Source organism: Bradyrhizobium sp. Ken01, from assembly GCF_055807355.1.
This window is the reverse complement of sequence record NZ_JBVVPC010000029.1, coordinates 1-108,438: the sequence shown is the minus strand read 5'-3', so window position 1 is coordinate 108,438 and position 108,438 is coordinate 1. Positions and strand designations below refer to the sequence as shown.

At 64.4% G+C, this 108,438-nt stretch carries 116 protein-coding genes, 1 pseudogene and 1 riboswitch (1 of these 118 only partly in view); of the genes and pseudogenes, 61 read left to right on the top strand and 56 right to left on the bottom strand.

Annotated elements, in window-relative coordinates:
- The 3 genes in view from AC0L3S_RS25545 to AC0L3S_RS25535 are tightly spaced (at most 11 nt apart) and all read right to left on the bottom strand, a layout consistent with a single transcriptional unit that may run on beyond the window.
- Positions 1-381 carry the 5' portion of a hypothetical protein gene (locus AC0L3S_RS25545; protein WP_473259292.1) on the bottom strand. The gene continues 117 nt to the left of window position 1, outside the view, so 381 of the gene's 498 nt are visible here — the first part of the coding sequence; its start codon is at positions 379-381; its stop codon lies beyond the left edge, outside the window.
- A gap of 11 nt (positions 382-392) precedes the next feature.
- On the bottom strand, positions 393-758 hold the full coding sequence (flgJ, locus tag AC0L3S_RS25540; protein WP_473282044.1) for a flagellar assembly peptidoglycan hydrolase FlgJ: 366 nt from the start codon (positions 756-758) through the stop codon (positions 393-395).
- Positions 758-1,882 carry a flagellar basal body P-ring protein FlgI gene (locus tag AC0L3S_RS25535; protein WP_473259289.1) on the bottom strand — a complete coding sequence of 375 codons (1,125 nt, stop codon included), beginning with the start codon at positions 1,880-1,882 and terminating at the stop codon, positions 758-760. The genes flgJ and AC0L3S_RS25535 overlap by 1 nt, the downstream gene beginning before the upstream one ends.
- Positions 1,883-2,152: 270 nt before the next feature.
- On the opposite strand from AC0L3S_RS25535, the gene AC0L3S_RS25530 reads away from it, so the two are divergent.
- On the top strand, positions 2,153-2,566 hold the full coding sequence (locus AC0L3S_RS25530) for a flagellar assembly protein FliX (protein WP_085349418.1): 414 nt from the start codon (positions 2,153-2,155) through the stop codon (positions 2,564-2,566).
- A 4-nt stretch (positions 2,567-2,570) separates the two neighbouring features.
- Here AC0L3S_RS25530 and AC0L3S_RS25525 read toward each other — a convergent pair whose 3' ends face one another.
- Positions 2,571-2,942 (bottom strand): winged helix-turn-helix transcriptional regulator, encoded by a 372-nt coding sequence (locus tag AC0L3S_RS25525; RefSeq protein ID WP_007602122.1) that lies wholly within the window; start codon positions 2,940-2,942, stop codon positions 2,571-2,573.
- A gap of 149 nt (positions 2,943-3,091) precedes the next feature.
- On the opposite strand from AC0L3S_RS25525, the gene AC0L3S_RS25520 reads away from it, so the two are divergent.
- Complete coding sequence (locus AC0L3S_RS25520) at positions 3,092-3,703, top strand: NAD(P)-dependent oxidoreductase (RefSeq protein ID WP_473259287.1); 612 nt, start codon at positions 3,092-3,094, stop codon at positions 3,701-3,703.
- A 215-nt stretch (positions 3,704-3,918) separates the two neighbouring features.
- Entirely contained in the window at positions 3,919-4,284 is a 366-nt protein-coding gene (gene dksA / locus AC0L3S_RS25515; RefSeq protein ID WP_008554760.1) for an RNA polymerase-binding protein DksA, read from the top strand.
- A 284-nt stretch (positions 4,285-4,568) separates the two neighbouring features.
- Here the strand turns inward: dksA and AC0L3S_RS25510 are convergent, their stop codons facing one another.
- Positions 4,569-4,967, bottom strand: a complete 399-nt coding sequence (locus AC0L3S_RS25510) for a winged helix-turn-helix transcriptional regulator (protein ID WP_473259285.1) — start codon at positions 4,965-4,967, stop codon at positions 4,569-4,571.
- A 95-nt stretch (positions 4,968-5,062) separates the two neighbouring features.
- Between AC0L3S_RS25510 and AC0L3S_RS25505 the strand changes: the two genes are divergently transcribed.
- Together AC0L3S_RS25505 and AC0L3S_RS25500 are read left to right on the top strand one after the other, a co-directional pair.
- On the top strand, positions 5,063-6,091 hold the full coding sequence (locus tag AC0L3S_RS25505; protein ID WP_473282042.1) for an SDR family oxidoreductase: 1,029 nt from the start codon (positions 5,063-5,065) through the stop codon (positions 6,089-6,091).
- 95 nt (positions 6,092-6,186) lie between these two features.
- Complete coding sequence (locus AC0L3S_RS25500) at positions 6,187-6,966, top strand: 2-keto-4-pentenoate hydratase (RefSeq protein ID WP_473282040.1); 780 nt, start codon at positions 6,187-6,189, stop codon at positions 6,964-6,966.
- A gap of 293 nt (positions 6,967-7,259) precedes the next feature.
- Here AC0L3S_RS25500 and flgH read toward each other — a convergent pair whose 3' ends face one another.
- The 4 genes from flgH to flgF are packed head-to-tail and all read right to left on the bottom strand — an operon-like array spanning position 7,260 to position 10,747.
- On the bottom strand, positions 7,260-8,027 hold the full coding sequence (gene flgH, locus AC0L3S_RS25495; protein ID WP_027567596.1) for a flagellar basal body L-ring protein FlgH: 768 nt from the start codon (positions 8,025-8,027) through the stop codon (positions 7,260-7,262).
- Positions 8,028-8,030: 3 nt separating this feature from the next.
- Positions 8,031-9,170: a flagellar basal body P-ring formation chaperone FlgA gene (gene flgA, locus AC0L3S_RS25490; protein ID WP_473259277.1), complete on the bottom strand. Its 1,140-nt coding sequence runs from the start codon at positions 9,168-9,170 to the stop codon at positions 8,031-8,033.
- 10 nt (positions 9,171-9,180) lie between these two features.
- On the bottom strand, positions 9,181-9,969 hold the full coding sequence (gene flgG, locus AC0L3S_RS25485) for a flagellar basal-body rod protein FlgG (RefSeq protein ID WP_007602131.1): 789 nt from the start codon (positions 9,967-9,969) through the stop codon (positions 9,181-9,183).
- A gap of 16 nt (positions 9,970-9,985) precedes the next feature.
- Positions 9,986-10,747 carry a flagellar basal-body rod protein FlgF gene (gene flgF / locus AC0L3S_RS25480; protein WP_473282038.1) on the bottom strand — a complete coding sequence of 254 codons (762 nt, stop codon included), beginning with the start codon at positions 10,745-10,747 and terminating at the stop codon, positions 9,986-9,988.
- Between the two features lie 380 nt (positions 10,748-11,127).
- Between flgF and fliL the strand changes: the two genes are divergently transcribed.
- The 5 genes from fliL to AC0L3S_RS25455 all read left to right on the top strand — a co-directional run bounded on the left by fliL (position 11,128) and on the right by AC0L3S_RS25455 (position 17,922).
- On the top strand, positions 11,128-11,628 hold the full coding sequence (fliL, locus tag AC0L3S_RS25475; RefSeq protein ID WP_106944396.1) for a flagellar basal body-associated protein FliL: 501 nt from the start codon (positions 11,128-11,130) through the stop codon (positions 11,626-11,628).
- Positions 11,629-11,647: 19 nt separating this feature from the next.
- A complete protein-coding gene (gene fliM / locus AC0L3S_RS25470; RefSeq protein ID WP_007602134.1) occupies positions 11,648-12,850 on the top strand; it encodes a flagellar motor switch protein FliM in 1,203 nt (400 codons plus the stop codon).
- Entirely contained in the window at positions 12,847-13,293 is a 447-nt protein-coding gene (locus tag AC0L3S_RS25465; protein WP_473282035.1) for a DUF6468 domain-containing protein, read from the top strand. Before fliM ends, AC0L3S_RS25465 begins: the two co-directional genes overlap by 4 nt.
- 9 nt (positions 13,294-13,302) lie before the next feature.
- Positions 13,303-14,061 carry a MotE family protein gene (locus AC0L3S_RS25460; RefSeq protein WP_473259264.1) on the top strand — a complete coding sequence of 253 codons (759 nt, stop codon included), beginning with the start codon at positions 13,303-13,305 and terminating at the stop codon, positions 14,059-14,061.
- Positions 14,062-14,124: 63 nt separating this feature from the next.
- Positions 14,125-17,922 (top strand): tetratricopeptide repeat protein, encoded by a 3,798-nt coding sequence (locus AC0L3S_RS25455; RefSeq protein ID WP_473282033.1) that lies wholly within the window; start codon positions 14,125-14,127, stop codon positions 17,920-17,922.
- 267 nt (positions 17,923-18,189) lie between these two features.
- On the opposite strand, the gene AC0L3S_RS25450 is transcribed toward AC0L3S_RS25455, so the two are convergent.
- From AC0L3S_RS25450 to AC0L3S_RS25440, 3 genes are all read right to left on the bottom strand, one after another.
- On the bottom strand, positions 18,190-19,395 hold the full coding sequence (locus tag AC0L3S_RS25450; protein WP_473282031.1) for a multidrug effflux MFS transporter: 1,206 nt from the start codon (positions 19,393-19,395) through the stop codon (positions 18,190-18,192).
- 209 nt (positions 19,396-19,604) lie between these two features.
- Positions 19,605-20,366 (bottom strand): flagellar type III secretion system pore protein FliP, encoded by a 762-nt coding sequence (gene fliP, locus AC0L3S_RS25445; RefSeq protein WP_007612290.1) that lies wholly within the window; start codon positions 20,364-20,366, stop codon positions 19,605-19,607.
- The gene (locus AC0L3S_RS25440; RefSeq protein ID WP_473259255.1) at positions 20,363-21,334 is read right to left on the bottom strand and encodes a flagellar biosynthetic protein FliO; all 972 of its coding nucleotides are present in this window, start codon (positions 21,332-21,334) and stop codon (positions 20,363-20,365) included. The genes fliP and AC0L3S_RS25440 overlap by 4 nt, the downstream gene beginning before the upstream one ends.
- Positions 21,335-21,685: 351 nt before the next feature.
- Between AC0L3S_RS25440 and flgB the strand changes: the two genes are divergently transcribed.
- The 9 genes from flgB to atzF all read left to right on the top strand — a co-directional run bounded on the left by flgB (position 21,686) and on the right by atzF (position 30,674).
- Positions 21,686-22,090, top strand: a complete 405-nt coding sequence (gene flgB, locus AC0L3S_RS25435; protein ID WP_473259253.1) for a flagellar basal body rod protein FlgB — start codon at positions 21,686-21,688, stop codon at positions 22,088-22,090.
- 18 nt (positions 22,091-22,108) lie between these two features.
- Positions 22,109-22,534 (top strand): flagellar basal body rod protein FlgC, encoded by a 426-nt coding sequence (gene flgC, locus AC0L3S_RS25430; protein WP_106944403.1) that lies wholly within the window; start codon positions 22,109-22,111, stop codon positions 22,532-22,534.
- 16 nt (positions 22,535-22,550) lie between these two features.
- Positions 22,551-22,859: a flagellar hook-basal body complex protein FliE gene (gene fliE, locus AC0L3S_RS25425; protein WP_007612285.1), complete on the top strand. Its 309-nt coding sequence runs from the start codon at positions 22,551-22,553 to the stop codon at positions 22,857-22,859.
- A gap of 172 nt (positions 22,860-23,031) precedes the next feature.
- Positions 23,032-23,295, top strand: a complete 264-nt coding sequence (gene fliQ / locus AC0L3S_RS25420; protein ID WP_007612284.1) for a flagellar biosynthesis protein FliQ — start codon at positions 23,032-23,034, stop codon at positions 23,293-23,295.
- A gap of 17 nt (positions 23,296-23,312) precedes the next feature.
- Entirely contained in the window at positions 23,313-24,083 is a 771-nt protein-coding gene (gene fliR, locus AC0L3S_RS25415; RefSeq protein ID WP_007602155.1) for a flagellar biosynthetic protein FliR, read from the top strand.
- Positions 24,084-24,094: 11 nt separating this feature from the next.
- Positions 24,095-25,174, top strand: coding sequence for a flagellar biosynthesis protein FlhB (gene flhB, locus AC0L3S_RS25410; protein ID WP_473282029.1), 1,080 nt, complete (start codon positions 24,095-24,097; stop codon positions 25,172-25,174).
- A 154-nt stretch (positions 25,175-25,328) separates the two neighbouring features.
- Positions 25,329-27,911, top strand: a complete 2,583-nt coding sequence (gene cckA / locus AC0L3S_RS25405) for a cell cycle histidine kinase CckA (RefSeq protein WP_473282027.1) — start codon at positions 25,329-25,331, stop codon at positions 27,909-27,911.
- Positions 27,912-28,116: 205 nt separating this feature from the next.
- A complete protein-coding gene (locus AC0L3S_RS25400; RefSeq protein WP_473282025.1) occupies positions 28,117-29,121 on the top strand; it encodes a Tim44 domain-containing protein in 1,005 nt (334 codons plus the stop codon).
- Between the two features lie 167 nt (positions 29,122-29,288).
- The gene (gene atzF / locus AC0L3S_RS25395; RefSeq protein ID WP_473259244.1) at positions 29,289-30,674 is read left to right on the top strand and encodes an allophanate hydrolase; all 1,386 of its coding nucleotides are present in this window, start codon (positions 29,289-29,291) and stop codon (positions 30,672-30,674) included.
- A gap of 10 nt (positions 30,675-30,684) precedes the next feature.
- Here the strand turns inward: atzF and AC0L3S_RS25390 are convergent, their stop codons facing one another.
- The 4 genes from AC0L3S_RS25390 to AC0L3S_RS25375 all read right to left on the bottom strand — a co-directional run bounded on the left by AC0L3S_RS25390 (position 30,685) and on the right by AC0L3S_RS25375 (position 34,211).
- A complete protein-coding gene (locus AC0L3S_RS25390) occupies positions 30,685-31,410 on the bottom strand; it encodes a Crp/Fnr family transcriptional regulator (RefSeq protein WP_473282023.1) in 726 nt (241 codons plus the stop codon).
- 88 nt (positions 31,411-31,498) lie between these two features.
- Positions 31,499-32,338, bottom strand: coding sequence for an ABC transporter ATP-binding protein (locus tag AC0L3S_RS25385; RefSeq protein ID WP_473282064.1), 840 nt, complete (start codon positions 32,336-32,338; stop codon positions 31,499-31,501).
- Positions 32,339-32,358: 20 nt separating this feature from the next.
- Positions 32,359-33,015 (bottom strand): ABC transporter permease, encoded by a 657-nt coding sequence (locus AC0L3S_RS25380; protein WP_240543214.1) that lies wholly within the window; start codon positions 33,013-33,015, stop codon positions 32,359-32,361.
- Positions 33,016-33,197: 182 nt separating this feature from the next.
- Positions 33,198-34,211: an NrtA/SsuA/CpmA family ABC transporter substrate-binding protein gene (locus AC0L3S_RS25375; protein WP_473259239.1), complete on the bottom strand. Its 1,014-nt coding sequence runs from the start codon at positions 34,209-34,211 to the stop codon at positions 33,198-33,200.
- A 120-nt stretch (positions 34,212-34,331) separates the two neighbouring features.
- Here AC0L3S_RS25375 and AC0L3S_RS25370 point away from each other — a divergent pair, with 120 nt between their 5' ends.
- From AC0L3S_RS25370 to AC0L3S_RS25360, 3 genes are all read left to right on the top strand, one after another.
- A complete protein-coding gene (locus AC0L3S_RS25370; protein WP_473259236.1) occupies positions 34,332-34,517 on the top strand; it encodes a hypothetical protein in 186 nt (61 codons plus the stop codon).
- Positions 34,518-34,574: 57 nt separating this feature from the next.
- Complete coding sequence (locus AC0L3S_RS25365; protein WP_473282021.1) at positions 34,575-35,255, top strand: lectin; 681 nt, start codon at positions 34,575-34,577, stop codon at positions 35,253-35,255.
- A 78-nt stretch (positions 35,256-35,333) separates the two neighbouring features.
- Positions 35,334-36,041 carry a glutathione S-transferase gene (locus AC0L3S_RS25360; protein ID WP_473282019.1) on the top strand — a complete coding sequence of 236 codons (708 nt, stop codon included), beginning with the start codon at positions 35,334-35,336 and terminating at the stop codon, positions 36,039-36,041.
- A gap of 33 nt (positions 36,042-36,074) precedes the next feature.
- On the opposite strand, the pseudogene AC0L3S_RS25355 reads toward AC0L3S_RS25360, so the two are convergent.
- The 3 genes and pseudogenes from AC0L3S_RS25355 to AC0L3S_RS25345 all read right to left on the bottom strand — a co-directional run bounded on the left by AC0L3S_RS25355 (position 36,075) and on the right by AC0L3S_RS25345 (position 37,750).
- Positions 36,075-36,749: pseudogene (locus AC0L3S_RS25355) on the bottom strand (methyltransferase family protein).
- 116 nt (positions 36,750-36,865) lie between these two features.
- A complete protein-coding gene (locus tag AC0L3S_RS25350; protein ID WP_473259226.1) occupies positions 36,866-37,039 on the bottom strand; it encodes a hypothetical protein in 174 nt (57 codons plus the stop codon).
- 237 nt (positions 37,040-37,276) lie between these two features.
- Entirely contained in the window at positions 37,277-37,750 is a 474-nt protein-coding gene (locus AC0L3S_RS25345; RefSeq protein WP_473259223.1) for a hypothetical protein, read from the bottom strand.
- Positions 37,751-37,994: 244 nt separating this feature from the next.
- Here AC0L3S_RS25345 and AC0L3S_RS25340 point away from each other — a divergent pair, with 244 nt between their 5' ends.
- Positions 37,995-39,650, top strand: coding sequence for a fumarate hydratase (locus AC0L3S_RS25340; RefSeq protein ID WP_473282017.1), 1,656 nt, complete (start codon positions 37,995-37,997; stop codon positions 39,648-39,650).
- Positions 39,651-39,806: 156 nt separating this feature from the next.
- Here the strand turns inward: AC0L3S_RS25340 and AC0L3S_RS25335 are convergent, their stop codons facing one another.
- From AC0L3S_RS25335 to AC0L3S_RS25310, 6 genes are all read right to left on the bottom strand, one after another.
- The gene (locus AC0L3S_RS25335; RefSeq protein WP_473282015.1) at positions 39,807-40,727 is read right to left on the bottom strand and encodes an SH3 domain-containing protein; all 921 of its coding nucleotides are present in this window, start codon (positions 40,725-40,727) and stop codon (positions 39,807-39,809) included.
- Between the two features lie 14 nt (positions 40,728-40,741).
- Complete coding sequence (locus AC0L3S_RS25330) at positions 40,742-41,038, bottom strand: hypothetical protein (protein WP_007602176.1); 297 nt, start codon at positions 41,036-41,038, stop codon at positions 40,742-40,744.
- Between the two features lie 104 nt (positions 41,039-41,142).
- A complete protein-coding gene (locus AC0L3S_RS25325) occupies positions 41,143-41,697 on the bottom strand; it encodes an inner membrane-spanning protein YciB (RefSeq protein WP_027518903.1) in 555 nt (184 codons plus the stop codon).
- Positions 41,698-41,709: 12 nt separating this feature from the next.
- On the bottom strand, positions 41,710-42,285 hold the full coding sequence (locus tag AC0L3S_RS25320) for a hypothetical protein (RefSeq protein WP_473259213.1): 576 nt from the start codon (positions 42,283-42,285) through the stop codon (positions 41,710-41,712).
- 77 nt (positions 42,286-42,362) lie between these two features.
- Positions 42,363-42,632, bottom strand: coding sequence for a hypothetical protein (locus AC0L3S_RS25315; RefSeq protein ID WP_473282013.1), 270 nt, complete (start codon positions 42,630-42,632; stop codon positions 42,363-42,365).
- A gap of 40 nt (positions 42,633-42,672) precedes the next feature.
- Positions 42,673-44,070, bottom strand: coding sequence for a carotenoid oxygenase family protein (locus tag AC0L3S_RS25310; RefSeq protein ID WP_473282011.1), 1,398 nt, complete (start codon positions 44,068-44,070; stop codon positions 42,673-42,675).
- A 106-nt stretch (positions 44,071-44,176) separates the two neighbouring features.
- Between AC0L3S_RS25310 and AC0L3S_RS25305 the strand changes: the two genes are divergently transcribed.
- Entirely contained in the window at positions 44,177-44,902 is a 726-nt protein-coding gene (locus AC0L3S_RS25305; protein ID WP_473282009.1) for a TetR/AcrR family transcriptional regulator, read from the top strand.
- Positions 44,903-44,952: 50 nt separating this feature from the next.
- On the opposite strand, the gene AC0L3S_RS25300 is transcribed toward AC0L3S_RS25305, so the two are convergent.
- Positions 44,953-45,558 (bottom strand): hypothetical protein, encoded by a 606-nt coding sequence (locus AC0L3S_RS25300; protein WP_473282062.1) that lies wholly within the window; start codon positions 45,556-45,558, stop codon positions 44,953-44,955.
- Between the two features lie 165 nt (positions 45,559-45,723).
- Here AC0L3S_RS25300 and AC0L3S_RS25295 point away from each other — a divergent pair, with 165 nt between their 5' ends.
- The gene (locus tag AC0L3S_RS25295) at positions 45,724-46,284 is read left to right on the top strand and encodes an SET domain-containing protein (RefSeq protein WP_473282006.1); all 561 of its coding nucleotides are present in this window, start codon (positions 45,724-45,726) and stop codon (positions 46,282-46,284) included.
- Positions 46,285-46,427: 143 nt separating this feature from the next.
- Here AC0L3S_RS25295 and AC0L3S_RS25290 read toward each other — a convergent pair whose 3' ends face one another.
- Together AC0L3S_RS25290 and AC0L3S_RS25285 are read right to left on the bottom strand one after the other, a co-directional pair.
- Positions 46,428-46,826 carry a hypothetical protein gene (locus AC0L3S_RS25290; protein ID WP_473282004.1) on the bottom strand — a complete coding sequence of 133 codons (399 nt, stop codon included), beginning with the start codon at positions 46,824-46,826 and terminating at the stop codon, positions 46,428-46,430.
- 38 nt (positions 46,827-46,864) lie between these two features.
- Positions 46,865-47,095: a hypothetical protein gene (locus AC0L3S_RS25285; protein ID WP_007612230.1), complete on the bottom strand. Its 231-nt coding sequence runs from the start codon at positions 47,093-47,095 to the stop codon at positions 46,865-46,867.
- 101 nt (positions 47,096-47,196) lie between these two features.
- On the opposite strand from AC0L3S_RS25285, the gene AC0L3S_RS25280 reads away from it, so the two are divergent.
- Together AC0L3S_RS25280 and AC0L3S_RS25275 are read left to right on the top strand one after the other, a co-directional pair.
- Entirely contained in the window at positions 47,197-48,018 is an 822-nt protein-coding gene (locus AC0L3S_RS25280) for a helix-turn-helix domain-containing protein (RefSeq protein ID WP_473282001.1), read from the top strand.
- Positions 48,019-48,085: 67 nt separating this feature from the next.
- Positions 48,086-48,751: a DsbA family oxidoreductase gene (locus tag AC0L3S_RS25275; protein ID WP_219685022.1), complete on the top strand. Its 666-nt coding sequence runs from the start codon at positions 48,086-48,088 to the stop codon at positions 48,749-48,751.
- Positions 48,752-48,759: 8 nt separating this feature from the next.
- Here AC0L3S_RS25275 and AC0L3S_RS25270 read toward each other — a convergent pair whose 3' ends face one another.
- From AC0L3S_RS25270 to AC0L3S_RS25260, 3 genes are all read right to left on the bottom strand, one after another.
- Complete coding sequence (locus tag AC0L3S_RS25270) at positions 48,760-49,923, bottom strand: GNAT family N-acetyltransferase (protein ID WP_473281998.1); 1,164 nt, start codon at positions 49,921-49,923, stop codon at positions 48,760-48,762.
- Positions 49,924-50,065: 142 nt separating this feature from the next.
- Positions 50,066-51,505: a cytochrome c oxidase accessory protein CcoG gene (ccoG, locus tag AC0L3S_RS25265; RefSeq protein WP_473281995.1), complete on the bottom strand. Its 1,440-nt coding sequence runs from the start codon at positions 51,503-51,505 to the stop codon at positions 50,066-50,068.
- 33 nt (positions 51,506-51,538) lie between these two features.
- Positions 51,539-51,859, bottom strand: coding sequence for an ArsR/SmtB family transcription factor (locus tag AC0L3S_RS25260; RefSeq protein WP_473259190.1), 321 nt, complete (start codon positions 51,857-51,859; stop codon positions 51,539-51,541).
- A gap of 95 nt (positions 51,860-51,954) precedes the next feature.
- Between AC0L3S_RS25260 and AC0L3S_RS25255 the strand changes: the two genes are divergently transcribed.
- The 3 genes from AC0L3S_RS25255 to AC0L3S_RS25245 are packed head-to-tail and all read left to right on the top strand — an operon-like array spanning position 51,955 to position 53,235.
- Positions 51,955-52,383 (top strand): YeeE/YedE family protein, encoded by a 429-nt coding sequence (locus tag AC0L3S_RS25255; RefSeq protein WP_473259187.1) that lies wholly within the window; start codon positions 51,955-51,957, stop codon positions 52,381-52,383.
- A 5-nt stretch (positions 52,384-52,388) separates the two neighbouring features.
- The gene (locus AC0L3S_RS25250) at positions 52,389-52,856 is read left to right on the top strand and encodes a DUF6691 family protein (protein WP_473281993.1); all 468 of its coding nucleotides are present in this window, start codon (positions 52,389-52,391) and stop codon (positions 52,854-52,856) included.
- A 22-nt stretch (positions 52,857-52,878) separates the two neighbouring features.
- The gene (locus AC0L3S_RS25245; protein ID WP_027518887.1) at positions 52,879-53,235 is read left to right on the top strand and encodes a carboxymuconolactone decarboxylase family protein; all 357 of its coding nucleotides are present in this window, start codon (positions 52,879-52,881) and stop codon (positions 53,233-53,235) included.
- Positions 53,236-53,310: 75 nt separating this feature from the next.
- Here AC0L3S_RS25245 and AC0L3S_RS25240 read toward each other — a convergent pair whose 3' ends face one another.
- Together AC0L3S_RS25240 and AC0L3S_RS25235 are read right to left on the bottom strand one after the other, a co-directional pair.
- On the bottom strand, positions 53,311-53,643 hold the full coding sequence (locus AC0L3S_RS25240; RefSeq protein WP_473281990.1) for a hypothetical protein: 333 nt from the start codon (positions 53,641-53,643) through the stop codon (positions 53,311-53,313).
- A 110-nt stretch (positions 53,644-53,753) separates the two neighbouring features.
- Entirely contained in the window at positions 53,754-54,158 is a 405-nt protein-coding gene (locus tag AC0L3S_RS25235) for a hypothetical protein (protein WP_473259180.1), read from the bottom strand.
- A gap of 184 nt (positions 54,159-54,342) precedes the next feature.
- Between AC0L3S_RS25235 and AC0L3S_RS25230 the strand changes: the two genes are divergently transcribed.
- Entirely contained in the window at positions 54,343-54,576 is a 234-nt protein-coding gene (locus AC0L3S_RS25230) for a hypothetical protein (protein WP_247400416.1), read from the top strand.
- Between the two features lie 12 nt (positions 54,577-54,588).
- Positions 54,589-56,625: a pyrroloquinoline quinone-dependent dehydrogenase gene (locus AC0L3S_RS25225; protein ID WP_473281987.1), complete on the top strand. Its 2,037-nt coding sequence runs from the start codon at positions 54,589-54,591 to the stop codon at positions 56,623-56,625.
- 46 nt (positions 56,626-56,671) lie between these two features.
- On the opposite strand, the gene AC0L3S_RS25220 is transcribed toward AC0L3S_RS25225, so the two are convergent.
- The gene (locus AC0L3S_RS25220; RefSeq protein ID WP_473281985.1) at positions 56,672-56,914 is read right to left on the bottom strand and encodes a PilZ domain-containing protein; all 243 of its coding nucleotides are present in this window, start codon (positions 56,912-56,914) and stop codon (positions 56,672-56,674) included.
- Positions 56,915-57,094: 180 nt separating this feature from the next.
- Here AC0L3S_RS25220 and AC0L3S_RS25215 point away from each other — a divergent pair, with 180 nt between their 5' ends.
- Positions 57,095-57,388, top strand: a complete 294-nt coding sequence (locus AC0L3S_RS25215; RefSeq protein ID WP_247400414.1) for an HdeA/HdeB family chaperone — start codon at positions 57,095-57,097, stop codon at positions 57,386-57,388.
- Between the two features lie 104 nt (positions 57,389-57,492).
- Here AC0L3S_RS25215 and AC0L3S_RS25210 read toward each other — a convergent pair whose 3' ends face one another.
- Positions 57,493-57,957 (bottom strand): PaaI family thioesterase, encoded by a 465-nt coding sequence (locus AC0L3S_RS25210; protein ID WP_473281982.1) that lies wholly within the window; start codon positions 57,955-57,957, stop codon positions 57,493-57,495.
- Between the two features lie 359 nt (positions 57,958-58,316).
- Here AC0L3S_RS25210 and AC0L3S_RS25205 point away from each other — a divergent pair, with 359 nt between their 5' ends.
- Both AC0L3S_RS25205 and AC0L3S_RS25200 read left to right on the top strand, forming a co-directional pair.
- Positions 58,317-58,628, top strand: coding sequence for a hypothetical protein (locus AC0L3S_RS25205; protein WP_473259169.1), 312 nt, complete (start codon positions 58,317-58,319; stop codon positions 58,626-58,628).
- 104 nt (positions 58,629-58,732) lie between these two features.
- Positions 58,733-58,987: a hypothetical protein gene (locus tag AC0L3S_RS25200; RefSeq protein WP_473259167.1), complete on the top strand. Its 255-nt coding sequence runs from the start codon at positions 58,733-58,735 to the stop codon at positions 58,985-58,987.
- A 9-nt stretch (positions 58,988-58,996) separates the two neighbouring features.
- Here AC0L3S_RS25200 and AC0L3S_RS25195 read toward each other — a convergent pair whose 3' ends face one another.
- Both AC0L3S_RS25195 and AC0L3S_RS25190 read right to left on the bottom strand, forming a co-directional pair.
- The gene (locus AC0L3S_RS25195; RefSeq protein ID WP_027518878.1) at positions 58,997-59,230 is read right to left on the bottom strand and encodes a DUF6894 family protein; all 234 of its coding nucleotides are present in this window, start codon (positions 59,228-59,230) and stop codon (positions 58,997-58,999) included.
- Between the two features lie 161 nt (positions 59,231-59,391).
- Positions 59,392-59,580, bottom strand: a complete 189-nt coding sequence (locus AC0L3S_RS25190; RefSeq protein WP_473281980.1) for a hypothetical protein — start codon at positions 59,578-59,580, stop codon at positions 59,392-59,394.
- 260 nt (positions 59,581-59,840) lie between these two features.
- Here AC0L3S_RS25190 and AC0L3S_RS25185 point away from each other — a divergent pair, with 260 nt between their 5' ends.
- Positions 59,841-60,098 (top strand): DUF2798 domain-containing protein, encoded by a 258-nt coding sequence (locus AC0L3S_RS25185; protein ID WP_473282060.1) that lies wholly within the window; start codon positions 59,841-59,843, stop codon positions 60,096-60,098.
- 699 nt (positions 60,099-60,797) lie between these two features.
- Here AC0L3S_RS25185 and AC0L3S_RS25180 read toward each other — a convergent pair.
- On the bottom strand, positions 60,798-60,965 hold the full coding sequence (locus AC0L3S_RS25180) for a hypothetical protein (RefSeq protein WP_473281978.1): 168 nt from the start codon (positions 60,963-60,965) through the stop codon (positions 60,798-60,800).
- A gap of 251 nt (positions 60,966-61,216) precedes the next feature.
- Here AC0L3S_RS25180 and recA point away from each other — a divergent pair, with 251 nt between their 5' ends.
- Positions 61,217-62,305, top strand: a complete 1,089-nt coding sequence (gene recA / locus AC0L3S_RS25175) for a recombinase RecA (protein WP_473281976.1) — start codon at positions 61,217-61,219, stop codon at positions 62,303-62,305.
- 106 nt (positions 62,306-62,411) lie between these two features.
- On the top strand, positions 62,412-63,401 hold the full coding sequence (locus AC0L3S_RS25170; RefSeq protein WP_473281973.1) for a hypothetical protein: 990 nt from the start codon (positions 62,412-62,414) through the stop codon (positions 63,399-63,401).
- A gap of 296 nt (positions 63,402-63,697) precedes the next feature.
- Here AC0L3S_RS25170 and gcvP read toward each other — a convergent pair whose 3' ends face one another.
- The 3 genes from gcvP to gcvT all read right to left on the bottom strand — a co-directional run bounded on the left by gcvP (position 63,698) and on the right by gcvT (position 68,247).
- Entirely contained in the window at positions 63,698-66,562 is a 2,865-nt protein-coding gene (gene gcvP / locus AC0L3S_RS25165; protein ID WP_473282058.1) for an aminomethyl-transferring glycine dehydrogenase, read from the bottom strand.
- Between the two features lie 156 nt (positions 66,563-66,718).
- A complete protein-coding gene (gene gcvH / locus AC0L3S_RS25160; RefSeq protein ID WP_247328286.1) occupies positions 66,719-67,087 on the bottom strand; it encodes a glycine cleavage system protein GcvH in 369 nt (122 codons plus the stop codon).
- Between the two features lie 11 nt (positions 67,088-67,098).
- Positions 67,099-68,247: a glycine cleavage system aminomethyltransferase GcvT gene (gene gcvT / locus AC0L3S_RS25155; protein WP_473259150.1), complete on the bottom strand. Its 1,149-nt coding sequence runs from the start codon at positions 68,245-68,247 to the stop codon at positions 67,099-67,101.
- Positions 68,248-68,390: 143 nt separating this feature from the next.
- Positions 68,391-68,480: riboswitch (glycine riboswitch) on the bottom strand.
- 222 nt (positions 68,481-68,702) lie between these two features.
- Between gcvT and alaS the strand changes: the two genes are divergently transcribed.
- Both alaS and AC0L3S_RS25145 read left to right on the top strand, forming a co-directional pair.
- The gene (alaS, locus tag AC0L3S_RS25150) at positions 68,703-71,396 is read left to right on the top strand and encodes an alanine--tRNA ligase (RefSeq protein WP_473281970.1); all 2,694 of its coding nucleotides are present in this window, start codon (positions 68,703-68,705) and stop codon (positions 71,394-71,396) included.
- Positions 71,397-71,400: 4 nt separating this feature from the next.
- Positions 71,401-72,627, top strand: a complete 1,227-nt coding sequence (locus tag AC0L3S_RS25145) for a cyclic nucleotide-gated ion channel (protein ID WP_473281968.1) — start codon at positions 71,401-71,403, stop codon at positions 72,625-72,627.
- Positions 72,628-72,631: 4 nt separating this feature from the next.
- On the opposite strand, the gene AC0L3S_RS25140 is transcribed toward AC0L3S_RS25145, so the two are convergent.
- The gene (locus AC0L3S_RS25140; RefSeq protein WP_473281966.1) at positions 72,632-73,174 is read right to left on the bottom strand and encodes a DUF3455 domain-containing protein; all 543 of its coding nucleotides are present in this window, start codon (positions 73,172-73,174) and stop codon (positions 72,632-72,634) included.
- A gap of 99 nt (positions 73,175-73,273) precedes the next feature.
- Positions 73,274-74,488 carry an NADP-dependent isocitrate dehydrogenase gene (locus AC0L3S_RS25135; RefSeq protein ID WP_018456365.1) on the bottom strand — a complete coding sequence of 405 codons (1,215 nt, stop codon included), beginning with the start codon at positions 74,486-74,488 and terminating at the stop codon, positions 73,274-73,276.
- 368 nt (positions 74,489-74,856) lie between these two features.
- Between AC0L3S_RS25135 and AC0L3S_RS25130 the strand changes: the two genes are divergently transcribed.
- Positions 74,857-76,056: a TrmJ/YjtD family RNA methyltransferase gene (locus tag AC0L3S_RS25130; protein WP_473281964.1), complete on the top strand. Its 1,200-nt coding sequence runs from the start codon at positions 74,857-74,859 to the stop codon at positions 76,054-76,056.
- A 106-nt stretch (positions 76,057-76,162) separates the two neighbouring features.
- Here AC0L3S_RS25130 and AC0L3S_RS25125 read toward each other — a convergent pair whose 3' ends face one another.
- From AC0L3S_RS25125 to mddA, 3 genes are read right to left on the bottom strand one after another with little or no spacing between them, the layout of a single operon-like run.
- Positions 76,163-76,909: a hotdog family protein gene (locus AC0L3S_RS25125; protein ID WP_473281962.1), complete on the bottom strand. Its 747-nt coding sequence runs from the start codon at positions 76,907-76,909 to the stop codon at positions 76,163-76,165.
- 28 nt (positions 76,910-76,937) lie between these two features.
- A complete protein-coding gene (locus tag AC0L3S_RS25120; protein ID WP_473259136.1) occupies positions 76,938-77,915 on the bottom strand; it encodes an NADPH:quinone oxidoreductase family protein in 978 nt (325 codons plus the stop codon).
- Positions 77,912-78,685 carry a methanethiol S-methyltransferase gene (gene mddA / locus AC0L3S_RS25115; protein WP_473259133.1) on the bottom strand — a complete coding sequence of 258 codons (774 nt, stop codon included), beginning with the start codon at positions 78,683-78,685 and terminating at the stop codon, positions 77,912-77,914. Before mddA ends, AC0L3S_RS25120 begins: the two co-directional genes overlap by 4 nt.
- Before the next feature lie 148 nt (positions 78,686-78,833).
- Between mddA and AC0L3S_RS25110 the strand changes: the two genes are divergently transcribed.
- Positions 78,834-80,411, top strand: a complete 1,578-nt coding sequence (locus AC0L3S_RS25110; protein WP_473281960.1) for a bifunctional AfsR/SARP family transcriptional regulator/alpha/beta hydrolase — start codon at positions 78,834-78,836, stop codon at positions 80,409-80,411.
- Positions 80,412-80,481: 70 nt separating this feature from the next.
- Here AC0L3S_RS25110 and AC0L3S_RS25105 read toward each other — a convergent pair whose 3' ends face one another.
- A complete protein-coding gene (locus AC0L3S_RS25105) occupies positions 80,482-81,147 on the bottom strand; it encodes a TetR/AcrR family transcriptional regulator (protein WP_473281956.1) in 666 nt (221 codons plus the stop codon).
- Positions 81,148-81,392: 245 nt separating this feature from the next.
- Between AC0L3S_RS25105 and AC0L3S_RS25100 the strand changes: the two genes are divergently transcribed.
- Genes AC0L3S_RS25100 through AC0L3S_RS25090 form a run of 3 tightly spaced genes read left to right on the top strand, consistent with a single transcriptional unit; the run spans position 81,393 to position 84,008 of the window.
- Positions 81,393-81,935 (top strand): OsmC family protein, encoded by a 543-nt coding sequence (locus tag AC0L3S_RS25100; RefSeq protein ID WP_473281953.1) that lies wholly within the window; start codon positions 81,393-81,395, stop codon positions 81,933-81,935.
- 35 nt (positions 81,936-81,970) lie between these two features.
- Positions 81,971-83,083 carry an acyl-CoA dehydrogenase family protein gene (locus AC0L3S_RS25095; RefSeq protein ID WP_473281951.1) on the top strand — a complete coding sequence of 371 codons (1,113 nt, stop codon included), beginning with the start codon at positions 81,971-81,973 and terminating at the stop codon, positions 83,081-83,083.
- 46 nt (positions 83,084-83,129) lie between these two features.
- Positions 83,130-84,008 carry a sulfurtransferase gene (locus AC0L3S_RS25090; protein WP_473281949.1) on the top strand — a complete coding sequence of 293 codons (879 nt, stop codon included), beginning with the start codon at positions 83,130-83,132 and terminating at the stop codon, positions 84,006-84,008.
- 6 nt (positions 84,009-84,014) lie between these two features.
- Here the strand turns inward: AC0L3S_RS25090 and AC0L3S_RS25085 are convergent, their stop codons facing one another.
- Complete coding sequence (locus tag AC0L3S_RS25085; protein ID WP_473281947.1) at positions 84,015-85,943, bottom strand: sigma-54 interaction domain-containing protein; 1,929 nt, start codon at positions 85,941-85,943, stop codon at positions 84,015-84,017.
- Positions 85,944-86,103: 160 nt separating this feature from the next.
- Between AC0L3S_RS25085 and AC0L3S_RS25080 the strand changes: the two genes are divergently transcribed.
- The 4 genes from AC0L3S_RS25080 to cynS all read left to right on the top strand — a co-directional run bounded on the left by AC0L3S_RS25080 (position 86,104) and on the right by cynS (position 89,914).
- Positions 86,104-87,483 (top strand): CmpA/NrtA family ABC transporter substrate-binding protein, encoded by a 1,380-nt coding sequence (locus AC0L3S_RS25080; RefSeq protein ID WP_473281945.1) that lies wholly within the window; start codon positions 86,104-86,106, stop codon positions 87,481-87,483.
- Between the two features lie 160 nt (positions 87,484-87,643).
- Complete coding sequence (ntrB, locus tag AC0L3S_RS25075; protein ID WP_473281943.1) at positions 87,644-88,486, top strand: nitrate ABC transporter permease; 843 nt, start codon at positions 87,644-87,646, stop codon at positions 88,484-88,486.
- 5 nt (positions 88,487-88,491) lie between these two features.
- Complete coding sequence (locus tag AC0L3S_RS25070; RefSeq protein WP_473259110.1) at positions 88,492-89,415, top strand: ABC transporter ATP-binding protein; 924 nt, start codon at positions 88,492-88,494, stop codon at positions 89,413-89,415.
- 16 nt (positions 89,416-89,431) lie between these two features.
- On the top strand, positions 89,432-89,914 hold the full coding sequence (gene cynS / locus AC0L3S_RS25065) for a cyanase (RefSeq protein ID WP_007612142.1): 483 nt from the start codon (positions 89,432-89,434) through the stop codon (positions 89,912-89,914).
- A gap of 55 nt (positions 89,915-89,969) precedes the next feature.
- Here the strand turns inward: cynS and AC0L3S_RS25060 are convergent, their stop codons facing one another.
- Positions 89,970-90,293: a DUF1476 domain-containing protein gene (locus AC0L3S_RS25060; protein ID WP_473259107.1), complete on the bottom strand. Its 324-nt coding sequence runs from the start codon at positions 90,291-90,293 to the stop codon at positions 89,970-89,972.
- A 309-nt stretch (positions 90,294-90,602) separates the two neighbouring features.
- Between AC0L3S_RS25060 and purC the strand changes: the two genes are divergently transcribed.
- Together purC and purS are read left to right on the top strand one after the other, a co-directional pair.
- A complete protein-coding gene (gene purC, locus AC0L3S_RS25055) occupies positions 90,603-91,370 on the top strand; it encodes a phosphoribosylaminoimidazolesuccinocarboxamide synthase (RefSeq protein WP_171944915.1) in 768 nt (255 codons plus the stop codon).
- A 12-nt stretch (positions 91,371-91,382) separates the two neighbouring features.
- The gene (gene purS / locus AC0L3S_RS25050; protein ID WP_007602264.1) at positions 91,383-91,625 is read left to right on the top strand and encodes a phosphoribosylformylglycinamidine synthase subunit PurS; all 243 of its coding nucleotides are present in this window, start codon (positions 91,383-91,385) and stop codon (positions 91,623-91,625) included.
- A gap of 10 nt (positions 91,626-91,635) precedes the next feature.
- Here the strand turns inward: purS and AC0L3S_RS25045 are convergent, their stop codons facing one another.
- Positions 91,636-92,652, bottom strand: coding sequence for a magnesium and cobalt transport protein CorA (locus AC0L3S_RS25045; protein WP_018455523.1), 1,017 nt, complete (start codon positions 92,650-92,652; stop codon positions 91,636-91,638).
- A 165-nt stretch (positions 92,653-92,817) separates the two neighbouring features.
- On the opposite strand from AC0L3S_RS25045, the gene purQ reads away from it, so the two are divergent.
- Positions 92,818-93,519 carry a phosphoribosylformylglycinamidine synthase subunit PurQ gene (gene purQ / locus AC0L3S_RS25040; RefSeq protein WP_473259103.1) on the top strand — a complete coding sequence of 234 codons (702 nt, stop codon included), beginning with the start codon at positions 92,818-92,820 and terminating at the stop codon, positions 93,517-93,519.
- Positions 93,516-94,490: a tripartite tricarboxylate transporter substrate binding protein BugD gene (locus AC0L3S_RS25035; protein ID WP_473281941.1), complete on the top strand. Its 975-nt coding sequence runs from the start codon at positions 93,516-93,518 to the stop codon at positions 94,488-94,490. Before purQ ends, AC0L3S_RS25035 begins: the two co-directional genes overlap by 4 nt.
- On the opposite strand, the gene AC0L3S_RS25030 is transcribed toward AC0L3S_RS25035, so the two are convergent.
- Positions 94,491-95,447: a DMT family transporter gene (locus AC0L3S_RS25030; RefSeq protein WP_473281938.1), complete on the bottom strand. Its 957-nt coding sequence runs from the start codon at positions 95,445-95,447 to the stop codon at positions 94,491-94,493.
- Between the two features lie 75 nt (positions 95,448-95,522).
- On the bottom strand, positions 95,523-96,002 hold the full coding sequence (locus AC0L3S_RS25025) for a PaaI family thioesterase (RefSeq protein WP_473259096.1): 480 nt from the start codon (positions 96,000-96,002) through the stop codon (positions 95,523-95,525).
- Between the two features lie 183 nt (positions 96,003-96,185).
- Between AC0L3S_RS25025 and purL the strand changes: the two genes are divergently transcribed.
- A complete protein-coding gene (gene purL / locus AC0L3S_RS25020) occupies positions 96,186-98,396 on the top strand; it encodes a phosphoribosylformylglycinamidine synthase subunit PurL (protein WP_473281936.1) in 2,211 nt (736 codons plus the stop codon).
- Between the two features lie 123 nt (positions 98,397-98,519).
- Here purL and AC0L3S_RS25015 read toward each other — a convergent pair whose 3' ends face one another.
- A complete protein-coding gene (locus AC0L3S_RS25015) occupies positions 98,520-99,698 on the bottom strand; it encodes an acyltransferase family protein (protein ID WP_473282056.1) in 1,179 nt (392 codons plus the stop codon).
- A gap of 189 nt (positions 99,699-99,887) precedes the next feature.
- Between AC0L3S_RS25015 and AC0L3S_RS25010 the strand changes: the two genes are divergently transcribed.
- Positions 99,888-100,061, top strand: coding sequence for a DUF1328 domain-containing protein (locus AC0L3S_RS25010; RefSeq protein WP_007602280.1), 174 nt, complete (start codon positions 99,888-99,890; stop codon positions 100,059-100,061).
- Between the two features lie 121 nt (positions 100,062-100,182).
- On the opposite strand, the gene AC0L3S_RS25005 is transcribed toward AC0L3S_RS25010, so the two are convergent.
- Positions 100,183-100,542: a DUF427 domain-containing protein gene (locus tag AC0L3S_RS25005; protein WP_027567668.1), complete on the bottom strand. Its 360-nt coding sequence runs from the start codon at positions 100,540-100,542 to the stop codon at positions 100,183-100,185.
- A 210-nt stretch (positions 100,543-100,752) separates the two neighbouring features.
- On the opposite strand from AC0L3S_RS25005, the gene AC0L3S_RS25000 reads away from it, so the two are divergent.
- Both AC0L3S_RS25000 and AC0L3S_RS24995 read left to right on the top strand, forming a co-directional pair.
- On the top strand, positions 100,753-100,989 hold the full coding sequence (locus AC0L3S_RS25000; protein ID WP_007602284.1) for a BolA/IbaG family iron-sulfur metabolism protein: 237 nt from the start codon (positions 100,753-100,755) through the stop codon (positions 100,987-100,989).
- Positions 100,990-101,013: 24 nt separating this feature from the next.
- Positions 101,014-102,207, top strand: a complete 1,194-nt coding sequence (locus AC0L3S_RS24995; protein WP_473282054.1) for a low temperature requirement protein A — start codon at positions 101,014-101,016, stop codon at positions 102,205-102,207.
- 25 nt (positions 102,208-102,232) lie between these two features.
- Here AC0L3S_RS24995 and egtD read toward each other — a convergent pair whose 3' ends face one another.
- The gene (gene egtD, locus AC0L3S_RS24990; protein ID WP_473259087.1) at positions 102,233-103,204 is read right to left on the bottom strand and encodes an L-histidine N(alpha)-methyltransferase; all 972 of its coding nucleotides are present in this window, start codon (positions 103,202-103,204) and stop codon (positions 102,233-102,235) included.
- A gap of 53 nt (positions 103,205-103,257) precedes the next feature.
- Positions 103,258-104,556, bottom strand: coding sequence for an ergothioneine biosynthesis protein EgtB (gene egtB / locus AC0L3S_RS24985; RefSeq protein WP_473281934.1), 1,299 nt, complete (start codon positions 104,554-104,556; stop codon positions 103,258-103,260).
- Positions 104,557-104,797: 241 nt separating this feature from the next.
- On the opposite strand from egtB, the gene grxD reads away from it, so the two are divergent.
- From grxD to AC0L3S_RS24965, 4 genes are read left to right on the top strand one after another with little or no spacing between them, the layout of a single operon-like run.
- Positions 104,798-105,124: a Grx4 family monothiol glutaredoxin gene (gene grxD, locus AC0L3S_RS24980; RefSeq protein ID WP_007602294.1), complete on the top strand. Its 327-nt coding sequence runs from the start codon at positions 104,798-104,800 to the stop codon at positions 105,122-105,124.
- 3 nt (positions 105,125-105,127) lie between these two features.
- Complete coding sequence (locus AC0L3S_RS24975) at positions 105,128-105,679, top strand: O-acetyl-ADP-ribose deacetylase (RefSeq protein WP_473259082.1); 552 nt, start codon at positions 105,128-105,130, stop codon at positions 105,677-105,679.
- 47 nt (positions 105,680-105,726) lie between these two features.
- Positions 105,727-107,013 carry a serine hydrolase domain-containing protein gene (locus AC0L3S_RS24970; RefSeq protein WP_473281932.1) on the top strand — a complete coding sequence of 429 codons (1,287 nt, stop codon included), beginning with the start codon at positions 105,727-105,729 and terminating at the stop codon, positions 107,011-107,013.
- 1 nt (position 107,014) lies between these two features.
- Positions 107,015-108,277, top strand: a complete 1,263-nt coding sequence (locus AC0L3S_RS24965; protein ID WP_473281930.1) for a serine hydrolase domain-containing protein — start codon at positions 107,015-107,017, stop codon at positions 108,275-108,277.
- The last annotated feature ends 161 nt before the right edge of the window (positions 108,278-108,438 follow it).

Sequence of the window (108,438 nt, the reverse complement as noted above, 5' to 3'; positions counted from 1 at the left end):
GCGCACGACGCTCTCTGAGACGGCGTGAGCAGTTGCGAGGACGGTGAGGTTGACCTGCAGCATCGCGCGGAATGCATCGTGGTGCCGATGCAGCGTCGAGAGCAGCTCGGGCGCGGATTTGGCGAGCTGGGCCTGGTTCGCCTTCAACTGGGTGACGGCGCCGACATAGTTTCGCGACAGCTCCTGCTTCTTGCTCTCGAGGGTCATCGCCTCGCGGACCTGGCCGGCGCGTACGAGCTCGGTCTCGCGCTCGATCAGGCCGAGCAGGGCACTCATCGCGTCCATCAACTGCTCGGCGATCTTGCGCGCCTCGGCGCTGCCGGGTGTGGTGTTCGGGCGCTGCGCTTGCACCGGCTGACGCGAGGCGTTGAAGTGGTTCATCTCGTTTGACCTTATGCCGTGCGGATCGTTTTTGCCTGCTGCATGATCAGGGTGCGATAGACGTCGGTGGCGATGCCGACGCCGCCGGCGTTGGCGAAGTTCTTGGAATATTGCTCGGTCAGCATCGAGCGCCACACGCCGGTGCCAGGCGTGTCGCCGAACGGGCCTTCGCCCTTCAGGCCCGAGGTCATCTGCGAGAACATGCTGTTGAGGAACATCGCCTCGAAGTCGGTGGCGATCTTCTGCGCCTTGGCCTGCTGCTTCGGCGAGACCTTTTGCAGTGCCGCCGCGAGATCGAAGTCCGGCCGGCTGTTGCGGCTCTCCACCGAGAAGGCGGAGCTGGCGACGCGGGCGGTGTTGACCATGCCGGTCTGCATCACATCACCTCGATGTCGGCTTCGATCGCACCGGCGGCCTTGATCGCCTGCAGGATGCTGATGAGATCGCGCGGGCCGATGCCGAGACCGTTGAGGCCGTCGACGAGCTGCTGAAGCGAGACGCCGTCCTTGACCACGGCGAACTTCTTGCCGTCCTCGGTGACGCTGACGCCGGTGCGCGGCGTGACCACGGTGCGTCCCCGCGACAGCGGGTTGGGCTGGCTGACCTGCGGGCTCTCGGAGATCGTGACGGTGAGGTTGCCTTGCGCCACCGCGACGGTGGCGACGCGGACGTCGCGGCCCATCACGATGATGCCACTGCGTTCGTCGATGACGATCTTGGCGGCGAGGTCGGGATCGACCTGGAGCTGCTCGATCTCGGTGAGAAAGGCGACGACGTTGCCCTTGAACTCCGGCGGGACCGAAAGCTGCACGGTCGAGGGATCGATCGGCTCGGCGGTCTTGACGCCGAGATAGTCGTTGATCGCGGCGGCGATTCGCTTGGCCGTGGTGAAGTCGGCATTGCGCAGCGCAAGGCGGACGTTCGGCAGCCGATTGAGCGCGAACTCGATCTCGCGCTCGATGATGGCGCCGTTGACGATGCGGCCGACTGTCGGAACGCCGCGGACGATCTTCGCCGCTTCGCCCTCGGCCTGGAAACCCGAGATCGCGAGCGAGCCCTGTCCGACCGCATAGACGTTGCCGTCGGCGCCGAGCAGGGGCGTGACCAGCAGGGTGCCGCCGCGCAGATCCTTGGCGTCGCCGAGCGCGGAGACGGTGACGTCCATGCGCGTGCCCTGGGTGGCGAATGCCGGCAGATTGCCTGTCACCATCACGGCGGCGACGTTGCCGGTGCGGATGGTGGCGCCGCGGATGTTGACGCCCATGCGCTCGAGCATCGCTTGCAGCGACTGCTTGGTGAAGGGGATGTTGTTGAGGGTGTCGCCGGTGCCGTTGAGGCCGACGACGAGGCCGTAGCCGATGAGCTGGTTCTGCCGCACGCCTTCGATGTTGGCGAGATCCTTGATGCGCGATGTCGCGCTTGCAGAATTGACCGAGAGCACCAGCGCTGACAGCGCGGCGCAGGCCACCCCCACAAGTCTCACCCAACGAACGCTTGGCATCCTCTGCTCCCCGAGGCTCCTCAAATCAAAGGACCATCACGACACTCCCATGACGAGCTGGTCCGACGCTGTCCTTGCGAGCGCTGTGCCAACTCGGGGCAGTGGGGGTAGGTAGCTGAATAGGTTGAGTAAATCTGTTTCGAGCGACCTCAGCCTGTGTTGTCCCTGAGGAGCGAAACTGCCGCCTGTCGGCAGATTTTGCCGGGCTGTTTACGGGCCGTTAACCATAAAACGGCGAATGTGGCGCATCGATCACCCGGATTGCTTCCGATGCGCATCTACGGACCGAACGGCACCACGCTTGGAACGCCGGCCAGCCAGGCCAGGCGGACGAGCTCCGGCACCTTCGTGTTGCCCGACACCTCGTCGGCGCCGGAGACGCGAGGCGCCGCCGCACCGAAGGCCGCCGCCAACATCGACGGGCTGCTCGCGCTGCAAGGCATCGAGGAGGATCCGGTCGAACGTCGCAAGCGCTCGGTCGTGCGCGGAAAGACCGCGCTCGACGTACTCGACGATCTCAAGATGGGGCTTCTCTCCGGCAAGCTCGACGCCTCGACCGTGATGCGGCTGCGTGACGCTGCGGCGAACCTGAAATCGTCCTCCGGCGATTCCGGCCTGGATTCGGTGCTGTCCGAGATCGAGCTGCGCGTCGAGGTCGAGCTCGCCAAGGCCGGGCAGGCCTAGCGTCTTACGCCGCTTCATCCTTCAACTGCGAATCGTAGCGGCGCTGGGCGGCGAGCACGTCTTTCAGATTCTGCTCGGCCCAATCGCGCAGGGGATCGACGGCGGCGGCGAGCGTTACGCCGAGTTGCGTGATCGAGTATTCCACGGTCACCGGCACGGTTGCGATCGCGTGACGCTTGAGCAATCCGTCGCGCTCGAGCGACTTGAGAACCTGGCTCAGCATCTTCTGCGAAATGCCTTCGATCGTCCGGCGCAACTGATTGAAGCGCATCGGCTCCTCGCGCAGCAGCAGCAGGATCAGCACCGCCCATTTGTCGCCGACGCGGTCGAGGATCTGTCGCGTGGGGCAGTTCGCTGCATAGACGTCTGGCTTCATCGTCGAGTCCTCGCAATCCATTCCGCTGATTTGCCGGCCGCTGCCGGTTACTCCTGTGTAATCAGGTAAGCGCAAAGTGCTCTCTTAACACCAGCGCTCTTTGCGATATCTAGTTACCCATAGTTACCACAGAAGCAAAGGAGCCTTCCATGAAAATCGCAGTTGCCGGCGCCTCGGGCCGGGCCGGGTCGGAGATCACCAAGGAGCTGTCCCGCCGCGGCCACGCGGTCACGGCCATCGCCCGCAACCCCGAGAAGATCGCGGCCCTGCCGAACGTCACCCCCACCAAGGGGGACGTGCTCGACCAGCCAGGCCTTGCCAAGCTGTGGGCCGGGCACGACGTCGCCGTGAGTTCCGTGCACTTCCTGGCCAGCGACGCGCTCAAGCTGATCGGCGCGGCCAAGGACTCGAAGGTCGGTCGCTACCTCGTCGTCGGTGGAGCCGGCAGCCTGGAGGTGGCTCCGGGCGTCAAACTGGTGACAACTCCCGGTTTTCCGGCTCAGTACAAGGCCGAGGCGGAGGCGGGCTCGGCCTTTCTCGAGCTGCTGCGGCAGGAGAAGGAGCTGAACTGGACCTTCATTTCGCCGTCCGCCCTGTTCATCGAGGGGGAGCGCACCGGCAAGTTCCGGCTTGGCACCGATCAGCTTCTCGCAGATGCGAACGGGAAGAGCTGGATCAGCTTCGCGGATTACGCCATCGCGCTCGCCGACGAGATCGAGCGGCCGGCCCATGAGAGGCGGCGTTTCACGGTCGGCTACTAGGCCTTCGGCCGCCCCCGGGCCCTCCAGGATAAACCTTCCTGTGCAAGGGCTTGGGGGCGCCGGTCGGGCGATCAGGGAAACATTGTCTGTCACAGGAGGCCGCTATATAACGCCCCGCTCAGCGGACCCCGTTCCGCGTACGAGTCGTTGCTTAGACAGATAGGCCGCCCTTGGAAAAGTTGAAAAACTACCGACCGACCGAAAAAGAGCCTTTCATGAACGACAGGCAGAAGGAGTACTTCCGCTTGAAGCTCCTCGCCTGGAAGGATGAGATCCTCAAAGAGTCCAAGCTCACCCTGCAAGCCCTGCAGGAGGAGAACGTGAACCACCCCGATCTCGCCGATCGGGCATCGTCCGAAACCGACCGCGCCATCGAACTCCGTGCCCGCGACCGCCAGCGCAAGTTGATCGCCAAGATCGACGCCGCGCTCCAGCGTATCGAGGACAACACCTACGGCTATTGCGAGGACACCGGCGAGCCGATCTCGTTGAAGCGGCTCGAGGCCCGTCCCATCGCGACGCTCTCGGTGGAGGCGCAGGAGCGCCACGAGAAACGCGAGAAGGTCTATCGCGACGAATAGAGTCCGAGCCGCAGCGATGCGGCTCTTTGTTTTTTGAACGCAAGGCGCGCCTTTTCGCGCCGTGATTGGCGTTTTGCCTGTCGCTTGCAACCGGGCGTTCGGCGCGCGAGCGCAATCTCGAAAAGTGAATCGCGATCAATGGGCTAGGCTCAACTCCTCCGAGCTCACGTGAGTTCGGATGAGAAACAGCCTTCACTTCAGGTGCGGGAGGTTTTGCGAGTCGCATCAAGGACATCGACTCGAATGCTGAGGCACTGATCCAGCAGCTTCACGCCTCGCTGCAATCAGGCCTGATGCGACGCTGCAAGGCGCGCATCCCCATAAAGCCTGGACCAGCTCAACATTTCCTTAAACGCCGGCAGCAGGCCGTAAGCCGCATCCGTCAGCCCGTACTCGACCCGCAGCGGCTTCTCCGAGAAGGCGGTGCGCGACACCAGCCCGTCCTGCTCGAGCTCGCGCAGCTGCACGGTCAGCATGTGCTGGGTGATACCGCCGATCGATCGTCGCAAAGCGCCGAAACGAACCGCGCCGTTCATCAGCGCGAACAGGATCTCCAGCTTCCATTTTCCGCCGAGGGCATGGATGGTCCGCTTGAAGTCGGCGAGCAGGGTGGGGTCGGGGCTGCAATCGCAGTCGCCCTCGCAAATGCTTGTCAGGTTTTCCATACCGGTCTCGAAATCCATTCTACTTGTTCGGCAGCAGATAGTGACCAGATGCGGCGCTGGGCAGGGCCTGCGCGGAACCAATTCGCCGGTCCCGAGCAAAGGGAAATTTGACAATGAGCACCGTTCTGGTCACCGGCGGATCCGGCTTCGTCGGCATTCATGTCGTCCTGCAACTTCTGGCCGACGGCCACGAGGTTCGGACGACGGTGCGCCGGCCGGACCGGAAAGCCGAGGTGCGGGCGATGCTGTGCGAGGGCGGCGCGGCCTCGCCCGACAGCCTGTCCCTCTTCACCGCGGACCTCACGGCAGACCAAGGCTGGCGCGAGGCAGTTGCGGGCTGCGACTACGTGCTGCATGTCGCTTCGCCTTTGTCGACCAGCGTGCCCGCGGACGAGAACGAGATGACTATCCCGGCCCGGGACGGCACGCTGCGGGTGCTGCGTGCCGCACGGGAGGCCGGCGTCAGGCGCGTCGTCATCACCTCGTCGCTGGGCGCGATCGGTTACGGCCATCCGCCGCGCGACAAGCCGTTCGACGAGTCCGACTGGACCAATCTCGACGGCGCCGATGTGCAGCCCTACGTCAAGTCCAAGACATTGGCCGAGCGGGCGGCCTGGGACTTTGTCGCGCGGGAGGGCGGCGGGCTCGAATTGTCCGTCGTCAACCCCGCCGGCATTTTTGGCCCCGTACTGGGGCCGGATTTCTCCGGCTCGATCGAAATTGTCAAATCGCTGCTCGACGGCGCCATGCCGGCGGTGCCGCGGGTCTATTTCGGCGTGGTGGACGTGCGCGACGTCGCCGAGCTGCACCTGCGGGCGATGACGGCGCCCGAGGCCAACGGCGAGCGCTTCATCGCGGTCTCCGGCGCGACGATGTCGATCCTCGACATCGCCAAGTTGCTGCGGGAGGAACTCGGACCGGCCGCGCGCCGGGTTTCTCGGCTCCAGGCTCCGGACTGGCTGGTGCGGCTCGCCGCGAACCGGATTCCGCTGTTGCGCGCCGTGGTGCCGATGCTCGGAAGGGTCAGGCATTCCACCAGCGTCAAGGCGAGGTCGCTGCTCGGCTGGCAGGCCCGTTCCAACGATGAAGCGATCCTCGCGACGGCCGAGAGCCTGATTCGGCTCGGCTTGGTCAAGGACTGAGGGCACCCTTGGCCGTTCTTCGGCCCGCGCTTGTCACGCCCCGGCCGGGATGCTGAAGTGCCGCCTCTGATTGCGTAGCGTGGGAGCCGGCGCCGATGGACAGAATTCTCGCAGCCGCAAAGGCGATCGCGCTGGCGCGCCGCAACCATGCGCCGCTCGCGGCGCTCGAAGTTCCTCCCGCCGATGAAGCCGAGGGCTATCAGGTCCAGCGCGCGCTGCACGATCTGCTGCTGCCGCATGCGGGCCCGCTTGTCGGCTACAAGATCGGCTGCACCAGCCAGGTGATGCAGGATTACATCGGCATTCCACACCCATGCGGCGGCGGCGTGTTCCAGAAGGGCGTGCACGACAGCGGCGTCCGGCTCGCGGCTGCCGACTATGTCCGCGTCGGCGTCGAGTGCGAGATCGCGGTGCGGCTGAAGCGCAATCTCGCAGCCGGCGAGGCGCCGTTCACGGCCGAATGGGTCGGCGAAGCCGTCGAGGCCTATCATCCCGCGATCGAGATCGTCGACGACCGCTATGTGAAGTGGGAAACGATGGGGGCGCCGACGTTGATCGCCGACGATTTCTTCGCCGCCGGCTGCGTGCTGGGCGAGGTGGTGCCGCGCTCGTCAGTGCCCGACCTGAAGGTCGTCAAAGGCCGCGCCATCGTCAATGGCGAAGAGGTCAGCCACGGCACCGGCGCCGACGTGCTCGGCCATCCCTACAACGCACTCGCCTGGCTCGCCAACCATCTCGCCGCCGAGGGCAAGGGTCTTCACGCGGGACAGCTCGTTCTCACCGGCAGCCTGGTGAAGACGCTGTGGCTGAAAGCCGGCGACAAGGTGCGGATGGAGCTGGACGGGCTGGGGACGGTGGAGGCGGAGTTTACGTAGGCGCCGCGGTACTCCCCGCAGTCATTCCCCGCGAGGGCGGGGAATCGAGGATGCCGCGGCTTCTCGGCTCATCACTGACGTCTCGAAATACTGGATCGCCCGCCTTCGCGGGCGATGACAATTGAGAGGGCGGATAGGGGGAGCGGCGTCGCTACAATCGCGCGTGCCTGAGCGCTGTATGCAGCCATCGCCAAAATACATGCGGCCCTCGCCAGGGGAGCTAGCGAGGGCCGCGTCGTACATCGTCGTTCGCGCCTAGGTTCGCGAACACGATGTGGGAGCTCGGGAGAGGCTTAGAAGGGCAGCAGCACGTCCATGACTTGCTGGCCGTAGCGCGGTTGCTGCACGTCCATGATCTGGCCGCGGCCGCCATATGCGATGCGGGCCTGCGCGATCTTGGTGGAATCGATGGTGTTGTCGCTCTGGATGTCCTCGGGACGGACGATGCCGGCGACGATGAGCTCGCGGATTTCGTAGTTGACGCGGATCTCCTGCTTGCCTTCAACCACGAGGTTGCCGTTGGGCAGGACCTGGGTGACGACGGCCGCGACGTTGGTCTGCAACGCTTCCTTGCGGTCCACGCTTCCCTTGCCCTCGCTGGACGCGGTCGAGTCGGCGGTGAGGATGCGGCCGGGCAACACCTTCTGCGCTTGGGCGCCCAATGTCTTGGCGCCGATGAAGTCGGTGATTCCGGAATCTTCCTTGTTGGTGCGGCTGCGTTGGGTGTCGTTTTCGATATTGGCCTTGTCGGTGATGTTCACGGCCACCGTCAGAAGATCGCCGACCTGATGGGCGCGCTGGTCCTTGAAGAAGGCGCGGCTGCCGTTGCGCCACAGCGAGTTCGGATTGTAGGAGGCGACTTCCGGCTTCGGCATCGGCATCTGCACCGGCTTGTAACCGGGCTGCGTCGTCGGATTGTCGATCGCCGACAATTTCGGCTGCTCGCCGATCTGCGACAGACGGTCGATCGAGGAGCAGCCGCTCGCCAGCGCGCAAGTCGCCAGCAGCAGGGCAGAGATCGCGATGCGACGGGGACGAAAAGCCGAACTGAACCTGGACATGACTTACTCTGACTTGGCTGGAGCTTGCGAGACGCGAACTTGCGGGATCTGGGCTTGCGCAATCTGGGCCGGGGATGCCGGGGCCTGGACCAGGTTCCGGACGAGGGCTGCGGTATCAACCGGGGCGGGCGTTTCCTCACGCTTGAGCGACGAGGTCTGTTCGACCGCGGCCGGCATCGGCGCGGCTTGACTGGCGCCCTGGACCGTCACCTGGCCGCGGCCGGTGACGACGCCGCTCAGCGTGCGCTTGGTCTGCAGGTTGAGCACGCTGATGGTGTCGCCCTCGGCGCCGCTCTCGATCGCCTTGCCGCGCGTGGTGAGGTAGATTCCGGGGACCTGATAAATGACGGTGACGCTCTGGTCGCGCTGCACGAAGTCGGGCTTGACGATGTCAGCGACGCGGATCGGCGTCCCCGCCCGCATCGGCCGGCGGAGCTGCATGCCGAGCGTGCGATCGCGCGAGGCGGCTTCACCGGTGACCTCGGCCTTCGGCCGGCGCTCCATCGCGACGTCGGACGCCTTCAGGAGATCGACGCGATCGATATCGCGCGTCAGAACCGCCACCTCCACCGTCTCGATCGCGTTGCCGGTGAAACGCAGCTTGGTCGGCGCCGGATCGTTGTCCTTGTTGATCTCGAAGGCGATGTCGAAACGGCCGCTGCGGGCGTCGTAGCGGGTTGCGACCGGCTGCAGCGCGCCGGTGTTGGAGGCATCCAACCGCATGTCTGCGATGCCGCGGTCGAACGTGACGGTGATGTTGGCGGCATCGCCAAGTCCGAAGCGGCGCTCGAGCGCCGAGGCGACCGCGGTTTCGAGGTCCTTGTTCACGAGCGTGCGGGCGAGACGGGTGACCTGGACCTCCTTGATGTCGCCGGTCATCACGCCGATTACCTGCTTTGCGCGCAACACCGCCAGCACTTGCGCGACCGGCAGCGCACCGGTGGTGCCGAGATCGGGCGAGCGGTAGACCGGGATCAGCGCGGCCGAGCCGGCATTGTCGATGAGATCGCCGACCCGCACCACGTCCGAGGTCACGGTGATGCTCGCGCGCAGCGTCGGCGTCGCGATGAAATCGTCGGCGGCCCGTGCGGGCAGCGCCAGCACGAGGAGAGCGGAGATCGTGGCGAGAGTGGTGCGGATCATCGTCATTACCTCAGCGGAACAGCGCCGTGGTCGACTGCATCATCTGGTCGGCGGCGCTGATCACCTTGGCGTTCATTTCGTAGGCGCGCTGGGCGGCGATCAGGTCGCTCATTTCCGAGACGACGTCGACATTGGCCTGCTCGAGGCTGCTCTGGGTGATGTTGCCGAAACCTTCGGAGCTCGCGGTACCGTCCTGCGGCGGGCCGGAGGAGGGCGTCTCCGTGAACTGATTGTTGCCGACCGGCTGGAGGCCGGCCTTGTTGATGAAGCGGGTCAGGCCGATCTGGCCCTGGACGGCCGAGGTCGACGAACCCGGCAGCGTCACCGAGACCTGGCCCTGCACGTTGATGGTGAGGCCCGAGGCGTTGTTCGGGATCGTGATCGTCGGTTGCACCGGGTTGCCCTGCGCGGTGACGATGCGCCCCTGATTGTCCATCTGGAAGGTGCCGTCGCGGGTGTACTGGTAGCTGCCGTCGGGCATCAGGATCTTGAAGAAGCCTTCGCCCGTGATGGCCATGTCGAGGTCGTTGCCGGTCTGCGACAGCGTGCCCTGGGTCATGCTGCGCGGCGTGCCGACGGTCTTTACGCCGCCGCCGATATCGACGCCGACCGGCAGGATGGTGCCCTGGTCGGACGACTGTGCGCCGACGCGGCGGACGTGTTCGTAGATCAGGTCCTGGAACGCCGCGGTCTGCTTCTTGAAGCCGGTGGTGCGCAGGTTCGCGATGTTGTTGGAGATCACCTGAACGTTGAGTTCCTGTGCCGCCATTCCGGTTGCTGCGGTGTGAAGCGCCTGCATGTCAGTTCTCCCTCAATCAGGCCGGAACGTCGGCGAGCTTCTCGATCGCCGATTTGTGCATGTCACTCTGCTGCTGGAGCAGGTTGGCGATGGCGGTGTAGCTGCGCATGACTTCGACCATGCGGCTCATCTCACCGACCGAGTTCACGTTCGACTTCTCGACATAGCCCTGCTGCACAGTCGACTTGGTGTCGGCCTGCGGGACGGCGGAGCCGATGTCGTAAAGGTTGGCGCCGAGCTTGGTCAGCTTGGCCGGATCGTCGAACGAGGCCATGCGGATCTTGCCGCGGATCGAGTCGTTCTTGGCCGTGCCCTCGAGTACCGTGACGGTGCCGTCTGGCGCGACGTTGATGTCGTGGTCGGTCGGCTGGAAGGTGATCGGGCCGCTGGTGCCCAGCACGAGGTTGCCGTCGGAGGTGACGAGCTGGCCGGTGCTGTTGAGCGAGAATTTGCCGTCGCGGGTGTAGCGCTCGGCGCCATTGGCCTGAACCGCGAAATAGGCGTTGCCGCTGATCGCCATGTCGAGCGGATTCTTGGTCGGCTCCATCGGCCCCTGGCCGACGTCGCGGAAGGTGCCGCGGTCCTGCACATAGGAGACCCGGCGGTCGGAGGCGACGAAATTGTCCTCACGCGCGTTGGAGTTGAGGTACTCCTCGAACAGCGAATGATCGGCCTTGAAGCCGTTGGTGTTGGCGTTGGCGACGTTGTTGGCGATGACATCCATCTGCCGTTCCAACGTCATCTGTCGTGACAAGCCGATCAGAAGCGCGTTCTGCATCGGAAATCTCCCCTGAGTGAGATCCGCCAGCTCGCTCTCCCAAGCGCATTGGCCGATCCCGTGAACGAGACCTCATGTTCTCCCAAACCTTGGGTCTCGGTCCTTTCTCAGCGAAACTCGTGCCAAGCCGGAAAAATTTGTAATTTCAACATCTTGTCTATTTTTCGAGGGCGCGGGGAGGCGGCAGAAAGGGTCTGTTAGCCATGTTTGCCCGGCAGATTTTTCCTAGCGAAGGCCCAATCGAAAGGTTCCGTTAACCATTATTACCGTAGCGTTTGCGCATAAGAGGAGCACTGCGCTGGGGCATTTGTATCGCGTCACTGTCTGCCAGGAGCTTCGCTCTTTCGACCCCTTTTGAGAGATGAGCGAGCGCGGCGATCATGGCAGAGAATGAAGCGGAAGGCGGCGCAGCCGCTGAGGGCGCGGAAGCCGCTCCGCCCAAGAACAAGTTCAAGCTGATGATCATGGCGGTGGGCCTGCTCGCCGTTCTTGGCGGCGGTGCCGCCACCTGGTTCTTCTTTTTCCGTCACGGCGACGACGAGCATCACGCCGAGGCGGCGCCCCCGCCAAAGCCGCCGTCTTTCGTCGAGGTTCCCGACATCATGGTCAACCTCGCCGGCGCGCCGGGCGAGCGCGTGCAATATCTGAAGCTCAAGATCGTGCTGGAGCTGAAGGAAGAGAAGCAGGTCGAGGCGATCAAGCCGACGATGCCGCGCATCACAGACATCTTCCAGACCTATGCGCGCGAGCTCCGCTCCTCCGACCTCAACGGTTCCGCCGGCATCTTTCGCCTCAAGGAAGAGCTGACCAAGCGCGTCAACGCGGCGGTCGCACCGGTCCAGGTGAGCGCGGTGCTGTTCAAGGAAGTCGTGATCCAGTGAGCATGACGGGCTAGGGATCATGGCAGGCACCGACCAACCAGACCAGGATGCAATTGCCGCCCAATGGGAGGCCTCGCTCGATTCCGAGGATCCCGCCGAGGCCGCGAAGGCTGCTGCCGAAAACGAACTGTCCGAGACCATGGCCCTGCAATGGGCGGCCATGGTCGAGGATGGCAGCCGCGATCTCGGCGCCGGCAAGAATTCCGGCGAACGGGTGCTGTCGCAGGAGGAGATCGACAACCTCCTCGGCTTCGCGGTCGGCGACGTCACGCTCGACGATCATTCCGGCATTCGCGCCATCATCGATTCGGCGATGGTCTCCTACGAGCGTCTGCCGATGCTCGAAATCGTCTTCGACCGCCTGGTGCGGTTGCTGACGACCTCCTTACGCAATTTCACCTCCGACAACGTCGAAGTCTCGCTCGACCGCATCACCTCGGTGCGCTTCGGCGACTACATGAACTCGATTCCGCTGCCCGCCGTCCTCACCGTCTTCAAGGCCGAAGAGTGGGACAATTTCGGCATGGCCGTGGTCGATTCCAGCCTGATCTACTCGATGATCGACGTGCTGCTCGGCGGCCGCCGCGGCTCGAGCCAGCTGCGCATCGAGGGCCGGCCCTACACCACGATCGAGACGGAGTTGGTCAAGCGGTTGGTCGAAGTCGTCATGACCGATGCCGAACAGGCGTTCCGGCCGCTGTCCCCGGTGACCTTCACCATCGACCGGCTCGAGACCAACCCGCGTTTCGCCGCGATCAGCCGTCCCGCCAACGCCGCGATCCTGGTGCGCCTGCGCATCGACATGGAAGATCGCGGCGGCAACATCGAGCTCTTGCTGCCTTACGCGACCATCGAGCCGATCCGGGGCGTCCTGCTCCAGATGTTCATGGGCGAAAAGTTCGGCCGCGACCAGATATGGGAAGGCCATTTCGCCACCGAGATCGTCCAGGCCGAGATCTCGGTCGACGCCGTGCTCTACGAAGCCGACATTCCGCTCAAGCAGCTGATGCGGCTGAAGGTCGGCGACACGCTGCCGCTGGACATGCGCGCGGATGCCAACGTCACCGTTCGCTGCGGCGACGTCACCATCACCGAAGGACGCATGGGCCGGGTCGGCGATCGCGTCGCGATACGGGTGACGAAACCCTTGCGCAAGCCAAGTACGACACTTGCGATGTTCGAAAAGGTCGACGAGCAGAACAAGATGATGGAGGCCCCATGAACCACTCCCTAGGAATGGCGATCGAGACGCTGGTGGCTATCCTGCTGATGCTGACCATCGTCTACTGCGTCACGCTCAACAAGCGACTGACGCGGCTGAAGGCGGACGAGCATTCGCTGAAGGCGGTCATCGGCGAACTGATCACCGCAACCGAGATCGCCGAGCGCGCGATCGGCGGGCTGAAGCTCGCCGTGCGCGACGTCAACGAGAACCTCGGCAGCCAGCTCGCGTCGGCGACCCAGATGTCCGAGCAGCTCTACAAGCAGCTCGGCGAAGCCGACAATGTGGTGCGGCGCCTGTCGAAGATCGCAATCGCCGCGCGCCCCGTGACGAACCCGGAAATGGTCGCCGCGCCCGCAGCCAAGCCCACGTCGGCGAAGGCGGTGGCGGCTGCGGCCGAAGCCTTCTCCGAACGCCGACGATCCAACGGCCTTGCCGCATAAAGTCAGGGTATGAAGTCCTTTCGCAACATCCGCGTCATTCCGATCGTGCTGGTTGCCGTCGCAGGCCTCGCCACGCTGAAGGTCGCGGGCCTCGTGCTCAACGGCGGCTATGTCTTCGACTACAAGCCGAGCCAGACCAAAAAGTCCTGGGCACAGGAGAATCTGAACTTCCCGGCCAGCCGCGAAGATCCCGATATCACCGGCTCGACCCATGGCGCGCCGAAGGAGGCGCCGAAGCCGGCTGCACCCGACACCAAGTCCGAAGGCGCCGCGGTCAAGGAGGAGGCCCAGCCGCAGATCTCCGCCTCGGAGCGCGCGATCCTGGAACGCCTGCAGTCGCGCCGCCAGGAGATCGAGGCCCGCCAGCGCGAGATCGACATCCGCGAGAGCCTGTTGAAATCCGCCGAGAAGCGCATTGAAAACAAGGTCGAAGAGATGAAGGCGGTGGAAACCCGTATCTCCGCGACGCAGGCCGAGCAGAAGGCGGCCGAAGCCCAGCGCATGAAGGGCCTCGTGACCATGTATGAGGGCATGAAGCCGAAGGACGCCGCGCGGGTCTTTGACCGGCTCGAGATGGGCGTGCTGATCGAGATCGCCTCGCAGATCGCGCCGCGAAAAATGTCGGACATCATGGGACTGATGTCCCCGGAGGCCGCCGAGCGGCTGACGGTCGAGATGGCCCGTCGGGCCAATGGCGGCGGCGATCAGTCCGCCTCGGCCGGCGAGCTGCCCAAGATCGACGGCAAGCCGACGCAAAAGCCGAATTGAGGGCTCATACTTAAGAAGTCCTTAATTGCCAAAATCTACAGTCTGGGGCAGGGGCCGGCAGCAATGCCGGCGTGGACCGTCGAACCGGAAGTAATGCCGCCAATGGCGCGAGAGGCTGCCGCTGGATTTGTGTCGCGAGCCCGCGCCCTGGCGCGGAGGCTGTCGCGTCATGTCCGCGCGGCGCCGCTGCTGGCAGCCAGCCTGCTGATCGGCTTCACGGCGCCTGCCCGGGCGGCCGATGCTATCCGGGGCGAGGCGACTTTCTCGGCCGGCGGCGGCTTTGCCCGTCTCGTGATCAAGCTCGGGGAGGACGTCCCCTCCGAGGTGACGACGGCCGGCTCCATTCTCGTCATCCGCTTCGACCGGGCGGTCGACGTTCCGGTCGACCGTGTCCCGGAAGGTGCGCCCGACTACGTCAACTCCGCCCGCCGCGATCCCGACGGCGGCGCCATCCGCCTGTCGCTGGCGCGGCGCGTCACCGTCAACACCATGAATGCCGGCGAGCGAACCTTCATCGACCTCTTGCCGGAGGGTTGGAAGGGACCACCGCCGAGCCTCCCGATGGACGTGGTCAAGGAACTCGCCGAGCGCGCGCGCGTCGCCGAACGCGCGCTGCGCGCCCAGCGCGCCGCGGCGGAGAGCAAGAAGCGTCCGCAGATCCGCGTGCGCGCCTCGGTGCAGCCGACCTTCGTCCGCTTCGTGTTCGAGATGCCCGACGGCGTCGGCGTGTCCTCCGTGCTCAACGAGCAGAAGCTCACGCTCGCCTTTAACGCCAACCTCAATTTCGATCTGGCGGACGCGGTCGTCGCAGCGCCGCCGAACGTCGCCTCGATCAAGCAGAAGGCCGACATCGACCAGACCAGTGTCGAGATCGCGCTGATCGGCGATTCCGACGTGCATTCGTTCCGCGACGAGAAGAACTACGTCGTCGACATCTCCTTCCAGCCGGACAAGGGCAAGATGGCCAATTCGGCCGAGGCTGCGATCGCGCAGGCCAAGCCCGCGGCGCATGGACCGGCGCCTGTCCCCGAAAAGCCCGCGGCCGAGAAGCCGAAGGATGCGCAGCGCGAGATCGCGCCGCCGACGTCCGAGATGATCGCGCGCGAAGCCAGGATCGACGTCAAGCCCGAGGTGAAGGCGGAAGCGCCCGCCGCCATGCCGCCCTCTGAAGCGCCGAAATCGATGGCCGCTCCTGCGGCCGAAGCTGCGCACGTTGCGCAAGCGCCCAAGGAAGCGGTCAAGGAAGCGCCCAAGGAAGTTTCAAAGACCGTCGCGCCAGTTGCAGAAACTGCGGTCGCGCCTGCCAAGCCGGCTATGGCCGAAGCGCCGCAAGAGGTCGTGAAGGAAGCTGCCAAAGAGCCGGTCAAGGAGCCGGTCAAGGCTGCTCCAGCAGAGGCGCCTGCGGCGCCGCAGCCGCCTGCTGTCAGCGTCGATGTGCGCCGCGACAGCGACGGCCTGCGGGTGACCTTCCCGCTTCAGGTCGCAACGCCTGCGGCGGCGTTCCGCCGTGGCGACACCGTCTGGCTGGTGTTCGATACGGCGAAGCCGATCGACGTCGAGACGATCCGCACCAAGGGCGGTGCGATGATCGGGGAAGTCGGCCGCGTCCCGCTCGAGAAGGGACAGGCGGTGCGTATCCGTCTCACCCGGCCCCTTGTCTATTCGCTGTCGAGCGAGGAGGTCGGCAAGCAGACCAACTGGCTCTTGACCCTCGCCGACAAGATCCAGGCGACGCCGCTGCCGCTGATGATCTCGCGCAACATCACCGACCCGGCGCTTGCCAACATCGCGATCCCCTTCGCCAATCCGGGGCTCCTGCACAAGCTCACCGATCCCGATGCCGGCGACACGCTCTATGTCATCACCGCGCAGCGGCCGGTGCGCGGCTTCATCAAGCGGCAGGACCTCGTTGATCTCGCGCTGCTGGAATCCGCACATGGCATAGCGATCCGGCCGAATTCCGACGAGGTCGGCATCGAGGTTGGGGCCGATAAGGTCATCCTCGGCAAGAAGGGGGGGCTGACGCTGTCGCCGGTCGACATCTCGGCCGAGCGTGCGCCGACCGCAGTGCGCCCCGTCTTCAGCCCCGAAGGCTGGCGCAAGGGCCAGTCGGAAAATTTCATAGCGCGCCAGAACGAGCTGATCACCGCGATCTCCAACGTCGAGCCGGCGATGCGTTCGCTGCCGCGGCTCGACCTCGCGCAATTCTACATGTCGCGCGCGATGTATCACGAGGCCAAGGCCGTCACCGAATTGATGCTGGCCGATCCCCTCAACAAGGAGGAGAGCAGTGCGCTGATCATGCATGCGATCGCGAGCATCCTGATCGGCCGGCCGGCGCAGGGCCTGAAGGACCTCGCCAATCCCGTGATCGGCAACAGCCACGATTCCCAGCTCTGGAAGGCGCTTGCCTATGCGCGCCAGGGCAAATGGGCGGACGCGCGCGAGAAGTTCAAGAACGTCGAATTCGCCATCGCGTCGCTGCCGCTCGACATCCAGCGCATCGTGACGATGGAAGCGATGCGCGCTTCGCTCGAGGTGAAGGACTATGCCGGCGCCTCCAAGCGCCGCAGCGAGCTCGAGGTGGTCGGCGTCTCGCCCGAGGCCGCGCCCGGCTTCGCCGTGCTGCGCGGCAGGCTCGCCGAGGCGCTCGGCCACGACAAGGATGCGCTCGACGACTACAAATTCGCGGTCGGCTCGTCCGACCGGCCGGCTGCGGCCGAGGCCAAGCAGCTCGAGGTCGCGCTGCGACAGAAGCGCGACGAGATCGGCAAGGAAGACGCGTTGCGCGAGCTCGAAACGCTCGCGATGACTTGGCGCGGCGACTCGATCGAGGTCAAGACGCTCCAGATGCTGTCGCAAATGTTTGCCGAGAACGGGCGCTACCGGGACGCGCTCACCGCGGCGCGCACCGCGACAAAGCTGCAGCCGAACGCGGACGCCTCGCGCCAGGCGCAGGACCTCGCCTCCGACCTGTTCACGCAGATCTTCCTGGGACCCAAGGGCGACGAGCTGCCGCCGATCGAAGCGCTCGGGATGTTCTACGAGTTCCGCGAACTGACCCCGATCGGCCGCCGCGGCGACGAACTGATCCGACGCCTCTCCGACCGTCTCGCCTCGATCGATCTGCTCGACCAAGCCGCCGAGCTCCTGCAATACCAGGTCGACCATCGCCTCGAAGGCGCGGCGCGTGCGCAAGTCGCCGCGCGCCTCTCCATGATCTATCTGGCCAACCGCAGACCCGACATGGCGATCACGGCGTTGCGCGCGAGCCGTATCAGCGACCTCTCAGGCGAACTCAGGCAGCAACGCCTGCTGCTGGAGGCGCGTGCGCAGAGCGACGTCGGCCGCCACGATCTCGCGCTCGACATCGTCTCCAACGTTACGGGGCGCGAGGTGCTGCGCCTGCGATCCGACATCTTCTGGGCGGCGCGGCGCTGGCGTGAGTCCGCCGAGCAGATCGAGCTCTATTACGGCGAGCGCTTTCGCGACTTCAAGCCGCTCAACGCGGTGGAGAAAAGCGACATCATCCGCGCAGCCGTCGGTTATGCGCTCGCCGACGACTCGATCGGCGTGTCGCGCTTCCGCGAGAAATATGCGCCGCTGATGAGCGAGAGCGCCGATCGGCTCGCCTTCGACATCGCGAGCAAACCGACCGGCGCCTCGAGCGCGGAGTTTGCCGATATCGCCAAGCTGGCTGCCAGCGTCGACACGCTCGACGGTTTCCTGCGCGAGATGAAGCAGCGCTTCCCCGACGCCACTGCACGTGCGCCGGCCTCTCCGCAGGCCAAGGACGAGTCCGACCACACCGGCTCGCTGCCCACGATTCCCGTCGTGCGGCAGATCAAGATGACGCGGTAGGATCGCTGCTCCTTCTGGGCCTCGCGACAGATGCCCGCTGAGCAAGCTCCTGGCAGTGATGGGCAGGGGCCCGAGACTATCGCTCAGGGGCGCGTACTCATAAACACGAACAATCCGCGCAGAGGTGGCCGCCCGTTCAGTCTTCGAGACCGGACATGGCCCGTTTGCCTTTGCTAATCGGCTGAGGGCTCCAGGCCCATTGTGAGAAACACCTTAGGGCGTAGAAACAGGGAAGCAGCTAAGGGCCAGCAAGCGATCTTAACGGGCTCAGTTGAGTTTTACCCGCACCTGATAAATTGCCGAGCCCAAGGTCGAGGCAAGCACTAGCACGAGACCAAGCCCGATCATGGGGTTCCTTGCGATCACTGCCGCAAGCGATACCCCCAGTGCCGCGGCCAACATCTGCCAGAAACCCAAAAGGGCCGAGGCAGCACCGGCGCGATCGCCGAATGGCGAAAGAGCTTGCGCGCTGCAGAGCGGATTGACCATGCCCATGCCTAGCAGGAATACGCATGCGCCGACAAGAAATGGCAAAAAGCGCCCGTCGAAAAGCGCGAATACCAACACCATGCCGCCACCGACACAGGCCAGCGCGAGGCCGATGCAAATCGATCGGTCGAGACCAAGGTGCGGAACGATTTTTGTAGCGATAATGCCAGCGCTAAAGACGATCATGACAGTGCCTGCGAAGAACAGGCCGAGTTGCATGGGTGTGAAGTCGAGGCCTTCTATCAAGGCACGCGGCAACGCCGAAAACATTGCAAACAGCGCACCTAAGATGAGGCTAACAGTTGCGGCAGGAACCACGAAACGGCGGTCAGTCGATAGCGACCAGTAGTTCTTGGCGATCGTCGAGGAATCGAACGCGGCGCGTGGCGCGTGGTGCGTTTCTCCGAAAGCCGCAAGAAATGCCGAAGCGGCGACGACGGCGAAGATTCCGACGAATACAAATGCTGAACGCCAGCCAAAAAAATGATCCAGCGCGCCACCGACCAGAGGCGAGAATCCGGGCGCCGCTGCCATCGCAACCATAACAAAGGTGAGCACGCGCGCTAGCTTTTCGCCCTGAAAAAGATCTCTTGCGATAGCTCGCGAAAGGACAGACGTGGCACACGCGCCACCGGCCTGCACAACGCGACCGATCAATAGTGCCGCCAAATCATTGGCTAAAGCGCACCATATGCTACCTGCGAAAAATACAGCAAACCCGATCATCACGGGTACGCGCCGGCCGAAACGATCCGACAACGGACCGACAACAAGTTGTCCGACCGCGAACATGGCGAGGAATATGGTGATAGCTGACGTTACCTGAGCGCTGGAGACGCCTACAGCGACGGCGATACTCGGTAGCGAAGGCAACAGAATGTTGGTGGCCAACGTGCCACTCGCAGACAACGCAGCAAGAACGGCGACCTGAAGACCGAGCGGCACGACTCGAGCGAGCGGACGGTTTTCGACGTTGCTGGTCATAAGCCGCTTCGGATCAATGAATGATAACCATCATATCAACGGCCCATTGAATGCGCAACCTGAGCATATTCCGGTATGTCACGAACCGCCGAACGCGCTCACGGTGGTAGCCTTTCCGCCTTGCGCTGGTAAGCTGAAGTGTCGGATTACAAGCCTGGGTCAGAGGGGATGGGGGGGATGGGGGCGGCGGTGACCGCTCCCCAGGCCGGCTACCCCCCGTAACTCTGCACCAGGCTCCCTGCCACCAGCGACCAGCCGTCGACCAGCACGAAGAAGATCAGCTTGAACGGCAGCGAGATTGTCGCGGGCGGCAGCATCATCATGCCCATCGACATCAGCACGGACGCGACGACGAGGTCGATGATCAGGAAGGGGAGGAACAGCAGAAACCCGATCTCGAAGGCACGCTTCAGTTCCGAGATCATGAAGGCGGGGACGAGGATGCGTAAGCCGAGCTCGTCGGGAGTGGCGGGAGGCGGCTCGCCGGACAGATCCAGGAACAGCTTGAGGTCCTTCTCGCGCACGTTCTTCTGCATGAAGCCGCGCAGGGGGACGGAGGCGCGCTGAAGCGCGTCCTCGACGCCGAGCTGATTGGCGACCAGCGGACGGATGCCTTCGTCGTAGGATTTTTGCAGGACGGGCCCCATCACGAAGAAGGTGAGGAACATCGCCAGCGCGATGATCACCGAGTTCGGCGGGGCGGTCGCGGTGCCCATCGCGGTGCGCAGCAGCGACAGCACGACCACGATGCGCGTGAACGACGTCATCATGATCAGGATCGACGGTGCGATCGACAGCACCGTCAGTAGCGCGATCAGCTGGATCGCGCGCTCGGTGACGCCGCCACCGCCAGCGCCGCCGCCGCCGAGATTGATGCTGATGTCCTGCGCATGCGCCGGCATCGCGAGCGAAGCCGCGCCGATCAGGACAGAAAGAAAAAAAACTCTACGCGGGAGGGCCGGCAGCCTCACGAAGACGGCTTCGGACGGCCGAGCAACGAGGCCATCTCGTCTTCGAGATTTTCAAAGCTGGTCTTTTCCGGAGCCGGCTTTGCGGAAGGGGCCGGTGGTGCCGACGGCTCGCTGCGGGCCACACGCGGAGGAGCGGCCGGGGGCTCCGGGGCGACCGGAGGGGCAAGCGTCTCGCCGGCGGGGCGGCGCAGCGCAGCTTCGAGCCGCTGGGCCATCTCGGCGAGATTCTGCTCGGCGCTCGATGGCGCCGCCGGAGCGGGCGCCGGCGGCGGAACGGGTGGAGCCTGCGGCATGGGCGGAGGTGGCGCGGCTTGGCGCTCGGCGCGCACTGGAGGCGCCTTCATCGGCTCGCTCTGGCGCGGCGGACGCGGCATCAGAGGGGGTTCGTTGCGCGCAACGCGCGGCGGAATAGGTTCTGGACGCAGCTCGCGCTCGGGGCGCGGCGCGATCGGCTCGGACGCGAAGCCTGCGAGTGGGGGCTCGTTGCGGCGTTCCGCCAGCGCGGGAGCCGGCCGGCGCACTTCGTCGGCAAAGGAAGGGCGCGTGGGCCGCGGTGGCGGCTCGGGCATTTGCGGTTCGGGATGATCGAGCAGCTCGGGCCGCGGTGCTTCGTCGGCCCAGCTGCTGGTATCATGCATCGGCGCGAGACGCGGCGGCTCGGCCGCATTGGGGCGCTGCGGGAGCTGGTCGCGGCCGGGCGCTGCGCGCACGATGTTGGGTTCGACGACGATGTCGGTGGGGCCGCCGATCATCAGAAGATGCTCGACATTGTCACGCCGGACCAGCACCAGACGGCGGCGGCCGTCGACCGCGGCGGCATCGATCACGGCGAGCCGGGGCATCCGGCCGCGCTGGGTGTTGGCGCCGAGCCGGCTGGTGGCGAATCGGCGAACCAGCCATGCAGCGACGCCGATCAACGCCAGAACGACGATGAACGCGACGATGAAGGTGATAGGGCTGCCTTGCATACTTGTCCCCGACAAATGGCGCTTTTCTCGGGCCAGTGGTCAGATGCGCCAACCACCGGCTTACGTTACCCCAAACTGCGATTTCTTAACGTCCCACGGCAAGTTTTGCCGTCCCCAACTCTTAATAACCCATGAATCGCTCGATCCAAAACGACTTCTTGGCCTGTGCATGCGCCGCCAAGCGGTTGGGTTAATGCCGCTTTTGGAGGCGTAGAATCACGGGGTACACGCATCGGTGTCCCGGCGGGGAACAACTGCCTGCGATCTCCTTAACCAGCTGTTAACCATACAGGCGGCAAATTCTGCCTAGCTTCGGACCATGGGTCCTGCGAGGCGGAAGGAGCCGCAACGATGTCCATCAACGATCTTCCGGTGCTCTCGGCGCTTCGCACCAAGATGCAGTGGCACCAGGAGCGCCAGCGCGTCCTGTCCGAGAACGTCTCCAATTCCGACACGCCCAAATTCCGGCCGCGCGACCTGGTCGAGCCGAAGCTGGACAAAGCCGGCGCCGTCACGGGTTCGATGGGGCCCTTGAAGCTCACCCGCACCAGCGGTTCCCACATGGCGCCGTCAGGCGCGGCCTCCGGATTCGACCAGAACAGGAATGCGGGTTTTGAGACCCGCCCCGCGGGCAACGCCGTCAATCTCGAAGAGGAGATGATGAAGGCCGCCAGCAACCAGATGGATTATGCGGCGGCGACCTCGCTGTATTCGAAGAGCCTGCACCTGCTCAAGACCGCGATCGGCAAAGGCTAGAGCTAGAGGAAGCGCATCATGGCGAATGACAGCAGTGACTTTGCCCGCTCGATGGCGATCGCGACCTCCGGTCTGCGGGCGCAGGCCGGGCGCATGCGGGTGATCTCGGAGAACATCGCAAATGCGGATTCGACGGCGCCGACCGCCGGCGGCGATCCTTACCGGCGCAAGGTGCCGACCTTCTCCTCTGCGCTCGACCGTACACTCGACGCGCAGGTCGTCACCCTCGGCAGGATCAAGCCCGACCAGTCCAATTTCCGTACCAAATACGAGCCGAACAATCCGGCGGCGGATGCGACCGGCAACGTCAAATATCCCAACGTGAACTCGGTGGTCGAGATGACCGACATGCGCGACGCGCAGCGGTCGTACGAGGCCAATCTCAACATCATCAGCGCGACGCGCCGGATGATCCAGCGCACCCTCGACATCCTCAAGAGCTGAACAGGACATTTGAACCATGGCAACACCGACAATTGCCGCCAACGCCTATGCAAACCTCGCTCGCGTGCTGGAGAACAGCGGTGCCGGCAAGGGCAGCGAGCCGAGCGGGCAGTCCTTCGCCTCTCTTCTGAAAGACACTGTCGGCAGCGTCCTGGAGTCCGGCCGCAAATCCGATGCGCAGACGGTGGCGATGGCCGCGGGCAAGGCCAACGTGATGGACGTGGTGACGGCGGTCGCAGACACCGACGTCGCCGTGTCCACACTGGTCTCGGTCCGCGACCGCGTGATCGCGGCCTATGAAGACATCATGAAGATGCCGATCTGATTTTTGGCGCTCGCGCCCGCCCCAACCGTCATTGCGAGCGCAGCGAAGCAATCCAGAATCCTTCCGCGGTGGCAGTCTGCATTGCTTCGCTACGCTCGCAATGACGGGGATAGACCTTCGCATCGCTCGCAAGAGCGATGGGAGGCGAGGAATAAGACAAAGGAACTGCGAAATGACCGGACCGGAAACCCTCGACGTCGCGCGTGATGCGATCTGGACCATCGTGATCGTGTCGTCGCCACTGATGGTGGTCGGCCTCGTGGTCGGCGTCGTCGTGTCGCTGTTCCAGGCGCTGACGCAGATCCAGGAGCAGACGCTGATCTACGTGCCGAAGATCCTGGCCATCTTTGCCACAATGCTGTTGGCCTTGCCGTTCATGGCCGACGCACTGCATTCCCACATGCTGCGGATATCGTCGCGAATCATCGGCGGCTGAGGCACAATGCGCCCGTCATGCGCATCGACGTCTCGCTGCTGCCGGCGCTTGCCGCCTCCTTCATGCTCGCCTTTGCCCGGGTCGGCGCGATGGTGATGCTGTTGCCCGGCCTGGGCGAGACCAATATCCCGACGCGGATCAAACTGTCGATCGCGCTGCTGCTCACGCTGATCATCCTGCCGCTGCATCGCAACGCCTATCAGGTCGATATGGGCTCGATCGCGCCGCTGCTGGTCCTGATGCTGCATGAGATCGTGATCGGCATCGTGCTGGGGGCGACCGCGCGGGTGACGTTATCGGCGCTGCAGGTTGCCGGTGCCGTGATCGCGCAGCAGATGGGGCTCGGCTTCGTCACTTCGGTCGATCCGACACAGGGACAGCAGGGCGTGCTCGTCGGCAACTTCCTGACGATCCTGGGGGTGACACTGCTGTTCGCCACCGACAGCCATCATCTGGTGATCGCGGCGCTGAACGACAGCTACACGATCTTCGCGCCGGGCGAGACTGTGTCGAGCGGCGATGTCGCCGCGCTGGCGACGCGCGCCTTTGCCGCCGCGTTCCGCCTGGGCTTGCAACTTTCCGGACCATTCCTGGTGTTCGGCCTCGTCTTCAACATCGGGCTCGGCGTGCTGGCGCGGCTGATGCCGCAGATGCAAGTCTATTTCGTCGGCGTGCCGCTCTCGATCTTCGCCGGCTTCCTGGTGCTCGCCGTCGTGCTCACGGCGATGATGGGCACCTATCTCGACTATTTCATCGGTGTCATGCACCAGATGATGCCACTCAAGTGACCGGGTGATCGATGGCGGAAGACAACGATCCAGAGAGTCAAACAGAAGACCCGACGCAAAAACGTCTCGAAGAGGCGCTCGAACGCGGTGACGTCGCCAAGAGTCAGGAGATCAACACCTGGTTCATGATCGCGGGCGCCACGCTCGTGGTTTCGAGCTTCTCGGGATCGGTCGGCAGCGGGCTGTTGGCGCCGATGCGCAACCTGCTCGCCAATTCCTGGATGATCAAGACCGACGGCAGGGCGCTGCTCGCCCTGATGCAGCAGATCGAAGTCGCTGTGCTCGCGGCAATGGGCGTGCCGCTGCTGATGCTGGTGCTGGCGGCAATTGCCGGCAACATGCTGCAGCACCGCCTGGTCTGGTCGGCCGAATCCCTCAAGCCCAAATTCAGCAAGCTGTCGCCTGCCGAAGGCCTCAAGCGCATATTCGGCAAGCAAGCGGCGGCGAACTTCCTCAAGGGTCTCGGCAAGCTGATCGTGCTCGGCGCGGTCATGACCACGATCCTGTGGCCGGAACGGCATCGCATGGAGGCGATGGTCAGGCTCGATCCGGCCGCCCTGCTCGGCGCCTCCACCAGCCTGACCATTCATCTGCTCGGCGCGGTGGTCGCGGCGCTCGCGATCATCGCCATCGGCGACTATTTCTTCCAGTATCGCAGCTGGTTCCAGCGGCAAAAGATGTCGCTCCAGGAGATCAAGGAAGAGTTCAAGCAGTCCGAAGGCGACCCGCACATCAAAGGCAAGCTCAGGCAGCTGCGCCAGCAGCGCTCGAAGAAGCGCATGATGGCGGCGGTTCCCAAGGCTTCCGTGATCATCACCAACCCGACCCACTATTCGATCGCGCTGTCCTACGAGCGCGGTATGTCGGCCCCGATCTGCGTCGCCAAGGGCGTCGACAACCTCGCTTTCAAGATCCGGGAGATCGCGCGCGAGCACGATATCCCGATCGTCGAGAACGTGCCGCTCGCCCGCGCGCTCTATGCCACCGTCGAGATCGACGAGGAAATCCCGACCGAGCACTACCATGCGGTCGCCGAAGTCATCGGCTACGTCATGCGTCTGAAGAGCGGATTTGGTGCCAGCCGGCAATAAAACCCCTGAAAAGTACTGGAAATGGCCGTAATCTGGGAATCAGCGTACCTTTCGCCCCTGCTGCCCTTGCGCCTGCGGGTCCGATTCAGGCAGGGAGGACCCTGCGCGCCCTGTAGCGCGTTGATTCTCTGCCGACAGGCTGTGCCAGCTTGAGATGACTGCCGAGACCGACCACGACCTCACACGCGAGCCCGTTGCGGCGCACGAGCCGTCGCCGCGCTCGGGCAGCATTGCGCTGGTGCTGCTGGTGGCCGCCGGCCTCGTCGCCGTTGCCGTCGGCTTGATGACGCTCGGGCGCGCGCAGGCCCAGCCCTATATCCTCGGCATCCTCGCCGTGCTGGCGATGGTCGGCCTCTTCAACCTGTTCGCCTTCGCCGCCGGCATCATCCGCTTCGTCGACCGCAATCTCGACGATCCCGTGATGGGGCGCATCGCCGACCACGCCTTCGACGGCCTCGCCGTCACCGACCCGCGCGGCCATGTGGTCTATTCCAATGCGGCCTATCTGACGCTGACCGGCGCCGCCGGCCCGCAGGACGTGCGCCCCGTGGAGCGCGTCTTCATCGGCAACCCCGACGTCTCCGAGGCGGTGTTCCGCCTGTTGAAAGCCGCGCGCGAAGGCAAGCGGCAGCAGGAAGAGGTGCGCATCTCCGGCAATGACGGCAGCCAGGGCCGCTGGCTGCGCATGCGGGTGCGGCCCCTCGGCACCGGCAAGCGCGAGACGAGATACGCGGTGTGGTCGATCGCCGACATCACCCGCGACCGCGAGCGCCAGGAGGACGTGTTCCAGGAACTCCAGCACGCGATCGAATATCTCGATCACGCGCCTTGCGGTTTCTTCTCGGTCAATCCGGCCGGCGAGCTCGCTTATGTCAATGCGACGCTGGCGAACTGGCTCGACTACGACCTTGCCGAGATCGGCTCGGGCGGGCTGAAGCTCACCGACATCGTCTCCGGCGACGGCGCTTCGCTGTTGACGGCGATTGTGGCAGTGCCGGGCGAGGTGAAGACGGAAGTCTTCGACATCGACCTGCGCATGCGTACCGGCAAGACCATGCCGGTGCGGCTCTATCACAAGCTCGCCTTTGGCGCCGACGGCGCGCCGGGCCCGTCGCGCACGCTGGTGATCAGCCGTGCCCGCGACGAGCGCAGCGATCCCGACCGCGCCGCCGAAGTGCGCTTCATGCGCTTCTTCGACCATACCCCGATGGCGATCGCGACGGTCGACCGCGGCGGCAATGTCGTGCGCGCCAATGCGCGCTACGCCAAGCTGGGGCAGGCACTGGGGCTCGACAGCGCCAGCAAGTCGATCTTCCGCGCGGTCAATTCGCGCGACCGGCATCTTTTGATCGCGGCCATCAACCAGGCCGCGGAGGGCCAGGCCGACGTCGCGCCGGTCGAAGTGGCGCTCGAAGGAACCAGAGAGCGGTGGGGCCAGTTCTTCGTCACGCCGGTGGATGCGGCCGAGAACGACGCCGAAGTCGCCATCGTGCACATGCTCGAGACCACCGAGCGGCGCGCGCTGGAGAACCAGATCAACCAGTCGCAGAAGATGGAGACTGTCGGCCAGCTCGCCGGCGGCATCGCCCACGACTTCAACAACGTGCTCTCCGCCATCATGATGGCGAACGATTTCCTGCTGAACGCGCACAAGCCGACCGACCCGTCGTTCCAGGACATCATGCAGATCAAGCAGAACGCGACGCGGGCCGCCACGCTGGTGCGGCAGTTGCTGGCGTTCTCGCGCCGGCAGACACTGCGGCCGCAGGTGCTCGACCTCGGCGATGCGCTCTCCGATCTCGCCATGCTGCTGCGTCGCCTGATCGGCGAGAAGGTCAAGCACGAGACCATCCACGGCCGCGATCTCTGGCCGGTCAAGGTCGACGTCTCCCAGTTCGAGCAGGTCATCGTCAACCTCGCGGTCAACGCGCGCGATGCCATGCCCGACGGCGGCAAGCTGATCATCCGCACCGCCAATGTCACCACCGAGGAAGCGGCCAGGCTGGCCTACAAGGGCATGCCGGCCGCCGACTATGTGCGGATCGAGGTCGCCGATACCGGTACCGGCATTCCCGCCGACATCCGCGACAAGATATTCGAGCCGTTCTTCTCGACCAAGGAGGTCGGAAAGGGCACCGGCCTCGGGCTCTCCACCGTCTACGGCATCGTCAAGCAGACCGGCGGATTCATTTACGTGGACTCCGAGCCGGGGCAGGGCACCTCCTTCCACATCTTCCTGCCGCGCCATCATGCCGAGCCGGAGGTGCAGGTCGAGCAGCCGGCGCCGGTCGTTGGCACCAGCAATGGTGCCGCGAAGGAGGCGGCGTCCGCAGCCGACGCCAAGCCCCGCACCGATCTCACCGGACAGGGCACCATCCTCCTGGTCGAGGACGAGGAGGGTCTGCGCGCGCTCAACGCACGCGGGCTGCGCTCGCGCGGCTACACCGTGGTCGAGGCCGAGAACGGCGTCGAGGCGCTCGAGGTGCTGGAAGAGCAGAGCGGCGGAATCGATCTCGTCGTGTCCGACGTCGTGATGCCGGAGATGGACGGCCCGACGCTGCTCAAGGCGATGCGCGAGAAAAACCCCGACATCAAGTTCATCTTCGTTTCCGGCTACGCCGAAGACGCATTCGAGAAGAGCCTGCCCGAAGGCCAGCAGTTCGACTTCCTGCCCAAGCCGTTCACGCTCAGCCAGCTCGTGGCGGCCGTGAAGGAGACGATGGCGAAGGCGGGGTAAGGGCCTCAACGCGATGACGACGGAAAAGCGGAATTTGCTGTCGCAAAAGCGCCGGTAACCCGCGACCGCGGCTCCTTCGCACGCGCGGCCAAGCTGCCGCCAAAGATGGGCTTTTGCCACATCCCCGCGACTGAGGGCCGCAGCCATAAGTTCCGATAGTGGCTTCCTTTTTACGGAAGGCTGCCCATCTTAGGGGCACGTCCCCATGCCGGGGATCTGGGAAACCAACATGAATTTCTCGCAACGCTCCCGCAGCATCTTCAAGACGATTGCCGTCGTGCTGGCGCTTGCGCTGCCGACTGCGCTGGCGATCTCGTCCGCCGACGCGCGCGTCGGTGGCGGCATGTCGTCGGGTTCGCGCGGTTCGCGCACCTATTCGGCCCCGCCGTCGACCACGACCGCGCCGGGCTCGACCTCGCAGTTCAATCGGACCTACACCCAGCCGGGCGCAGGCATGAATTCGGCTGCCGCCGCACCTGCGCGCGGCGGCCTGTTCGGCCGCGGCGGCGGTTTCCTGGGCGGCCTTGCGGCCGGGTTCCTCGGCGCGGGCCTGCTCGGCATGCTGTTCGGCGGTGGCCTGTTCGGCGGGCTCGGCGGCCTGTCGTCGATCATCGGCCTGATCATCCAGATCGTGCTCGTGGTGCTCGTGGTTCGGCTGGCGATGTCCTGGTGGCAGCGCCGCCACACCCCGCAGGCGGCCTATGCCAACGCTGACGCCGGTGCCGGTCCGGGACCGCAGGCGAACAATCGTAGTGGCCTTGGTGGCGGTCTTGGCGGCGGCTTCGGCTTCGGTGCCAACAACGCGCCGCTCGAGATCAAGCCGGACGACTATGAAGCGTTCGAGCGCCTGCTCGGCGATGTCCAGACCGCGTGGTCGAATGAGGACGTGGCCAAGCTGCACACGCTGGCGACGCCGGAAATGGTCTCCTATTTCGAGCAGGACCTTGGCCAGAACCGCGCGCGCAATGTCGTCAACAAGGTCAGCGGCGTGAAGCTGCTGCAGGGCGACCTCGCGGAAGCCTGGCGCGAAGGCGAGACCGATTACGCAACGGTGGCGCTGCGCTTCGCGCTCACCGACAAGACGCTCGATCGCAATACCGGCGCAATTGTCGCCGGCAGCGAGCAGCCGGGCGAGGCCACCGAAGTCTGGACCTTTGCCCGACGTCCGGGCGGCGCCTGGGAATTGTCGGCGATCCAGCAGACCAACTGATCGCGCGTATAGCGACAAACGAGGGCGTCGTGCTTCGGCACGGCGCCCTTTTTGTTTGAGCGGCGCGTTTCCGGTCAGGCGGCCATTTGGGCGAAGCACTTAATTGCTTGTTGGCCGCGCAGCGCTGCCGCAATTTCGCGCCTGCCGGTTGGATGTGGAGATATTCCGTGAGCCAGTGTGTCGCGCGCCTCAGGACAAACTACGAAGGCATTGCCAGGAGTTCGTCGTTGCTGCTGGAGGCGATCGGAACCGCGTATGACCGGATCGAGGCCGAGCGCGACCGCAATTGCTGGATCTATCTTCGTCCGCGGCAGGAGGCACTCGAAGAATGCCATAAGCTGGTGGCGCGCGCGCGGACGGGCGAGGATCTTCCGCTGCTCGGCATTCCATTTGGTGTGAAGGACAATATCGACGTCGCGGGAATGCCGACCACTGCCGCATGTCCGGCGTTCAGCTACACGCCCTGGCATTCTGCTCATAGCGTCGAACGCCTCACCGCAGCCGGCGCAATTTGCCTCGGAAAGACCAATCTCGATCAGTTCGCCACAGGCCTATCCGGCGTGCGCTCGCCCCATGGCCCCTGCGCGTCGGTTGCCGATGCGCGCTATGTTGCGGGCGGCTCCAGTTCCGGCTCCGCGGTCGCCGTGGCGGCCGGGCACGTCGCCTTTGCGCTCGGCACCGATACCGGCGGCTCGGGGCGCATACCTGCCGGATTCAACAACGTCGTCGGAATTAAGCCGACCGTTGGGCTGGTGTCATCACGTGGCCTGGTGCCGAATTGTCCGACGATCGATTGCGTGTCGGTATTCTGCAATACCGTCAGCGACGGCGAAGCAATCCTCGACATCATCGAAGGGTTTGATTTCGAAGATCCCTACAGCCGCCTGCCCAGAACCTTTTTCCCCGCCAACGGGGCGGCGGCATCATTCCGGTTCGGCCGCGTTGCGCCAGCAGATCTCGAATGCTTCGGCATGTCGGAATGCGGCGAACTCTACGAGAGCGCCTGCGAACGTCTTGCTCATATCGGAGGAACGGCGATCGAGGTGGACTTCGCCCCATTCCGCCAGGCCGGGGAGTTGATGTTCAGCGGTCCCTGGGTCGCGGAGCGGCACTCCGCCATCGCTTCGCTCATCGACGTCGAATCCGGCTCCTTGCTTGATGTCACGAGGACCGTGCTGGGCTCAGCCGCCGGCTATTCGGCGATCGACACGTTTGGCGCCATTCACCGGCTGCACCGGCTTCGCCGCGACGCCGAAGCAATCTTTGCCGGCATCGACACCCTGGTGGTTCCGACTGCACCGCGGCCGTTCACACTTGAGGAGATGCATCGCGATCCGATCACCCTCAACAATCGTCTGGGCTACTACTCGTACTTTGCCAATCTACTCGATCTCTGCGGCGTCGCCGTTCCGAATGCGAAATTGCCAAACGGCATGCCCATGGGCGTGACCCTGCTGGCGCCGGCCTGGCACGATCGCGCGCTGATCGGACTGGCACGGCGATTCGAGGCTGGCGCAGACGGATCGGCATTCGAATTGAAGTCTGGCGGCTAAAGGGCGGACATTATCCCATTGCCTGCCCGAGCGTAGAAACATCCAGGATCGAAATCACGGATCTTTCGTATCTGATCACGCCTTCGTCCTGGAGCCGCGCGAGTTGCACGGTCACCCATTGGCGGGTGGATCCGATGAGGTTGGCGAGATCACCGTGGGTGAACGGCATGCCGACGACGACCTCGTTGTCGCGCTTCACGCCGTAGACATGCGACAGGAAGATCAGCAGGCTGTGCAACCGCTCGGTCACCGAGCGCGTCCCCAGCATCTGGGCCATCGCCGAATAGCATCGCGCCTTGAATGCCAGGGCATCCAGCAAGGCGACGGCAATCGTCGGCCATTCCAGCGCAAGCCGCCGCAGCGCCGGTCCGGGCATGAACGTCAACCGGCTGCGCTCGGCCGCAACCGATGTCCACATGTGCGGGCCCGTCCCGAATATGTCGGGCCCTCCGACGAAGTTGCCGGGAAACCAATAGGCGAGCGTGACTTCCCGCCCCGACGGTGCCGCATAGTAGCTGCGTATGCGCCCCTCGCTGATCAGGTAGATTCCGGCCTGTGCGTCGCCCTGAGACCAAACCAGTTGGCCGGCTTCCAGGACCTTTTCGCGCCCGATCGCACGCAAACGATTGCAATCAGCCCGGTTGAGACCGTCCAGCAAGCCGGGCAGCGGTCTGACGAGATCGTCCGACTCCGCCAGCATCACACCTGCCGCTATCGCGCTGTTCGCCCTGTGCATGGCCGGCTCCGCATGTGAGACCCGGCATCCATTATTCAAGAACCATGCCAGCCCGCTGCGGTCCGTTGCACGATCCGCGGGCTCCGGGTCAGTCCGCGTCCGACTGATTGAACGCCCGCAACCCTTCTGCGCGGATGACGTCGAGACAGTCCTTCTTGAGCGAAAGATAAACTTGCTCGACCATGACAGAGCTCGAGCGTGGGCGCGGCAGCTTGACCGCGACTTCGCGCAGGATGCGGCCGGGTCCCGCGCTCATGATGAGAACGCGGTCGGCCAGCACGATGGCTTCATCGATGTCATGCGTCACGAATACGATTGTCGCCTTGATCCGCTCGCGCAGCGCCAGCAGATTGTCCTGCATCACCGTGCGGGTCTGTGCGTCGAGCGCCCCGAAGGGCTCGTCCATCAGCAGCACACGGGGCTGATTGGCCAGCGCACGCGCGATCGCCACGCGCTGTTGCATGCCGCCGGACAGCGTGTTCGGGTAAGCGTCGGCGAAACGCTTGAGGCCGACCATCGCGATCAGATCGTCGGCGATGGCATACGCTTCCGTCCTGGACTTCCCGAGCATCCTGGGACCGTGGGCGATGTTGCTGCGGACGGACTTCCAGGGAAAGAGATGCGGCTGCTGGAACACCATGCCGACATCGGGACGCGGACTGTAGACGGGCGCGCCCTCGACCAGGATCTCGCCTTCGAACGGCACTTCCAGCCCGGCGATCGTATTGAGCACCGTCGACTTGCCGCAGCCGGAGGGACCGGCGATGCAAACGAACTCGCCAGGCGCCACGTCAAACGAAACGCGATCGACCGCGATGATTTGCCCGCGCTTGGTGTCGAAGACGATGCTCAGGTTCGAGACTTGAATGGCCGGTTGTTTCCGCGCCGATTCGACGGAGGCAGGCGAACTTGCCAGCACCAGTTTCATACCCGATCGAGATCCCGACATCAGCGCCACCAGACGATACGTTCGGCAAGAGCCGCAAACAGCCGGTCGGCTATGAACGACATCAACCCGAGCGCTGCGAGCCCGCCCATGACCTGGCCCGTTTGCAAATTCTGCTGCGCAATCTCGATCCTGTAGACAATGCCGGCGAAAGCGCCGGCCAGTTCAGCCGCGACAAGCGTGTAGAAGGAGATGCTGACGGCGGTGCGCAACCCGACCACAATGTAGGGAAGCGCGCCCAGCAGTACGATCTCCTGCAGCATCTGCCGTCGGGGCGTGCCGAGCATCAACGCGGCCCGAATTAGACCACGGTCGACCTTCTGCACGCCGATGTGAGTCGAAAGCCATACCGTGAAGAATACGCCCCATACGACGAGGAACAATTTTCCCGCCTCCGACAGACCGAACCAGAGGATGACGATCGGCACGAACGCAATCGGCGGAATAGGCCGCAAGATATGGAATAGCGGGGACAGCAAGCTCGAGATAACGGGGAATTGGCCGGTGAGAACACCGAGCAGGATGCCGAGCGCGCCGCCTATGATGAATCCCGTGGTGACGCGAAAGAGGCTGGCCAACAGATCGCTAAAGAACTGTCCGCTTCGTATCCACTCAAGCACGGCCGCAGCAACCACCGTCGGCGGTGGAAACAGCACCATGTTGACGGTCCCCGAACGGGAGATCAGTTCCCAGAGCCCAATGAACAAGGGAAGCGAAAGCGCCCCGACCAGAATATTGAGGCGGCGAAGCCGAACTGAATTCGGCCGCCGAGCGCGACCGCCAGCGCGGATGGCAATATCGCGTCCCGCTGAAGTGGCTTCCTGCATGGCCGCGCGGGTGCCTATTTCCACGACAGGGTGACGCGTGCGGGGTCGACCTTTTTCAGTGGCTCGGTGACGATGATCTTGCTGAAGTCGGGCATCGCCGCTCCCGGAGGATGGTTGCCGCTCTCGAGGCGCCATGCGGAATGGGTCTTCAGAATCTCGATCAGCCGGTCATCGAGACGCACCCGGTAAACATAGTCGGCCCAGATCGGGGCGAGTTCGTCCCGCTTCATTCCGACTGCGTCCGCCACTGTCGTAATTGCTTCATCCGGGTGTGCCTTCATCCAGATCTCGGCATCGATCAGTGCAGCGATGAATTTCTCAACCAGCACGGGGTTGGCGTCCAGATAGGACTTCATGACGACGATATTGAACGTCTCGGAGTAGGTGCCCTTTGTATCGACCTCAGTAACGGCTTCGCCCAGGGCCTTCTTCGCGTTGGCGACGTGGGGCTCCCAGGTGTCGAACGCGTCGATGCTTCCGGCTGCAAGTGCCGGCAGCATCTCCTGCGGCCGCAGATTGACGAGGGTGACATCCTTGGGCGTCAATCCCACCGACTTCAGCAAGGTCGCCGTGTAAACCTCGCTGCCTGTGCCGGCAGTGAAGGCTATTCGCTTGCCGCGAAGATCTTCCTTGGTCTTGATGCCGGCCTTGGCCGCGACCAGCGTCTTGAGATCGGAATATTCCATGCCGGCGACGAACGCGATGGGCTGGTTTGCCATCGCCGAAGCGGTGACCGGCGCCTCGGCCGTCGTCGCAACGTCGGCGCCACCCCCGATCACCGTGTCCAGGCACTGCTTGCCGGACGTGAAGTTCGAGACCGTGATGTCCAGTCCGTTCTTTTCGAAGATTCCCTTCGATTTGGCGACGATCGCAATGCCGGAGATCGGTCCGAGGTTTTGCGCAAGTCGGGCTTTGAGCAGTTCCGCGGCCAAGGCGCAGTTCGGACCGATGGAAAGACCGACGGCAAGGCAGCAAAGGGTGGCACGGCCGGCAATTGTCGTGATTGGGCGGATGGTGGTCCGGTGCATGACGATCTCCCCCTTGTGCCGCGCCCTGCGCAGCCCCGATGTGATCGCGGATACCGCCCTGAACGGTCCCGCCACAGTCCCCCGCGTCCTACCCTGGACGATCACTTGAGGATCGGCCCATTGGGTATGCTCGCCCGGCACCCTTGTCCCGGGAAGCAATTAATCGACATGGCAGTCGGGAAGCGGCTGGGAATCGTCGGCGATCCCGCTGACCAACTGATCGCAGACGACATGAAAAACCAGGACATCGTGCTTCTTGCATTTGGCCATTTTCTTTGGGCGTCTCGCATCGCGGCATCGGAATAAGTGGGCCTGCGTCGGGTTGAAATCTGGCGGCCAACGACAACACAAAGGGAGGACAGGATGATCCGCATTGAGAGAACCGTGACGATTTCAGGCCTCGCGCTCGCTGCGGCCTTGCTGGCGGCGCCATCGGCGCAGGCGCAATCGGCCGGCATGACGTTCTTCGTCACCTCCAACGGGCCGGGCAAGGGCGCCGATCTCGGCGGTCTGGAGGGGGCCGATGCGCAGTGCCAGAAGCTGGCCCAGGCAGGCGGCGCCGGCAGCAAAACCTGGCGCGCCTATCTCTCCACGCAGGCGGCCGACGGCAAGCCGGCCGTCAACGCGCGCGACCGCATCGGCAAGGGACCGTGGCAGAACGCCAAGGGTGCTGTGATCGCCAAGGATGTTGTCGACCTGCACGGGGCGGCCAACAACCTCACCAAGCAGACCGCGCTCAGCGAGAAGGGCGAGGTCATCAACGGCCGCGGCGACACGCCGAACCGGCACGACATTCTCACGGGTTCGCAAGCCGACGGCAGCGCATTTCCCGCGGGTGACGACAAGACCTGCAAGAACTGGACGTCGAGCACGCAAGGCGCGGCGGTCGTTGGCCACGCCGACCGTCAAGGCCTGCGCGATGACGAGCCGTCGAAATCGTGGAACAGCTCGCATCCTTCGCGCGGTCCCGATGGCGGCTGCTCGCAGGCCGATCTGAAGAGCACCGGCGGCGACGGCCTGCTGTATTGCTTCGCGTCGAATTGAGGCGCGGAACTCTCGCCACCGGCATGGAGTTCGTGGTTGCGTGCTAGACTTGCCGCAACGCAATCACGGACAGTTTCCATGAAATACGAGCTCTATTATTGGCCCGAGATCCAGGGCCGCGGTGAATATGTGCGGCTGGCGCTGGAGGAGGCGGGCGCGGCTTACGTCGACGTGGCGCGTGGCCCACGCGGCACAGCTGCGATGATGAAGATGATGGACGCGCACAAGGGCACGCCGCCCTTTGCGCCGCCGTTCCTCAAAGCCGGCAAGCTCGTCATCGGCCAGACCGCGAACATCCTGCTCTATCTCGGCGCCCGCCACGCCCTCGCCCCGAAGTCGGAGGCGGGTCAACTCTGGGTGCATCAGCTCCAGCTGACGATCACCGATTTCGTGGTCGAGATTCACGACACCCATCACCCGCTCGGGCCTTCGCTCTACTACGAAGATCAGAAACCGCCGGCAAAGAAGCGCACCGCCGACTTCTGGGGCGAGCGCGTGCCGAAATATCTCGGTTATTTCGAGCAGCTCCTTCAGGACAATGGCGGCGCCTATGTCACCGGCCGCAATCTGACCTATGTCGATCTCTCGCTGTTCCAGCTCGTCGCGGGACTACGCTATGCGTTTCCGATGCGGATGAAGGCGTTCGAGGCCGATATCCCGGGCCTCGTCGGCCTGCACGAGCGCGTCGCGACGCGGCCGAACATCAAGGCCTATCTCGAAAGCCGCCGCCGCATTGCCTTCAACGAGCAGGGCATCTTCCGCCGCTACCGCGAATTGGATGGTTAGCCGGTCCGGAGGTGCCGAGGGGGTGTTGCGCGCTCACCATACGCCAGGAAACAGGCGATAGCGCACGCGTGTCACATAGTCGGCATAGCCCGGCAGGCCCTCGCGCAGCGTGCGCTCCTCGATGCGAATGCGGATGGCAAACAATAGGAGGAACAGCGGCACCATCATAAGTCCCCACCATGAGCCCAGAAGCAGCGGCACGCCGGCGAAGAACAGGATCATGCCGCTGTACATGGGATGGCGTACATGGGCATAAGGTCCCGTCGAGATCACGCGCTGCGCGCGCTCGGCTTGCAGCTTCACCACGGGTGCCGCAAACGAGTTCTCGCGGAAGACTCAGAGGATGAACAGCGTCGAGAGCAGGAACAGGGCGAGGCCGAGCATCTGCAGCGTCATCGGCATGTCGGAGGATAGCGTACGCCGATCGAGCCCCATCGCCGCCAGCCAGACCAGCATCGTGACGACGAAGACGGTCATGAACACCTTGTCGGCAGCGGGCTGATCCTTTTGCAGGACTGGCCGCAGGCGTTCGGCGAGCAGTGCGGGGTCGACCCGGTAAAGCCACCAGCCGCCGAGCGGGCCGAGCAGGGCGGAGGTCGCGAGTAACACCCAGGCCGAAGGCCAATGCAGGGTCCCGGCGGACGCGAACAGCAGCGCGCCCATGGCGGCCGTGGTGATCGTGCTCTGCAACAGTAGTCTTGCGATCATGCGCAGGTCTCAGGGTAGCCGCGCACGATATTGGTACCGCTATCCGGCGAAGATGCGGCCGGACACGCGAAAAGCCCGATCGACCGGATCGGGCATTTCATCTTCGACGCGGCCAATCAGGCGAGCTGATCGATCCGCGTACCCTGACCCGGCGGCAGCGGCGCGGGCGGCGGCGGCTTATAGGTCGGGTCGTTGTCCTTGGTCTTGATCTGATCGTCCTGCTGCTTGGTCGTGTCGTAGCTCGGCACCACGATCGCGATCGGCGGCGGCGCAACGGTAGAAACGCTCATCCACAAATCCTCACATATGGAAACAATTGACCCTGCGCCGCGAGGAGCGAAATTTCCTTCAAGCCAATCGTTAAAATGCGAGGGATCCGGTGCGGTGGGATGCGCTCTCGGACCTCTCCTCGTCATTGCGAGGAGCCCTTGCGACGAAGCAATCCAGTCTGTCACCGCAGAGACAGCCTGGATTGCTTCGCTTCGCTCGCAATGACGGAGTGCGTGGAAAAAGCGGGGTCGCCCCGCCTATTCGTCCTTGCCGCGCGTGATCGCGATGGACGCATCCGTCTTGGTGCGGGTGCATTCCATGTTGAGACGCCGGTAACGCATGCTGATCTTGTCGCCGCGCAAGAGCCCCATCCGCTTCAGGCACCGTGTCGCGCCCGTCGTCGTATCGTCCTTGGTGACGGTGAAGACGATCGCCGCCATCGACCCCACCAGCGCAAAGAACTCCGGCTTGGGCTTGCGATCGCCCTTGGCATAGAGCTCGATCGAATATTTGTCGCCACGGCAAGCCACGGACAATTCCTTGGCCGCGGGGTGCGTCAGGTAGACCACGTTGGCGGCGCGGAAATTCACCTTGAGACGATCGACCTGGTTCGCCAGCTCCTTGGCGCTGTCATCGCAGCGGTCCGCGCGGGCCGGAGAGGCGAGGGTCACAAGGCCGGTGATGGCGGCGACGACCAGGATCGCGCCGCGGACGTGCAAGTTCAATGTCATGATGAAAAGCCCCTTAGCGGGCGCATTCAATCGTCGTCCCGCGCGTAGCGCAAGGGGTGCACCCAGGGTCTTCACTGGCATCATGAGGGCCTGGTGTCCGCCGACAGCCGCCGAAAATAGCTCCCATGCGCCGAATCGGGATGCCCGACCGCACCAGAGCGCCTTCCCTTTGCGGCAAAAAAGCTTAGAACGCTTCTATGAAAGGGGCCCATGCGAGGGCCCCAAAACCCTGAGATTCCAGCCCATGAACGCTCCCATCGCCTTCCCCGACCCCGCAAAGCCCGTTCCGCCTTACAAGCACACGCCGCTGTTTCCGCTGGGCAAGGACGAGACGCCCTACAAGAAGATCACAGCCGATGGCGTGCGGGTCGAGAAGGTGCTGGGGAAAGACATGCTGGTGGTGTCGCGTGAGGCGTTGCGGGCCCTGTCGGAAGCGGCCTTTGGCGACATCAACCACTATCTGCGGCCGGGTCATCTGAAGCAGCTCCGCGCGATCCTGGAGGATGGCGAGGCGAGCCCGAACGACAAGTTCGTCGCGCTGGACTTCCTCAAGAACGCCAACATCGCCGCCGGCGGCGTGCTGCCGATGTGCCAGGACACCGGCACCGCGATCATCATGGGCAAGAAGGGCTGCAACGTCATCACCGATGGTGACGACGAGGCGGCGCTGTCGGAAGGGGCGCGCGATGCTTACCTGCGCCGCAATCTGCGCTACTCGCAGGTCGCGCCCTTGTCGATGTACGAGGAGAAGAACACCGCCAACAACATGCCGGCGCAGTGCGAGATCTACGCCGAAGGCGATGACGCCTACAAGTTCATGTTCATGGCAAAGGGCGGCGGCAGCGCCAACAAGAGCTTCCTGTTCCAGGCCACGCCCTCGGTGCTGACCAAGGACCGGCTGCTCGCCTTCCTGAAGGAGAAGGTCTTGACGCTGGGCACCGCGGCGTGCCCGCCTTATCACCTCGCCATCGTGATCGGCGGCACTTCGGCCGAGCTCTGCATGAAGACGGTGAAGCTGGCGTCGGCTCGCTATCTGGACGCGCTGCCGACCCACGGCTCGCCCGACGGCAACGCGTTTCGCGATATCGAGATGGAGCAGGAAATCCTGAAGATGACGCAGTCGCTCGGCGTCGGCGCGCAGTTCGGCGGAAAATATTTCTGCCACGACGTGCGCGTGATCCGCATGCCGCGTCACGGTGCCTCGCTGCCGATCGGGCTCGGCGTGTCATGCTCGGCCGATCGCCAGGTGCTCGGCAAGATCACCAAGGACGGCGTCTATCTCGAAGAGCTCGAGCACAACCCGGCGCAGTATCTGCCTGAGGTCGAGCAGTCGCTCGGCGGCGAGGTCGTCAAGATCGACCTCAACCAGCCGATGAAGGATATCCTGGCCACGTTCTCGAAGTACCCGACCAAGACGCGGGTCTCGATGACCGGCACCATGATCGTTGCGCGCGATTCCGCGCATGCCAAGCTGCGCGAGCGGCTCGACAAGGGCGAGCCGCTGCCGGACTATTTCAAGAACCATCCCGTCTATTACGCGGGCCCCGCCAAGACGCCCGAGGGCTACGCCTCCGGTGCGTTCGGCCCGACCACTGCTGGTCGCATGGACTCCTTTGTCGATCAGTTCCAGGCCGCCGGCGGCTCGATGGTGATGGTCGCCAAGGGCAACCGGGCGCCGGCCGTGCGTGAGGCCTGCAAGAAATATGGCGGCTTCTATCTCGGCTCGATCGGCGGCGCCGCGGCGAACCTCGCCGAGCACTGCATCAAGAAGGTCGAGGTGCTCGAATATCCCGAGCTCGGCATGGAAGCGATCTGGCGCATCGAGGTCGTCGACTTCCCGGCGTTCATCATCATCGACGACAAGGGCAATGACTTCTTCAAGGAGCTGAATCTGGGCTAGCTGCCTCACTCGCACCTGCGTGCGAGTGATTGTGCATGCATCCCACCACGATCGTCATGCCCGGGCTTGTCCCGGGCATCCACGTTCTTGGTGCGGCGAGGAAGACGTGGATGGCCGGGACAAACCCGGCCATGACGATGCGGATGCCTTGGCGTGCTAACTGCAATTCGTGACCTGGTTGGAGCACAGCCCGCGCCACCAGCCGCGAACGCCGTCCTGGCTCTCGACCAGACCCCAGAGACCGCTACACGCAAGGATGCGCTTCGGCCCGCCATCGGTGTCGATCGGGCCGCCGAGCTCGCGCTGGGCCGGCATCCACTTCGCATCGATGAACGGCGCCTGGAACAGGCCGCCCATGCGCGTTGCACCATTCGCGTAGGACGCGCCGACCTTGTTGGAGGCGACCCAGCCGCGTCCGGCATAGGGCTTTGGCGCGCTGCGCGGATATTTCTTGTCGTCCTCGTAGTCCTTGCCCGGCGGCTTGGCGCCTTCGATCAGAAACCAGCCGCTCTTGAAGCCGATGATGCGGAATTCGGTGAGCCAGCCGCCATCGGGCGTGTTCTCGCTGCTGCCGAGCTTGAGCCGGTAGGGCGGCGGAAGCGTGCCGAGCACACGCGCCTTGATCGATGGTTCGGCACGCACGTTGAGGCCACCAGGATCCTTGTCGACGGACCAGGCGCCGAGATCGCAGGGCTCGGTGCCGTCGGGGAGCGTTGAGCGCTTGGCGGCGAGATCGGCGTGCAGCTTTGCGAAATCAGTGTCGTCGTTTTCGGGATCGGGCCCGCTGCGCGGCTTCAATTCGGCCGAGACTGCGCGCGTCGCATCCGGCGTCAGCGCGACCACGAGAGCCTGGCGCGCGACGAACACGCTTGCAGGTGACTTCGGATCGTTCGACGAGGCCGCATAGACGGCGAGGTAGCCGGTCGAACCTTCGGTTCGATAGGCCGTGCCGGCGACATAGCCTGCCGGTAGCATGGCGAGCGCGCTTGCCCGCCACGCCGGTTCGGCATCGTCCGCGCGCGCCGCTTGTGTCGCGACACACAGGATCGTCGCCGCGATGAGACCGAGCGCGCGCACGGTTGCCGCGTGGCTTAGGCGCGCGTGCCGGTGAACGGGAAGCTGCCCATCGGGCCGATGCCCATCTCCCCGCTCATGCTGTCGCCGGAGACGGTTCCGATGAATTCGAGGGTCAACGGCATCGGATTGGTGATCGAGACCTTCCAGTTGACGGCATCGCCGCTGACGGTGCCGTCGAAAATCTCGGCTGTATCGCCTTCCGCACCCTGCGTCCCCGTGAGCGTGCCGCCGGCAGCCGTCAGGCTCAGCGTCGCCTTACGCTCGCCCATGGGTGTCGTCAGGGTCAGAGTCCAGTTGCCGTCGACGGCCATTCGCGTCTCCCAAAATCCCGGCGGACCGCGACGATCCGCGGACCAGTCCCGGCCGAGCGTATAGCGCAACTCGCCGCTCGCGCCTAACGCTCCGTTGGAGGCATTTAGGCGCGGGCGGCGGCGCGCCGCCGGCTGGTGACGATGAGACGGAGCACGACATATTGCACGGCAAAGGCGAGGATCTTGGCGCCGCCCGCGACCACCGTGATGTAGAACGCCCACAGCTTCAGATCGCCTGTGGAAGCGACGGCGATCATGCCGGCGCCGATCACGAACATCAGCGCGGCCCAGGCATAACCCGCTGCCGTCACGTACTCCGGAACGGTCTCGACGACGATCGATGGCATGTAGCGCAGCATCCAGCCGCGCTTGAGCATGATGGCACCGATCGCGAAATGCGCGATCGAGGGCTTTGCGAGCATGAAGCGGGGATCGTTGGTCAGCAGCGTGACCGTGCCGAGCACGACGACGAGCGCGACGCTCGCATAGGTCATGTAATTGAGCTGCTGCCCCTTGACGCGCGCATAGATCACCTGCGCGATCGCTCCGGCAATCGCCACCGACGTTGCCAGGACGACGTTGTCGGTAACGAGATAGATGACCAGGAAGACGATGGCGGAGAAGAGGTCGGAGGCGAGGCGGGCGAATACGTCCTTCATCGTCGATCCTGTTCAGCGGGAGTTGGGCATTGCGCTGGCCGGCGCACCGTACTTGATCTGACGATATTCGGGATACCACTTTGTGAAGTAGATCGCGCTGTTGCGGGCGGCGAAGGCGACCGCAAGGCTCGACCAGAGCGGCAGGCCGGGGACATAGAGCAGCACGAGATTGGCGGCCGCCATCAGCAGCGCAGCCGCGGTCCAAGCGCCGGTAATGACGTAATTGGCATAGTGGAAGCCGGGCATTGCCGCGATCTCGGCCGGCACGGATTCGAGCGCGTATTGCAGCGTGAAGGGACGGCGGACCAGCATCGAGCCCAGCGAGATGACGAAGATGCCGATGTCGACCGACAGCTTGACACCGAGCGTGCCGAGCGCCGGGTCGAACAGCGCGAGGTGGAGGCCGATTGCGGCGAATAGCAGTGCCGAGCCCACGGCCAGGATCTTCACCGAGCGGCCGCGCACGACATCGATCGCGACGGTAGCGAGACAGATTGCCGAGGCTACGAAGACGCTGATCGTGGCCGATGTCATCAGCATCAGGAAGGTGAAAGCGCCGTAGGGCGCGAGGATCAGGAAAATCGCCATGGTCCGCCTGGGTCAAGCCTTATCTTTACGATGTAAAGATCAATAAGTCAGGAGCGAGCCGGGGTCAAGTAGAATCTTTACAGTGTCAAAATGACGTAAGCGACTTCTAAAAACTGAAGTGTTGCAACGACTTGGTCGGCCACCCGGTCGATGAATCCGGCCCAGGGCAGGTGCGACAGCACAGGTAGCGCACAGGCGATCGAGAGGACGAGGGCGAGCAAGATGCCGCCGTTGAAGATGGTTTGGCCGCTCCGCCGCGGCCGGATCATCTGGAGCGTGATGCCAGCGCAGATCAGGAACAGGATCAGGACGGCGAGGCGGTCCGCGGTGATCGAGGGCATATGCATGAGAGACCTCTTTGGTCACATCCGCGATGACGAGGAACAGCTACTGCGCGCCGACCCAACTGCCGTGAAAACCGTCGGGCACGCGATGGCCGAGCTGCACCAGCGCGACGGGGCCGGCCTCGACATCCTTGGCGTTGAACACGGCGAGGTCGCTGCGGTTCTCCCGCGCGCGCCAGACCACCGCCAGCAGCCAGCCGTCGCCTTCCGCCGCATCCTTCGACCGCTCGACGAACACCGGTTCGGAGATGGTGTCGCCGGCCGGCAGCAGATATTGGCCGAGGCGTTTTCCATTGCCATCGACGTGGACGACGCCGGACAGCGCGCCGAACATCGGCAGCTTCGGATTGGCGCAGGCGTACCAGCCGTGACGGCTCTTCAATCCGGCGCGGCGCTCGTCGATGCGCGGGAATTCGCCGGTGAGATCGTCGAGATAGGTCTGCTGGAAGCGGTCTGTATTTCCCGAGAGATCGAAGCTCCAGCGGCAATGACGCGCAAACGATTTCTTGGGATTGGTGGGCGTGCCGTCGGGATGCGTAAATAGTGGTGCTTCCTCGAACTGCATGACGTCCGCGATGATGCGGTCACCGTCCTCCCACGCATTCATGACGTGGAAGACGTAGCAGGCTTCAGCACGAAACCAGACGATGTCCTTCGCGCTCCCCTTGCGCTTGATCACGCCGACATAGGCGCCCTTGTCCGGCTCCCAGGCATAGGGCGGCCGCCCGCTCATCGCGCGCTCCATGCTGCCGGTGATGGGCAGGATCGGAAACAACACATGGTTCTCGGTGACGATGAAGTCGTGCACCATGCTGGCATAGGGCGCCTCGAATCGTTCGAAGCGCGTCGCCTTGCCGGACGCATCGATTGATCCGTAGGAGAGGGCGGGCGTCAGCGGTCCCGCGGCATTGTAGCCGAAGAACACCAGCTCGCCGGTCACAGGATCGATCTTCGGATGCGCGGTGAAGGTGCCGGCGATGCGGCCCTGATAATTGTGATAGCCGCGCGTCGCCAGCGTACCGGGCTCGATCTCGGTCGGCAGATGCAACTCCTCCAGCGCAAGCAGCTTGCCGGCATGGAAGATGATGTTGGTATTCGCAACGCCGCCGTCGGTCAGGTTCGTTGGGGCATCCGGCAGCTTGCGGCCGAAGCCGCCGAACAACGCGCGGCCGGCATCGTGCTCGGCCAGCCATTTCGGCGTCCGGACCCACCGATTGCGATGGCTGGCGCGGCCGTTCTCGAGGCGAAAGGCGTGCAGCATGCCGTCGCCGACGAACCAGTGCGCGCCAGGCGAGTCAAACTGCGGATTGGGGCCGTTGCGATAGAGCGTGCCGTTCAGCTCGCGGGGCAATTCACCGACGATTTTCAGGAAGGGCGCGTCGGCTTCGAACGGGATCGGACCGAGGTTGTGGCGGCGTTCGGCAACGGCGTCCTGCTGCACGGCATATCCTTCCTTATCTTTACATCGTCAAGATCAAATAGCCGTGCGAGGGGGCTTGGTCAAGTGAAATCTTTACACTGTCAATATTGCGTCCTATAGCTGGCCCATGGGCAAGAGCGAAATCAGGACAGAAACCGCGCGCGGTGCGCGTACCCCAAAGAAGGCGAGCGCGCCGGCGCGTCCCGCCCGACGGCCGGCGAGCGTCAAGGCCGAGGCGCCCTATCACCATGGCGCGCTGCGCGAGGCGCTGCTCCAGGCCGCCGAACGAGTGCTGGAGCGTGACGGGCTCGCCGGCCTGACATTGCGCGCGGTGGCGCGCGAGGCGGGCGTCTCACACGCCGCGCCCACCCATCATTTCGGCGACCTCACCGGGCTTCTCAGTGAGCTCGCTGCAGTCGGCTTCCGCCAGTTCAATGCGGCGATGGCGTCGTCCTGCGACGCCGCCGCCACCCCGCTCGAGCGCGCGCTAGCGCGGCCGAAGGCCTATGTTGCCTATGCCCAGGCTCATCCCGGCATGTACGGCATCATGTTCCGCACCGAGCGCCTCGACTATTCCAGGCCGTCGCTGCACGAGGCCGCCGAGGCGTCCTTCGCCGGGCTCGCCAATGCCGTCGGCATGATGCGGCAGGAGCAGATCAGCGGCGACGCGCTGACGCTCCATCAGGGCGCCGCGATCTCGCGCGCGTGGTCGATGGTACACGGTTTTACCATGCTGCTGCTCGATGGGCGGCTGGAGGATATTCTGGGCCGCCTGCCCGAGGGGACGACGCCTGAACGCCTGCTCGAGGCGATGCTGATGTCGCCCGTGACGGGGAAGCCGCCGGGTCCCTGATTCAGCCGGGACGAACGCAACCTTTGCGGTGGTCGCGCCAAGACGAAAGCCTAGCGCATCGTCGCGAGCTCGACCGTGCGGCCGCGTGCGCCGATGATCTTCACCTTGTCCTTGCCGCAGGTAAAGCTGCGGGCGAACTCGTCCGCGGCCTTGCGCGCGAGCTCATTGGCGTTCGGGTTGGCGATCGCGTCGACATAGGCGACGTGGCAGACGGGGCCGGGTGGCAGCCGGGTCACGATCAGCATGGCCTTGGTGTTCGGCCGCCCCTGCTTGTCGGGATCGGTGCCATCGGCGATGTGCCAGCGCTGGATCATCGCAAACGGCTTGGCGGCCGCGGTGCGCCATTCGACGGTGGTCTCGGACGAGTTGAACGGAGCGAACCAGACTTTTGCCGCCGGTTCCTCGGCCGCGGCCTTGCGATTGCGGCCGACGGAGACGATTTCGCGAAGATCATCCTCGGCGATCAGGACCACGAGGCCATCCTTGCCCTTGCAGACCCGAGTCGTGCTGCCGTCGAGCTCGCTGGACTTGCCGATCTGGCGGCAATCCTTCGGGGCCGTCGAGCTATATTGGCTGCCCAGGGATTGGGCGTCGGAGCGTTCGAGACCGCTGCACATCAGCAACATGGCCAGGGCTGCGGTGGTGATGCGGAACATGACGACGCCTTTGACCGAGCGGGAACTCCGTACCATCAGACGTCTTGATTGTGGGCAAGGTTCAAACAGTCTCGACAGACACCTGACAGCGGCGCGGAATCGTTCTAGAAGAACGGCTTCGCTTGGGCTCTTTCAGCCTCGTTCGCGTCCTCGTTTTTCGTGATCATGCCAGCCACCTCGTCGAACAAACCTTATCGCGTCGGCCGCTCGAAAACCGGGCTCGGCCTCTTCGCAACCAAGCCGATCAAGAAGGGCGCCCGGATCATCCGTTATTACGGACCGATCCTGGACTCCCGGATTCCCGAGCACGACGACATCGAGAACAAATACCTGTTCGAGCTCAACGGCCGCTGGACCATCGACGGCTCGGTGCGCAAGAACCTCGCGCGCTACATCAACCATTCGTGCCGGCCCAACGCCGAATCCGACGTCCGGCCGCGCGAGCGCAAGGTCTTCATCCGCGCCATCAAGAACATCGAGCCGGGCGATGAGATCAACTACGACTACGGCACCGATTATTTCAAAGCCTACCTGAAGCCGATCGGCTGCAAGTGCGAATCTTGCGAGAAGAAGCGCAAGAAGCTGCGCGCCGAGGCCCGGGCCGAGCGCGCCAAGGTGAAGGCGCGCACGGAGCGCAAAGCGCAGAAGGCGGGTGCGAAGGCCGCCAAAAAGAAGAAGCTCAACGGCGTCGCTGTTGGCAAAGCCAACGGGCGCGCGCGGGCGTAGCCTGAGTTCGAGCTTCCGGCACAACTGTCATGCCCCGCGAAAGCGGGGCATCCAGTACGCCGCGGCCTCTCCGTATGCAACGACTGCCTCTGGAATACTGGGTCGCCCGATCAAGCCGGGCGACGACAGCGAGTGATGTGGCCTCACGCGGCCACCGCTCGCCCGCTCCTGCGCAATCCCACATATTGCAGTTCGGCAAACACGCCGGTCGCGATTGCCTGCGCCACGACCATGAGCTCGCCGGCAAGGTTCGGCGACACCGCGCCCGAGAGCAGCAGCGCGATGCTGCCGAGCGTCCAGGCTGCGTTGCCGACCACGACCAGCAGCACGAGCGGCTTTGCCACGGAGGCGCGTGAGGCCAGCCAGCCGACGAGTGCGGTGTAGGCGATCAGGAACAGGCCGGTCTCACGCAGCAGCGCGTCGGGCAGGTTGAACAGCGACGCGAACGCGCTGGCGCCGAAAGTGAAACCGAGAGCGGCGACGCCGCTGAAGATGGCGTCGGCAAGAAGTGCGCGGCGAAGGAAGGTGGATGCGTCGATCATCGTGGGTCTCCATGGTTAGGGTGGGCTCGAGGTGAAACTCAGTGCCATCCGCGCCACCAGGCGCGGAGCAGGCGGGCAAGGCGGAACGGGCAGAGGCTCCTGCCGACGCTGTGCTCGAAGGCTGTGACCTGCGCGACGACATAGTCGCCGGTCGAATGCACCAGCGGCTCCGGCATGTTGAGGCTGCGCGCCAGCATCCGGGTTGCGAGCGCCATGGCCCAGGGAACAAGGTGGTCTGTGATGGTCCGGTAGAGCAGCAGTGCGATCATGGTCGTCTCCTGGTGCGACCCAAGATGCGCCGACCCAAGGCCCAATTCGATTACCTCCGACGTAATGGAAGGGCCGAAATCTGCGTGCTAGGTTTTCGACCATGAACGCACATGCATCCACGGCACAGGCCGAACGCAGCCAGCCGGTCCATATCGGCGACCATTTGCGCGAATGGCGGCAGCGCCGCCGCATGAGCCAGCTCGATCTCGCCGGCGAGGCCGACATCTCGGCGCGGCATTTGAGCTTCGTCGAGACCGGCCGTGCCGCACCCTCGCGCGACATGGTGCTCAGACTCGCCGAGCGCCTCGACGTGCCGTTGCGCGAACGCAACGTGCTGCTGGTCGCCGCCGGCTATGCCCCCGCCTTTCCACAGCGCCCGCTGGAGGATCCCGCCTTGAAATCAGCCCGCCAGGCGATCGACCTCGTCCTCAGGGCGCATGAGCCCAATCCGGCGCTGGCCTATGACCGGCACTGGAATCTGGTTTCGGCCAACCGCATGCTGGCGCCGCTGCTCGCCGGCATTCCGCAGCGGCTGCTCGGTCAGCCCTTCAACGTGCTGAGGCTCGCCTTCCATCCCGAGGCGCTGGCGCCGCGCACGGTCAATCTCGCGGAATGGTGCGGACATCTGCTGGAGCGGCTGCACCGGCAATGCGAGGCGACCGCCGATCCCGAGCTGATCAAGCTGTACAACGACCTGAAGAGCTATCCGATCCCGGCGCGCGCGGCGCCGCTGTCGAGCGACAATGTCGCGATCCCTTTCAAGCTGCGACACGACGGGGAGATACTAAGTTTCTTCTCCACCACCATGGTGTTCGGTACGCCCGTCGATATCACGCTGTCGGAGCTGGCTCTGGAAACCTTCTTCCCGGCCGACGAGCGCACTGCCGAGCGGCTCCGACAAATGGCAGCAGCCATGAGCTAGCGGCCTTGCCTCGGAATGGGTTCGGCTTATCTTTGGGCCCAACCCGCAACGCCCGAAGGAGGCGCTCATGAGCACCCTAAAGCCGCTCCAGATCGACGTCGTTTCCGACGTGGTGTGCCCCTGGTGCTATATCGGCAAGCACCGGATCGAGAGCGCGCTGGCGCTGGTGCCCGATGTTCCGGTCAAGCTCAATTTCCGTCCCTTCTTCCTCAATCCGTGGGTGCCGTCCGAGGGCATCAGCCGGGAAGAGTATCTCACCAAGAAGTTCGGCTCGGTCGAGGCCTATAAGGGCATTGCCGGACGCGTCGTTGCGGCCGCGGGCGAAGAGGGGCTCGTCTATCGGCCCGAGCTTGTCGCGCGTCAGCCCAACACCACCGACTGCCACCGCCTGATCCTCTGGGCCGAGGCGATCGGCAAGGCGCCCGAGATGAAGCAGCGCCTGATGGAGCTCTACTTCCGCGACGGCGGCGACCTCACCGATTTGAACGTGCTTGTGCAGGCGGCTGCCGATGTCGGCCTCGATGCCGACGACGTGCGCAAGCGCCTTGTGACCGACGAGGACGTCGCGCGCGTATCGGCGGACGCGCAGGAAGCCGCCGAGAAAGGCATCTCCGGCGTGCCGACCTACGTGTTCGCGCAAAAATACGCCGTCTCCGGCGCGCAGGATCCCAACATGCTCGCGCGCGCCATCCGCGAGGTCTCGGCGGAGATCAACGCCCAGGCGGCGGAGTAGGAGTTATCCTATTTACGAAGCAGGCGAACTGCGCGGCGCGCCGCCGCGTAGGCGATGCCGTGCGCCGCGAGCGCTCCGTGAACGAGCGCCACGATCGGGTCGTTCCGCCGCAACGGTATCAGCACGTCGCCGACGGCGAAGCGCCCGCGCCATATCGGGTTGATCATGGGATGATCGGCGCTTGCGGTGGAATCCGCGCTGGCGATGGCGGGATCGGCGCAAAGGCGGCGGGTGAGCTCGAGCGTGAGCTGCACGCCGGGCGAATATCTGGCAAAGCGCTCGTCGATACCGAGCTTGAAGAAGAAAGCGCGATCCTGATGGTGCAGCACGATACCGGCGGCCACCGGCGTGGCGCCGGCGCGAAGGGTGATGATCTCGCATTGCGCGGTTTCTGCCAGCGCGGGAACGGCGCGGCGGATGAAGGTTGCATCGCCGGCATGCTGGACCAGTGCGGTGCCTCGCTTGCCTTTCCAGCCACTGGCTTCGAGCTGCAGGAATGTCTCGAGCGCCGGCCCGATCTCATCGGGGCTGCGCGCGACGTCGAACACGACGGCGCCGTGATCTTCGAGGCGATGGCGCTGGCGGCGTAGCTCCTTGAGTTTCTTGGTGCCGAGCGCGTCGCGTAGCAGCGTCTCACCGTCCTGCGTCGCGTCGAGACTGGCGCGGATGTAGGAGTCGAGGAGGCGCGGCTTCAGGCCGTCCCGATTCAGAACCTGGCTGAGGGCGGTCATTGCCGCCCCATCGAGCGCGACATCGTTCAGCACGAGCGCATGCGCTCCGGTCGCGCGGGCCTGCTGCAGCAGGCGCGTCGCCCCCTCGATCGGGGCATCGCGGTCAATCAGCGGGCTGCATAGCGTGCCGTAAGGATGCGCGCTCACCAGCGCGGGCAGGGGAATCTTCCATGCCCGCCAGAGCGAGATCACCGGCATCAGCCCGATCAGCCGCGATCCATCGCATGCGGGAAGCGCCGAGGCATCGGTGCGGTCGCGCGCGGTTGCGCTGACAGCGAGTTCCCAGCCCGGCAGGTAATATCCGTTCGGCTCGATCGCGCGCTGCGCGAGTGCGCGCCACTGGCCGGGTTCGATCGCCGTAAGCGGGACGCGCGCACGCGCCGCCGCGGCATGCTTTGCCGATGCCGGCTTGATCGCATCCTGGTGCGCGATGTCGACCACGTCCCGTCGTCCCCGTTCAGGAGGCCATGCTTAGCGCAAAGATTGGAAAATACCGTTGGGACGCCGCTTCAATTCGAGTGGTAATATTAACGTCTCGTTGAGCATCCGGCCGCGAGCCGCCGGATACCGCGGGAGACGGTGCCTAGCGGTCACCCGGTACGAAATGGTCGCGGGCGCTTGCACGTCCGCCCCCGGCGGTGTCGGTGATCCCGATGTCGATGTCGCGCGAGGTCTGCGGCAGCTGGGTCGGGCCGACCTGCACCGACAGCCGGACCTCGCGGGTCTGATCCTGCCCGACCTCGACGACGGGCTTGCCGTCAGCTCCGGTCCCGATGCCGGCGACGCGAATTGTCGCGCCCGGCAGGCCGGAGACCTCGAGCGCAAACGACCGCTGCGCGCCCTTGTTGAGGATGCGCACGGTGTAGTCGTTGCGAACGCCGCCATCGGCGAGCTGAACGAAGAGTGGATTGCGCTCGTGCAGCACGTTGACGTCCATCGTCGCGCGCGTGGCGAGCGCGTAGAGCATGATGCCGCCGACGATGGCAATGGCCGCGGTATAGATCAGGGTGCGCGCGCGGATGATGCGGTAAATCGGCGCCTTGCCCTCGCTCCGGCGTTGCATGTTGATGTCGGTATCATAGCCGATCAAGCCGGCGGGCCGGCCGATCTCCCGCATGACGGTGTCGCAGGCGTCGATGCACAGGCCGCATTGGATGCAGCCGAGCTGGATGCCGTGCCGGATGTCGACGCCGGTCGGGCAGACATTGATGCACTGCTGGCAGTCGATGCAGTCGCCCGCGATGTCGCCCTGGGTGCGGGCGACGTGCGCCTTCTTCACCGACATGCGTGGCTCGCCGCGGTCGCGGCGATACGTGACGTTGAGTGCCCATTCGTCGGTCAGCGCCGCCTGGATGCGCGGCCAGGGACACATGTAGATGCACATCTGCTCGCGGGCGTGGCCTGCAAAGACGTAGGTCGTTGCGGTCAGGATGCCGATCCAGAGATAGGCGATGAAGGGGGCCTGGAAAGTGGCGAGCTCCTTCACCAGCGTCGGCGCGTCAGCGAAATAGAGCACCCAGGCGCCGCCGGTCCACCAGGCGATCATGATCCAGAGGAAGTGCTTGGTTGCGACCTTTCGGATGTGACCAAAGGTCCAGTAGCGCTTGTCGCCCAGCATGCGCTCGCGCCGGTCGCCCTCGACCCAGCGTTCCACTGCATAGAACAAATCGGTCCATAACGTCTGTGGGCACATGTAGCCGCACCAGATACGACCGGCCACCGCGTTCATCAGGAACAGCGCCATAGCGGCAATGATGAGCAGGCCCGTGAAGTAATAGACTTCCTGCGGCCACAGTTCGATGAAGAAGAAATAGAAGCGACGATGCGGCAAGTCGACCAGGACAGCCTGGTTCGGCAGGCCGGGTCCGCGGTCCCAGCGAATGAAGGGCAGCAGATAGTAGGTCCCGAGCGTGACGCAGAGGATCGCCCATTTGATGCGGCGGAACGGCCCTCGGACCGATTGCGGATAGACCTTCTTCCGCTTCTCGTAAAGCGGGCCCTCGATGATGGTATCGTCGGTCATCCTGCGTTCCTCGCGTCTAGCGCGGGCGAGCGCCTATCCGGGAGTGCAGAAGAGGCGGTACAGCGTCTCCAGCAACGAGCGGACTTCCTGGCTCGCGATGCTGTAGTATACCGTCTGACCATCCCTTCTGGGTTTGACCAGGCTCAATGCGCGCATCTTGCCGAGATGCTGAGATAGTGCGGCCGACGACAGGCCTGCGATGTCGGCGAGCTCGCCGACCGACTTCTCGCCGTCCAGCATGTTGCAGAGGACCAGCAGCCGCTTCGGATTGCCCATGGCCGTGAGGAGGCGGGAAGCCTCCTCGGCCTTCTCCTCAAGCGCGACCAACTCTTGATTGCGGACCTTGCGTTTCATGGCCGACATGTAAATTAGTATATTCGAAAATACGAAAGCGCTAAAGTAATGGTATCCGGTGCCCGCGCCGGGCGTGCTCTCGATCCGGAGGTCGCATGGTCTCGACATCATTTACGCCAATCGCCTCCCTTGTTGGCGGTGCGCTGATCGGCTTGTCTGCCGTTCTGCTGATGTGGGCGACGGGGCGGATCGCCGGCGTCAGCGGCATCGCAGCGCGACTGTTTCCCCCTTACGAGGACCGCCAATTTCCTGGCCGGCTTGCCTTCGTCGCGGGCCTCGTCGCCGCGCCCGTGCTGGTGCTGCTCGTCACCGGAAGCCTGCCGGCGCAGACGATCGAGGCGCAGCCGGTCGTTTTGATTGTCGGCGGCTTGCTCACGGGTTTCGGTTCGGTCTGGGGCAGTGGCTGCACCTCCGGCCACGGCGTCTGCGGCCTGTCGCGGCTCTCGGCGCGCTCGCTGGTCGCGACCATGACCTTCATGGCGACCGGCATGGCGACGGTCCTCGTGATGCGGCACGGGACCTGATGGCGATGGCTATACCGGTTCAATTCTTGATCGGCGTGATCTTCGGCCTCGGCCTGATCGTCTCGGGCATGGCGAATCCGGCGAAGGTCCTGAACTTCCTCGACGTCGGCGGCATTCCTGCGGGGACGTGGGATGCGAGCCTTGCCTTCGTGATGGCCGGCGCGGTGGCCGTGACTTTCACCGGCCTCAAACGGGTCCTGAAGCTCGCGCGTCCCTACTTCGCCGAACGATTTTATCTTCCAACGCGAAGCGACATCGACCCCAGGATCACCGCAGGCCCCGCGATCTTCGGGGTGGGTTGGGGACTGGCGGGCTTCTGTCCGGGGCCGGCGCTGACCGCGCTTGGATTTGGCTCCGTGTCCGCCGTCATCTTCGTCGCTGCAATGAGTGCCGGCATGGTGCTCGCCCGTTTCATCGCTCACCTGCCGTCGTTGACGCGCTTCATCACGCCGGCCGACCCGTTCGACACCTAAGAGTAAACGCAGAGAGTAAGTCATGGACAAGAATTACCCCGAGATCACCCGCCAAATCTCCGCCAACCTGCGCAAGCTGCGCAGTGACATTCCGGACACCATGAAAGGATTTGCCGCGCTTGCCCAGGCCGCCACGCGCGACGGCGCGCTGGACAAGAAGACCAAGGAAATGATTGCGCTCGCGCTCGGCGTTGCCGCGCATTGCGACGGCTGTATCGGCTTCCATACCGAAGCCCTGGTCAAGCTAGGTGCAACGCGCGAGGAGGTCGAGGAAACGCTCGGCATGGCCGTCTATATGGGTGGTGGGCCATCGCTGATGTATGCCGCGGATGCGATCGCGGCCTACGAGCAGTTCCAGCAGCAGACGCTTGCCGCCTGACGTCTGCGATGCGAATTGCAGAGGCGGGACCGGGCGAGTTGTCTCGTCGGGTCCCGCCTGTCGTGGCTTCATCGATTACCAGCGGTCGCCGCCGACACCGACGCCCACACTGACGCCGGGCGCGCGGATGCCGACGCCGCCGCGCGGACCGTCGTCCCAGTCGCGATAGGTGCGGCGCTCATAGTAGCGGTCGCGCGGCATGGTCGCGTAGGAGTCGCGCACGATCACGCGCGAGCCGCCGCGGGTGCGATAGCAATTGCCGGAATCATCGCAGACCAGTCGCACTTGCTGGACGAGATCGGGGCTGGTGTATTCGCTGCTCGTGTAAACGTCGGCGGCCTTCGCGCCGCTCACCGCTGCCAAGGCTCCGACACCAGTCAGCAACGCAATCGTGAATGTCCTCATCATGTCCTCCTCGAAACTGCCCTCGGCGGTAACAAGAAGGGGAGGCCGTGATCGTTCCGGCAAAATTACAGGTTTTTCCCGGAACCGGATCGGATGTCGGCTTGATCCGTTCCCTAGATCGGCTCGTAGCTTTCCGACCCGCAGATGTCGTCCGCTTCGGCGCGGCGGCGATCGACCACCTTTCCGCTTGATATGGTCACGATGTAGGTCTGTGGCCCGAGCGGCGAGCCGGTCGCCGAGGTGAGGTGGGCTCGGACGCAAGCTGTCCAACCCGATCCCCGCACCTCTCGATGGGGTGTGGCGACATGCACCTCGCGCGGATAGGACGTGCTGAGGAAGACGAATTCGATCTGCTCGCGCACGACGCGTTTGACGTCGGGGGGCGATTCGGGCGGAGGCTGCTCGGCCTCCTTCATGCGCATGAACTCGGGCACCGGTGCGCGGCTGTCCGCAAAGCCGCAGGCCCCGAGCGCGAGCGCGCTGGCGATCAGCGCGGCATGAGCAATAATCCGTAACATCCGTGAAGGTCCCCTGCGGGCCAAAACATAGGCACGAATGCGATCCGACGAAGACCCGGCCGATCAAGATTTGCTGAAGCCGGGATTTCCTGAAGTCAGGATTTGCTCAAGCTCCGGAGCCCGCAGCATTGGCTATTCGATAATTGCCGGCTAGTTTGTACCCTAGACGAGGGGGATTGCGCCCATGAGGATTTTGATCATAGCGGCCGCCGTGCTGGCGCTGGCGGTTGCCTCCGCGCAGGCGCAGATGGGAGGCGGCAGGCGTCAGCCTAACGAGGGCGGCCAGAAGGCGGACAACAAGCCCAAGGTCGACGAGAAGGCCTACAAGGCCGCACTCGAGCGCATTCCCGAGTCCAAGGAGAAGTACGATCCGTGGAGCGGGGCGCGGCCGCCTGAACCTGCCAAGAAGCCGAAATAGGTGAGGCGGGCGTTGGCGAGCCGCCCGTGCTATTCGGCCGCTCTCGTCACGCTCCTCTTGTTTTCGTCGTGGCCAGGCATCGCTTGGGAGAGCTGGGGTGGCGATCCCGGTGGCTCGCGCTTCTCGCCATTGCGAGAGATCACGCCCGGCAATGTCGGCAACCTGGTGCGGGCCTTCGAATTCCACACGGGCGATCTCGCGGCGCGGCCGCCCGGGGTGATGCGGCGAACCAAATTCCAAGCGACGCCGCTGTTCGTCGAGGACAGCCTGGTCTTCTGCTCGCCCTTCAACGAGGTGATCGCGCTCGATCCCGGCACGGGCGCGCAGAAATGGCGCTACGATCCCAAGATCGCGATCAACCAGCGTCCCGCCAATCGTTACGTCTGCCGCGGCGTCACTTACTGGATCGACGACGAGGCGCCTGTAGATGCCGCATGTCGATCGCGCATCTTCATGGGCACCAACGATGTTCGTCTGATCGCGCTCGATGCGAAGACGGGAATCCCCTGTGGCGGATTCGGCAGGGGTGGTGAGGTCAGGCCCGATATCGGCGTGAAGCTGGAATGGCCCGGCGAATTCCAGATCACCTCGCCGCCGGCGGTCGGGCGCGGGGTCGTCGTGGTCGGCTCCGCGATCGGCGACAACCGCCGCGTCGACGCGCCGAGCGGTATGGTGCGCGCGTTCGATGCGCGCAGCGGTCAGCCGCGCTGGACCTTCGAGCCGCTCAAGCGCGACGGCATCGAAGCCGGTCACGCCAATGTCTGGGCGCCGATGTCGGTCGACGCGGCGCGCGGACTGGTATTCCTGCCGACGTCCTCGCCGTCGCCGGATTTTTGGGGCGGCAAGCGGCCGGGCAACAACGAGCATGCCAATTCGGTGGTCGCGCTGCGCATCGAGACCGGCGAGCTCGTATGGGGATTCCAGACCGTGCATCACGACGTCTGGGATTACGATCTGCCGGCGCAGCCGACACTCACGCGCATCGACACCGACGAAGGTCAGCGCGACGTCGTGATCCAGCCGACCAAGCAGGGCTTTGTCTTCGTGCTCGATCGCGACACCGGCAAGCCGGTATGGCCGGTCGAGGAGCGCAGCGTCCCGCAGGGGGCCGCGGAAGGCGAACGGCTGTCGCCCACGCAGCCATTCCCAACGCATGTGCCACCGCTGATGTCGCAAAAAATCTCGACTGAGGATGCGCTCTCGCTCGTTCCTGGCCTGCGCCGCTCAGCTTGCGAGAAGCAGTTCGCGGAGGCACGCAACGAGGGCCTGTACACGCCACCCTCAACGCAAGGCACGCTGGAGTTCCCTTTCACCGGCGGCGGCGTCAACTGGGGCAGCGCAACCTTCGATCCCCTCAACCAGGTCCTCTATGCCAATACCAGCCGGGCCGTTCATCTCATCAAGCTGATTCCGCGGGCGGAGGCGACCGGATTCGATCCTCCGCCCGGTCATGATTTCGGCCAGCAGAATGGTGCGCCGTTTGCGATGTCGCGTGCGGTCGTAATGTCGCCGCTCGGGTTTCTTTGCAACAAGCCGCCCTGGGGCGAGATGGTCGCGGTCGATCTGAAGGCCGGCAAGATCCTCTGGCGTTCGACGGTCGGCACCACCGAGGATCTCGCCCCGCTCGGCGTGCCGCTGCCGTGGGGTGCGCCGCTCGTCAACGGGCTCGCGGTCACGGCAGGCGGGCTCGTCTTCACCGGAGCGATGGACGCCTATTTGCGCGCCTTCGATGCGCGCAGCGGCAGGGAGCTGTGGCAGGGTCGGCTGCCCGTGCCCGGCGTCGCCAATCCCATGACCTATCTCTGGAAGGGCGAGCAGTATGTCGCGATCGGCGCCGGTGGCCACTCCGAGGCAGGCACCTCGATCGGCGACAGCGTCGTTGCGTTTCGCCTGGCACGGCCGGGCGAGGGGCCGTCGCTGTGGTCGCGTACCATCGATCGCCCCGGTGGACGATTTTTTGCGGCATCATCGGTGATCGCGCTCGCGATTGTCGCGCTCGTTGTCGCAAGCCTGCGCTCGCGGCGCCGGCGACGTAGCGCGCGAACATGACGCGGCATCGCGCGCGCGATGCGAACGATCATTCACATCATGTGCACTACTGTACGAAAGCGAGGCCGATGCGCCTTTCGTGGCGCCAGACGGGGCGGCATTTGCGCACGAAATTGTCGCGCGCGATCGCGAGTGTGAACGATTGCGGCAATGTGACGAGGGCATCGAGGTCGATTGCGGCGCCGTCCGCCGACATATTTCGCACCGTGCACGTGATGCCGCTGTTTTCAAAGGTGATCTTTCCACCCTTGAAAACACGGTAACGCTGCGCTGCACGCTTCTCGATCATCCGCGTTAATCCATAATGATCTTTGTGAAGTAGTGCATAGAAATTACGTTGAACTAAACTCAATACTGGCGCTACTTGCACAGCGCTTCAGATTTCGTTTACGACGTCGAAGCGGAAGTCACTCCGCGGATTTTCCCCCAAGCCGTTCCTTTGTGGCGCTACGCGCCGATGGAGATATTGATGAAGACCACGCTTTCGCTTCTGTTCGCCGCAGCGCTCTCGCTCTCGTCCATGCCCGCCCACGCCGCAAAGCTCGATCTCGCGACCATGAGCTGCAAGCAGTTCCTGGAGAGCGGCGACGATACCATCAAGATGGTGCTGACCTGGATGGACGGCTGGTACAAGGGCGATGAAGAGAACGCGATCATCGACACCGACGTGTTCGTCGAGAACGCCAAGCAGTTCGGCAGCTATTGCGGAAAAAATCCGAACGTCAGCATCGTCACCGCGGCTGACGAAGTGCTCGGCAAGTAGCTTCTGCCGTGACGGCGCGACGCGCGATCGCGCTTCCTGTCTCGACATGACGCCATCGAGAGCCGCAGTGCGCTGTGCGCTCACGCGGCTTTCTTCTTTGATGCTCACCCCGGCAGCATCGCGAACGCGCTCGACACCATCGCCACCGGCTTGTTGTCGGTGGCCGAGAGCAGCGTGACCCGGCCAAAGCTCATGGTGCGCCCGAGTCGCACCACGCGGGCGTCGGCCAGCACGTCCGACGAGGAGACCGCGCGCATGAAATGCGTGGTCTGGTCGACGGTGGTCATCGGACGATAGCCGCGGTTGGCGGCGAGGTTTGCGATCACCATCGCGGTGTCGGCGAGTGCCATCAGCGCCTGGCCGCAGACCACGCCGCCGTTGCGGCACAGCCGTTCCGAGAACGGCATGCGCAGGAGCGCTGCCGGCTGCCAGTCCGGCACGTCCGGCGGCGGCAGGTGCTCGATGCGCTCGACCGACAGATTGAGATCCTGGATCCAGGGGGCAAAGACTTCGCCGAGGATGCGTCGGGCCTCAGAGATGCCGAACTCGGCTTCTGGCTGCGATGGCATTGCTGTCGTTCCCTCCGTATTGTCGCATGTTCGGCATTCCGAGCGGACCGGCGCGGCAAAGTCACCCGGTCTGCTACGGGCCCGTCGGCTTGAAAATGCCTGACTTCGCCCGGTATGATGCCACGGAGTGGGTATGGGTGGGTGATGTTGCGTCGGTATGTCCTCGTGTTTTGTCTGGCCGGGCTCGGCCTGCTGCTGAACGGGTGCACCAAGTGCGGCCCGATCTGGGACGACTGGCTCCACGCGCCGAAATCGTGCAGATCGGACCGGCTCTAGCGGGCCGAGCGGCCCCTGCGGTTGTGACAGGGGTGACAAGGCACGGGCGACCCGCGCCGCCATGGATGATCAAGGAGTACATGATGAAGCTTTTCCGTATGGCCGCGGTGCTGGCTGTTCTGGCGGGACCGACCGTGCTGGCGGGACCGGCCTATGCGCAAATGCCCAATCTCAATTTGCTGCAGGAGGGGCCTGGCAAGACCCCCGAGGAGAAGGCCGCGGAAGCCGAGCGTGACAGGGCCTACAAGGAGACGCTGAAGAAGATTCCGGATTCCAAGGCCTCCAACGATCCCTGGGGCGGCATGCGCTCCGACCCGCCGAAGCAGGCGGCGGCGCCAAAGGCGTCGGCCGCGACCGGTGCGCCGAAGAAGAAATCCGGCACGACCGCCAATTGACCGTCTGCCCGATCGGAGGCGGTTGATGCCTCGGCCGGGACTCCTCTTTGATCGGCCTGCTTCCTACATTGCGCGGGAGCGTATTGCGTCGAGGAGAGCAGAACATGGCCGATCGTCCGCGGGATCTCGCCGAGCGGATGGCGCGCCGGCGCAAGATGGGCGGCAAGCCCGGCACGAGGGCCGGCGACGGCTATCTGCGCGAGACCTTCACGCTGCCGCGCGCGGCGGCGCGGGAGAGGGCGCAGGCTTTCTTCGCCCGCTACCCCAAGGCCGGCTATATGAGCGCGGTCGAGACCTGGCGCGAGCTGCCCGGCGGCGACATCGAATTCACGATGCGGCGGCTGCCCAGCGCGGATTAGGCCTGGCCCCTATTCGAACGTTTCGGATGTGATGCGGATCCGGAACACGGGCTCCTTGGCCTCGTCCAGCAGCTCCATGTTCCATTCGGAATTTTCCTGGAGCTTGCGGGCGATGCCGGCGGCCATGTCGGCGCAGACGCTGGTCATCTCCTTCCAGGCCAAATCGCGATCGGCAAATTCCGACGCCTGGTCGGCACAGCCGGAATAGCTGCCGTTCCGGATTCGAAAAAAGTAGAGCGGCATGGTTCGTACCGATCGCGCCTGATGGCTCCGTCCCCACGGCCATAATCGCGGCAGTCCAATCCCAAACCATCGGCAGATCAATTCCGGGCGGCTACGGAATAGCCCCGTGGGCGCGGCGAGCGCCCTGCAAGCCATGCCGCCGACGATCTCGGTGCGGCCGTTCAGGCGGTTTTGCGCCCGATCGCCTTCAGCTCCCGATCGATCCTCAGCTGCACCCGCCGGATCGCCAAGAGATCGATCTTGGTCTCGGTCCTGCCGGTCTTGATCTGCTCGCCGATTCGGAACTGCCACCGCCAGATCCCGGGAATTGCCGTCTTGGCGACGGTGAACTCGATGCCCCTGTGATTCATGGCCATCTCCCACGATTCACTTCCATCTCTGAGAACATGCTGGGGGCATAATATTCCAGCGAAAACCAAATCTGTCGGTAAGTCCCGGATAGCCCACGGCTATCTCGCAAACACACGCGCTGCCGCCCAGCGGCGGCGCGAGACCCCTCCCGTGGTTCTCCGGCCAAGAACAGAGTTCCTGGGATGGGTAAGGGCGCCTTCCGGAACGCGGCGGCATGTGGCTTGCTTGGCCCGATGACGGTCAGCAACATGGGCGCGTCATGCTGGGCATTCCCCGCCGCTATTCTCATTTCGTGTTCGGAATCATCCAGTCCGGACTGACCTCGCTGGTCGCCGCGGGCATCGCCAGCCTTCCTGTAGGGAATGCGCTGGACTTCCTCGCGCACTGGATGGTGTCGTGGCTGATCGCATGGGCGGCGATGCTGCCGATCGTGCTGCTCGCGGCGCCGGCGATCCGCGCCTTCTCGCTGCGCCTGACGCGGGAGGAGGGCGGTTCGCAAACCGGCCGGCCGGCATGAAAGGCGGCATGAAAAAACCCCGCTTGGAGAACCAAGCGGGGAGAAGGTTATTGGAGGCTGAGGTGCTGGGCTGCAACACCATAGCCGGGCGACCCTAGCCGGCTCAGCTTACGACAGCCTGACAAGGCCCGACGGTGGCAGCGAAAGCCAGAGCTTGGGGGCCGCACACTGGCCCCGCACCGGTCCCAATTTCGACATCCGTTCGCACAACTCAGGACACAACCGCAGGCGAGATTTCGCAATGACGGTGCTGCCATGGGGGAAACGTGGCGTGCCGGCAACGGGGTGGCATCATGGACAACGTAGAGCGGTCATTCGCCGCCGCGACGGCGGCTGGCTTCGTCGTGCTGGTGATCGGGATCGGGTTGCTGGTTCTGCTGTAGGCGGTGTTGGCTGCGGGAGACGGCTCCGGGGTGGAAAGGCCCATGCGCGCCTTTCAAAAACACGAAAACAACCCCATGCACAGTAGCCCGCCTACAAATTCCCTCGTTCAATCAATGGCTTACTGGTAGTATTTGGATACCATATCGGCTCGGACTCGCCTCCATGGCGATCCGAATCTCGATTCCTGTGCCGATTCCCTGAGATCAACGGGCGGCCGCTCCGGCACTGTCGCCAGCGCGTTGCCGCTGGCGAACATCGCCACGCCTGACGCGTCGGCCGGCTGGCCTCGGCTCCTACGCCCTCGTCCCGACGGCCTTAGTGAACCTTGATCGCGTCCAGCGGCAAATGGAGTTCGGCGGCACGCTCGTCGCGGTCCTTCTTGCGGAACTCGTTTTCCTTGCGCTCGAACTTGCTCATCTCCTCCCGCGCCGCCTCCAGCAGCGGAATGCGCCGGATCGTATCGTGATACGTGTTGTCCGTCATGACTGAGGTCCCCAGAGTTACGGTCCCATCCCAGAGAAGGCCGCAGACCGCGAAAAGGTTCGGTGCCGCAGGATTACGGAATTCTGACGGCGCGCAGCTCATCCGTCTTTGATGCACGTCACTTAACGCGCAAATCCGCAAAAGAACATATTGCGAACCTAGAACAAATAGGGTACATTGATTTTATCGCCGCGCCGCCTCGCCAGCCGTTTGTCCCTCTAGCGAATCCTCGCCATAAGGAGCACGACCCAATGTCCACCACTGCCCTGCGTATCGTCGAAGGATCTTCCATGGACAAGAGTAAAGCTCTGGCCGCCGCGCTCTCCCAGATCGAGCGGCAGTTCGGCAAGGGCTCGGTGATGAAGCTCGGCAAGAACGACCGTTCGATGGATGTCGAGGCGGTGTCCTCGGGTTCGCTCGGGCTCGATATCGCGCTCGGGATCGGCGGTCTGCCGAAGGGGCGCGTCGTGGAGATTTACGGGCCGGAATCCTCGGGCAAAACCACGCTGGCGCTGCACACGGTTGCGGAAGGGCAGAAGAAGGGCGGCATCTGCGCCTTCATCGACGCCGAGCACGCGCTCGACCCGGTCTATGCGCGCAAGTTGGGCGTCAACATCGACGAGCTCCTGATCTCGCAGCCGGACACCGGCGAGCAGGCGCTGGAAATCTGCGACACGCTGGTGCGCTCCGGCGCGGTCGACGTGCTGGTGATCGATTCGGTCGCGGCGCTGGTGCCGAAGGCCGAGCTCGAGGGTGAGATGGGCGATGCGCTGCCGGGTCTGCAAGCCCGCCTGATGAGCCAGGCGCTGCGCAAGCTGACGGCGTCCATCAACAAGTCCAATACCATGGTGATCTTCATCAACCAGATCCGCATGAAGATCGGTGTGATGTACGGCTCGCCGGAAACCACCACCGGCGGCAACGCGCTGAAATTCTATGCCTCCGTCCGCCTCGATATCCGCCGCATCGGCGCGATCAAGGAACGCGACGAAGTGGTCGGCAACACCACGCGCGTCAAGGTCGTCAAGAACAAGCTGGCGCCGCCCTTCAAGCAGGTCGAGTTCGACATCATGTACGGCGAGGGCGTCTCCAAGATGGGCGAGATCCTCGATCTCGGCGTCAAGGCCGGCATCGTCGAGAAGTCCGGCGCCTGGTTCTCCTATGACAGCCAGCGTCTTGGCCAGGGCCGCGAGAATTCGAAAGCGTTCCTGAAGGCCAACCCCGACATCACCGCCAAGATCGAGACCTCGATCCGCCAGAACTCCGGCCTGATCGCCGAGCAGATTCTCGCCGGCAGCCCCGAGCGTGACGCCGACGGCGAGGAGCCGGGCGAGGAGTAAGCCTCAACGGGTAGAGTTTTTCGCGAGGAGCGGGCGCTGAGGACGTTGAGTTGCCGACGTCTTCGGCGCCTGTTTCGTTTAGGATCGGTCGTGCTCGGGGGGCGCGATGAAGCGGTTGATTCTGACCAGTTCGTCCGGAGGCCAGCTCGCACGATCCGGGTTGGCGGAGCTTGTCATCTCGTCCTCGTTTCACCTTGAGTGGGGACCGCTGCCCTCGCCCGAGAAGCTCGCAGCCTTTTTCGCGGCGCGTTCGGCGAATCTCGGGCCAGGTGATCATTGGTCTGACTGGGGCATCCGGTGGCCCAAGGGCATCAAGGACCGCAAAGACTTGTCCCTTGCGGACTTCTGCGAGCAATATGACGTGGTTGAACTTTGGTTCGACCCAGCTCCCCGGGATCAATTGCAGCTCGTCTGCCTGCTGGACCACCTCAGCTCCTGCTCCTCGCTGTTGCCAAAGCTTAAACTTCGACTTGTGGCATCCGAGCTGACGACGGAACGCGGTGAAGATCTCGCTGCGTCCGAGCCGCACATTCATGTCGTGCCTGTTAGGGCCCAGGAGTTCGAGACTGCCCGGTTGGCGTGGTCGGCCTACCGCGCGACGACCCCTGAGGCCTGCGTCGATCTCCTTCACCAGGATCTCAGTGCATTGCTGATGCTGCGCCCGGCCTTGCTCGATCTCCTAGCAGAACTCCCGTCGCCTTCGACGGGACTCGGTGCGACGGAGATGCGGTTCTTGGAGATGCTTGCCAGAGGGTTTGCGAACACGGGTGCGTTGTTTCACCTGCGCTCGCATCGGCGCACGTTCGTGTTTGGAGAGACTGAGTTGGGTCGGTTGCTCGACGGGCTCGCGCTCGGCCCCAGGCCCGCAGTGGCCGGATTGGACGACGAACTGCGGACAATCGATCGCGAGAACCACAGGGATCGCCACGCCGCATATCTACGCAGCCGACTGTCACTGACTGAGTTCGGGGAGGCTGTCGTGGCCCATCAGGAAGATTTCAGTCGCCACAACCCGATCGACCGCTGGTGGGGTGGCACGCACCTGACCAACGACCGGCTGTGGCGTTGCAGCCATGTTTTGACGAAGCCATCGTGAAGTCATGGGCATGACGCACCTTGTTTCGACGACAGATTTGGCCGTTGCCGACGCCACGCAGCGCGCCGGACTCCTTTGAGAGGTGATCGTGTCACATCTGATTCTGACCACGAACCATCTTGCGGCAGCACGCTTCGGCATCCAGGGTGCAGGGTCCGTAGGGGTGGGCAAAGGCGCGCAAGTGCTTGCCCACCATATTTCAACTCAGACGAAGGAGGTGGGCACGCTTCCGCCTTCGCTCTTCGAGCTACGGCGGACGAGTCGCTTTGCCCACCCTACAAAACCTCCGTCGGGTCCTACTCCGCGGCTTCCGCGTAATCGCTCACCGGCGGGCACGAGCACACCAGATTGCGGTCGCCATAGACGTTGTCGACGCGCCCGACCGGGGACCAATATTTGTCCGTGCGCGAGGTGCCCGCGGGGAAGCAGCCCTCGACGCGGGTGTAGGCGCGCTTCCAATCGTCGTCCGCGATGTCATGCACCGTGTGCGGGGCGTGGCGCAAGGGCGAGGCCTCGATCTTGAAGCGACCGGTCTCGACCTCGGCGATTTCCTTGCGGATCGCGATCATGGCGTCGCAGAAGCGATCGAGCTCCGCCTTGGATTCCGACTCGGTCGGCTCGATCATCAGCGTGCCCGGCACCGGGAAGCTCATGGTGGGCGCATGGAAGCCGTAATCGATCAGGCGCTTTGCGATGTCGTCGACGGTGACGCCGGACGTCGTCTTCAGCCCGCGGGGGTCGACGATGCACTCATGCGCGACGCGGCCCTTTTCGTTCTTGTAGAGCACCGGGAAGTGCGCATCGAGCCTTGCTGCGACGTAGTTGGCGTTGAGGATCGCGATCTCGGTGGCGCGCTTGAGGCCTTCGCCGCCCATCATCAGGATGTAGATGTAGGAGATGGTCAGGATCGAGGCTGAGCCGAACGGCGCGGCCGAGACCGGGCCGACTGGCGCGTCTGCATTCGTTCCGGGATGACCGGGCAGGAACGGTGCGAGGTGCGCCTTGACGCCGATCGGGCCCATGCCCGGGCCGCCGCCGCCATGCGGGATGCAGAAGGTCTTGTGCAGGTTGAGATGGCTGACGTCGGCGCCGTAATCGCCGGGCCTGCTAAGGCCGACCTGCGCGTTGAGGTTGGCGCCGTCGAGATAGACCTGTCCGCCATGGCCATGCACGATGTCGCAGATCTCGCGGATGTGCTCCTCGAACACGCCATGGGTCGAGGGATAGGTGATCATGACCGCGGCGAGGTCGTTCGAATGCTTCTCGGCCTTGGCGCGGAGGTCGTTGACATCGACGTCGCCATTTTTCTCGCAGGCAACAACCACCACGTCCATGCCAACCATCGCGGCGGAAGCCGGGTTGGTGCCGTGGGCGGAGGAAGGGATCAGGCAGATCTTGCGATGCGTCTCGCCACGCGCCGCGTGATAACCGCGGATGGCCAGAAGCCCGGCATATTCTCCTTGCGCGCCGGAATTCGGCTGCAGCGAGATCGCGTCATAGCCGGTGATATCGCACAGCCATTTCTCCAGGCGCGCGAACAACGCGTGATAGCCACGTGCCTGCTCGCGCGGGGCGAAAGGATGCAACGAGCCAAACTCGGGCCAGGTCAGCGGCATCATCTCGGTGGTCGCGTTCAGCTTCATGGTGCACGAGCCGAGCGGGATCATCGCGCGGTCGAGCGCGAGGTCGCGGTCGCTGAGCCTGCGCATGTAGCGCAGCATCTCGGTCTCCGAGCGATGCGCATGGAACACCGGATGGGTGAGGAAGGAGGTCGCGCGCTTCAGCGCCTCCGGCAGCGCCTCGCGCGTGGTCGCGTCGATCTCGGCGTAGGCAAGCTGGCCGCCGAAGGCGCGCCAGACCGCTTCCACCGCCGCGGGCGTGGTGGTCTCGTCGAGCGCGATGCGCAAGCTGTCGTCACCAACGCCGAGATTGATCTTCTCGGCGGCCGCGCGCGCGACGATCTCGGCACGCTTCGCGCCTGTAACCACGCTGAGCGTGTCGAAGAAGTTTTCGCTCCTCAGCGTAAAGCCGAGCCTGCGCAGGCCGGCGGCCAGCACCGCCGTGCGGCGATGCACATTGCGCGCGATCTGCGTCAAGCCTTCGGGACCGTGATAGACCGCATACATCGAGGCGATCACGGCGAGCAGCACCTGCGCGGTGCAGATGTTGGAGGTCGCCTTCTCGCGGCGGATGTGCTGCTCGCGGGTCTGCAGTGCGAGACGGTAGGCCGGCATCCCGCGCGAATCCACGGAGAGGCCGACGATGCGGCCGGGCAGCGAACGCTTCAGCGCATCGCGCACCGCCATATAGGCCGCGTGCGGGCCGCCATACCCCATCGGCACGCCGAAGCGCTGGGCAGAGCCGATGGCGATGTCGGCGCCGAGCTCGCCGGGCGAGGCGAGCAGGGTCAGCGCCAGCAGATCGGCGGCGATGACCGCGAGCGCGCCCTTGGCCTTCAGGCTGGCGATCGCGGGCCTGAGGTCGCGCACCGCGCCTGAGGAGCCCGGGTATTGAAGCAGCGCACCAAGCACGTCGGTCTTGTCGAGATCGGTAAGGGGATCGCCGACGACCAGGGTCCAGCCCAGGGGCTCCGCGCGGGTGCGCATCACGGCGAGCGTCTGCGGATGCACGTCCTTGTCGACGAAGAAGGCCTTTGCTTCGACCCGCGAGTGCCGCTCCGCGAGCGCCATTGCTTCGGCGGCCGCGGTTGCCTCGTCGAGCAGCGAGGCGTTGGCGACGTCGAGCCCGGTGAGATCGCAGATCATGGTCTGGAAGTTGAGCAGCGCCTCCAGCCGGCCCTGGCTGATCTCGGGCTGGTAGGGCGTGTAGGCCGTGTACCAGGCCGGGTTCTCCAGAATGTTGCGCTGGATCACCGCCGGCAGGATCGTGCCGGAATAGCCCTGGCCGATCAGCGAGGTGAAGACCTGGTTCTGGGCGGCGAGCTCGCCCATATGCGCGATCGCCTCGGTTTCGCTGAGCGGCTTGCCGAGATCGAGTGGGGCAGCCTGCCGGATCGAGGCCGGCAGCGTCTGCGCCATCAGCGCGTCGACGCTGTTCGCGCCGACCGCCTCGAGCATCGCGGTGACGTCGCGGGCGGAAGGGCCGATGTGGCGGCGAACGAAGCCGGTGGTGTCGCCGTTGGATTTGCGGTGCGCGGTCATCATGGGTCCTCGCTTTAGATGTTCTTGTCGTGCCCCGCGAAGGCGGGGCACCCAGTAAACGCAGCCGCTTCGGCTAGGGCCGAGAAGCCGCGGCGTACTGGATCACCCGCCTTCGCGGGTGATGACACCGAATATGAGGTTAGAGTTCGCATCATCTCACGCCGTGTGGGCCTTGTACGCCGCTTCGTCCATGAGACCGCCGAGCTCGCTCTTGTCGGCCATCTTGATCTTGAAGAACCAGGCCTTGCCTTGCGCGTCAGAGTTTACCAGCGCCGGCTCGCTCGCAAGCTCGGGGTTGGTCTCGAGCACCTCACCGCTAACAGGCGCGTAGACGTCCGATGCGGCCTTCACCGATTCGACGACGGCGGCGGGTTCGGCCTTCTTCAGCGTGCGGCCGAGCTTGGGCAATTCGACGAACACGACGTCGCCGAGCTGCGACTGCGCGTAGTCGGTGATCCCGACGGTGGCGACATCGCCGTCGATCGCGAGCCATTCGTGGTCGGAGGTGTAGAGCGTCGTGGTCATTTTCTCAGTCCTCAGCGTTTGTAGGTGTTTTTCACGAAGGGCATGGCGGCGATTTGCACGGCCAGGCGTTGGCCGCGCACTTCGGCGAAGAGTTTTGTGTCGATCGCGCTCGATGCGGTGGGCACATAGCCCATCGCGACCGGCGCATTCAGGCTCGGGCCGAAACCGCCCGAGGTGACCTTTCCGATCGGCTCGGCGGAGGTCGCATTCGCAAACAGCAGCGCGCCCTCGCGCACCGGCGCGCGGCCCTCGGTGCGCAGGCCGACACGGCGGCGGGATGCGCCGTGATCGAAATGAGCGAGAATCTTTTCCGCGCCGGGGAAGCCGCCGGCACGCGCGCCGCCGGTGCGGCGGCTCTTCTGCACCGACCATTCCAGTGCCGCCTCGACCGGCGTGGTCGCGGTATCGATGTCATGGCCGTAAAGACAAAGCCCGCCCTCGAGCCGCAGGCTGTCACGGGCGCCGAGCCCGATCGGCATGACGTCAGCATTGTCCAGCAGCGCCTTGGCGAGCCGTTCGGCATCCTCCGCAGGAACCGAAATCTCGAATCCATCCTCGCCCGTGTAGCCGGAGCGCGAGACGAAGCAGTCGAGGCCGGCGACCTTGTGCGGGCCGGAATCCATGAACTTCATGGCGGGTGCCTCTGCACATAATTTCGCCAGCGCCGATTCCGCCTTCGGCCCCTGCAGCGCGATCAGCGCGCGGTCGGAGAGCTGCTCGATGATGCAGTCGTCCGAAAGATTCGCGCGCAGATGCGCCTCGTCCTCGGCCTTGCAGGCGGCATTGACGACCAGGAAGAGGTGATCGCCGAAATTGGCGACCATCAGATCGTCCAGAATCCCGCCTTCGGCATTGGTGAACTGGGCGTAGCGCTGCCGGCCCGGCGCGATCGCCAAAATATCCTGCGGCACCAGCCGTTCCAGCGCGCGGGCGGCGTCCTCGACCTTGCCGGATTTCGGCCGGAGCGCGATCTGGCCCATGTGGGAGACGTCGAACAGGCCGGCTGCGTTGCGGGTATGAAGGTGCTCCTTCAGGACTCCGGCCGGATATTGCACGGGCATGTCATAGCCCGCGAACGGCACCATCTTGCCGCCGAGCGAAACATGCAGGTCGTAAAGGGGGGTGCGTTTCAGGGAGTCTTTGTCGTCACGTGCAAGCATCGGGGGGCCCTCGGCGGTTCCCCGGGAACGATTTCCCGTGGACACCAGTCGAAGCCCCATCTGTCGCTGTGCCTGAGAGTATTATCCCGTCGGCGGACGCTGTCCGGATCTAAACCCGTCGGCGCCTCTTTCCAGATGCTGTCAAAGCCACGCGGTCCTTTTGCCTGAGAGTTTCCGGGGCGGTTGCTCCTTCGGCGCCGGCTACCAGTGCCGGTCTCTCCCGACGTGGCCGTACGATACAGATGGGTAAAGACCACAGGCCGGCCAAGCCTGTCAACGCGGCATCGGCGGCTTTCCAACGGATTACGCGACTGCGGCAACGCCTTGATCTGGCTGCACAGTTTCTGGACAGCGAAGCTGGCCTTGTCTAAAAGCGCTTTGACCCGCAGATATCAGCCCAAACTTGCGGTTTGGATGGCTGGAAGGCGGGTGCAAGCACACCCGATTGGATGAACATGAGCGGCGTCAACGAGATCAGGTCGACCTTTCTGAACTTCTTTGCCGAGAACGGCCACGAGATCGTGTCGTCCTCGCCATTGGTGCCGCGCAACGATCCGACGTTGATGTTCACCAATGCCGGCATGGTGCAGTTCAAGAACGTCTTCACCGGCGTCGAGAAGCGGCCCTATCAGCGCGCCACCACGTCGCAGAAATGCGTGCGCGCCGGCGGCAAGCACAACGACCTCGACAATGTCGGTTACACCGCGCGCCATCTCACCTTCTTCGAGATGCTCGGCAACTTCTCGTTCGGCGACTATTTCAAGGAGCGCGCGATCGAGCTGGCCTGGACGCTGATCACGAAGGAGTTCGGGCTCAAGAAGGACAAGCTGCTCGTCACTGTCTACCACACCGACGACGAGGCGGCCGGGCTGTGGAAGAAGATCGCGGGCTTCTCCGAGGACCGCATCATCCGCATCCCGACCTCGGACAATTTCTGGGCGATGGGCGACACCGGCCCGTGCGGTCCGTGCTCGGAGATCTTCATCGATCGCGGCGAGCACATCTGGGGCGGCCCTCCGGGCTCCCCGGAGGAAGACGGCGACCGCTTCCTCGAATTCTGGAATCTGGTGTTCATGCAGTACGAGCAGGTGACGAAGGAGGAGCGCGTGGATCTGCCGCGTCCCTCGATCGACACCGGCATGGGCCTTGAGCGCATGGCCTGCATCATGCAGGGCGTCGACAGCGTGTTCGAGACCGATCTGTTCCGTCATTTGATCGACGCGACCGCGTCGGCTCTCGGAAGCGGACCGGACGAGAAGACCGTGGCCTCGTTCCGCGTCATCGCCGACCATCTGCGTTCGTCGGCCTTCCTCGTCGCCGACGGCGTGCTGCCCTCGAACGAGGGCCGCGGCTATGTGCTGCGCCGGATCATGCGCCGTGCGATGCGCCATGCGCAGCTGCTCGGTGCCAAAGAGCCGCTGATGCATCGCCTGGTCTGGGCGCTGGTGCGCGAGATGGGCCAGGCCTATCCGGATTTGATGCGCGCGGAAAATCTGATCGAGGAAACGCTGCGGCTGGAAGAGACGCGCTTCCGCAAGACGCTGACGCGCGGCCTCGCCATTCTCGACGAGAAGAGTGCTTCCTTGAAGAAGGGCGACATGTTCGACGGCGACGTCGCCTTCACGCTGTACGACACCTACGGCTTCCCGCTCGATTTGACGCAGGACGCGCTGAAGTCGCGCGGCATCAGCGTCGACCAGGCCTCGTTCACCGATGCGATGGAGCGTCAGAAGGCCAAGGCGCGCGAATCCTGGAAGGGGTCTGGCGAAGCTGCTTCCGAGGCGATCTGGTTCCCGCTGCGTGAGAAGCTGGGCGCAACCGAATTCCTGGGTTACGAGACCGAGAGCGCCGAAGGCGTGGTGACCGCGCTGGTCAAGGACGGCAAGGAAGCCACGAGCCTCAAGGCCGGCGACACCGGCGCGATCGTGCTGAACCAGACGCCGTTCTACGCGGAGTCCGGCGGCCAGGTCGGCGACACCGGCGTATTGACCGGCGAGGGGGGCATCAAGTTCCGCGTCACCGATACGCAGAAAAAGCTCGGCGATTTCTTTGTTCACGTCGGCACGGTCGAGAGCGGCGAGCTGAAACTCGGCACCGCGCTGCAGCTCGAAGTTGACCACGGCAGGCGCTTTTCGATCCGCGCGCATCACTCGGCGACCCATCTCATCCACGAGGCGCTGCGCCAGGTGCTCGGCGATCACATCGCCCAGCGCGGCTCGATGGTCGCGCCGGACCGTTTGCGTTTCGACTTCGTGCATCCGAAGCCGATCACGGCGGAAGAGCTCGCGCGCGTCGAGGATATCGCGAACGACGTGGTGCTGGAGAATGACGAGGTCTCGACCCGCGTCATGGGCGTGGACGAGGCCCGCGAGGCCGGCGCGCGTGCGCTGTTCGGCGAGAAATATGGTGACGAGGTTCGCGTCGTCTCGATGGGGCGGACCGCGCGCGAGCGCGGCGCCAACGCGCTCGGCTGGTCGGTCGAGCTGTGCGGCGGCACGCATGTCAGGCGCACCGGCGACATCGGGCTGATCACGCTGACGGGCGAGAGCGCGGTGGCTTCGGGCGTGCGCCGGATCGAGGCGCTGACCGGCAACTACGCGCGCAAACATGCCAACGACACCATGGCGCTGGCGAAGACCGCGGCCCACGAACTGCGCACCTCGATCGACGACGTCCCGGCGCGCATTGCCGCGCTGATGGAGGAGCGCAAGAAGCTCGAGCGCGAGCTCTCCGACGCCCGCAAGAAGCTGGCGATGGGCGGCGGTGCAGCTTCGAGCAACGGCGCAGCCTCCGGCGTGCGCGAGGTTGGCGACGTCAAGCTGATGGCGCGCGCGGTCGAGGGCATCGAGATGAAGGATCTCAAGAGCCTTGCCGACGACGGCAAGAAGCAGATCGGCTCCGGCGTCGTCGCCATCGTGGGCGTCACCGAGGAGGGCAAGGCCGGAGTCGTGGTCGGCGTCACCGCTGACCTGACCTCGCGCTTCAATGCGGTCAATCTGGTGAAGGTCGCCTCCGAGGCGCTTGGCGGCAAGGGCGGCGGCGGGCGGCCCGACATGGCCCAGGCCGGCGGCCCTGATGGTGCGAATGCGGCCGCGGCGCTCACGGCGATCGAAAAAGCCATGACTGAACAAAAATCGGCCGGCGCGTAGGCAGGTGCGCCCCGTTCCGCGAGGAATTGGGCTTCGCGATCCCAATCTGAGGGATCGCCTCTACGAATTGCTGGAGCACGATCCGCTGGCCTACTCGGTCGGGTCGCGCTTCATCCAGCTGATCATCGGCGTCATCGTGCTCGATGTGGCCGCGATGATCCTTGCCTCGGTGCCGGAGCTGGATGCGCAATTCGGCGCGCTGTTCGCGGGCATCTCCATCCTCTCCGTGATCGTGTTCGCGCTGGAATATGCCGCGCGGTTGTGGACGGTGGCGGGCCATACCCAGCGCACGGGGTCCGCGCTGTCCGACCGGCTCAGCTATGTCTTCTCCGCGCTCGGCATCATCGACCTCCTCGCGTTCCTGCCGGCTGCGATCGTGCTCGCTACGGGTCGGCACGCGACGCTGGCTGCCCTCGGCGTGCTGCCGTTCTTCAAGCTGGTGCGCTACTCGCCGGCGATGCGTTCGCTGCTCGCGGCCGTGCACGCGGAGCGGCGGGCGCTGATCGGCTGCATCGTCATCCTGATCGGCGCGGTTCTGACGTTTGCCTCGCTGCTCTACGCCATCGAGCGCGATGTGCAGCCGGACAAGCTCGGCACCATTCCGCAGGCGATGTGGTGGGCGATCGTGACGCTCGGCACCGTCGGCTACGGCGACGTCGTGCCGGTGACGGCGCTCGGAAAGTTCATCTCCGTCTTCACCATCATCAGCGGATTTGCCATGATCGCGCTGCCGGTCGCGATCATCTCGACGGCCTTTGCGGAAGAGGTGAAGCGGCGCGACTTCGTGGTCACCTGGAGCATGCTGGCACGGGTGCCGCTGTTCTCGCATCTCAGCGCATCCGAGATCGCCGACATCATGCGGCTGCTCCGGGCGCGCACGATCGAGCAGGGCGAGATATTGGTGCGGCGGGGCGATGCGGCTTCGTCGATGTACTTCATCACCGCCGGCGAGGTCGAGATCGCGCTGCCGAACCAGCAGGTGCGGCTCGCGGATGGCACTTTCTTCGGCGAGATCGCGCTGCTGCACAAGACAAAACGCAGCGGCACGGTGACGGCGACGCGCAAGACCCGGCTGCTGGTGCTCGATGCCCAGGACTTTCATGCTCTGATCGAACGCATGCCGACGCTTGCCGCGCACGTGCACAAGACGGCAAAGGCGCGGCTGGAGGGCAGCGGAGATCTTGCGGTGGCGGAGCTGGCGCAGGCGGAGCGCGACGGCACCGACCGCTGAGGGCTCAACCTTTCTTCAGGAAGACGTACACCGCCGAGTAGGGCACGCTCCTGAACTCGCCAGCTTTCTCGCAGGCGCCGTCGAGCTTGCCGCCGTTGGTGCTGATGCGCTGGACCGTTGTGACGGGCGTGAGAACGCCACTGCCGCGATGCGCTGTCACCTCCAGCTTCAGCCAAGGGATGTCGGCCGCGGTGGCACCCGGCGCGTTGCCGATCGCCTTTCCGACGACGGCGCTGCCGTCGGCATATTCCCAGTTCGGCCCGGCATAGTGGCGACCGACCGTCTTGCCTTCGGACAGAAGCGTCGCGATCGGCTCGCGAAAGGTCCAGGCCAGCTTACCGTCGGCGGCCGCCTTGCATTCATAGACCTGAGCACCTTCAGCGTTCAGGACCGTGACGAGTTGCTCGCCCGGAGCTCGGATGGTCTCCGGCAGGCTGAGCTTCAGTTGTCCGCGTGGGGCCTCGGCCGCTTCGGGCTCTGCAGCTGCGGCGGGTGCTGCCATCGCAGCGAGCAGCAACAGGCAGGGGAGGGCAAGCTTGATCGACATGGTCGCATCTCCACGCAAAGGTCCAAATACGCGAACGGGCCGCGCTTGCGGCGCGGCCCGTGATGATGTCCGGCCCAGTCGGGCGAAATTGCGGACGGCTTACGCCGCCAGTGCCTTCCCGAGGTTCTCGGCGACCTTGTCGAGGAAGCCGGTGGTCGAGAGCCAGCGCTGGTCGGCGCCGACCAGGAGCGCGAGGTCCTTGGTCATGTAGCCTTCCTCGACGGTGTCGACGCAGACCTTCTCAAGGGTGTTCGCGAACTTGGCGAGCTCGGCATTGTTGTCGAGCTTGGCGCGGTGCGACAGGCCGCGGGTCCAGGCGAAGATCGACGCGATCGAGTTGGTCGAGGTCTCCTTGCCCTTCTGGTGCTCGCGGTAGTGGCGGGTCACCGTGCCGTGGGCGGCTTCGGCTTCCACCGTCTTGCCGTCGGGGGTGAGGAGAACCGAGGTCATCAGGCCGAGCGAGCCGTAGCCCTGCGCCACCGTGTCGGACTGCACGTCGCCGTCGTAGTTCTTGCAGGCCCAGACGTAACCGCCGGACCATTTCAGCGCCGAAGCCACCATGTCGTCGATCAGGCGGTGCTCGTAGGTCAGGCCCTTGGCGTCGAATTCCTTCTTGAACTCGCGCTCATAGATGTCCTGGAAGATGTCCTTGAAGCGTCCGTCATAGACCTTCATGATCGTGTTTTTGGTCGAGAGATAGACCGGGTAGTTGCGCAGCAGGCCGTAGTTCAACGACGCGCGGGCGAAGTCGATGATGGAATCGTCGAGATTGTACATCTGCATCGCGACGCCGGCGCCCGGGGTCTTGAACACTTCCTTCTCGATCACGGTGCCGTCCTCGCCGACGAACTTCATCGTCAGCGTCCCCTTGCCCGGGAACTTGATGTCGGTGGCGCGATACTGGTCGCCATAGGCGTGGCGGCCGATGATGATCGGCTTGGTCCAGCCGGGAACCAGGCGCGGCACGTTCTTGCAGATGATCGGCTCGCGGAAGATCACGCCGCCGAGGATGTTGCGGATGGTGCCGTTCGGCGACTTCCACATCTGCTTGAGATTGAACTCCTTCACCCGGGCCTCGTCCGGAGTGATGGTGGCGCACTTGACGCCGACGCCGACCTTCTTGATGGCCTCGGCGGCGTCGATCGTCACCTGATCGTTGGTGTGGTCGCGGTACTCCATTCCCAGGTCGAAATACTGCAGCTCGACATCCAGGAACGGGTTGATCAGCTTGTCCTTGATGTACTGCCAGATGATCCGAGTCATCTCGTCGCCATCGAGTTCGACGACGGGGTTGGACACCTTGATTTTTGCCATGATCGGGGAAGCCTCTTGGGAACGGCGCTTTTGGCGCGCCACGGGAATATCCGCCGCCTCTTAGCACCTGATAGCAGCCGGCGAAAGCCAAGGGATTATGCACTTTTAGCTCATCCAGCCTCCGCAGATGGGGGGCGGGAGCAGCCGCGCCGCGGGGGCCGGGGTGAAGTTTCACGCGAGATTCAAAAGTCGAATCCAACCCGTTATTTCTCTTGAGAATTTCGTCAGGACAGGCAAACGACAGGCGAACGGGCAGCCGGCCCGAGAGCAGGTCAAGACCGGGTCGAGACCAGGTCAGGACCGGCCTTGAATCAAATCCTAAGAGCGCCTGTCCAAGGCCTTGAGAACCAGTGTGAAAGCGAAGCGAGATGTCGGGGACTGACAAGAGCAAGGCGGGCCTTTCCCTCGACGGTCCCATCGTCATCCTGGTCGAGCCGCAGCTTGGCGAAAACATCGGCATGGCCGCGCGCGCCATGGGCAATTTTGCGCTGAGCCGATTGCGCATCGTCAACCCCCGCGACGGCTGGCCCAACATCGCCGCCCAGCGCGCCGCGGCCGGGGCCGACTATATTCTGGACAAGGTCGAATTGTTCGACACGGTCGGTGAGGCCGTCGCCGATCTCGAGCTGCTGTTCGCCACCACCGCGCGTCCCCACGACCAAGCCAAGCCGGTGGTGGGGCCGGAAGCCGCAGCTAGCGAGATTTCAGGGCACGTCGCGGCGGGCGGCAAGGCCGGTATCCTGTTCGGCCGGGAGCGCTGGGGCCTCACCAACGAGGAGGTCGGGCTCGCCAACCGCATCATCACCTTCCCGGTCAATCCGGGCTTTGCCTCGCTCAACCTCGCCCAGGCCGTGCTCCTGGTCGGCTACGAATGGTTCAAGCGGGCGACCTCCGGCGAGCTGCCGCACGCCATGCCGGAGCGCTCCGAGCGCGCCTCGCAGCACCAGATGCAGGCGTTCTTCGACAATCTGATCCGCGAGCTCGATCGCGTCGAATTTCTGCGCCCGGCCGAGAAGCGCGACACCATGCTGGTGAACCTGCGCAACATCTTCAGCCGGATGGAGCCGACCAAGCAGGACATGCACACTCTCCACGGGGTGGTGATGGCGATCGCAGAAGGACGGAAAGGCCCGGCCAAGGGCGGCGTGCTCGACGGCGAGCAGGCCACGCGGCTGCGTGCGCTTTTGGCCGAGCACGGGCAGGGCGGCGGCGTGCCCGACAGTGGCTCCACCGTACGCGGCCTCGCCCGCCTGCTCCGCCGCAACCCGACCGATGCCGAGCGCCTGCTGTGGCAGGCCCTAACCCGTGATCGCCGCTTCGCAGGCGGGTTCAAGCGCCAGACCCCTGTGGGGCGGCACATCCCGGACTTCGTTTCGTTCCCGCACCGGATCGCGATCGAGCTGGTGAACGCGGGGGAGGGGGAGACCATCGCGGCGGACCGTGCGGGACGGCGGATGTGGCTCGAGGCGCGGGATTATCGGGTGATCGAGATGCGGGCGGCGGATGTGGAGCGGGATCTCGAGGCGGAGCTGGTGCGGCTGCAGGGGATGATCGAGCAAAGCGTGTAGCTCTCGTAGCGTGGGCAAAGCGAAGCGTGCCCACCACCATGTGCTCGAGAGCTGAGACAGGAGTGGTGGGCACGGCGCTACGCGCCTTTGCCCACCTACGAGACCGTCATCCACGCCCGCGCTGCACGTCGCGGTCGACCGCGATCCACGTCGCCTTCGCGACCGCCAGCAACCTCCCGGCTTCATCGTGCGCGGCTGCTTCGGCGGTGCGTTTGCGGCCGTCGCGGCCCGTGGGCCAGGCCGTGATGACGCAGCGGTCGCCGGCACGCGGGCGGGCTTCGATCCGAACCGACATGCGGCCCAGCAGCAGCGGCGTCCGGTCGAAGCTGCCGGTCTGCTGATCGCAATTGCAGGCAAAGCCGGTGGGACAATCGAGCGCGGACCAGAGGAATTCGGGGGCGACGAGACCGTCTTCGGCGGCGAGATTTGGATCGGGCGTCCAGCTCGCTGCGAGAACGGCGTTGTGACCACGGAGCGAGCCGGCAAAAATGCGCAGGCCGTCTCCCTTCGCCCTCGCGGGACCGCAGACGAAACATGTCGGCAGCGGATGCTCGTGCGGCTTCACCGGCGTCAACAATTCGGCCGCGCACGCCTCCTCGACGCTGGCTGTTTCCACGCGCGCAAGCTCGACGCTTGCCGGCCGCCCGGTCGCGACGATCTTGCCGCCGTCGCGAAGCTCCCATGTACCGTCGTTCGTCGCGACCGCATCGAGCGGCGTGTCCAGCGGCGGCGGTGCGCGCAGCGTGATCTCCGCGGCGCCGGGAATGTGGCGGGCCAACCGGCCGCAGACATAGCCGCCGTTGCCGGAGTTCGGAGGACCGCAAAAGCGTTTGTCGATGATGATCTGTGTCATCGGTTTTGTTCTCTTTTCCCCGTGCACTTTACCTGATCTTGAGGACAATTCGCCCCTGAACCGTTCGGTTGGCCACGGCACGCATGGCTTCGCCGGCCTCCTCCAAAGGGAGGACGCGATCAATGTGCGGGCGGATTTTTCCGCCGGCCAGCAATTGCATCAGCGTGGCGTTCATACGCGCGGCTTCCGCGGAAAATTTCTCCGCCCAGGCGCCGACGAAGATGCCGAGGATGGAATAGTTCTTCAACAGCGGCAGGTTCATCGGGAGCTGGGGAATCTCGCCGCTGGTGAAGCCGATCGGCATCAGCCGTCCGCCCCACTTCATCGAGCGGGCCATCTGCTCGAATATCGCGCCACCGACATTGTCGAAGCCGATGTCGATGCCTTCGCCGCCGGTGATCGCCTTGATCCGGCCGCGCAGATCTTCGCTGCGATAGTTGACGATTTCGCTAGCGCCATAACTCTCCACCAAGGCCGCCTTGTCGTCGGAGCCGATACCGGCGACGACGCGCAGGCCCAGATGGCGGCCGAGATCGACCACGGCAAGGCCAACTCCGCCAGCAGCGCCGGTGACGAACAGCGTTTCGCCGCGCTGCGCCCCGGCGCGCTCGACCAGCGCATAATAGGCCGTGCCGTAATTGTGCAGGACCGTCGCCGCGGCTTCGAACGCGACGCTTTCAGGCAGACGCACGCACTTCGAGTCCTTCGCTATCATCCGTTCGGCGTAGCCGCCGGTCCAGGCGGTGCACGCCACGCGGTCGCCCGGCCGGAATGCCGTGACCTCGTCACCGATTGCGACGACGACACCGGATGCTTCCGTGCCGGGCACGAAGGGCGTCGGCGGCCGCATCTGGTAGAGGCCCGAGACCACCAACTGGTCCATGAAACTGACCGAAGCCGCATGGACTTCGATCAGAACCTCGTCGCCGGCCGGTTTCGGCTCGTCGATCTCGCCGAGGCGCAAATCGCCAGGTCCGGTGAACGAGCTGCATAGAATCGCTTTCATCGGGGCGCTCCGAAAAGACGCGGCAGCAGCATGGGAACGCGTCGGCGATAGTCCTGGTAGGTCGCGCCGAACTCGGCGATCAGGTCGCGCTCCTCGAACTGAAGTGCGGCCAGGATGTAGGCGGTGTTGGCGAGCGCAAACAGAAGGTGGCCAACGGTCATCTCGGGCGTGGCCCAGAACGCGAGCAGAAAACCGAGCATGATGGGATGGCGCACGAGCTTGTAGAGCAGCGGCGTCCTGAACGATTGACCTGGTATCTCGCTCCCGCGGAACGCGATGAAGGCCTGGCGGAGGCCGAACAGATCGAAATGATCGATCATGTGGGTCGAGGCGAACGCGATCACCCAGCCAAGCCAATGCACGCCGATCAGCAACCAGGCCGCTATCCCGCTCGTTTGCCAGACCGGCGTCGGAATCGGGCGCCACTGCCAGAACAGCAGCAGCAGAATCAGGCTGGAGAGCAGCACGTAGGTGCTGCGCTGGCAGGCGAGGGGAAGGAATTTGGCCGACCATCGTTTGAAAGCCGGCCGCGCCATGACGCTGTGCTGGATTGCAAACAGGCTCATCAGCAGCAGGTTGACGACGATGGCCACGCTCAGGTCCGTCGGGCTGCCGACGCCGATCGGCATGTCGATCGACTTATCAATCGACATATCTATCGATTTGGGCACGACATAATTGCCGACGAAACCGAGCGCATAGAGAAAGGAGACCGTGAAGATGACGTAGCTCACGATGGCGTAGAGCAGGATCAGGAGGCGCGAGATCATGTTTTTTCCTATTGTGCCTGATGCAGCCGTGCCGCATGCAGGAGTCTGAATGGCTCGCCGGCGAGCAGGCTCGATCTGCCCCGATTGCTATTGCTGGACCGTCCCCTGTGCGTCCCCCGGGGGCGCCGCGAGGGGAGGGAGGACTTTCATGACGGCTTTCTCGCTGGGGACGTTCGGGTTCCCTGAGGTCCACGCCGACGGCCACCCGATCAAATTGGCCCTACGCAAGGGACTCGCGCTGCTGGTCTATCTCGCGGAGGCCAAGAGCGCCGTGGCCCGCGAAATCGTGGCCACGCTGCTGTGGCCTGAAACTGACCGCGAGACTGGGCTTGCGCGATTGCGGCGGCTGCTTCACCGCATCGAGCTGACGCTCGGTCAGCAGGTGTTCGAGACCGATCGGACCAGTCTGCGATGGTCTCCGGCAGTCGCCTTGAGCGTCGATGCACATCTGTTCGAGAGCGCCTGCGATCGCGGTGACTTTGACGAGGCCTGCCGGATTTATCGGGGAGATTTCCTCGCAGGCTTCTCGCCGGAGGATTGTCCGGAATTCGACGATTGGGCGTTCTTTCGCCGCGAGGCGCTGCGGGGACGGCTGATGCACGCGCTGGAGCGCCTGGTGCAGGACAAAACCGCCGCCGGCGACTACTTTTCCGCGGCCACGCATGCGACCCGTCTGGTCGAGCTCGATCCTTTGAGCGAGGTCTACGGCCGGCATCTGATCCGCAGCCTGCTGCTGGCGGGTGACCGCAGCGCGGCAGAGCGGCACCACGCCGCGCTGACGCAGCGGCTGCGTGACGAACTTGGGGTCGCGCCGGAAGCCGAGACCGAGACGCTCATGGACCCCAACGCGGCTTCGTCACTCGCCGCCCTTCCGAACACGCGTTACGTCAAGGGCGCCGGCGTGCATCTGGCGTATCAGACCTATGGCAGCGGTCCGCTCGACATCCTGGTCATGCCCGGCTTCGTGTCGCATGTGGAGCGCGCCTGGGAGCACCCGGCGAGCCGGGCGTTTCTGGCCTCACTGATGAAGCTTGGGCGCCTGATCGTGTTCGATCGTCGCGGCATCGGGTTGTCCGACCGGGTCGGATCGGCGCCCGATATCGACGGCACCGCGGAGGATATCGGCACGGTGCTCCGCGCGACCGGCTCGCGCCGCGTCGTGCTGTTCGGCGCATCCGAGTGTGGACCGGCCTGCATCAAATTTGCGGTCGATGAACCGCGTCTCGTGGCCGGACTCATCCTGTTCGGTGCATTGGCGAAGGGCTGCTGGTCGCAGGACTATCCGCACGCGTTGCGCGCCAGCCAGTACGACGCCTGGAGCAAGCGCCTCGTTGCGCAATGGGGAGGTCCGGTGGAGATTGAAACCTTCGCGCCCAGCCTTGCCGGCGATCCCCAGGCTCGCGCCTGGTGGGCCGGGCTATTACGCGCGGCCTCCAGTCCCGGCGGCATCTCGGCGGTGCTCGAGGCGTTTCGCGACGCCGACGTGCGGCAGCTTTTGCCGCGGATTGCCATGCCGACATTGGTGCTGCATCGTCGGGACGACAAGGCCGTACGGATTGCGGCCGGCCGCGATGTGGCGAGCCGGATCGAAGGTGCGCAATTCGTCGAGCTCGACGGCCATGATCACTGGTTCTTTGCAGGCGATCAGGGGCCGGTGCTGGCGGCGATCAAAAGATTCTTAGATCTGTTGCCGCGGGAGGCGAGAGCGGGCCGTAAGGTGCTGTAGCCCGGATGGAGCGGAGCGCAATCCGGGACAGTGTCCCCGCATTGCGCTCCGCTCCATGCGGGCTACGAGGTCACACCGCCTCTAATTGATCCGCCGCGCGCTTCTTCTTTGCCTTGGACTGGCTGAGCAGGGGACCTGCCGTCAGCGCCGCCGTATCCGCCACGCCGGGATCGCGCGACACCATCGCCGCGACGATCGCGCCGTCGATCAATAGCCCGAGCTGATGTGCGAGCACGACGGGCTCGTTCGATCCAAGCTCGCCGGCGAGCTTCTCGATGTGGCCGAGCACGATCTTCTTGTGCTTCATCGCAATGTTGCGGAACTGCTTGGCGTCCTTGTCGTGCTCTCCGACGGCGTTGATGAAGGGGCATCCGTAGAAGCGCTCTTCCGCAAACCAGCTCTTGAGGGCCGGGAAGATGCGCGTGAGTTTGGCTTGCGCGTCGCCGCCGCCTTCTTCCATGGCCGCGATGAACCATTCGCGCCACTGCTTGCCTTCGCTCTCCAGCACCGCGTTGACGAGATTGGTTTTGGAGCCGAACAATTTATAGAGCGTGGTCTTCGCGGTGCCGGCTTCCGCGATGATCGCGTCGATGCCGGTGGCGTTGATGCCGTTCTTGCAGAACAGATGCGTCGCGGCGCTGAGCAGGCGTCCGCGCGCGGACTCGTCGTCACCCGCACCGCCGTGCGGCGAATGAGACTTCTTCCTTGACGTCTTGTTCAGTGAGGGCTTGGCCATGAGTCCAAACTTACCCGCAGCCGCGCCGCATCAGCAAGCCGCATCTGTTCGCGCTGAAAAGATTCGCACGGGAAAGCCCGTCTGCATCGCCTTTGAGCAGACGGCCGCTGATCAATCCGCAGGCAGCGTTCGCTAAGCGGCTCCAATGCTTCGCCTTTTGATTTTGTCCGGCTCTGGCACGCTCCATGCAAGGAAACAGACCGTTCGGTATCCTACCGATTTCCACTTCTGCCAGGGAGAAGATGATGACTGCCGTCGTTCAAAAGACAGTGCTGACGGGTTGCCTCGCGCCCATCGACAAGAATGGCCTCGAGCAACTGATCGCCAACGGCAAGGCCAATCCGAAGGTCATCAAGACCTTGAAGTGCAAGACGGTCGCGGAAGGAAAATTCCGTCACGCCAACTACATCCGCAGTCTGCCGCCCTACATCGTCGACGAGCCGCCGGGCCTTTTGGGTGACGACACTGCGCCGAATCCGTCCGAGGCCTCGCTCGCCGCGCTCGGCTCCTGCCTTGCCGTCGGCCTGCACGCCAACGCCGTGCATCGCGGCTGGATCGTCAACAAGCTCGAGCTCGAACTCGAGGGCGATCTCAACATCACCGCGGTCTGGGGCACCGGCGATGTCTCCGACAAGCCGGTCGGCTTCACCGACGTGCGCGTCAAGGTCGACATGGAATGTGAGGGGATCTCGCCGGACGAGATCAATGCGCTGGTCGCCCATGTCAAGCAATGGTCGCCCGTCGCCAACACCTTCACCCGCCCGGTCAATCTCGAGGTCGGCATCTGAGCTGACGGCAACAGGACAAGGTGCGGGAGACGATCATGGGTTCACTGGCTTTATCACGGACCGAGGTTTTGGATCAGCCCGCACAGTCCATTGCAGGCGAGGTGGCGCGAATTGCGCGGGAGCAGCTCGCGCCGCTCGCCGCCAGCATCGATGCCGGCACGATGTATCCTGCCGCGGTGTTGCGCCAATTCGGCGACGTCGGCGCCTGGGGCAGTCACGTGCCGCACGAAGGGCCTGCCGATCTGCGCTGTGCGATCCAGGCGATGGCGGCGATCGGCGAGGTCTGCGGCAGCACCGCCTTTATGGCGTGGTGCCAAAACACGCTGGTCTGGTACGCCGCCAACTCCACCAACATGAAGCTGGCCAAGCGCTTCGGCGATGGGTTCTCGACCGGTCGCGTGCTCGGCGGCACCGGGCTCTCCAATCCGATGAAGAGCTTTTTCGGCATCGAGAAGCTGAAGCTGAAAGGGCGCAAGGTCGAAGGCGGCTACATCGTGCGCGGCGCGCTGCCGTGGGTCTCCAATCTCGGCCCCGACCATTATTTCGGCACCATCTTCGAACGCGAGGACGAGCCGGGCACTGTCATGTTCCTCGCGGACTGTTCGGACCCCGCGATCTCGCTGGCGCCATGCAAGCCGTTTCTCGCCATGGACGGCACCGGCACTTACGGCGTGCAATTCCGCGACGCCTTCGTGCCGGACGAGCTGATCCTAGCCGATCCCGCCGGCCCCTTCGTGAAGAAGATCCGCGCCGGGTTCATCCTGCTGCAGGCCGGCATGGCGCTCGGGCTCATCAAGGACTGCATCAACATCATGGACGAGGTCGACAATCCCCTCGGCCACATCAACCGCTATTTGCCGCAACAGCCGGTGCATTTCCGCGATCTCGCCGCCGAACTCGAGACCGAGACCATGACGCTGGCGCGCGATCCCTACAATGAAGAGGAGACCTATTGGCGCAAGGTGATCGCGCTCAGGCTTCGTGCCGGCGAGGCCAGCGTCGCGGCGGCGCATGCGGCGATGCTGCATTGTGGCGCGCGCGGCTACCTCAAGTCCCACCGCGCGCAGCGCCGCCTGCGCGAGGCCTATTTCGTCGCGATCGTCACGCCTGCCACCAAGCAGCTGCGCAAGATGCTCGCCGATTCCTGAGTTCTACGAGCCCACCCACCATCCAACCTCAACGGAGAGGCTGCCAATGACGGACGTTCTGATCTCTGCCAGCGAACTTGCCGATCTCTTGAAGACCGAGCCCTGTGTCGTGATCGACACCCGCAACCCCGACGCCTATGGCGCCGGGCACCTGCCCAACGCCGTGAACGTGCATGAGATATTCACGTTTCTTGCGACATCGACGCCGGAAGGCATGAGCGAGCTGAAGACCAAGTTCGCCGACGCCTTTGGCGGCGCGGGCCTGTCCGGCAAGGAGACGGCCGTGATCTACGAGCAGTCGATGAACTCCGGCTTCGGCCAGTCCTGCCGCGGCTACTACCTGCTCACCATGCTCGGCTATCCCAAGATCAAGGTGCTGCATGGTGGCTTCGACGCGTGGGCGGCCGCGGGTCTTCCGGTGACGAAAGATGTGCCGGCGCCGGCGAAGGCGTCGTTCGGAGTCGTGCCCGAAGCGGGCGATATCCTGATCGACGCCAAGACCATGCTGGCGGCCGTCGGCAAGCCGGGCGTCGCCATTCTCGATGTGCGCGACGTCGACGAGTGGATCGGCGACAGCTCGTCGCCCTATGGGAAGGATTTCTGCCCGCGCAAGGGCCGCATCCCCGGCGCGGTGTGGCTGGAATGGTACCGCATGATGAAGCCGACCGCCGAGGGACCGCGCTTCAAGTCCAAGGACGAGATTTTGGCGGAATGCGCCACGGTCGGCATCTCGCCGTCCACACCGGTCTACCTCTATTGCTTCAAGGGGGCGCGCGCCTCGAACACGTTCCTGGCGCTCAAGAACGCCGGCGTGAAGGACGTGCGGATGTATTTCGGCTCCTGGAACGAATGGTCGCGCGATCCGTCACTGCCGATCGAGCAGGGATTGCCGGTCGCATCGGAGCTCACGATCAAGGCGGCGTGATCGCTGCTAGCCGCCGGCCCGCGGACGGGGCGCGATTCCCAGCGCCTTGATCCGCGAGGCCAGCGTGGTCGGCTTGATATCCAGCATCTCGGCCGCGCCACCGGGGCCGAACACTTTTCCGGCGCAGCCCTCGAGCGCGGCCAGGATGTTGGCGCGCTCGTGGTCCCGCATTTCGGATGACGTCATCACAGCGGGCCGTGCGTCAGCCTTCTGCCGCGCGGCGCCGGCTGGGGCCTGCGTGCCGGAGGAGTCGGGCAGATCGATCCGCAAACGGCCGTTCTGCGACAGGATCGCAGCGCGCTCGATCACGTTCTGTAGTTCGCGGACATTGCCCGGCCAGTCATAGCGGGTCAGCCGACGCGCATCGCCTTCCGACAGGCGCAGATTCGATTTCAGCGCCTTGCTCTCGCGGGTGAGGAAATGCTGGGCGAGCAGCGCAATGTCCTCGCGCCGTTCGCGCAGGGGCACCGTCTCGATCGGGAACACGTTGAGGCGGAAATAAAGGTCCTCGCGAAAACGGCCGCGCTGCACCTCCTGCTTGAGGTCGCGGTTGGTCGCGGCGATGACGCGGACATCGACCGCGCGGGTGCGCTCCTGGCCGACGCGCTCGAAATTGCCCTCCTGCAACACGCGCAGCAGCTTGCCTTGCAATTCGAGTGGAATCTCGCCGACCTCGTCGAGGAACAGCGTGCCGCCATCGGCGAGCTCGAACCGGCCGATGCGGTCGCGCGTGGCGCCGGTGAAGGCGCCGCGGACATGGCCGAAGAACTCGCTCTCGAACAATTCGCGCGGGATCGCGGCGCAGTTGACGCGGATCAGCGGCCGGTCGCTGCGGGTGGAATCCTCGTGGATGGCGCGTGCGATCAGCTCCTTGCCGGTGCCGGATTCTCCGGTGATCATCACCGCCGCGCTGGTCGGCGCCACCAGCTTGACCTGGCGCAGTGTCTTCTGGATCGCCTCGCTGCCGCCGATGATGCCGCGCGGATTCGTCTCGATGCGGATTTCTTCCTGGAGGTAGGCGTTTTCGAGCTCGAGCCGTTCGCGCAGGCGGTCGACCTCGGCGAGCGCGGCGTGCAGCTTCTCGTCCGCCTCGCGGCGCTGGCTGACGTCGCGAAACACCACGACGGCGCCGACCACCACGCCACGGTCGCGGATCGGCGTGGAGGTGTATTCGACCCAGGCCGGCGAGCCGTCCTTGCGCCAGAACACCTCGCCGTCGACCTGGTGCACGGCGCCGTCGCGGAACGCCGCGTAGATCGGGCAATCGTGGTTGTGATAGTGCCGCCCGTCATGGTGGGTGTGGTGCATGATGGGATGGATTTCCTTGCCGACCAGCTCCTCGGCCGTCCAGCCCAGCATCCGCTCGGCGGCGGGGTTCACGAAGGTGGTCTTTCCTTCCGCGTTGACGCCGTAAATGCCTTCGCCGGCGGCGCGCAGGATCAGCTGGTTCTCGCGCTCGATGTCCTGGAACACGCGCTCGACCCGCTGCCAGGTCGAGATGCCGCTGCGCATGTGGTCTTCGGCGGCGGCATCGACATTGCGGCGGCGGCGCGCTTCGAGATCGGTCAGGGTGAGCTGAACCAGCGTGCGCCCGTCATGGGGCAGGACGCTTCCGGCATATTCGAGCCGGAGATTTTGCCCGGTGGCATGGCGCGGGTTGAGCGCCGTGGTCCAGTAGGCGCCCTTGTGCAGCACGGCCTGGGTGAACACGGTCAGCGCCGGAAGCTCACCGGCATGCAGCGTGCTCGCCCTGGTCTGGCGCAGCAGCGCGCGGTCGTAGCCGAGCAGGGCGCAGGCGGCGGGATTGGCATCGACAATCTGGTCGCCGAAGGGGTCGACCAGCAGCGTCGCCTCGACCGAGGATTCGAAGGCCGCGACGCGCGGATCGATCGTCGGTGCCACATCGTCGTGGGCGAGGATTGGCGTCGTTGCCATTACGAAATCTCGTTATCTAGCTACGAAATATCGTTTATCACGAATTTTCGTAATGACCAAGCGTGAGCGAAAGTGCTGCGTCATCAGGGCACTGGCCGGCCTGGAGGTGATGGCATGCTCCTTGCGTAATTCTCCTCGCAAATGACGCGCAGGAGGTCCGATGTCCACTTTCGACAATCCGTTTGATCCCGATCGCAACCTGCGAGCCGGCTGTGCCTGTGGTCAGCATCAATCCGCGGCTGAGCACGAACAGGCCACCGCGTTGCGCTGTGATCCCGTCGAGAGCGAAGAGAAGCGCTACGAGGGCGTCGTCGCCTCTGCCGTGATGCGCGCGATGTTTCCGCAGGACGTTGCGCGGCGCGCATTCTTGAAGTCGGTCGGTGCCTCCACCGCGCTGGCCGCGCTGTCGCAGTTCTTCCCGCTTCAGACCGCCACCGAAGTCTTTGCGCAAGCCGGCACGCCGGAAAAGAAGGATCTCAAGGTCGGCTTCATCCCGATCACCTGCGCCACGCCGATCATTATGGCCGCGCCGCTGGGCTTCTATGCCAAGCACGGCCTCAACGTCGACGTGGTCAAGACCGCCGGTTGGGCCGTGATCCGCGACAAGACCATCAACAAGGAATACGACGCCGCGCACATGCTGGCGCCGATGCCGCTGGCGATTTCGCTTGGCTTAGGTGCCAACGCCATTCCGTTCGCCGTGCCCGCGATCGAGAACATCAACGGGCAGGGCATCGTGCTGGCGAGCAAGCACAAGGACAAGCGCGACCCGAAGGACTGGAAGGGCATGAAATTCGCCATCCCCTTCGACTATTCCATGCACAATTATCTGCTGCGCTACTATCTCGCCGAACACGGCATCGACCCCGACACCGACGTGCAACTGCGTTCGGTACCGCCGCCGGAAATGGTGGCAAACCTGCGCGCCGACAACATCGACGGCTTCCTCGCGCCCGACAACATCTGCCAGCGCGCGATCTATGACGGCGTCGGCTTCATGCATCTTTTGTCCAAGGAAATCTGGGACGGCCATCCCTGCTGCAGCTTCGCCGCCAGCCGCGAGTTCATCACCACGGCGCCGAACAGCTTTGCAGCGCTAACCCGCGCGATCGTCGATGCCACCGCCTATGCGTCGAAGGCGGAGAATCGCAAGCAGATCGCGGAAGCCATCGCGCCGGCGAACTACATCAACGCGCCGGTCACGGTGCTGGAGCAGGTCTTGACCGGCACCTATGCCGACGGCCTCGGCGGCGTGAAGACGGATGAAAAGCGCGTCGATTTCGATCCGTTCCCCTGGCAGTCCTTCGCGGTGTGGATGCTGACGCAGATGAAGCGCTGGGGCCAGATCAAGGGCGACGTCGACTACAAGGCGATCGCCGAGCAGGTGTATCTCGCCACCGACACCAGGAAGCTGATGACCGAGATGGGCCTGGCGCCGCCAGCCGGTAGCTACAAATCGTTCGCGGTGATGGGCAAGAGTTTCGATCCGGCCAAGCCCGAGGATTATCTGGCGGGCTTCAAGATCAGGAAGGCGTCGTGAGAGGCCGCGCTTTCTCAACACCGTCGTCCCGGCGAAGGCCGGGACCCATACGCCGTGCTCTCGCGATGGGCCGCGCGGGCGGATATCCCGCACAACAAGCCAGCTCGGTGGTTATGGGTCCCGGCCTTCGCCGGGACGACGCGTGGAGAGGTTTTGCGCGATGACCACCGCCTCCCTCCGTCTCCGCGCCGGCCTGGTATCGATCGTGCTGCTCGTCGCGTTCCTCGGCGTCTGGCATCTCGCCGTGCGCTCGACGGCACCGGTGGCCACGATGAGCGCGGAATACGCCAAGCTGATGGGCCTGACCGCGACGCAGGGAAAATCTGCCATGCCCGGACCGTTCGATGTCGGCGCAAAGCTCTGGGAGCATTTGAGGAGGCCGTTCTACGACAACGGGCCGAACGACAAGGGGCTCGGCATCCAGCTCGGTTATTCGATCGCGCGCGTCGGCGCCGGCTATCTGCTTGCCGTGCTCGTCGCCATCCCGCTCGGCTTCCTGATCGGCATGTCGCCGCTGCTAAGCCAGGCGCTCGATCCCTTCATCCAGGTGCTGAAGCCGATCTCGCCACTGGCGTGGATGCCGCTCGCGCTCTACACCATCAAGGATTCCTCGATCTCCGCGATCTTCGTCATCTTCATCTGCTCGATCTGGCCGATGCTGCTCAACACCGTGTTCGGGGTCGCGAGCGTACGCAAGGAATGGATCAACGTCGCGCGAACGCTTGAGGTCGGAACGATCAGGCGCGCCTTCACCGTGATCCTCCCGGCAGCGGCGCCGACGATTTTGACCGGCATGCGCATCTCGATCGGGATCGCCTGGCTCGTGATCGTCGCGGCCGAAATGCTCGTCGGCGGCACCGGCATCGGCTATTTCGTGTGGAACGAGTGGAATAATTTGTCGATCACCAACGTCATCATCGCGATCCTGCTGATCGGGATCGTCGGCATGCTGCTCGACCAGATCCTCGCGCGCTTCACGCGCATGGTCACGTTTCCGGAGTAGGGCCGTTGACCGAAAAATTCATCTCCATCGAAGCAATCGCAAAGCGCTATCCGGGCGCGGACGGCGCGACAACTGCGGTCTTCGAGAATCTGTGGCTGTCGATGGCGCGCGGCGAGTTCGCTTGCGTGATCGGCCATTCCGGCTGCGGCAAGACCACGGTGCTCAACATCCTTGCCGGTCTCGACGCGCCGAGCGAGGGCGCGGTGATCGTCGACGGGCAGGCCATTTCAGGGACGAGCCTCGATCGCGCCGTGATCTTCCAGAGCCATGCGCTGCTGCCCTGGCGCACCGTGCTCGGCAACGTTGCCTACGCCGTGAGCTCGAAATGGCGGAGCTGGGATCGCGCCAAGGTGAAGGCGCATGCGCAGAAATTTATCGATCTCGTCGGCCTGACGGGTTCGGAACACAAGCGACCTTCCGAGCTTTCCGGCGGCATGAAGCAGCGCGTCGGCATCGCGCGTGCGCTCTCCATCACGCCAAAGATGATGCTGATGGACGAGCCGTTCTCGGCACTCGACGCGCTGACGCGCGGCACGCTGCAGGACGAGGTGCGGCGCATCTGTCTGGAGACCGGGCAGACCGCGTTCATGATCACCCATGACGTCGACGAAGCGATCTATCTCGCCGACAAGATTTTTCTGATGACCAATGGACCCGGCGCGGTGCTGGCGGAAGTGGTCGAGAACCCGTTGCCGCGGGATCGCGGCCGCACCGATTTGCACCGCCATCCGCTGTACTACGCGCTGCGCAACCACATCGTTGATTTCCTGGTGACGCGCAGCAAGACTTTCGCGGCCGAGACGCCCGGTCACGATCCGCGCAATGTGCCGGTGGTGCGTATCGGCAAGCCCGGACTGACCGTCGCGTCCGGTGGCGACGAGCAACGACAGACCTGGATACCCGGGACGAGTCCCGGGCTGACTGCTTGAAAAAGGAGACCCTGACATGAAACGCGAAGACCTCACCGAGAAGCTGCTCGACATCAAGCGCGAGAAGGGCTGGACCTGGAAATACATCTGCGAGCAGATCGGCGGTTATTCCGAGGTGCTGATAACAGGCGCGATCCTCGGCCAAATGAAATTGACCAAGCCGCAGGCCGCAAACGCCGCTGAGCTTTTCGGCCTGACGAAGGCCGAGACCACGATGCTGAACGAGACGCCGATGCGCGGCATGCCGATGCCGCCGACCGATCCCTTGATCTATCGTTTCTACGAGCTGGTCATGGTCAACGGTCCGGCCTGGAAGGCGCTGATCGAGGAGGAGTACGGCGACGGCATCATGTCGGCGATCGATTTCGACATGGTGATGGAGCGCCTGCCCAACCCGAAGGGCGACCGCGTCAAGATCACCATGAGCGGCAAATTCCTGCCGTACAAATATTATGGCGCCAGCGGCAACGTGCCGGAATACGGGTTCAAGGAGGGATAGCTTGTTGGCTCCGGGGGGCGCGTCCTCGACGTGCCCCCGGAATGACGCTTTCGCCTTATTTCCCGGCCTTCACCTCGGCCGCCGCCACCGCGATCAGCTCGTTCATCTTGGCGCGAATCGCGTGTTCGGTGACGGCGACGTTCTTGGCGGCGAAATCGCCCATGACCTTGCGCAGGACGTCGGCGTCGCCGGCTTCCTCGAAATCGGCCGCGACCACCTCCTTGGCATAGGCCGTGGCGGCATCGCCGGTAATCCCGAGCTTTTCGGCCGCCCACAGCCCGAGCAGGCGGTTGCGGCGGGCTTCCGCCTTGAATTTCTGCTCCTCGTCGAGGGCGAACTTCTTCTCGAAGCCTTCCTCGCGCTTGTCCAACGTGCTCATGCCTTTTCCAATTCCCTGCTGACTGGACCCGGCTGGCCCTCGTTGCGAGAGCCCCGGTGCATGCCTAGATAGGGGGCACGAATCGGCAAAACAACGAGCCGTTAAGCCGCAGGCAAGACGGTATAAGTTTGATGCCGGACGGCCGGATCGATTGTGCTGGGACAGCCAATCGGATAGGTTGCCTCAGGCTGGGTTCCCGTTCTGTTTCTAGGGGTTCCGGGCCGTTCACGGCAGCTCCGCTGTGGGTCGTAGTCTCGTCAACCGGAGCACACCAGATACATGGATTTCAACAAAACACGGTACATCCCCATGAGCCGTCGGCGTCGCATTTATGAAGGCAAGGCAAAGGTTCTTTACGAAGGCCCGGAGCCCGGTACCCTGATCCAGCACTTCAAGGACGACGCCACCGCGTTCAATGCGAAAAAGCACCAGGTGATCGAGGGCAAGGGTGTCCTCAACAACCGGATCTCGGAGTACCTGTTTCAGCACCTCAACGACATCGGGGTGCCGACCCATTTCATCCGCCGCCTCAACATGCGCGAGCAATTGATTCGCGAAGTCGAGATCGTGCCGCTGGAAGTGGTGGTGCGGAACGTTGCCGCCGGCTCGCTGTCGCAGCGCCTCGGCATCGAGGAGGGCACGCAGCTGCCCCGTTCGATCATCGAGTTCTACTACAAGAACGACCAGCTCAACGACCCCATGGTGTCGGAAGAGCACATCACTGCTTTCGGCTGGGCGACGCCGCAGGAGATCGACGACATCATGGCGCTTGCCATCCGTGTCAACGACTTCCTCACCGGTCTCTTCCTCGGCATCGGCATCCGCCTCGTCGACTTCAAGATGGAGTGCGGCCGACTGTTCGAGAACGACATGATGCGGATCATCGTCGCCGACGAGATCTCGCCGGATAGCTGCCGTCTGTGGGACATCAAGTCGAACGAGAAGCTCGACAAGGACCGTTTCCGCAGGGATCTCGGTGGGCTGCTCGAGGCCTATACCGAAGTCGCCAAGCGTCTCGGCATTCTCATGGAGAACGAGCGTCCGGCGGGCTCCGGCCCGGTGCTGGTGAAGAGCTAAGAGGGATCTGACGTGAAGGCACGTGTTACCGTTACGTTGAAAACGGGCATCCTCGATCCGCAGGGCAAGGCGATCGAGGGTGCGTTGAAGTCGCTCGGCGTCGACGGCGTCGCCAGCGTTCGCCAAGGCAAGGTGTTCGACATCGAGCTCGCCGGCGCCGACAAGGCGAAGGCGGAGGCGGCGTTGAAGGACGCCGCCGACAAGCTGCTGGCGAACACCGTGATCGAGAATTATCGGGTCGAGCTGATCGGGTGAACGGGATGGCTCACAGCCATCCGACCCGACGAAAGCGCCAGTACAGCGCGCCGCACGCCGTCAGCATCACGCCGAGCAGCGTGTAATAGCCGTACTCCCAGTCCAGCTCCGGCATGTGCTTGAAGTTCATGCCGTAGATTCCGGCAAGCGCGGTCGGGATCGCGATGATCGCGAGCCAGGAGGCAAGCTTCTTGGAGACCGCCGTCTCCTGGGCCTGGCCGACCAGCAGGCTTGCTTCGAAGGCGAAGGCCAGCACCTCGCGCATCGAATCGATCCGCTCCTGGATGTTCCTGACGTGGTCGGTGACGTCGCGGAACAGCGGCTGCATCGTCGCGCGCACCATCGCCAGCTCGTCATGCTCGAGCCGGCGGCAGACCTCGACCAGAGGGCCGATCGCGGTCCGGAGCCGCAAGAGGTCGCGGCGCAGCATGTAGAGCCGTTCGATCTGCGCCTTGCTGATCGCCTTGGAGAGCACGTCATCCTCGATGCTCTCGACCTCTTCGTGAATGCTCTCGAGCACGGGCGAGTAGTTGTCGACGATGAAATCGAGGATGGCGTAGAGGATGTAGTCCTCGCCGCGCGCGAGCGCTCGCGGGCAGCTTTCGCAGCGTTCGCGCACCGGCGTGTAGGACGTCGACGCGCCGTGCCGCACCGAGACCAGATAGCCTTCGCCGACGAAGATGTGCGTCTCGCCGAAGGCGATCCGGCCCTCGATCAGCTGCGCGGTCCGCGCCACGATGAAGAGGGCCTCACCATATTGCTCGATCTTCGGTCGCTGATGGGCGTGGTTGGCGTCCTCGATGGCGAGCTCGTGCAGGTCGAACTGCTTCTGCACCGCGCTGAGCAGCGCCATGTCAGGCTCGTGCAGCCCGATCCAGACCACGTGGCCGGGTTTCGCGCGCCAGCTCGAGGCCTCGCTGATGGCGATATTGGCGACGCGCCGGCCGTCGACATAGGCACCGGCGGCAATGACGCCCTCGGTGGACACCGGCTCGGAGAGGGATGCGGGCAGCGACGGGACATTCATGGCTTTAATCCCGGGCGAATCGATCGGCCGAATGGCGGGCTATGGCCTGTGCACAACGCTCGCCGCCAAGGCTAGCACTGGTAAAATCCCCGTCAAATGGATATGTCTGCTGCCGATTTGGCAGTCGTGCCAGCCCCATTCCAATCCTCGTTCGGAACCTCTGCCATGAAAGCCGCCATCCTCGTCTTTCCCGGAATCAACCGCGAGCGCGACATGGCGCGTGCCTTGAGGCTGATCTCGGGGAGCGAGCCCACAATGGTCTGGCATGCCGAGACGTCGCTGCCCGATGGCACCGACCTCGTGGTGGTGCCCGGCGGTTTCTCCTATGGCGATTATCTGCGCTGCGGCGCGATTGCGGCGCGGGCGCCGGTGATGGACGCGGTGCGCGACTACGCGGCCAAGGGCGGCCTCGTGCTCGGCGTCTGCAACGGATTTCAGATCCTCTGCGAATCCGGCCTCTTGCCCGGCGTCCTGATGCGCAATGCGCGGCTGAAATTCATCTGCCACGACGTGCATCTCCGTGTCGAGCGCTCCGACACGCCGTTCACGCGCGGCTACAATGCAGGGCAGGTGATCCGCGTGCCCATCGCGCATGGCGAGGGCAATTATGCGGCGGACGCGGAGACCATCAAGCGGCTCGAAGGCGAGGGGCGCGTGCTTTACCGCTATTGCTCGGCCGACGGCGCGATCGACGATGTCAGCAACATCAATGGCGCCGCGCAATCCATCGCCGGCATCGTCAACGACAAGGGCAACGTGCTCGGCATGATGCCGCATCCGGAAAACCACGTCGAAGACATCATGGGCTGCACCGACGGCCGCGGCCTGTTCGCCGGCCTCACCGCGCATCTGGAAAAAGCCGCGTGATTGCGTTCGTGCTGAAGCGGCTCTCGGCCGCTGTCGCCGTCGTTGCGTTCGCGACGGCCGCGTTCGCGCAGGATTTCCCCAAGCGTCCCGTCACGATGATCGTGCCGTTCGCGGCCGGCGGCACGTCCGACGTGATCGCGCGCACCGTTGCCGAGCAGATGGGCATCGCGCTCGGCCAGACCATGGTGATCGAGAACGTCGCCGGCGCCGGCGGCTCGACCGCACTGGCGCGCGCCTCCCGCGCCGAGCCTGACGGCTACACCATTGCGATCGGCAATGCCGGCACCAACGCCGCGACCTATACGATCTATCTCAAACTGCCGTTCACGCCGGACTCCTTCGTGCCGATTGCCATGGTGGCGAAAACGTTCGGCATCATCGCCGTGCGCAAGGATTTTCCGGCGAAGGATCTGAAGGAGTTCGTCGCCTACGCCAAGGCGAACCCCGGCAAGATCAATCTCGGCCATGCCGGCGTCGGCTCTTCGAATTACCTGATCTGCAAGAGCTTCATCACAGCCGCGGGGATCGACGCGACGCTGGTCGGCTATCGCGGCGCCGCGCCCGCGCTCACCGACGCCATCGGCGGCCAGATCGACGGCGTCTGCGATGCGGCAGCCTCCGTCTCGCAGTCGATCAACGAGAAGCTGGCGCGCGGGCTCGTGGTCGGCTCGACCGTGCGGCTCGCGACAGTGCCGGATCTGCCGACGTCGGCCGAAGCCGGCCTGCCCGAATTCGAAGCGCAGGGCTGGAATGGCCTGTTCGCGCCCAAGGGCACCCCGCCGGCGGTCATCGCCAAGCTGAATGCCGCTGCGCGCACGGCGGTCGAAACCGACGCGGTGAAGAAGCGGTTCGCCGACCTCTCGACCGTGGCCCCCGATGCCGACGAGCACACGCCCGAGGTGCTGCAAAAGCTCGTGACGCGCGACATCGAGAAGTACCGCAAGATGCTGGCGGACGACGCCAAGCCATAGCTAGCGCCGTTTCAGCCGTTCCGTCGGCACCGTCATCGCGGCGACGCCCGCCATGACCAGCACCAGTCCCAACGCCAGGTTCGAGGGCACGCTCTCGCCGAGCAGCATTACGGAGAGGCCGACGCCGATCGGGATGCGTAAATAGCCTTGTGCGTTCGTCGTCAGCGTGCCGAGCCTGCCGAGGCACATGTAGAACAGCATCAGCCCCAAGGCGCTGGAGACGATGCCCATGACGATGGTCGCCATGATCGCGGTCGGCGTCGGGTGCAGCGTCCATGGCTGGTCGATGATCAGCGAAGGCGGCAGCAGCACGAGGCCGCCGAACAGCAGCGAGCCGGCTGCCACCACCATGGGATCATATTCGGACAGCCGCAGCCCGAAGATGGTTGCGCAGGCGAACGAGATGGTGGCGAGCAGGATGGCGATCTCCGCCACGATCTCGCTGCCGAAGCCGCGCAGCGCATCCAAGCCGACGATGGCGATGGTGCCGGCAAGGCCGAGAATCGCACCCAACAGCTTCAGCAGCGTTGCCGGCTCGTGACGCGTGATCAGCGAGGTGATCAGGAAGGCGAAGATCGGCGTGGTCGAGGCCAGCACCACCGTGTTCGACGCCGGCACATAGAGCTGCGACCAGGTGATGATCAAGAACGGAACGGTCGAGTTGATCAATTGCTGGACCGCGAACAGCTTCCAGGCCTTCGCGTCGGTCGGGATCCTGACGCCGCGCATCCACAGGATCGCGAACAGGAAGGCGGCCGCGATCAGCGAGCGCGCCGAGATGAAGGTCACGGGCGGGATCGTATCCAGCGCGAGCTTGGCCAGCGGATAGGTTGAACTCCAGCAGCAGGCCAGCGCGACCAGCAGCGCATAGTCGCGCCAGTTGCGCGCGCCGGCGGCGGGCATGGACGGCAATTGCGGGGCCGTGGCGCGAGCCGTCGGCGGTGTGCTCTGCGGCACCTTGGTGTTGCTCCCCGGCGCGACAGCGCTCGATACAAGTCTGGGCGACGGGGCGCCAAAAGGAAAGGTAGCGAGCTATGCGTTTGGCTGCGGTGCAGGCTTCCGCTTCACCCGCTTGATCGTGCCGGAGAACGTGAACAGGGGCCGCCCGCCTGATGTCAGCTTGCCGCGCAGGAAGATCAGCGAGCCGCCGGCGCGGGAGACTTCGCCGACGCATTCGATCAACTCGCCTTCGCGCGCCGCGTCGAGGAAGTCGCAGGCGAAATTGGTGGTCACGGCCGGCCCATCCAGCTCGTGGGTGGCGATCGCGAACAGGCAATAGTCGGCAAACGCCATGAAGCAGCCGCCATGGACGTTTCCGGAGCCGTTGAGGTGCTTTTTCTCGACCCGGAACGCCGAGCGGACGCTGCCGTCGTCTTCTATCTTGTGCCAGAACGGGCCGATATGGCTCTCAAAACTGTCGCGAATCCAGGTTCGCCAGCCCTGGAATTCCCCATCGGTGGCGATGTGGAGGTCGGGGCGGCGAGGCGGGGGCGCTTTGGTCAATTCGTGCAAGGAAATGGGCCTTCAATTGCGGGTCTTTTGCCCTTAAATCCGATCTGTCCGCGCTGTGCAATTCCTGTTCCCGCAGCCCCCGGCCGCAAAACGTGGGACAGCGGGAAAATGCGCCATAAAGGGCTTTTCCAAGCCGCCCGATGTTCCTAAGAACGGCCAACTGCTGCCGAAAGCCCAAATTCCATGAAGAACGAACCCAAGATCACCCCCGAGCTGATTGCCGCCCACGGGCTCAAGCCCGACGAGTATGAGCGCATCCTGAAGCTGATCGGGCGGGAGCCGACCTTCACCGAGCTCGGCATCTTCTCGGCGATGTGGAACGAGCACTGCTCGTACAAGTCCTCCCGCCTCCATCTGAAGGGCTTGCCGACCAAGGCGCCCTGGGTGATCCAGGGCCCGGGCGAGAATGCCGGCGTGATCGACATCGGCGACGGCCAGGCCGTGGTCTTCAAGATGGAGAGCCACAACCACCCGAGCTACATCGAGCCGTACCAGGGCGCGACCACCGGCGTCGGCGGCATCTTGCGCGACGTCTTCACCATGGGCGCGCGTCCGATCGCCTGCCTCAACGCGCTGAGTTTTGGCGCGCCCGAACATGCCAGGACCCGGCATCTCGTCTCCGGCGTCGTCGCCGGGGTCGGCGGCTATGGCAATTCCTTCGGCGTGCCGACGGTCGGTGGTCAGGTGCGCTTCCACACCCGCTATGACGGCAACATTCTCGTCAACGCGATGGCGGTCGGCCTCGCCGATACCGACAAGATCTTCTATGCGGCCGCCTCCGGCGTGAACATGCCGATCGTCTATCTCGGCTCCAAGACCGGCCGCGACGGCATCCACGGCGCCTCGATGGCCTCGGCCGAGTTCGACGACAAGTCCGAGGAGAAGCGTCCGACCGTGCAGGTCGGCGATCCCTTCGCCGAGAAGCTGCTGTTAGAGGCTTGTCTCGAGATCATGGAGAAGGGCTGCGTCATCGCGATCCAGGACATGGGCGCGGCGGGGCTGACGTGTTCGGCGGTCGAGATGGGCGCCAAGGGCGACCTCGGCGTCGATCTCGATCTCGATGCGGTGCCGACGCGCGAGATCGGCATGAGCGCCTACGAGATGATGCTCTCGGAGAGCCAGGAGCGCATGCTCATGGTGCTCAAGCCCGAGAAGGAGAAAGAGGCCGAGGCGATCTTCAAGAAGTGGGGCCTCGATTTCGCCGTGGTCGGCTACACCACGCCGAGCAAGCGCTTCGTGGTCAAGCATGGCGGCGACGTCATGGCCGATTTGCCGATCAAGGAGCTCGGCGACGAGGCGCCGCTCTATGACCGCCCGCATGTCCCCTCCGCCGCTTTGCCGGTCGTGCATGCGCGCGAAGTGGTGGCCCCGATGGGGCTCGGTGCCGCGCTCGAAAAGCTGATCGGCACGCCCGACATGTGCAGCAAGCGCTGGGTCTGGGAGCAGTACGACCACGTCATTCTCGGCAACACCATGCAGCGTCCGGGCGGCGATGCCGCCGTCGTGCGGGTGCAGGACGGTCCGAAGGGCCTGGCGCTGACCGTCGACGTGACGCCGCGCTATTGCGAAGCCGATCCGTTTGAAGGGGGCAAGCAGGCGGTGGCGGAAGCCTGGCGCAACATCACCGCCGTCGGCGGTAAGCCGCTCGCGATCACTGACAACCTAAATTTCGGCAATCCCGAGCGGCCCGAGATCATGGGCCAGTTCGTCGGCTGCCTGAAGGGTATCTCGGAAGCCTGCCGCACGCTCGACTTCCCGGTCGTGTCCGGCAATGTCTCGCTCTACAACGAGACCAACGGCCGCGCGATCCTGCCGACGCCCTCGATCGGCGGCGTCGGCCTGCTCGACGACTTCACCAAGTCGGCCTCGCTTGCCTTCAAGGCCGAGGGCGAGGCGATCCTCCTGATCGGCGAGACCCATGGCTGGCTCGGCCAGTCCGTTTACCTGCGCGACATCTGCGGTCGCGAGGAGGGCGCGCCGCCGCCGGTCGACCTCGCGGCCGAGAAGCGCAACGGCGACTGCGTGCGCGGCATGATCCATGCGGGCACCGCGACCGCCGTGCACGATCTCTCCGACGGTGGCCTTTTGATCGCGCTCGCCGAGATGGCGATGGCGAGCGGCATCGGCGCAAAACTGCTCGCGGCGCCGACCGCGCTGGTGCCGCAGGCCTATTGGTTCGGCGAGGACCAGGCGCGCTATCTCGTTACCGTGCCGGAAACGGAAGCCGGCCGCGTGCTCGCCAAGATGCGCGGCTGCGAGGTGCCCTGCGTGCGGATCGGCACCACCGGCGGCGACGCCCTCGCGATCGCGGGCGAGGCACCTGTAACGATCAAGGCGCTGCGAACCTCGTTCGAGCGCTGGCTGCCGGAGTATATGGGCGGCAAGGCGGCGTAAGGCGCTTCCGCAAACTCCGTCATTGCGAGCGCAGCGAAGCAATCCAGAGCCTCACCGCCGAGGCACTCTGGATTTGCTTCGTCGCAAGAGCTCCTCGCAATGACGAATGGAAAGAGCTCGGCCTCACAATACGTGCGTGGCCCCCGGAATCTTCCGCAAGCCCGCCGTCAGGCCCCAGCTCAAGATCACCGTGAGCACGAAGCCGATCGTGGCTTTCACGATCGCAGGCAGCGTATAGTCGAACAGCGCGTACTGGATCCACAACGCGATCGGATAGTGCACCAGGAAGATGCCGTAGGCGTCCGCCTGCATGCGGTCGAGCAGGTTCGGGCCCGGCGATTTCTGGTGCAGGAAGAACGCGAGAATCGCAAGCAGGATCGAACCTGAGAACAGCACGAAGAACGTGCCGTAGATGGCCTGGTACCAGTGCGGCTGCGGGTCTGGATTGCCCAGAACTTCGCGCTTGATGTAGATCATGCCCCACATCAGGCAGTAGGGGATCAGCGTCGCGATCACCCACAGCCAGCGCTGTTTCGGCAACTGGCCACCGGCGCTGAGGATGCCGCGGTCGAAGTTCGCAGCTCCAACACTGACGCCGATGAAGAAATAGGCGAAGTAGAGCAGGATGCGGCTTGCCTGCACCGAGAACGGCCCGAGCTCGAACCATTTGCTGCCGCCGAAATAGAGCAGCGCCGGCACGTAGGCGATGGTCGTGACGACGACGAGCAGCAGCCAGAATACAGCCGGCTGGTCGAATCCGCGCAGCGACACGCGGTTGCCTGGGTCGACCAGATGCGCGGAGACCCGGTAGAGCAGGCTCGCGGTGAGGTCGAACGCCAGCAGCACCCACACGAACCAGATCGGGCCGCTCGGCCACGGGCCAACCGTGATCGTCTTCCACCAGAATGCCGTGAAGCTCAGCCCGGGATCGTGCCGCAGCGCGATCGCGTAATAGGCGAGCGGGATGACGGTGAACGCCGCGATCGCGAACGGCAGCCCGAGCCGCAACAGGCGGTCGCGGAGAAAAACTGACGGCGCCTTGCGCGCGATGCCCGACCAGGTGAACAGTCCCGACAGAAAGAAGAACATCGCCATGAAGAAGCTGTCGGTGGCCAGCACGATCACGTCGAAACCGGCCCAGGACGCCGGGTCGGTGTGCCCGAAATAGGTGTAGGGAATGACGGCGTGGTGCAGCAGCACCACCAGCGTGAGGAAGGTGCGGGCGCGATCGAGCGACAGATTGCGCGCCTTGGCCTTCGGCACCGCGTGCGCCTCTGCGCCGATCGTCGCTGAATGTGACATCGTCATCGTGGCCGCCCCGGTCGCGCTTTCCGTCCCGGCCGGACTTTGCCGCCGGGAACCGGATTCAGCAAGGGTCGTTTGGGACGCCCGCAGGTCTCAAGACCGCTAGGAACCAGTTCCCCGCGACGAAGTTAGCGTTCGCCAAAAGGGCTTGGGACCGCGGCAAGCGGTACAATTTCGGAGCTGGCGATGACGATCCTGAAATGGGCGCTGATCTTCTTACTTGTCTCGATCGTGGCCGGCGTGCTCGGCTTCACCGGCATCTCGGCCGCCTCCGCCGACATCGCCCGCTTCCTGTTCTACGTGTTCGTCGCGATCTTCCTGGTGCTGCTGATCCTGGGGCTCACGATATTCAGGGCGTAGCGGGGCTGCTCCAGCATTCCCAGTCGTCATGCCCGGGCTTGTCCCGGGCATCCACGTCGCTGTATCCGCGATTGGCCAAGAACGTGGATGGCCGGGGCGAGCCCGGCCATGACGCAAGCAGCTACCCCACTTCCTCGATCTTCACCTTGTCCGGATAGAAGGCGAGATGACCGGAAATCTCGGTCATCGCGGGGAAGGGCGCCTCATAGGTCCAGATCGCGTTATCCAGCGTCTTGCCGTCGGCCTTGACGCTGTAATAGCTCGCATCCCCCTTGTAGGGACAGTGGGTGACGCGGTCGGTGCGCTCCAGCAGCGCCATGTTGGCGTCCTGTCGCGGCACATATTGCACCGCCGGATATTTCGCCTCTTTCAGCGTCAGCGCCTTGGTGGTCTCGGCGATCACGATATCGCCGGCCGTGACGCGGACGCGCCGGGGATTTGGGGTAATGGTGATGGGGTGGTCGGGCCCTGGAAGCTTCATGATTTCACGCCTTTTCGATCACTCTGCCGCGCGCGGCACTTTGTCGTGGCTTTATCCAGATCGGATCACCGATATAGTGCCGGAAGGCGTGACGTAGAAGGCCGTTCACGCTAAGTTTGGCCCCGCCGGCAAGTTTGGCTTTGCAGATATGGACCCCGGCAGCGATTCGACGACAAGGCTGATTGCAGCCGAGACAGGAGCACGACCCGAATGCCAATGGACGCCCACGATATCGAGGCGATGATCAAGGCGGCGATCCCCGATGCCGAGGTGACCATCCGTGACCTCGCCGGGGACGGCGATCACTATGCCGCGACCGTGATCTCGGAGACCTTCCGCGGCAAGTCCCGCGTCCAGCAGCACCAGATCGTCTATCAGTCCCTGCGCGGCCAGATGGGCGGCGTGCTGCATGCGCTGGCGCTGCAAACCGGGGTGCCGGGCGCCTGATCTGATCGTGACGGGGGGATGACGATGGCTGCGGACAATCCGCGCGGCGCGATGTTCCGCGTCATCCTGCCGAACCAGCACAGCCGCGTCACCAATGCCGAGCTGTTCTTCGACCTGGTCTTCGTTTTCGCGATCACGCAGGTCTCGCACACATTGCTGCACCATTTCACCCCGCTCGGTGCCGTGCACGTCGCGGTGCTGTTTCTCGCGGTATGGTGGGTGTGGGTCTACACCGCCTGGGTCACCAACTGGCTCGATCCCGAGCTGACGCCGGTCCGCATCCTGATCTTCCTGATGATGCTGGGCGGCCTCGTGCTGTCGACGACGATCCCGACCGCCTTCGAGGGGCGGGGCCTGTGGTTCGCGATCGCCTACGCAACCATGCAGGTCGGGCGCACCGCCTTCTGGATGTTTGCAACGCCGCGGCATCGAACTGCGGTCCGGCACAATGCGATCCGCATCCTGACGTGGCTCTCGGTCTCCGCAATCTTCTGGATCCTCGGCGGCCTCACCCATGACGAGACGCGGCTGTGGTTCTGGATCGTGGCACTGACGATCGAATACATCTCGCCGGCGGTGCGCTTCTGGGTCCCCAAGCTGGGCTTCTCGTCGGTGGAGGCCTGGGCCGTCGAAGGCGGCCACATGGCCGAGCGCTGCTCGCTCTTCGTCATCATCGCGCTTGGCGAGGCCGTCGTCGTCAACGGCGCGACCTTTGCCGAACTGGGCTGGACCGCGGACAACATTCTGGCCTTCGTCTCCGCGCTGGTCGGCAGCATCGCGATGTGGTGGGTCTATTTCCACAAGGGCGCCGAGGCCGGCGCCGAGCGCATCTCGAAATCCGCCGAATCCGGCCGGTTGGCGCGGCTCGCCTATACCTATCTGCATATGCCGATCGTCGCCGGCATCATCCTGACCGCGGTCTCCGACGAGCTGGTGCTGAAGCATCCGCTCGGCCATTCAGACATCAGGACCATCGTCAGCACGATCGGCGGTCCCTTGCTATTCCTTGTTGGCACCATCCTGTTCAAGCACGCGATCCGCGGCTTCCTCCAGCTCTCGCACGGGATTGGCATCATCGCGCTCGCGGCGCTGTCGTGGTTCGCTGCCGAGCTGTCCCCTCTATGGCTGTCGGTCGCCGCGACGGTGATCATGATCGTCGTTGCGGTGTGGGAGTCGGTGTCGCTGGGATCGGCGCCGGACGAGGCTGGGGAGCATTGAGCCGGCGCCATCGGCGCCAGAGCGCTTACTCCGCCGCCTCCAGCGCGTGCACCGAGAACATCTTCGCGGCATCCGTCCAGCTCTCGCGCACCCGCCAGCCCGCGCCCTGCGCCAGCGCGGCAAAACGCTCGATGCTGTATTTGTAGCTGTTCTCGGTATGAATGCTCTCGCCCGGGCGGAACGAAAAGCTGGTGCCGAGCAGGCGCACGGTCTGGCTCTTCTTGCTGATCAGGTGCATCTCGATGCGGTGCCGCTCGCGATTGTAGATCGCACGATGGGTGAAGGCGGAGAGATCGAAATTGCCGCCGAGCTCGCGATTGATCCGCACCAGTACATTGAGGTTGAAACGTGCGGTGACGCCGGCGGCATCGTTATAGGCGTCGTGGAGCAGGCGCTCCTCCTTCTCAAGGTCGGCGCCGATGATCATCTGCGCACCCCGGCCCAGGATGGCGCGCGCGCTGCTCAGGAAGGCCTGCGCTTCATGCGGCTCGAAATTGCCGATGGTCGAGCCCGGGAAGAACCCGACCTTGGGCATCGGCGCCACCGCCTTGGGCAGCTCGAACGGGGTGGTGAAGTCGGCCGCCACCGGGTAGATGCCGAGTGACGGAAAATCCCGCTTCAGGCCGTTCGCCTGCGCCGTCAGGAAATCGCCGGAGATGTCGACGGGCACATAGGCCGCGAACTTGCAGTGGTTGAGCAGCAGGCGGACCTTTGTGGTCGCGCCTGCGCCGAATTCGACAAGGGCCGCGTGCTCCGGGATGATTTTCGCGATCTCGCTGCCGCGCTCCTTCAGGATCGCAAGCTCCGTGCGCGTCGGGTAATATTCGGGCAGGCGCGTGATTGCCTCGAACAATTCCGATCCGGCCGCATCATAGAAATATTTCGGCGACAGCTTTTTCGGCTGCTGCGAGAGGTCCTCAATGGCCTCGCGCGCGAAGGCAGTGGTCTGCTCGTCGGGAAGATGGGCTTCGGCCAAAGCGCTGGCGTGCACATTCATGGTACTCTCCTGAACGCGCTGTCCGGCGCGCATTTTGTCGTCGGATGAGAATTTTACTCGTAGTCGGCAAGCCGCAGTCCCGTGAACTGCCAGCGGTGGTGCGGATAAAAGAAGTTGCGATAACTGATACGGCTGTGCCCCTCCGGGGTTGCAAGCGAAGAGCCGCGCAGCACCAGCTGGTTAACCATGAACTTGCCGTTGTATTCGCCGAGCGCGCCTTCGATCGCCCGATAGCCGGGGTAGGGCGAATACGAGCTGCGGGTCCACTGCCAGACGATGCCGAAGGCATCGTTGAGCTGGCCCGCGCGGGCCGCGACCTCCCACTCCATCTCGGTCGGCAGATGCTTTCCGGCCCAGCGCGCGAAGGCGTCGGCCTCGTAATAGCTGACATGGCAGACCGGTGCGTCGGGGTCGACCGGCTTGAGGCCGGCCAGCGTCATGACCTGCCATTGGCCGTCGACCTCGCGCCAATGGCCCGGGGCCTGCCAGTCGTCCTTGTTGGCGGCGGCAAAGCCGTCCATCAGCCACAGTGTTGCGTTCGCGTAGCCGCCATCGCGCATGAAGGCCAGCCATTCGCCATTGGTGACGAGATTGCGTGCGATCTTGACCGGGCCGACGAGCGCGCGGTGGGCCGGCTTCTCGTTGTCGAAATGGAAGCTGTCCTCGACATGGCCGACGGTGTGGATGCCCTCGTTGAGAATCAGCCAGTCGTTGCCGACGCGCGTTGCGGACGGAAAGCGCCAGTCCCGATCGTAGGCGGGATAGATCGGGTTCTGCGCAAAGGCGTGCAGGATATCGGTGAACATCAATTCCTGATGCTGCTGCTCGTGATTGAGCCCGACCTCGACCAATGGGGCGAGGGCACGGAGCTTGTCCTCGCCGGCCTCGCGGAAGAACTTCACGACCGCAGCATCGACATAACTGCGATAGGCGCCGACCTCGCTTGCACTGGGACGGGTGATGTCGCCGCGGTGATTCCGGGCATGACGGGGCCCTGCGCTGACGTAATAGGAATTGAACAGGAAGGCGAAATCGGGGTGGAAGGGCTGGTAGCCGGGGCAATGTTCGCGGAGCACGAACTGCTCCCAGAACCAAGTGGTGTGCGCCCGGTGCCATTTCGCCGGGCTCGCATCCGGCATGGATTGGATCTGCTGGTCCTCCGGCGAGAGCGGCGCGGCACGGCGCTCGGTCTCGTTGCGGACGGTGAGAAAGGCATCCTCAAGCCGCCGGGCGAGGTTGCTCGGGTCGACCGACGGTGACGAAAGCGGCGGACTGGCCGTAGCGGAGGCTTGTTTCGTCACGTTTTTCTCCAGACAGGACAAGAGAACGTTGTTGGCGTTGCCGGGTTCCAAAACGCCGGGTTCGTCCTAGATAGGGGCTCCGGGACGGTATGAAAGTCCTCCCTGACCATGATATTCGTGCCATCATGCAACGGGCCGGCGGTGCCGAGAGAGGTCCGCCCAGCGGCCGCTCGCCGCCATTTTACTTTGGATGCACAACGGTTTGGGCTACATATATAGGCAAGGATCGGGTTAAATCGGCTGAGCCGGCCCGAAGCGATTGGAGTGGGCTCCGCCCCATAAGGACACGGATATGAGCATCGAGGAATTCATCGCCAACGAAGTGAAGTCGAACGACGTGGTTCTGTTCATGAAGGGCACACCGCAATTTCCGCAGTGCGGGTTCTCCGGCCAGGTCGTCCAGATCCTCGACCACATCGGCGTCGGCTATAAAGGCCTCAACGTTCTCGAATCCGCCGAACTGCGCAACGGCATCAAGGACTATTCGAACTGGCCGACCATTCCGCAGCTCTATGTGAAGGGCGAGTTCGTCGGCGGCTGCGACATTGTCCGCGAGATGTTCCAAGCCGGTGAATTGCAGCAGCTCTTCTCCGAAAAGGGCGTCGCTGTCGCGGCCTGATAGGTGACCCAGCTGACGCGCCGGATCGGCGGCGCGGAGCTCAAGGTCGTCGTTGCTGACATCACCACGCTGAGCGTTGACGCCATCGTCAACGCGGCCAATACGTCGCTCCTGGGCGGGGGCGGCGTCGATGGCGCGATTCATCGGGCGGCCGGGCCCGAGCTTCTCGCCGAGTGCCGGAAGCTCGGAGGATGCCCGACCGGCGATGCCAAGATCACCACGGGCTACCTTCTCCCTGCGCGCCATGTGATTCATGCCGTCGGCCCGGTCTGGCACGGCGGCACTTGCGGTGAGGCAGAGGCGCTGGGCTCCTGCTATCGCCGTGCGCTTGAGCTCTGTGAGGCCAATCAGCTGACCTCCGTGGCGTTCTCCGCAATTTCAACCGGGGTTTACGGCTTTCCGGCCGACCAGGCCGCAAAGATTGCGGTCCATGCAACCATTGAAGCCCTGCCGGCCGCGCCGCTGGTCGCCGACGCCATATTTTGTTGTTTCTCGGAAAAGAGCGCGGCTCTGCACGCGGACGTTTTGGCGCGGTATGGCGGCCCTTGTGCCTGATGACGCGGTCGGTACACTCCCGCCGGGCCATGTTCCGGGGAGGGGATATGATTGCACAATCTGGACTGCGCGCGCTGGTCTGCGCCGCGCTTGTGTCGTTGGGTACGATGTCGTTCGCGCGGGCGGAGGGCACCTACGAGATTCCGGCCGGTGCGCATTTCAATCCGGACAAGCTCGCCAGGATCACCGAGTTCTTCAAGAACGAGGTCGCGACCGGCAAGATCGCCGGCGCAAACGTGCTCATCAAGCAACATGGCAAGCCGGTGTACCACGAAGTCTTCGGCGTGCAGGACGCGGTCAGCAAGGCGCCGATCACCGACAAGACGATCTTCCGTCTGTTCTCGATGAGCAAGGCGATCGCTTCCGTTGTCGCAGTGAAGTTGATCGAGGAAGGTACGATCAAGCTCGACGATCCCGTCTCGAAATACATTCCGTCCTTTGCCAATGTGAAAGTCGGCGTCGAGAAGAAGGCCGAGGACGGCACCAAGTCGCTCGAGCTCGTGCCGCCGAACCGGCCGATGACGGTGCACGATTTGATGACGCACACCTCGGGCGTCACCTACGGCTTCTACGGCGACAGCCTGGTCCGCAAGGCCTATCGCGAGGCCAACATCTATGCCGGCGATTTCGACCTCGCGGAGTTCGCCGAGCGCATCGCAAAACTTCCGCTGCACAACCAGCCGGGCGCACTGTGGCAATACGGCCATTCCACCGACATCCTGGCGCGGGTGATGGAGGTCGCGGCCGGCAAGCCGCTGATCGAGATCGAGCGGGAGAAGCTGCTCGACCCGCTCGGCATGGTCGACACCGGCTTCTTCGTCACCGATCCCGAGAAGCAGAAGCTGCTGGCGCAGCCGGTGCCGAACGACAGCGATTTCCGGGTCGGGCGGATCAACGATCCGACGGTCGTCAAGAAGATCCAGTTCGCCAGCGGCGGTATGGTCACGACCATGGCCGATTATGAGCGCTTTACGCAGATGCTGCTCAACGGCGGCAGCCTCGACGGCAAGACGATTCTCAAACCGGAGACGTTCAAGCTGATGGTGACCGACCAGATCGGCCCCAAATCGGGCGTCGATCGCGATTATTTCTACTTCCCCGGCGATGGTTTCGGCTTCGGTCTCGGACTTGCGGTCCGCACCGATCCCGGCAACGCCAAACCGCCGCCGCCCGGCGATCTCGGCGAATTGAAATGGGACGGCGCCTCCGGCTGCTATTTCGTGATCGACCCCAAGCAGGACATGTTCTTCGTTCTGCTGGAGCAGACCCCGACCGAGCGCCAGCGCGTGCAGCGGACATTGAAGCAGCTGGTTTATGAAGCGATGGAGAATTGACATGTTCGGGCGCCGCGCATTGGTCGCGGCGCTCGTCCTTCTCGCCGGCGGCATCGTTGCGAAGGCGGGCTCGGAGAGACCTGCGGCCCGCCCGCTCTCGCCCGCGGGGCTGACGAAGGTTTCCGACTACATCCGCAACGAGGTCGCCACCGGCAAGATCCCCGGCGCCATCCTGCTGCTTCAGCAGCACGGCAAGCCGGTGTATTACCAGAATTTCGGCGTCCGCGACGTCGCGACCGAACTCTCGATGAGCGCCGACACAATCTTCCGCCTCTACTCAATGTCGAAGCCGGTCACCTCAGTCATGGCGATGATGCTGGTTGAGGAGGGCAGGCTTTCGCTCGACCATCCCGTCTCGAAATACATTCCGGCCTTTGCCGGCATGAAGGTCGGCATCGAGAGGAAGGCCGAGGACGGCAAAGTCGCCCTGGCGCTGGAGCCGCTGGAGCGACCCATCACGATCAAGGATCTGCTGCGCCACACCTCAGGGCTGCCTTACGGCTATTACGGCGGCGGTATGGTCCGCGAGCTCTACGCGGACGCCAATCTCTTCAACAGCAATCTGACCAACGCCGAATTCGCCGCCAAGATCGCCACATTGCCGCTGGTCGAGCAGCCCGGCACGGTGTGGGATTACGGCTATTCCACCGACGTGCTCGGCCGCGTTGTCGAAATCATTGCCGGAAAGACGCTGCTGCAATTCGAGAAGGAGCGGCTGCTCGATCCGCTCGGCATGACCGAGACGGCTTTCTTCGTCGCAGATCCCGCCAAATTCCCGCTCATCGCCGAGCCGATGCCGGAGGATCGCAACATCAATCCGACGACGCAGGTCCGTGACATCAGGCGGCCCGCGATCTGGGAATCGGGCGGCGGCGGCATGGTCGGCACAGTCGGTGACTATGCCCGCTTCGCCCAGATGCTGCTCAACGGCGGCACTTATCAGGGCCGGCGCTATCTCAAGCCAGAAACCATCGCGCTGATGGCCTCGGATCATATCGAGCCGGAAACGAAGATCGCGCGCGATCAGAACTATTATCCGGGCGGGTCTTCGGGCTTCGGTCTCGGCTTTGCCGTGCGCACCTCGGTGCCCCCTGGAACGGCGTGGCCGCTCGGGGAATATCGCTGGGACGGCGTCGGCGGCACGTTTTTCTTCATCGATCCCGAGGACGATCTGTTCGGGATCTTCATGGTGCAGACCCCGACGCAGCGCGGCCGGATTCAACTGACGCTGAAGACACTGATCTACCAGGCGATGGGCCGGTAGCTTTTCGTCTAGCCCCGCTGTCGTAGTCCGGATGGAGCGAAGCGCAATCCGGGACCGCTGCCGATGTCGCCCCGGATTTCGCTGCGCTCCATCCGGGCTTCTGTAACGGGCCTTGGTTAGTCAATCCCTTTTTGCGGCATCCTCTCGCCGGGAACCTGCTT

Excerpts from the sequence above, each read along its gene's own strand:
- fliE (WP_007612285.1), top strand. The coding sequence starts at position 22,551 with ATGGCAACACCGACAATTGCCGCCAACGCCTATGCAAACCTCGCTCGC.
- AC0L3S_RS25095 (WP_473281951.1), top strand. The coding sequence starts at position 81,971 with ATGGGTTCACTGGCTTTATCACGGACCGAGGTTTTGGATCAGCCCGCA.
- AC0L3S_RS25015 (WP_473282056.1), bottom strand. The coding sequence starts at position 99,698 with ATGTCACATTCAGCGACGATCGGCGCAGAGGCGCACGCGGTGCCGAAG.
- mddA (WP_473259133.1), bottom strand. The coding sequence starts at position 78,685 with ATGATCTCGCGCCTCCTGATCCTGCTCTACGCCATCGTGAGCTACGTC.
- AC0L3S_RS25365 (WP_473282021.1), top strand. The coding sequence starts at position 34,575 with ATGATCCGCATTGAGAGAACCGTGACGATTTCAGGCCTCGCGCTCGCT.
- AC0L3S_RS25120 (WP_473259136.1), bottom strand. The coding sequence starts at position 77,915 with ATGAAAGCGATTCTATGCAGCTCGTTCACCGGACCTGGCGATTTGCGC.
- flgH (WP_027567596.1), bottom strand. The coding sequence starts at position 8,027 with ATGTCCAGGTTCAGTTCGGCTTTTCGTCCCCGTCGCATCGCGATCTCT.
- fliQ (WP_007612284.1), top strand. The coding sequence starts at position 23,032 with ATGACCGGACCGGAAACCCTCGACGTCGCGCGTGATGCGATCTGGACC.
- cynS (WP_007612142.1), top strand. The coding sequence starts at position 89,432 with ATGAAACGCGAAGACCTCACCGAGAAGCTGCTCGACATCAAGCGCGAG.
- recA (WP_473281976.1), top strand. The coding sequence starts at position 61,217 with ATGTCCACCACTGCCCTGCGTATCGTCGAAGGATCTTCCATGGACAAG.
- fliM (WP_007602134.1), top strand. The coding sequence starts at position 11,648 with ATGGCAGGCACCGACCAACCAGACCAGGATGCAATTGCCGCCCAATGG.
- grxD (WP_007602294.1), top strand. The coding sequence starts at position 104,798 with ATGAGCATCGAGGAATTCATCGCCAACGAAGTGAAGTCGAACGACGTG.
- purC (WP_171944915.1), top strand. The coding sequence starts at position 90,603 with ATGAGCCGTCGGCGTCGCATTTATGAAGGCAAGGCAAAGGTTCTTTAC.
- AC0L3S_RS25290 (WP_473282004.1), bottom strand. The coding sequence starts at position 46,826 with ATGATCGACGCATCCACCTTCCTTCGCCGCGCACTTCTTGCCGACGCC.
- AC0L3S_RS25235 (WP_473259180.1), bottom strand. The coding sequence starts at position 54,158 with ATGTTACGGATTATTGCTCATGCCGCGCTGATCGCCAGCGCGCTCGCG.
- AC0L3S_RS25205 (WP_473259169.1), top strand. The coding sequence starts at position 58,317 with ATGAAGCTTTTCCGTATGGCCGCGGTGCTGGCTGTTCTGGCGGGACCG.
- AC0L3S_RS25190 (WP_473281980.1), bottom strand. The coding sequence starts at position 59,580 with ATGAATCACAGGGGCATCGAGTTCACCGTCGCCAAGACGGCAATTCCC.
- AC0L3S_RS25400 (WP_473282025.1), top strand. The coding sequence starts at position 28,117 with ATGCCGGGGATCTGGGAAACCAACATGAATTTCTCGCAACGCTCCCGC.
- AC0L3S_RS25505 (WP_473282042.1), top strand. The coding sequence starts at position 5,063 with ATGAGCACCGTTCTGGTCACCGGCGGATCCGGCTTCGTCGGCATTCAT.
- AC0L3S_RS25230 (WP_247400416.1), top strand. The coding sequence starts at position 54,343 with ATGAGGATTTTGATCATAGCGGCCGCCGTGCTGGCGCTGGCGGTTGCC.
- fliL (WP_106944396.1), top strand. The coding sequence starts at position 11,128 with ATGGCAGAGAATGAAGCGGAAGGCGGCGCAGCCGCTGAGGGCGCGGAA.
- gcvH (WP_247328286.1), bottom strand. The coding sequence starts at position 67,087 with ATGACCACGACGCTCTACACCTCCGACCACGAATGGCTCGCGATCGAC.
- AC0L3S_RS25285 (WP_007612230.1), bottom strand. The coding sequence starts at position 47,095 with ATGATCGCACTGCTGCTCTACCGGACCATCACAGACCACCTTGTTCCC.
- AC0L3S_RS24995 (WP_473282054.1), top strand. The coding sequence starts at position 101,014 with ATGGCTGCGGACAATCCGCGCGGCGCGATGTTCCGCGTCATCCTGCCG.
- AC0L3S_RS25250 (WP_473281993.1), top strand. The coding sequence starts at position 52,389 with ATGGCTATACCGGTTCAATTCTTGATCGGCGTGATCTTCGGCCTCGGC.
- AC0L3S_RS25535 (WP_473259289.1), bottom strand. The coding sequence starts at position 1,882 with ATGCCAAGCGTTCGTTGGGTGAGACTTGTGGGGGTGGCCTGCGCCGCG.
- flgC (WP_106944403.1), top strand. The coding sequence starts at position 22,109 with ATGGCGAATGACAGCAGTGACTTTGCCCGCTCGATGGCGATCGCGACC.
- flgF (WP_473282038.1), bottom strand. The coding sequence starts at position 10,747 with ATGCAGAACGCGCTTCTGATCGGCTTGTCACGACAGATGACGTTGGAA.
- AC0L3S_RS25210 (WP_473281982.1), bottom strand. The coding sequence starts at position 57,957 with ATGCCATCGCAGCCAGAAGCCGAGTTCGGCATCTCTGAGGCCCGACGC.
- AC0L3S_RS25260 (WP_473259190.1), bottom strand. The coding sequence starts at position 51,859 with ATGAAACGCAAGGTCCGCAATCAAGAGTTGGTCGCGCTTGAGGAGAAG.
- AC0L3S_RS25005 (WP_027567668.1), bottom strand. The coding sequence starts at position 100,542 with ATGAAGCTTCCAGGGCCCGACCACCCCATCACCATTACCCCAAATCCC.
- AC0L3S_RS25200 (WP_473259167.1), top strand. The coding sequence starts at position 58,733 with ATGGCCGATCGTCCGCGGGATCTCGCCGAGCGGATGGCGCGCCGGCGC.
- flgB (WP_473259253.1), top strand. The coding sequence starts at position 21,686 with ATGTCCATCAACGATCTTCCGGTGCTCTCGGCGCTTCGCACCAAGATG.
- dksA (WP_008554760.1), top strand. The coding sequence starts at position 3,919 with ATGAACGACAGGCAGAAGGAGTACTTCCGCTTGAAGCTCCTCGCCTGG.
- AC0L3S_RS25170 (WP_473281973.1), top strand. The coding sequence starts at position 62,412 with ATGAAGCGGTTGATTCTGACCAGTTCGTCCGGAGGCCAGCTCGCACGA.
- AC0L3S_RS24965 (WP_473281930.1), top strand. The coding sequence starts at position 107,015 with ATGTTCGGGCGCCGCGCATTGGTCGCGGCGCTCGTCCTTCTCGCCGGC.
- AC0L3S_RS25080 (WP_473281945.1), top strand. The coding sequence starts at position 86,104 with ATGTCCACTTTCGACAATCCGTTTGATCCCGATCGCAACCTGCGAGCC.
- AC0L3S_RS25085 (WP_473281947.1), bottom strand. The coding sequence starts at position 85,943 with ATGGCAACGACGCCAATCCTCGCCCACGACGATGTGGCACCGACGATC.
- AC0L3S_RS25180 (WP_473281978.1), bottom strand. The coding sequence starts at position 60,965 with ATGACGGACAACACGTATCACGATACGATCCGGCGCATTCCGCTGCTG.
- AC0L3S_RS25240 (WP_473281990.1), bottom strand. The coding sequence starts at position 53,643 with ATGATGAGGACATTCACGATTGCGTTGCTGACTGGTGTCGGAGCCTTG.
- AC0L3S_RS25500 (WP_473282040.1), top strand. The coding sequence starts at position 6,187 with ATGGACAGAATTCTCGCAGCCGCAAAGGCGATCGCGCTGGCGCGCCGC.
- AC0L3S_RS25300 (WP_473282062.1), bottom strand. The coding sequence starts at position 45,558 with ATGTTCCGCATCACCACCGCAGCCCTGGCCATGTTGCTGATGTGCAGC.
- AC0L3S_RS25220 (WP_473281985.1), bottom strand. The coding sequence starts at position 56,914 with ATGATCGAGAAGCGTGCAGCGCAGCGTTACCGTGTTTTCAAGGGTGGA.
- AC0L3S_RS25345 (WP_473259223.1), bottom strand. The coding sequence starts at position 37,750 with ATGACATTGAACTTGCACGTCCGCGGCGCGATCCTGGTCGTCGCCGCC.
- AC0L3S_RS25465 (WP_473282035.1), top strand. The coding sequence starts at position 12,847 with ATGAACCACTCCCTAGGAATGGCGATCGAGACGCTGGTGGCTATCCTG.
- flgG (WP_007602131.1), bottom strand. The coding sequence starts at position 9,969 with ATGCAGGCGCTTCACACCGCAGCAACCGGAATGGCGGCACAGGAACTC.
- AC0L3S_RS25375 (WP_473259239.1), bottom strand. The coding sequence starts at position 34,211 with ATGCACCGGACCACCATCCGCCCAATCACGACAATTGCCGGCCGTGCC.
- AC0L3S_RS25195 (WP_027518878.1), bottom strand. The coding sequence starts at position 59,230 with ATGCCGCTCTACTTTTTTCGAATCCGGAACGGCAGCTATTCCGGCTGT.
- AC0L3S_RS25215 (WP_247400414.1), top strand. The coding sequence starts at position 57,095 with ATGAAGACCACGCTTTCGCTTCTGTTCGCCGCAGCGCTCTCGCTCTCG.
- AC0L3S_RS25105 (WP_473281956.1), bottom strand. The coding sequence starts at position 81,147 with ATGGCCAAGCCCTCACTGAACAAGACGTCAAGGAAGAAGTCTCATTCG.
- AC0L3S_RS25135 (WP_018456365.1), bottom strand. The coding sequence starts at position 74,488 with ATGGCAAAAATCAAGGTGTCCAACCCCGTCGTCGAACTCGATGGCGAC.
- flgA (WP_473259277.1), bottom strand. The coding sequence starts at position 9,170 with ATGATCCGCACCACTCTCGCCACGATCTCCGCTCTCCTCGTGCTGGCG.
- alaS (WP_473281970.1), top strand. The coding sequence starts at position 68,703 with ATGAGCGGCGTCAACGAGATCAGGTCGACCTTTCTGAACTTCTTTGCC.
- AC0L3S_RS25090 (WP_473281949.1), top strand. The coding sequence starts at position 83,130 with ATGACGGACGTTCTGATCTCTGCCAGCGAACTTGCCGATCTCTTGAAG.
- ntrB (WP_473281943.1), top strand. The coding sequence starts at position 87,644 with ATGACCACCGCCTCCCTCCGTCTCCGCGCCGGCCTGGTATCGATCGTG.
- AC0L3S_RS24970 (WP_473281932.1), top strand. The coding sequence starts at position 105,727 with ATGATTGCACAATCTGGACTGCGCGCGCTGGTCTGCGCCGCGCTTGTG.
- AC0L3S_RS25325 (WP_027518903.1), bottom strand. The coding sequence starts at position 41,697 with ATGAAGGACGTATTCGCCCGCCTCGCCTCCGACCTCTTCTCCGCCATC.
- AC0L3S_RS25350 (WP_473259226.1), bottom strand. The coding sequence starts at position 37,039 with ATGAGCGTTTCTACCGTTGCGCCGCCGCCGATCGCGATCGTGGTGCCG.
- AC0L3S_RS25380 (WP_240543214.1), bottom strand. The coding sequence starts at position 33,015 with ATGGTGCTGTTTCCACCGCCGACGGTGGTTGCTGCGGCCGTGCTTGAG.
- AC0L3S_RS25295 (WP_473282006.1), top strand. The coding sequence starts at position 45,724 with ATGCCAGCCACCTCGTCGAACAAACCTTATCGCGTCGGCCGCTCGAAA.
- AC0L3S_RS25140 (WP_473281966.1), bottom strand. The coding sequence starts at position 73,174 with ATGTCGATCAAGCTTGCCCTCCCCTGCCTGTTGCTGCTCGCTGCGATG.
- AC0L3S_RS25060 (WP_473259107.1), bottom strand. The coding sequence starts at position 90,293 with ATGAGCACGTTGGACAAGCGCGAGGAAGGCTTCGAGAAGAAGTTCGCC.
- AC0L3S_RS25275 (WP_219685022.1), top strand. The coding sequence starts at position 48,086 with ATGAGCACCCTAAAGCCGCTCCAGATCGACGTCGTTTCCGACGTGGTG.
- AC0L3S_RS25125 (WP_473281962.1), bottom strand. The coding sequence starts at position 76,909 with ATGACACAGATCATCATCGACAAACGCTTTTGCGGTCCTCCGAACTCC.
- gcvP (WP_473282058.1), bottom strand. The coding sequence starts at position 66,562 with ATGACCGCGCACCGCAAATCCAACGGCGACACCACCGGCTTCGTTCGC.
- AC0L3S_RS25000 (WP_007602284.1), top strand. The coding sequence starts at position 100,753 with ATGCCAATGGACGCCCACGATATCGAGGCGATGATCAAGGCGGCGATC.
- AC0L3S_RS25385 (WP_473282064.1), bottom strand. The coding sequence starts at position 32,338 with ATGAAACTGGTGCTGGCAAGTTCGCCTGCCTCCGTCGAATCGGCGCGG.
- AC0L3S_RS25525 (WP_007602122.1), bottom strand. The coding sequence starts at position 2,942 with ATGAAGCCAGACGTCTATGCAGCGAACTGCCCCACGCGACAGATCCTC.
- AC0L3S_RS25340 (WP_473282017.1), top strand. The coding sequence starts at position 37,995 with ATGAACGCTCCCATCGCCTTCCCCGACCCCGCAAAGCCCGTTCCGCCT.
- purL (WP_473281936.1), top strand. The coding sequence starts at position 96,186 with ATGAAGAACGAACCCAAGATCACCCCCGAGCTGATTGCCGCCCACGGG.
- egtD (WP_473259087.1), bottom strand. The coding sequence starts at position 103,204 with ATGAATGTGCACGCCAGCGCTTTGGCCGAAGCCCATCTTCCCGACGAG.
- AC0L3S_RS25185 (WP_473282060.1), top strand. The coding sequence starts at position 59,841 with ATGCTGGGCATTCCCCGCCGCTATTCTCATTTCGTGTTCGGAATCATC.
- AC0L3S_RS25010 (WP_007602280.1), top strand. The coding sequence starts at position 99,888 with ATGACGATCCTGAAATGGGCGCTGATCTTCTTACTTGTCTCGATCGTG.
- AC0L3S_RS25460 (WP_473259264.1), top strand. The coding sequence starts at position 13,303 with ATGAAGTCCTTTCGCAACATCCGCGTCATTCCGATCGTGCTGGTTGCC.
- AC0L3S_RS25510 (WP_473259285.1), bottom strand. The coding sequence starts at position 4,967 with ATGGATTTCGAGACCGGTATGGAAAACCTGACAAGCATTTGCGAGGGC.
- AC0L3S_RS25520 (WP_473259287.1), top strand. The coding sequence starts at position 3,092 with ATGAAAATCGCAGTTGCCGGCGCCTCGGGCCGGGCCGGGTCGGAGATC.
- AC0L3S_RS25305 (WP_473282009.1), top strand. The coding sequence starts at position 44,177 with ATGGGCAAGAGCGAAATCAGGACAGAAACCGCGCGCGGTGCGCGTACC.
- AC0L3S_RS25450 (WP_473282031.1), bottom strand. The coding sequence starts at position 19,395 with ATGACCAGCAACGTCGAAAACCGTCCGCTCGCTCGAGTCGTGCCGCTC.
- flgJ (WP_473282044.1), bottom strand. The coding sequence starts at position 758 with ATGCAGACCGGCATGGTCAACACCGCCCGCGTCGCCAGCTCCGCCTTC.
- AC0L3S_RS25110 (WP_473281960.1), top strand. The coding sequence starts at position 78,834 with ATGACGGCTTTCTCGCTGGGGACGTTCGGGTTCCCTGAGGTCCACGCC.
- AC0L3S_RS25280 (WP_473282001.1), top strand. The coding sequence starts at position 47,197 with ATGAACGCACATGCATCCACGGCACAGGCCGAACGCAGCCAGCCGGTC.
- AC0L3S_RS25390 (WP_473282023.1), bottom strand. The coding sequence starts at position 31,410 with ATGCACAGGGCGAACAGCGCGATAGCGGCAGGTGTGATGCTGGCGGAG.
- AC0L3S_RS25360 (WP_473282019.1), top strand. The coding sequence starts at position 35,334 with ATGAAATACGAGCTCTATTATTGGCCCGAGATCCAGGGCCGCGGTGAA.
- AC0L3S_RS25530 (WP_085349418.1), top strand. The coding sequence starts at position 2,153 with ATGCGCATCTACGGACCGAACGGCACCACGCTTGGAACGCCGGCCAGC.
- AC0L3S_RS25315 (WP_473282013.1), bottom strand. The coding sequence starts at position 42,632 with ATGCATATGCCCTCGATCACCGCGGACCGCCTCGCCGTCCTGATCCTG.
- purQ (WP_473259103.1), top strand. The coding sequence starts at position 92,818 with ATGAAAGCCGCCATCCTCGTCTTTCCCGGAATCAACCGCGAGCGCGAC.
- AC0L3S_RS25100 (WP_473281953.1), top strand. The coding sequence starts at position 81,393 with ATGACTGCCGTCGTTCAAAAGACAGTGCTGACGGGTTGCCTCGCGCCC.
- flhB (WP_473282029.1), top strand. The coding sequence starts at position 24,095 with ATGGCGGAAGACAACGATCCAGAGAGTCAAACAGAAGACCCGACGCAA.
- AC0L3S_RS25130 (WP_473281964.1), top strand. The coding sequence starts at position 74,857 with ATGTCGGGGACTGACAAGAGCAAGGCGGGCCTTTCCCTCGACGGTCCC.
- cckA (WP_473282027.1), top strand. The coding sequence starts at position 25,329 with ATGACTGCCGAGACCGACCACGACCTCACACGCGAGCCCGTTGCGGCG.
- AC0L3S_RS25245 (WP_027518887.1), top strand. The coding sequence starts at position 52,879 with ATGGACAAGAATTACCCCGAGATCACCCGCCAAATCTCCGCCAACCTG.
- gcvT (WP_473259150.1), bottom strand. The coding sequence starts at position 68,247 with ATGCTTGCACGTGACGACAAAGACTCCCTGAAACGCACCCCCCTTTAC.
- AC0L3S_RS25320 (WP_473259213.1), bottom strand. The coding sequence starts at position 42,285 with ATGGCGATTTTCCTGATCCTCGCGCCCTACGGCGCTTTCACCTTCCTG.
- AC0L3S_RS25330 (WP_007602176.1), bottom strand. The coding sequence starts at position 41,038 with ATGGCCGTCGACGGCAACTGGACTCTGACCCTGACGACACCCATGGGC.
- AC0L3S_RS25455 (WP_473282033.1), top strand. The coding sequence starts at position 14,125 with ATGCCGGCGTGGACCGTCGAACCGGAAGTAATGCCGCCAATGGCGCGA.
- AC0L3S_RS25440 (WP_473259255.1), bottom strand. The coding sequence starts at position 21,334 with ATGCAAGGCAGCCCTATCACCTTCATCGTCGCGTTCATCGTCGTTCTG.
- AC0L3S_RS25255 (WP_473259187.1), top strand. The coding sequence starts at position 51,955 with ATGGTCTCGACATCATTTACGCCAATCGCCTCCCTTGTTGGCGGTGCG.
- fliR (WP_007602155.1), top strand. The coding sequence starts at position 23,313 with ATGCGCATCGACGTCTCGCTGCTGCCGGCGCTTGCCGCCTCCTTCATG.
- AC0L3S_RS25045 (WP_018455523.1), bottom strand. The coding sequence starts at position 92,652 with ATGAATGTCCCGTCGCTGCCCGCATCCCTCTCCGAGCCGGTGTCCACC.
- ccoG (WP_473281995.1), bottom strand. The coding sequence starts at position 51,505 with ATGACCGACGATACCATCATCGAGGGCCCGCTTTACGAGAAGCGGAAG.